The following is a 115343-nucleotide window of genomic DNA, read 5'->3' as shown; positions in this document are numbered from 1 at the left end:
GGGTGCATTTTTTGTTTTGTTGGTGCTGACTCGATTGAAAGTAATTTGATAATAGATTATATAAACTGACTATGCGAAAGACTATTATTGTATCGAACAGGTTGCCAGTAAAAATCTCTGAATCGAATGGTGAATACAATTTACAGCCAAGTGAAGGCGGCTTAGCCACCGGATTAGGCTCTATTTACCGCGAAGGAAACAACATCTGGGTGGGATGGCCCGGCCAGGAAATTTCCGATCCGAAAGAGCAGGAGACTGTTACGAAGCAACTGAGGAAAATGAACCTGTTGCCTGTTTTCTTATCTCAGGATGAAATAAATAACTATTATGAAGGGTTTTCCAATGAAACACTGTGGCCGGTTTTCCACTATATGGGCGTTTATGCCCGCTACGACCAGGGCTATTGGGATGCCTATTACCAGGTGAATAAAAAATTCAGGGATATTATTTTGAAGATAGCCGACCCGGGAGACATCATCTGGATACACGACTACCAGCTGCTCCTGTTGCCGGGAATGCTGCGTGCCGAACTTCCCGAGATCTCCATTGGTTTCTTCCAGCATATACCTTTCCCTTCGTTCGAATTATTCAGGTTAATCCCCTGGCGGGCCGAAATCCTGGAAGGGATGTTAGGCGCCGACCTGATGGGCTTCCATACATTTGACGATACCCGTCATTTCCTGAACGCAGTGAGCAGGATCCTGCCAGCCCAGACTTCAGCCAACGTTGTTTCCTATAACGACAGGGCCATTGTAGTGGAAACATTTCCTATGGGTATTGATTTCGAAAAGTATTCGAAACTGGGAAGCGATCCGGAAGTACAGAAGCAGATGGAGAGACTCAAAGAAAACTTCCAGCAGGAAAAACTGGTGCTCTCGATCGACCGGCTCGACTACAGCAAGGGGATACTCCAGCGTTTACAGGCCTTTGAGCTGTTGCTTCAATTACACCCGGAATATATCGGTAAAGTTGTACTGTATATGATCGTCGTACCGTCAAGAGATACAGTACCGCAGTACAAAGACCTGCGGGACGAGATAGATAAACTGGTAGGCAATATCAATGCCCGTTTCAGAACACTTGCCTGGCATCCTATACAATATTTTTACAGGTCGTTCCCTATAGAAACCTTATCTGCGCTTTACAACTTCGCTGATATCTGCCTGGTGACGCCGATGCGCGATGGAATGAACCTCGTTAGCAAGGAGTATGTGGCCAGCCGCAATAACAACGATGGTGTACTGATCCTCAGTGAAATGGCTGGGGCATCTAAAGAATTAATTGATGCGCTCATCGTTAACCCGAATAATATTGGCGCTATTACCCGCTCCATTGTGGAGGCGATCAATATGCCGAAAGCAGAGCAGGAGAGAAGGATGAAGGCCATGCGTACAGTAGTGGCCAAGTTTAATGTCAACCACTGGGTGAAGCTGTTCATGACCCGTTTAAGGGAAGTGAATGAAATGCAGCAGAATATGCTGGCCCGCAGGGTAAGCCAGGAAACGGCTACACTGATCAGGCACCAATACCAGGTTGCCAAACGACGGATCATTTTCCTGGATTACGATGGTACCCTGGTAGGGTTCCAGTCGAATATCGACCAGGCCTCGCCAGACCAGGACCTGTACCAGCTCCTGAGAGAGTTATCTTCTGTTCCCGGAAATGATGTGGTGATCATCAGTGGCCGGAATCATGTAACTCTTGGAGAATGGTTCGGGCATCTGAAACTGGATCTTATTGCCGAACACGGCGCCTGGCAGAAGACAAAGGAAGGAGAGTGGTACCAGCTCCCCGGCTTAAGCGATACCTGGAAAAAAGAGATCCTGCCAATCATGGAACTGGCTACAGACCGTACCCCTGGCGCTTTTATAGAAGAGAAAAGCTTTTCGCTGGTTTGGCATTACCGGAAGGTGGAATCCGGATTGGGAGAACTGAGAGCGAATGAATTAATGAACACCCTTCGCTATTTTACTGTAGAAAAAGGCCTGCAGGTGCTGCCTGGCGATAAAGTGATAGAAGTAAAGAATATAGAGATCAATAAAGGAAAAGCTGCATTGAGCTGGTTGAATCATCAGCCCTATGATTTCATAATGGCTATGGGAGATGATGTGACAGATGAAGATATCTTTAAAGCGCTTCCCTTAGAAGCCACTACCATCAAAGTAGGAAGCCAGGTATCTGCTGCACAGTACTACCTGCGTAGCTACCACGAAGTAAGGCATTTCCTGCGCACGCTGCCTAAATCCTAAATAATTGCTCGCAAAAAATAAGGAGCGGAGACCTGTACATCTGGATCTCCGCTCCTTATTTTTTAAGTTATATGTTTTACAGGAATATAGGCATATCCATTTTCATGGCTATGCGATATGCTGCGTTCATTAACCCTACATGGCTATATGCCTGAGGGAAGTTACCCCATTGACTGCCGTTGGCAGATTCTACGTCTTCACTGAATAAAAGCAGGTGATTGGAATATTGCAGCAGTTGTGCAAATTCTCTTTGAGCATCTTCCAGTCTGCCTACACAGGCTAATGCCTCTACATACCAGAATGCACACACGAGGAAAGTGGTATGAGGTTTTCCGAAATCATCGGCATGCCGGTACCTGTAGAAAAGTCCTTCCGGTGTTTTCAGTTCTTTTTCAAGTGCAGCCAGGTGATCCCGGGCTCTTTGAGAAGAAGGGTCCAGGTAATTCATCATAATGAGTTGCAGGGTGCTGGCATCCAGGTCTTTACCGCCAGCGGCATTGGTATAGACCTTTCTTTCAGGATCATAACAACTTTCTATATGGGCGGCGGCTTTAGCTTTCAGGGCAGAAGCGCGTTTCAGCAGGTTCTCGTTACCGATGGTCTTAGCCATTTTTTCTGCGGCGCTGCAGCCTGCCCACTGGAACAGGTTCGTATAGCAATGGATGTTAGCCATATTCCTGAACTCCCAGATCCCCGCGTCTTTTTCATCGATGGTCCTTTCTATTTTATTCAGAAGTAATTCTATCCACCTGGCAGAATCTTTTCTTTCCGAGAAGATGAAACGGTGATCAGTATATAGGGGGAGCATTGAGATCAGGACCTGGCCGTAGATATCGTTCTGTATATGCTCATATGCCTGGTTTCCAATTCGTACAGGCTTGTTACCTAAATAACCATCCAGTTCAGGAAGTATATTTTCAGTCAGCGTTTTTTGTCCGGTAATCCCATACAGCGGTTGGTAGCGCATTTCGCCGGAAAAGGAGATATCCGTTATATACCCGAAATATCTTTCCATTTCCTCGAAATGCCCAATGTGATTCAACGCGGTGATCACGTAATAAGTGTCACGCATCCAGCAATAACGGTAGTCCCAGTTTCGGCCACTGTTTGGAAATTCGGGCAAACTGGTGGTGCTGGCGGCTATAATAGCGCCTGTATCTTCGTATTGGTGTATTTTCAGGGTGAGGGCCGAGCGGATCACGTAAGGCTGGAAATAATTGGCGATGGAAGATTGCTTGATCCAGGAGCGCCAGTAAATAATGGTTTCCCTTAAGAAATGTTCTGCGGTACTTACCAGGGCGGCTTCCAGCGGGCGTCCGTAAGTCAGCACCAGGTAACGGGTATCGTTCAGTACAAAATACTCTTGATCGAACAGGTAACTGACAGGGATATTCGTAGTTAACCGGATATTTTCATCACATCCTGCAAATTCGATATGGCTGCTGCCTCGCATGGCTTTTAGCTGGAAAGCGCCATAATCGCAAACGGGGCGACATTTAACCCTGATCCTCGGCGAGCCTTCCAGGGGCTCAACTTTGCGGATCATCATCAACGGTTTAAAGAAACGTTCGTACTGGTAGAACCGGGGCGCGTAGTCGGTGATCCTGTAGCTTCCCTCAGAGGTGGTAATTTCCGTACACAACACGTTGGTGTTTTCCATATAGTACTGGTAGGAAGTATAACCGCCTTCAGGAAGAATGGAAAATTCACCGCCTTTTTCTTTATCCAGCAGTCCGCCGAATATAAAAGTACTGTCCATTCGGGGCCAGCAGAGCCAATCCAGGTTGGTATTTTTGTTGATATGTGCAATAAACGCACAGTTGCCAATAATGCCAGTCTGATAGGTATGTCTTTCCATATCGAATATGTTTAAATTACAGGCTTTCTTGAGGCAAAAGCTGTTCCAGTATTGGTGACCTTTGATATCGCTAATCTGCCGCAAAGAAATTTCGGATTGGGAAGCGAATGGTTTTATGTCAAGCTTTATTGTGGCATCAGTTCTGCCGACCTGATTCTGAGTGAAGTAATTCATCCAATGGTGAACAGGATCATGCAGGGGGGACTTGCTTCCAAATGGTTCTTTGTTAAATACCAGGACCCGGACTATCATATCAGGCTCCGTTTCCTGCTTACAACCCCCGATAAAGTAAGCGAGTTATCAAACCTTCTGAATTCTGCCATTTCCGAATCAGAATACGGTAACCTGATATGGAAAATACAGCCAGATACTTACTCGAGAGAAATTGAACGGTATGGATCGACATCTATGGAAATATGTGAATCCATATTTTTTATTGATAGTTTATTTGCCTTGCCGATTATTGGCTATGTACAGCGCAGAAGCAATCCTAATCTCACGTTTTTGATCGGATTGCGCCTGACAGATGACCTGCTTTCTGACCTGGGGTTAACGCTGCAGGAAAAAATCAACTTTGCAGACGCAGTGCGGAAAGAATACCAGAAGGAGTTTGATCCCTTTATGAAAAAGGTTAACGAGAAATATGCGCTGCATAGAAAAGACATTGCAGAGTTATTGAACAGGAAAAATGATCAGACAGGCAGGTTCAGGGAGATCATGCCGTTGCTGAATCAGCGTAAAGCGGCGTTGAATGAGCAATTGAAAGCTATTTCAGCGCTTAAAGAAGAGCAAAGGTTAACAATTGACCCATTCAGTCTCATGTCGAGCCTGGTTCACATGATGTTAAACAGGTTAATTACACATAAAGAACGACTGCATGAACTCTTGGTCTATGAATTTTTGTATATGTATTATAATGCTGCCCGACACACCTTAAATGCATCAGATATTGCGGTCGACGCCCGTAAGCAACAAGAAATTAATTCATAAGATATATGACGGGAACATTAGTAATAAATGGAGATCGTGTGTTTTTTGAGGAACCATATGGGGTTCTTTACAAACACTCTTCAGGCGATATTGTGAGAATATCCGACTATCATTGGCTAAACTCATTGATTCTTTTCTTTATTCATTCTAATAGAAATCATAATACGACCATCGATGATTTAGTGGACTTTTTTGATAAATCCCGGATCTTTTACCTGCAGAAGAATCCAGTGCCTAAAAGATCTGACGTAGAACACATTGTACGGGAACTATTGGACGGATTAGCGAGAAATGGGTGTATTGTAATGGAAGACGATCGGTGAGGTTGGCTTGTTTACACGATGCAGTATCACCCGGCAAGCTGGGAGCGCCGGAAAAGCTTCATACTTCCGGGCGGATTACTAATTTGCGAGAGGTATCAAACTAATACCTTATTTTAGTAAAAAGACCGATACAATGCAGATTTCAGAGATGCAACAGTATTTACCTCATTTTATTACACCGGAAGCGAAGAATGAAAAGATCTACCTGGTAGCGGGAGACCTGGGCGGCACCAAAACAAACCTTGCGATATGCAGCGTGGTAAACGGAGAGTTAGACATGATCCGCGATGAGAAATTTGCCTCCAAAGACCATGAAAACTTCGCAGAATTGATCAGGGAATTTATCGCGGAAAGCCCCGAAACTCCGCCCCAGCGTATATGCATTGGCGTTGCCGGGCCCGTGGTTGACGGAGAAGTGGATTTAACCAATCTCTCCAGGTCATTGAGCGAGGCGGATATCAGGAAGGCGACCGGTGTGCAGTCTGTGGCGCTGATCAACGACCTGGAAGCAACTGCATACGGGTTGGCCACGTTATCCGCCAGTCACCTGACCACTATACATACCGGTGAAAAGAATGCAGCCGGGAACATGGCGATCATAGCACCCGGAACCGGTTTGGGAATGGCAGGAATATACTGGGATGGTAAATTGCATCATCCGTTTCCTACGGAGGGCGGGCACACAGATTTCGCACCACGAACAGACCTGGATATCCTGCTCATGAGATACCTGCAGGACAAATATGAGATCGTGAGCGCCGAACGGGTGATCAGTGGACCCGGATTAAAAGATATTTTTGAATTCCTGAGAGATGTCAAAGGTCTTGAAGAACCTTACGCTTTAAGAACTGCCATTGCCAATGGCGATGCAGCTGCCGAGATCAGCAAGGGCGCTATCGAAGCAGATATCCCGATCTGTAATAAAACCATGGAATTGTTCGTGCGTTACCTGGCCCGCGAATCCAGTAACCTGGTGTTGAAACTGAAAGCAACCGGCGGACTATTCCTCGGCGGCGGCATACCTCCAAGGATTTCCCAGTTGCTGCAAACAGGAGAATTCTATCATCATTATATGCAAAGCGACCGAATGGCGGAGTTATTGAGCAGTGTGCCGATACATATCGTGGCAAACGATAAAGCTGCTTTATGGGGCGCTGCGTATTATGCCACGCTGATGAAATAATCGTGTATTTTAATGATTTGTTGACCGCAAAGTAATTTGGCAAGGGGAGAGTCAAGCCCACTTAATTTCATGTTAAAATATTCCCCAAAAGCTGCTTTCTTCCAAGGCGCTGAGAATTGAATTATCTGTACATCAGGTAAGGCGCGTTTCAGATATTCAATTCTCAGCGCTTTCATTTTCAATTAATTACACACAAAAAAGGTTTGCAAAAATTGGCCGGCCCGATTTTAAAACTTAAAGAAGTTGGCTATCGGCAGATTCGCTTTTTGTAAGGTTTCGTGTTGATCGATATTTCCTATAATTTATATTATGTTAAATAGAATATCAGGTATATAGACACTACCTACATTTTCTTCTTCTAGGGCACAGCCCATTTAAAACCACTTTTAGGCGTTTTAGGAAGCCCGTTTTCTTCTTCAGACGCTCCTCTAACCCCTTACAAGCTTTTAAATTTCACACTGATTAAAGCGGGAATTTGAATTGGCATCAGTAGCCGGCCAACTTCCTGGCAAAACTTTCTTCAATAACCTCTCTTCTATCTATCTCCCCTTCTAAAAATTTTAAACCGTAGCCGCCGCAGGTTGGTTCGATCTTACATTAATGATCGTACGATTGATATACGGCGTCATAATAACCAGCAACATCAACACGAGGATCAATATTGCGATCAACTCATAATAATCCATCGCATATTTCATGAAAACCTGCTTCTGAACTGCCTTGTCTAACAATGCCGGCGCCACCTTCGCCGCCTGGTCGCTCATTAAACCGCGGCCTTGCAAAGCTCCCTGGTAAGCGTGCAGCCGTTGGGCTGCCTGCACGTTTAAAATTGAAGTATTCTCGCTCAGGCTGTTGGTATGAGTTCGGGAAAAGAATAAAGAGAAATAATTAATGGAGGCTGTACTTAAAGCAAACGACGTATATCTTACGAATACCCCCGCCGTTGAAGCTGAAGCGCTGATCTTTTCTGGTACGGACGAAATAATAAACAAGACGATCGGCGTCAGTAACATGGCGGCTCCCAGACCTTGTATCACCAGCGGCGCAATGAATGTAGACTGGTCCGCCTCCGCCGCAAACAGGAAGTACATAGAACCATGGAACACCAGCAACAGGAAAAAGCCTACCAGCCATATAAACTGAAGCGGGCGGCGCTGGATCACCAGGTTAGCCGCGGTAACTGCACCGATGATGATCCCGATAATATTGTAGATCAGCAACTCGTAGGTATGCAACGGATCCATCCCAAGCACCACGCTGAAGTATGCGGTTGTTACATTAAAAGCCCCGCGAATCACATATAAGCCAGCCAAAAGCACTATCCCGAATACAAAACCCCTCGACCTGAATACTGCCATATTAATAAAAGGACGTTTCAGGTGCAGCTGCCGAACAACAAACACCACTCCCAGGAATATAACGCCCGCCAAACACCACCTGATGGTTGGGTCCTGCAACCAGTAGTACTGCTGCCCGTATATGAGGATGTACCCGATCATAATCAACATAGGCGCATATATGAAAAAGCTGGTCCAGTCGAGCTGGTATAATGGCATTTTGCGGGTTAGATGCACTTTGTTCATGATCAGCAGCAGCAATACCGCCCCGGGAACAAACGCATAGATCATCATTTTATACAGCACATTGTACTCATAATCATCTACCAGCTGCGCCGTCACCAAAGACGTTAAGGAGCTGGCGCAAAGGATCATCCCATAAAAAATCGCATACCCTGTTTCTCTTGCATGCTCAGAACGTAAACGGCTGAACAGCAAAGTGAGGCAAATACTTGTCACGCCGCAGTTCACAATCCCCTGCAGGAACCGGCATACAAACAACCCATACAAATCACGTGACTGGTAAGCCCAGAATGTGATCATTACCTGCAACGCCAGGCAGATAACGAAATATTCTTTCGTAGCAATGCGACTGAAAAAACGCTTCTCCAGCGGCGTAAACGCCACCAGCGCCGCATAGTAGATCAACATGGAAAATTGTATATCATGCGGCTCTACTCCATAAAACCCTGTTGCCGCGTTAACATTCGCGGTCGACAATGCGAACAGCATAACGGTAGGAAACATCACTAAAAAGATGTTTAACCGTATCAGCCATTCAGGGACCCACGAACGAAAAACTTGCTTCTTACCCATCGATCCGTTGATTATTCTTTAGACACTGATACATTGGCATTCATTCCTGCCGCCAACGCTTTTAACTCTTCAGGTTTTCCGTTTAGCCGTATACGTACCGGGATGCGTTGTGCTATCTTTACGAAATTACCGGTTGCATTATCAGGCGGTAACAGCGAAAACCGGCTTCCGGTAGCCCCGGCCAGCGATTCGATCTTCCCGGTGAACGTTTGTCCGGGGAAGGCATCTATGGTAATATGCGCCGTTTCACCGATGGCCATATGACGGATCTGTGTTTCTTTAAAATTGGCAACAACCCACTTACCTGATTCCCAATCAACGATATACGCGATCACTTGCCCTGCCTGGATCAGCTGCCCCCGCTGTACGGTACGCCTTCCCATTTTTCCGTTATAGGGCGCCGTGATGATCGTATACGAAACATTGAGATTGTTTTTGGTTACCACTGCTTCTCTTCTTTTTATCTCCGCTTCCAGCGCTTCCTGCTGCACTCTCGTATCATTGATCCTGGCTACAGAAGCCTGGTAAGCATCCAACGCCGTCTGGTAATCAGACCTGGCTACAGCCAGCGCGGCTTCCACTCTTTCCAACTGCTGTTTGGTAGCCGATTCAACATCATATAGTTTTTTATACCTGTCGTATTCCTGTTCCTGGTGCACCAGCTTTGCCTTGGCAGCTGCAATCTGCGACTGGTTCACTTTAGAAGCCTGCGATGCAGTAGTGACATTGGTCCTGAGAATATCTACCTGCGCCTTGGCATTGAGCAGCGAGGCTTCTGCCTCCTGTTGCTGGGCGGCATATTCACTGTTATCAATGATCACCAGCGTATCGCCTTTCTTCACTTCCTGGTTCTCTTCGTACCTGATCTCCTGTATGTAACCAGTAACCTTTGCCACAACAGGATTGATATATTCATCTACCTGTGCGTCATTTGTTTCTTCGTAATTAAAGTGATGGAACAGGGTCTTAATTCCCCAGATTAATAGTAAGATGACCACGATGATGGCGATAATCGTGGTGATCCTGGATATCAGCCTGTCGGTTTTATTGGTATTGGTATTGATATTCGTCGTGTTCATATGCTAAAGGTTGCCTGTTGCTTTCAATAATTGATAATACTGGAGCTGTGCTGTAACAGCCGCGGTGGTGAGGTCGAAACGTGCCTGCAGAAGCTGCGTTTCAGCATCCAGCAGATCTGTAAGCAGCGATAATTGATTGAAATAGGTATTGTTGACAATCCTGAAATTTTCTTTAGCCTGGGTAATATTATCATTGGCTACCTGTATGCGCGTTAACGCTTCAGTATATCTCAGGTACGCAGTTCTTACCGCTTCTCTGACCTGGTCCTGGATATCGGCATGTTCTATCTCCTGCCGTTCAAGGTTGATCTTCGCTTCAGCTTTTTTATGTTTGTTCTGGTAAAGAGCCGAAAGCGGCATACTTGCCTTCACTCCTGCCTGTCCGAGTCCGTATAATGAAATGGCATAGGGATAAAATTGGATCTGCGGATAAGTGTAGCCATACTCCGCATAGAGTCCCACCTTTGGCAGGATGTTGCTTTTTACGTCCTTTAGCCTTAATTCACTGAGCTGTGTTTCTTTTTCTGATATCTTGAATTCGAAGGAATTATGGTAAGCGTCGGCTACAAAATCTTCGTAGCTACGGTCGGCATGCGCATCTACGACCAGGGTATCCATAGCCAGTTGATTATCTACGCTGTCTGGCTGCCCTATCATGATGTTCAGCCGCTGATTGGCGATCTTTATGCCGTTCCTGATCTCCAGCAACGACATCCGTTGTTTGGAGAGGTTCAGTTCCGCTCTCAGTACATCGCTTTTCAATACTACTCCGTTCTTAAAAAGCTGCCTGATCTCTTCCAGTTCTTTTTCACGGTCACGGATATACTGGTTGAGCACCTTTTCGTACATCCTTCCCCGGTACACATCAAGATATAAAGCCGCTGCTTTATAGCGGATCTCGGAGGCCGTCAGCTTTTGCTGTTCCTTGGCTAATTCCGCCTCCGTTTGCCTGGCTTTTATTTCACGGGATGTTTTGCCGCCGTTATAAAGATTCAGGTAAGCATCTCCCCCTACCGAATAGTACTCATGCACTACCGGAAACTGCGTGGGCGCCTTGAAAAGGCCGTCTTCGTATATGGCCAGGTTAGATACTCTCGCATACAAACCATTTGCCTTTACTTCCGGTAAACGTTCGTCTTTTGCTGCTTTGGTCCGTTCTTCCAGGCTTTCGACACGGAGATATTGCATTTGCAACTGCTTGTTATAAACCTCCGCCTGTTTCCATACATCCGTTAACGTTAGTGATCTTCTTTCAGGGTCCTGGCTCCTGGCCTGGTGAGTGATACAAATCATAGTGATCACCACCACGACCAACCAGTTATTAACTTTTATAAACATATTTAAGGTGATGAAGATGCAAAGTTCCGATTGATGCCATTAATTTATTTTCTATAAATTGCCATAAAATTGCTAGAACCGGCCAAAATGGAAAATCCAATTACCGAACAAATATTTGCTGAGGTTGATGCAATACCTGAATCTACCTACGTATGGCATTGGAAAACAGAACATCACTTCTCTTTCCATAAGCATAACAAAGGACAGCTGACCTATGTTGAAGGCGGCGTTGCTTTTTTATACACCAGGGATAAAACCTATTTCCTGCCTGCCAGGCATTACATGTGGGTGCCAGCGGGCGTTGAGCACTACTTCGTTCACCGCTACCCTGCTAATTATGTCAGGAACATTTACTTCTATGCAGAGCCAGGGGACAATGACGATCCGTTCTACAGTAAAACGGGCAGTTACCCGGTTAACAACCTTCTGTTGGAAATGATCCTTTACACAGGCCAATGGGATGGCCATATCACGCCGGGGGATAAACGGTTCACATTCCTGAAAGCCATGAAGGAAATGCTTCCTGAGATCAGTAAAACGCCTCTGCCTATTAATCTTCCCACTACCGACCATCCGCGCCTGCAACCGGTTTTGCGGTACATACACGAAAACCTGGCTGAAAACCTCACTCTCGATGTCATAGGTCATGAATTCAGCCTCAGTGAAAGAACCCTTACCCGGCTGTTCAGGAATACAATGGATATTTCCTTCTTCCAATACTTAAAACTGGCCCGGATGATTAGAGCCCTGGGATACCTGCTGGAAACCAGGAAAACGGTTAACGAAATTGCCTGGGATACCGGCTATAACAGTGTTTCAGCATTCAGCAATACTTTTTATAAACTCATAGGGAAACGGCCCAGTGAGTTCCAGCATAAAGATCAACGGGAACCGGAAGAACCGGACATAACATTATGATAGAATTTATGAGAAAGATTTTGCAAATTAGTCCCTACAGCAAAAATCTAAATCAGCACAATGAAGACTTATGCGACACTATCCTGCATCATTGCAGCTTTCAGCCTGTTTTCCGCCCAGGCGCAGAACAAAAGGCCCGCTACAGCTAATAACCCATCAGATCTACCTCCCGCCAGGTCTGTTACTTTGAATCCTGATACCACTGTTATTACCTCTCATGATGTAACGATCAATGGTCAAAAAGTCCCCTACCGGGCCATTACCGGTACTCAGCCCGTTTGGGATGCAGACGGGAAAGTAATGGCAGGTCTTTTTTATACTTATTATGAAAGGACCGATGTTAAAGACCGTAGTACCAGGCCTTTGGTGATCTCCTTTAACGGCGGTCCAGGCACTCCCTCCGTCTGGATGCAGATTGCCTACACCGGTCCCCGTTTGCTTAACATAGACGACGAAGGCTACCCGGTACAACCTTACGGTATACACGAAAATCCGCACTCCATCCTCGACATAGCCGATATATTGTATGTAGACCCGGCTAATACGGGTTTCTCAAGGGTGTTAGCCAAAGACGCCGCCAGGGAAAATTTCTTCGGTGTGAACGCTGATATCAAGTACCTGGCCGAATGGATCAATACCTTTGTATCCCGGCATAACCGCTGGGCTTCTCCCAAATACCTGATAGGCGAAAGCTATGGAACAACCCGCGTTTCAGGACTGGCGCTGGAATTGCAGAACGCTCAATGGATGTACCTGAACGGGGTGATCCTCGTTTCGCCAACAGAGCTGGGCATCTCCAGGAACGGACCTGTTGACGCCGCGTTGATGTTACCCTACTATTCCGCTACTGCATGGTACCATCATGCCTTGGCGCAGGACCTGCAATCGAAAGACCTGACAGACTTCCTTCCGGAAGTGGAACAATTCACCATCAATGAACTGATACCAGCTATCAGCCAGGGCGGCTTCCTCGACGATCAGAAACGGAAAGCCATGGCAGCCCGGATGTCGCGCTATTCTGGGCTTTCAGAGAAAGTGATCCTGCAACATAACCTGAAAGTACCACCGCAATTCTACTGGAAAGAGTTATTGAGAGATAAAGGATATACCGTAGGCCGCCTCGACTCCCGGTACAAAGGAATAGACCGGGAAGACGCCGGCGACAGCCCCGATTACAACGCCGAACTCACCAGCTGGCTTCATGCCTTTACTCCCGCCATTAATATCTACCTGCGGGAAGAACTGAAATTTGATACCGACCTTAAATATATGATGTTCGGCCCTGTGCATCCGTGGGACAGGAATAACGATAATACAGGAGAAAACCTGCGCCAGGCAATGGCAGCCAACCCCTGGTTGCATGTCATGATCCAATCTGGCTATTATGACGGCGCCTGCGACTATTTCAACGCCAAATACAGCATGTGGCAGCTGGATCCCGGTGGCAGGTTAAAAGACCGTCTTTCCTGGAAAGGTTACCGCAGCGGCCATATGATGTACCTCCGCAAAGATGACCTGAGCAAAGGCAACGAAGATATCCGCGAATTTATCCGTAAATCCATTCCGAAGCCGGGGCAGCCCGCCAAGTATTGATTTCACGCAAAAGTGTTTCACGCAAAGGGGCAAAGTTGGCAAAGAGACATAAGATTTTTTATAAGGGACATAAGTTTTTTAAGAATATTAAGAGGGCAAAGAGCGAAGATTGTGTAATACCTATTACATAATCTCCGCTCTTTATTTTTCTTTCTTCTACTTAAAAAACTTATGCCTTTTCTTAAAAAAAACTTATGTCCCTTATAAAAAATCTTATGTCTCTTTGCCAACTTTGCCCCTTTGCGTGAAATACGCTATCATTGTGGAGCTATGGATAAACAAAGGATAAAAAGGGTGCTGATCTATGCAGCCAAATGTGTTACCGGCGTACTGGCCGTACTGGGCCTTTCATTTCTATTCAATTATGATAACGTTGTCTGGGTTTTGATATCTGTTATGCTGGTATTATCGCCGGATGGTTCGGATGCGGTAACGTTGGCGGTTACACGTATTAAGGCTAATATCATTGGCGCCATTTCGGGTTTCCTGTTGATCCTTATTCACCCGAATATGATAGTAATGATGTCTATAGCTGTGATGATCACTGTGCTCCTTTGTAATTTGCTCCGGCTGGAACCGGCTACCCGCACCGCGCTGGCGGCAACAATTATTGTGATGACCCATGAAGCGGGCTCTCATCTTTGGGATACGGCGGTGGAAAGGGTGTTATCTGTACTGGTGGGATGTTTATTAGGACTACTTATTACATTTATTTTTCATAATAAGTACGCCAGCCAGGCGGCGGAGATTATTTTACCCCGTCCCATGGATAAAGGCGGCGAATAATGGCAACTCCAGAATTTCTTCAGAATTTTTATTTTATATTTGAAAACTGAAGGAGTTGATGCATGAAGAAAATGATATATGTCGCGGGATTGGCCTACAGCTTTGTTTCCTGCTCTTTTTCAACCGTACTTGCCCAGGCAGCTGATTCTATAAAGCCTGCAAAGGATTCAAGTTACCAGATCAATAAAGAACAATTTAAGCAGCTGACCAGGACAGAAAGCCTGGAATGTACGCTTACAGGCGTATTGGTACCTGCCGCCATGGTGGGTTATGGCTTCTATGCACTCAACAATCCTACCCTCCGGGATGTAAACCATCATACCAAAGGTTGGTTCAAAGAGATCCCTAACAACACAGATTTTCGTCCCCGCACCAAGATCGACAACTACCTGCAGGTGGCCCCGGTAGCGGCAGTATATATCCTGAATATGGCTGGCGTAAAGGGAAAACATAACCTCAGGGACAGGTCTATCCTCCTGGGCATGTCGGCCTTGTTGACATCAGGAGCCGTGGTAGGCATCAAAAACTGGACAAACGAGCAACGCCCTAACCAACAGGACTGGCTGTCGTTCCCCTCAGGACATACGGCAACTGCGTTTGCAGCAGCTGAATTCATGTGGCAGGAATATAAAGACGTATCGCCTTGGATAGGTATGACCGGTTACATTGCGGCAGCAACAACCGGCGCACTGCGTATGTATAACAATAAACACTGGTTAAGCGATGTAGTGGCGGGAGCTGGTTTAGGTATCCTGAGCACTAAAGCTGCCTACTGGGCTTACCCATGGATACAGCGTAAACTTTTCAAGTCTGGCAACTCTTCCGGCGCCAGCAAAATAATCATGCCTTCCTATAATCCCCAGTTTAAAAGCGTAGGACTCACATTAACCCTGTTCCCGGGCAATTAAATCGCTTACCCGGCAACAGGACTTCCATGCATTTATAGTATAACAGTATGCAACAGGTCTGGCACCTGGCGCCATCCCTTTACCCCTACAAATTATCAACTTATTGCTTGATAACTTAACGTCAGAACATCCTATATACACCAGGTGTAAATAGCCATTCCACATTATAAAACAAGAAAAATTATCAATATTTAAGTATTTGGGGGTTAACCTCTAAAGCTGACTTTGGCTACAAACACCTTGCTCGATCGATGAAGCAAAGTTGCAGGATTCTGCTGGAAAAATTTGTGATCTATTTGTTAATGTGGGAAAAAATTATTGACTTTATCCCGTAAACGCATTTTAGGGGTTATTTTAACATCAGTCTATTTAACATGCGATTTACAATCCTCTGCCTGGAACACGTTAGATTAGTATTATCAAAATGACACTAAAGAAGTAATTAGCCCACTATAAAGATATCCTTCAAAACCGTAAGACTTCATGTTTCATTCCATCCCTCTCTTATAAAACCATTTGAAATGCTTGTACCGGTATTTATTCTTCATGCTGTGGTACCTATACTTCAGGACTATACGAAACCAGGGCTACCTGTTCAAAGAGAAAAAACACAGGCCTGTTCCCGGCGAAGACGCGATAAAAGCAGTCAGAATTGTAGGCGTATCAACAGCGCTTTCAGTGCAGCCAGATACCTGCGTAGCGTAAAGAACCTGTCTCCAAACCGGTTCGTAACAGTAGCTGTGAACCAGATCATCACTACCAACATGGGCACTACCCGCCAGGCCAGGTTGCTGGAAAACCTTGCCCCTGGCGAAGAAAGAAGATTAGGGCATTCCGATCATGTAAAAGATGGTAAATACCAGATCTACATCGGCTATGAAATACTGTGGGCAAGATATGTTCCGATACCCGACTGGTATGTAAAACCACAAAAAAATGAACAGGCTCCCCCACCCGGTTCACTCCTGCAACATCAGCACCAGTCGGCGCTGATCAAAGAAATGGAAGAGAAAAATGATCTGTTATCCTAGACGGGGCGTCTTTTTTTCTTCTCCGAAAAAACTCAGCCAAACCATGGTAAAGAAAACACCAACAACCGCTCCTGCTGATACATCTTCCAGGAAATGCTGGTTTAAATACATCCTGGAATAAGCCACCAGCAAAGCTAAAAACAGGTAAAGCAAAGCAAACTTCTTATTCCGGGCATAGTACGAAAGCACAGTTGCCGCTGTAAAAGCACAGATGCTATGCCCCGATGGGAAGCTCCTGAGGTTGTCCAATACTTCCACTCCCGGCACCAGGTACAGGTCGTGCAGCCGGTCAAAGAAATACCTGTAAGGACGCGGATAACCAACCAGGAATTTAAGTGTAAAGCTTATTACTGCTGTGAACATATAGGCCGTGGCCATCACAAACCCCATCTGTCGTCTTATCAATACCAGCAGCAAGGATATCAGCACGGCGGCGGAAACGCTTCCCAGGTGAGTTGCCAGCGGGAAAAACCTGTCGCCCCATGCTGTATGAAGCCTGTTGATCTGCAGGTAAACGGTAGGCCTGTCTACCATCAACCGCCAGTATAAAAGCGCCGCCAGTATGCCCAATAATGGCCATAACAAGACCTTCACTTCCTTGTATACACGCAGAAAACTGTTAACGAATTTCTTCATACCACGATCAGCCTAAAATACGACGGTGATAATTCACCTGCCCGAGGTGATAATTCAAATGGCTGATGAGGTAAATAAGCACCTCGCCGGTTGGCATCCTGGTGTTAAACATAACCAGCGGGAATTCCTTTTCCAGGTCCTCCTGTGTTAATGCCGCAATAGTAGTTAATACCACTCTCCTGGTATTGCCAATAAGCTGTAGCAGCTCCTCAACCGGTACATCCTTGTTGCTGAACTCAAGGTCGCGGTTCCTTACATAACCTGAATTCCCAAGTACCGCGCCGATAAAATGCTGCAGGTTACCGCAACAATGCAAAACGAGGTTGCCTGCGCTGTTATTGATCCCCGGCACTACTTTCCAGATATCTCCGGCATTTTCATACGCCGTAATTTCTTCCTCCAGCTTACTGAGATCCCGCTCATATAAACTGATAAATGTTCCTGTTAGCATAGGCTAAAGTTAATGAAAAAGCGGCTGTCAACGTTTGATATTATTGTAAACTGTTTCCAGGATTGATTGCGCCTGTTGCAGGTCAGCATGCCCAACTCCCTGTTCCGTCAGCTCTACCACCGATAACGCCAACGGGTAAACTTTTTCTTTCAGCTTGCGCCCTGTAGTTGTCAGCCATACCCTTTTGCTCCGTTTATCCCTTTCATCTGTTTTCCTGTTCACCAATCCTCTTTTCTCTAAGTTTTCAAGCAATTTTGTAAGGCTGGCTTTATCTTTACCCGTTTTATCGGCCAGGTTCTGCTGCCTGCTCCCGTTATCTTTTGCCCATAAATGCTTTAAAACAAAATACATGTCAGGAGTGATATCAATACCTGCCTGCATAAATACCTGTAATAACCTTAACCTGTAGGCTGTATGGATTCGTATAACCGTGCTGGCAATGTTAATTCTCAGTCGTTCGCTGATGTCGGAATTTTTCATAGATTGGTTAAAATATTATGCTAATTCAAAAGCGGCATTGATCTTTCAATCAACTTCCGGTAAACATAACTAATCCCAGGTTTGTTTTAAAAACATAACTTAACACAATGGCTACAACACAACCAATAGACTGTCTCCGGCCACCAACCCGGGACGCATATATTCAGTTTTTAGGGGTGGTTGGCCTGCTATGCATATTGTCTTTCATGTAGAGGCTATCCATGGCAATAGATATTTTTTGCTGATGATTAAGACTGATGCTTATCTTCAGGGGGCTTAAACTGATCGCATTGGGCATGATCCGGATGCCGAATACGGTAAACACTTGTGGCGCCAAACTATAAATTTTTTGTATGATCCTTACCAGTATCTTAGACAACGATTTTTACAAGTTCACCATGCAGCATGCTGTCATCAAGCTGTTTCCGAAGGCCCGTGCAAGGTATACCTTCATTAACCGCGGGAAGCATGCCTTCCCTCCCGGCTTTGCTGAAGCGCTGAAAGCAGCGGTGAACGATATGAGGCATTTACAATTGACAGCCGAAGAAAAAGAATACCTGGCCATCACCTGCCCTTACCTGGATCCTACTTACCTGGACTTTCTCCAGGGTTATAGGTACGACCCGTCTGAAGTATATATCTCGCAACATGGCAACGACGTGGAAGTACTGACCAGCGGCTACTGGTACAGGACCATCCTCTGGGAAGTTCCTTTAATGTCGCTGATCTGCGAATTGTACTACCGGCTAACAGGCGAACAGCGGGTGGGCGATGAAGAGGTTATCCGGATCACCCGCGAGAAAATAGAAAAGTATAAAGAGCTGGGAGTTACTGTAGCCGAATTCGGAACAAGACGGCGTTACTCATTGGATGTTCATCGCCTGGTTGTTCAAACCCTCAAACAATATGGCACCGGTTCCTTTATCGGGAGCAGCAATATTTACCTGTCTATGCAGAACGGCGTTAAGCCTGTAGGTACTCATGCCCACGAGTGGTTCATGTTCCATGCCGCCAAATACGGTTTCAAAATGGCTAATATGCTGGGCCTTGAAAACTGGGTGCAGATCTACCGGGGCGACCTGGGTATTGCGTTATCCGACACCTACACCAGCACCGTATTTTTCGAACAATTCGATAAGAAGTTCGCCAAATTGTTTGACGGCGTACGGCACGACAGCGGCGATCCCATCATCTTTGCAGAAAAGACCATCACCCATTACAAGAAAATGGGAATCGATCCTCTGAGCAAAACCATCATCTTCTCTGATGGCCTGGACTACGAAAAAGTGGCGCATATAGCAGAGCATTGCAAAGGGAGGATAGGCATGTCGTTCGGCATCGGAACTGACTTCACGAACGACGTAGGGCAGCCCGCTATGAACATCGTTATTAAAATGTATGAAGCGCTCCCCGAAAATGCGCCCCGCTGGACGGAAGTCGTCAAACTCTCAGACACCAGCGGCAAATACACGGGCGACCCCAAAATGATCACCCTTGCCCGGGAGATGCTCGACATCGTTTAATTTTCACGCAGAGCTTTTCTCGCAAAGAGGCAAAAGGAGCAAAGAGCGCAAAGAAATTTTTTAAGGGAAAAGAAGAAGCAAAGGATCAAAGATTAGTTATAAAACACAATCTTTGATCCTTTGCTTCTCTAATATCCGCTACAATCAATATTTCTTTGCGCTCTTTGCTCCTTTTGCCTCTTTGCGAGAAAAGCTCTGCGTGACCCCCTACCACGTGCCGAGGCCGATACCCGTATCGCCCTGGGAGACGTCGCCGGTCTCGAAGCCTTTCTTGAACCATGACATGCGCTGGGCGGAAGTGCCATGCGTGAAGGCATCCGGCACAACCTGGCCTGTGCTGGCTTGTTGCAGCCTGTCGTCGCCGACGGCGCTGGCTGCATTTAAACCCGATTCTATATCTCCCGGTTCGAGTATGCGATTGGCCTTATTAGCCCATACTCCCGCCAGGAAATCGGCCTGCAATTCCAGCATTACCGACAGTTTATTATATTCTTTTTCACTTAACCTGCTTCGCATAGCCTGTACCTTGCGGCTGATGCCCAACAGGTTCTGTACATGATGCCCCACTTCGTGGGCGATCACATAGGCTTTCGCGAAATCTCCTTTTACCCCGAACTGTTGTTCCAGCTCCGTAAAGAAGGAAACATCCAGGTACACTTTCTGGTCGGCCGGGCAGTAAAATGGTCCCATAGCCGATTCAGCGAACCCGCATCCGGAAGTGGTTCCTTTTTCAAATAAAACCATTCCAGGTGCTTCATAGGTTTTGTTGTTTTCCTGGAAAGTGGCTGTCCATACCTTTTCAGTACTTCTTAATACTTTAGAAGACATTACCTCAAAGGGAGAAGCGTTTGCAGAAGTAAGTTTTTCTGAGGTCTCGCCGCCCGACTGAGGTCCCTGGGCCTGTTGTACGGCCTGCATTACCTGTTGCGGGTCTTGTTTGAAGAGCAACGCCAATACCAGGATAATAATACCTCCGATACCGCCGCCAATGCCAACGGTACGCATACCGCCGCCACTTCGCTTCTCGACGTTCTGACTCATTTCTTCATCATCCAGACGCATAAAATAAGTTGCTTTAATTTAAATAAAAGGGGTGAATTAATAACCCTAATGTACGTTGTTTCTCTCAAAGGCGCCAAGATTTTTAGAGGGAATCGCTCTTCTTTTATCCTCAATTATTTTAAATCAAATTCGATAACTTTAAACCAGGTTCGGACCCGGCAACCTTAAAATCACTTGACGCCCAGGCAAGAACATTATGCGGCCAGATTGCATTGTATAACTCAAGAGAAACGCCTGTAGGCCCGCGTGTTCAGCCGCATATGGTTCATTTGCACCAATTATGCGAAGGATTTCCCCGAAGCGATTGAACAACTGGCCGGCTGGGTGAAAGACGGGCAACTTAAATACACAGAAACGATTGAAGAAGGCTTTGATAAATTACCCGAAGCATTCCTGGGATTATTTTCAGGCAGGAACAGCGGTAAGATGATCGTGAAAGCATAACTTTACATATGACAAATGCGGTAGTATTCACCCACGTTAAGAAGGTTGATCAGACTGGCTTCCTCGAGGCAGATGATCAGCTGGCAGCCGAAGCCCCGCTTCAGATCAGGCTGGCGTACTACAGCAATAACGTCCGCCAGACCCAGGACATTGCTGTTACCATGCGCACACCCGGCAGAGATGCCGTATTAGCCAGCGGCTTCCTGTTCACAGAAGGCATTATTTCCTCTCCGGCCGAAATCCAGTCAGTAGATCTTGTCGAAACTCCTGAAGGCAGCGTCGCCACCGTTCAACTGCATCCCGGCATTCAGCCCCAGTTGAAGCGGATCGACAGGAGCTTTTCTTCAACCGCGGCCTGCGGTGTTTGCGGGAAAACATCCATGGGCGATATTCATACAGTTATCAATACGCCTCTCTCCTCTTCCTTTCAATTTCCTGCATCTGTTTTATTTCATCTTCCGGAAATACTGAACCGGGAACAAGACCTGTTTAAAACAACCGGCGGAATTCATGCGGCGGCATTGTTTAACGATCAGGGAGAATTGTTGATGATGGAAGAAGATATAGGCAGGCATAATGCAGTGGATAAGGTAATAGGAAGGGCATTGGAAGAAAACGCTGTTGCCCTTGGCAGCTCACTGCTGCTGTTAAGCGGACGCGCAGGTTTTGAACTGATCCAGAAAGCTGCAATGGCCGGCATCCCGGTTGTAGCAGCTATTGGCGCACCTTCCAGCCTGGCAGTGACCGTAGCGGAAAAATGGCATATTACGCTGGTAGGGTTTTTAAAATCCCAGCGTTTTAATATATATAGCGCGCCGGAAAGGATCCGCGTGTAACTCAAATCGTGCAATCATGGATGCAGCAGAAAATCCTGTGAAATTCACCGGCATAAAAATATCAAGGCCTAAAACCAGGGCGGCAGGTATGCCTGCCGTCGTGTCGAGCATGCAGCATATCCTGGAAGAAATGAATGTTTTCAGGGGAATGAAAGCATTGCTTAAACTCAACCAGAAATCGGGATTCGACTGCCCCGGCTGTGCGTGGCCCGACCCGGACGATGAGCGGTCGCCCATCGCTGAATACTGCGAGAACGGCGCTAAAGCGATAGCTGAAGAAGCCACCACAAAAAGGTTGACAGGCGATTTCTTTGCACAGAACAGCGTAAAAGACCTCGGTGAACTTACAGATTATGAAATAGGTAAAAAAGGGAGAATAGCAGAACCTGTGTACCTCGCACCGGGTGCAACTCATTATACGCCCATCAGCTGGGAAGAAGCATACCGGCTTATTGCCAGCCAGCTGAAAGGACTGCGATCGCCCGACGAAGCAATATTCTATACATCCGGCAGAACAAGCAATGAAGCTGCCTTTCTGTACCAACTGATGGTCAGGGAGTTCGGAACCAATAACCTTCCCGACTGCTCCAATATGTGCCATGAGTCTAGCGGAGTTGCACTTTCGGCCGCTGTAGGAATAGGCAAAGGTTCCGTTACACTGGAAGATGTTCATGAAGCAGAGGTGATTATGATCATGGGGCAAAACCCCGGCACCAATCACCCCCGTATGCTTACCGCGCTTCAAAAAGCAAAAAACAACGGCGCCTTTATCATCTCCGTCAACCCTCTACCAGAAACAGGACTGATCAGCTTTCTGAATCCACAAACCGTAAAAGGTTTATTGAACATTCCTACTCCCCTTACAGACCTCTTCTTACAGGTAAGGATCAATGGAGATCTGGCTTTGCTGAAAGCGCTGGCCATCCTGTTACTGGAAGAGGAAACAAAGAAACCGGGAACGGTGTTCGACCATGATTTTATCAGCAACAACACCAAAGGATATGTAGAATATATTGAGCACTTAAGATCATTAAACCCGGATGAACTGGTAAAGATCTGCGGAGTACCTCTTCACCAGCTTAAAGAAGCAGCCAGGACGCTCGCGGGTAAAAAGAAAATAATTACCTGCTGGGCCATGGGTCTAACCCAACATAAGAACGCAGTAGATACCATTCGCGAAGTGGTCAATATCCTATTGCTTAAAGGCAGCATCGGCATTAAAGGGGCCGGCGTTTGCCCCGTCAGAGGGCATAGCAATGTGCAGGGCGACCGGACCATGGGAATCTACGAGAAGCCCAGCGCCGTGTTCCTGGATAAACTGGATACTGTTTTTAAGATCAGGTCGCCCCGCCGCCATGGCTATGATACCGTAGAGGCTATTCGTGCCATGCATGAAGGTAAAGCAAAAGTATTTATGGCGATGGGAGGCAATTTCCTGTCGGCCACCCCTGATACCAACTACACCGCCCAGGCATTACGGAATTGCGATCTTACTGTTCATGTTTCAACTAAACTGAACAGGAGTCATCTTGTTCATGGCCGCAGCGCTTTGATCCTGCCTTGCCTTGGGCGCAGCGACAGGGATATAGTGAATGGAGAAGAACAATTCGTGAGTTGCGAAAACTCGATGGGCGTTGTACAATCCTCCAAAGGCAATTTGCATCCTATTTCTTCCCATCTGAAAAGCGAACCTGTTATCATCTGTGAGCTGGCCATGACACTGTTCGGCAACAATTCGCCAATTCCATGGAACAGTTACCGTCAGCATTATGATTATATAAGAGAAGCCATTGCCCAGGTCATCCCGGGGTTCGAAGATTACAATAAAAAAGTAAGGCGGCCCGGAGGTTTTTATTTGCCTAACGGCGCCCGGGAAGGCAGGTTCAACACCTACAGCGGCAAATCGAATTTCAACATAGCAGGCGTCAGCTATTCTGCGATCGGCGAAAATGAATACCTCATGATGACCATCCGTAGCCACGACCAGTTCAATACAACCATCTATGGGCTTAATGATCGCTACCGGGGCGTGTACAATGAACGCCGGGTAATTTTCATGAATAAGGAAGATGTTAAAGCGAATGGTTTTAAAGGAGGCGAAATCGTGGATCTTTTCAACTTCCAGGATGGCGTAACCAGGGTTGCAGAAGGCTTTATCGTTATCCCTTATGATATCCCGGTTGGTTGCACCGCTACCTACTTTCCCGAAACCAATGTACTTGTTCCGGTAAACAGCGTAGCCGATCAAAGCAACACACCTGTATCCAAATCCGTTATTATCCAGATCAGGCGATCTGCAGTTAAACAACAATAATTCTATGAATCCGGTAATCTGGCAAGCCCTTGAATGGCCTGCAATTGAGTATTTCCGCCTGTACAACAGCGGCCAGGGCATGGCGGCAGTTGGTTGCATCAATGGCGTAAAAGAGAAACAGCCTTTCTGCATCAGGTATAAAGTTGACCTGACTTCAGACTGGAGAACTTCAGCGTTTCACATAAGAGAAGAAAGCGTACAGGCTAAGGAGCTGCATTTATCATCAGACCTGGAAGGGCATTGGTTCGATAAGGACAACAATCACATTGCGCTCTTTGATAACTGCATGGATATAGATATTTCTTTAACCCCCTTCACCAACACGCTGCCGGTGAGGCGATTGCAATTCAACGCTCATGAAAGCAAAGTGCTCGATATGCTGTACATCAAGCTCCCTGAATTCGAATTGCAACGGGTGCAGCAACGGTACACCAGGCTTGCCCAGCATGAATATTTATATGAAAATGTAGATAACGATTTCAGCGCCCGGCTACCGTACGATGAATTTTATATTGTAAAAGACTACCCGGGGTTATTTGAAAGGATTAATTATTAGTGGTTCGGCGACTCGGTATCTCTTACCAGTTCAGCAAAAATGTCGGCAGTGCTCCAGGCCCTGGCTTTGCCGGCCGACTGACCTGCCCACATCACTGCAAAGTCGGTATTGTCCAGTTCCCTGGCCAGTTTCCTGATCGGCTGTGTCAATTCATTCTGGTATGGATAACCGCTGATCTGCAGACCGGAAGCCTCTATTTCCTGCAGCAATTTGTTTTTTATTCCCCTGGCCCATCTTCCTGTAAATCCGCGGGTTAATACAGTATCCGTGTCCGTTAGGCGGCCAATAGCGGCTTTATGACCCGGGGTAGCCAGGCTTTCATGCGCCCTTAAGAACAGGCTTCCCGGCTGTATGCCCATTGCGCCCAGGTTAAACGCCGCCCTCACTCCTCTTCCGTCCATAATACCACCCGCTGCTATAACAGGAACGCGTAAACGATCCACAACCTGCGGGATAAGCGACATGGTGCCTACCTGTGGAAGGCTATCGCCCAGGAAAGAACCCCTGTGTCCTCCTGCTTCGATTCCCTGTGCTACAATAATATCCGTGCCGGCTTCCTTTAGTACTACCGCCTCATTCACGCTGGTAGCTGTTCCGATCAGTGTAACGCCGTGCTCTTTCAACAGCTTGTAACCGGCTTCGTCAGGCATGCCAAAAGTAAAGCTCACCAGTTTAACCCCTGCGGCGAAGATCGCCGGTAGCTGGTCTCTCCAGGAATAAAACGGCACTTCATCAAAATTCACCCTGGGAACGGCAAGCCTGTTGGCTCCATACAAAAATTGCAGGAAATCCTGCATTTCTTCAAACGCTTTTCGGTCATAGGATGGCGCAGGTTCATATACAAAAAGGTTCACTGCAAATGGCGCTGCCGTCAGCGATTTAACTTCCCTGATCAAAGCAGCCACACGTTCAGGCGGTAAGCCGCCTACAGGCAAAGATCCTAATCCCCCGCTTTCACTTACAGCGGCAACCATGGCAGGAGTTGTTATTCCTAACATTGGCGCCTGTACGATCGGATAAGTGATGCCCAGCAACTGGGTTAATTCGTTCTTCCATTCCATGACCAATAGTTTGTTATAAAATTACAAAGAATATCTTTATCAACGGAAGAGGATAACAGAAGGCGCCTTCAATGCAGATACATCAAAACGGAAGTCAACAATGGTAGTGATCTCCAACCTGAAACCTTTCACCGGCGTTGGAGGATTCGGGAAATAGTAGCCTGAAACGCTGATGGTATTGAGCGAGAGGTTTTCGTTCTTCACCCTGAAACCGCCTCCTATTCCCAGGTGTACCGGGTTCCTCAACAGGTCGTCGTGTTTATGATTGAGGATGGAGGCCTGCAGGTCTGCAAAGAAGTTGAATTTGAAACCCAGTATTTTCAACGGGCTGTAATAAACGGTTTGTGATTCCATGTTTAATCGCTGGTACCCGTTTAACTTGGTATCGCGGTATCCCCATATCCCGTATTCCATATTTATGTTCAACGGTTTATTGAAATAAGGATTAGGACTGTTCAGGTAATCAGCGTTAAAGAATTGCCTGAACCTGGAAGTACCGACATAGACCAGCCGGCTGTAATATTCCAGCCGTGCGTGAAAAACAGCGTCCTCTATTTTATGGTTCAGCCAATAGTTGCCCAATTCCAGGGTTGTATTGAACAATCCCTGCCAGTGCGTTATCCAGTACTTCTGGGCGGTGATGCCTGTGTAAAGCCGGCGGCGGTCCCTCCAGGTCTCCCATCCGCTTGTTGCGCTGATGTTGTAACCCAACGGGATATCCTCCGTTCTTCCAAAACCAAAAAAGTAATGCGCTTTGAAATAGTCGATCCGGTAGGCCTGTAATTCCAACAGGTATAAACGATGGTTATTGTACACCGGGTCGTCTTTATACCGTTCCTGCGAAGGCGTTCGCTGGAATGCCAGGTTATAGTGCCGGGCCAGTATAGCCAGGTTCGGTTTACTTCCTATTGTGCCATCGTGCCTGTAATTATTGATAAGATTGTAGCCTACCCACCCGTCGATTATCCGGTACCGGTAGTCCCGGAAGATGCTGTCGCCCGATTCAGGCAATATTCCTTTAATGTTGATGGACCAGTTCTGGGCCAGGGTTAAACCACCTACCCATTTGGCGGCATTCCTGAATAAGGGCCGGGTTAATTCTATATACACAGAGCCTTCATAGGCGTTGGTATCCAGTTGTGCGAAGTTATTCAATGTCGTGTAGCCGACTGCCATATCAACAAAAGACCCCATCATATTATACTTGGTATACCTGATCTCCGAATTCCAGATGGGGTTATAATCCTTCCGCCACCGGGCGCCCACCCTGACGCCCTGTCCTGCTCCGAAAAGGTTATTATTGGAAATACTTGCCCTGATATCGGTAGGACTGAACTGTGAAAGATCCGCACCATATTCAAACAGGTCTTTTGTTACCACTTCTATATCCAGCGAATCCCCTTCTACATTCTTTACATATAACCTGGCATCCTGGATAAATGGGCGGTTACGCAGGTAACGTTCATTATCCGCCATTTCAAAAGGGTCGAGCCGTTGATCTTCCCGGAAGAAGAGCGATTGCCTGATCACCCATTGCCTTGAATCATAGTGTAACCGGTTGGCCAGCTTTATCAGTTTCATGCTCGTGGTAAAGGAGGTATCGTTGATGTTCCTTGGACCAAAAACCTTCACTTTTCTATAGTGGATATTACGGATCACTTTACCTGCAAAAGGGGTAAAATATTTCTCACTTTTGATGATAGAGCTATCGATATCATTTGAAGGAACGGGTTCGTCCTGTTTCGTGATCCGTTTAATGAACGATTGCCGGTATTCTTTGTTTTTTAGGGAATCCCTGTACTCGCCCAGCTTCTTAAAAAGCCCGTTTTTGTGGTTGCCGGTATCGGTCTGAGGCTGCTTAAAAAGAGGGCTATTCCTGTGCGGAAAGGTGTCAGGAATCAGTGGGCTCCTGTATTTCAGCGCTTTAGGGAATATGATCGTGTCTTTCGTCACAGGGGTATAGATCTGGGCATAGCCTGCGACGATACCACACTGGCAGATGAGCCAGCAAATGACAGTTAGTGTAGGCAATATTTTAGATAAACACCTCAAGCTTTTCAATCGGAACAATTATATCGAAAAAAAATGGATTTACCACTTACGCAAATATTGTACTACCGGAATGATAATTGTTTCCAGGTTAACGGAAATCCTTAATGGAAATATTATTCACCATCAAAACTATTTTGTTATGTTACGTTGGGCATTAATTTTCTTTATCGTGGCTGTTATAGCCGCCATTTTCGGGTTTGGTGGGATAGCCGCTGGCGCAGCATCTATTGCGAAAATACTATTCTTTATTTTCCTTGTGCTGTTCTTGGTTTCTATTATTGCAGGTGCTGTAAGAAGATAGTGGAAGGAGATAAAATATATGGTTGTTGACAAGGCAATGCCCGGTCAACAACTCTATATTATTTCATGATGCTTGTTTCCCATCCATCGTACATGCCATTCACCTGCTGTGCTAATTCCCACAGCCCCATTACCACATTGTTAATGGACGCTTCACTGGTTTTATCTTTACGGGAGATGCAAAGTTTAAAAGGGAATTCCGGATTTTCGGTAGTATCTTCTTTCATCAGTGAAAACCCGTTTTCCTTTATATGTTCCCAGTATAACGACCTGTCTTCTTCTGTTTTAAAGTGGATCCAGTGATCGATGGGGCGTTCTTTTTCGGAAACATCGCCGTGCTGTTGCAACATCCGCAATACTTTCCTGTTCTGGATACGTTGAAATTCGTAGACATCAGGAAACAGGTAATCGAAATAGAGTTCCCAGTTATTGTCTTCCTTCACCCCGTAGTCATACCGGTAATCAGGGAAGGTTATCATGACATCGGAAATATACTTGTCGTGCAAGGTTACATCCCCGGTATAGAAATAAAAGTCGCGTACGCCGTTACTGTAGGTACGACCTACAAACTGAGCATCCAATTTGGATTGCAGCGCTTCCACCAGTTTATCTTCGATCTCACCCATGATGGCAAATTCAGCATCCCGAGGGAATCCGTCTTCACGTGGATTATTCAAATATACAGTGATATATATGGCATTAGGCTTATCCTTCAAGGGCGCGAATCGTCTTAAATCAAGGTCGAGGCCTATTACTGCTGGACTTTCTTCAATATGGCACGTATAAATATCCCAGTCCGGGCGGTAATCCTTATGCATATAAAAAAATTAAAATAACGCAAACACCAGGCTGTAAAGATACGTAGCTCAACGTTATAACGGAACAGATAAAACATTATAACTCTTTTTTTTATCCACAATAGCCGGCTCGCCGCCAATCCGTCAACATACCTGCTTAACATTAATTAACAGTTGTGGCAGAAATGCAGCACCTGGCCGTAAACTGCCAGCAGAAAGGATTTTACAAGATATTATGGTTGAAACAGGCAGCTATAGCGAGTTCCGTCCTACCTTTCATCCCAAAATCGAGGCATTCTTCCTGCATATGGTCTAATTTTACCCCCGCTATTAAATCAGTTGGAAGCTATTATTATGAGAAAAATTGTATTGCTAATTACAGGCTGGCTATTATTGCTTACAGGAACCATTTCTGCACAACAGCACCAGGGCGCCGGGAAACCCGGAAATGCAGGTGCCGGATCTATCTATGGTAAATTGATCGACGCACAAACCAATAAACCAGTTGAATATGCCTCTGTAGCTTTGTTGCGCGCAGACTCAAGTGTTCAGACAGGCATGCTCTCAAAACCGAACGGAGACTTCATTTTTGAAAATATTAATTTTGGTCACTATATTATTAAAGTAAATTTCATCGGCTATCAGCCTTTCTTCAAACCTGTTCAGCTTTCCGGCAAATCCAGCAATGTGGATGTGGGCAATATCAAACTGGCCCCTAACGTAAAATCCCTCGCCGCCGTAAACGTAGTAGGAGAAAAACCTGCTTTCAGCATGGCGATAGACAAGAAGGTATTTAATGTAGAAAAGAACCTGGCAAGTATCGGCGGTACCGCAACAGACGTACTGAAACAGGTGCCTTCCGTGAACGTGGATATAGACGGTAACGTTACTGTCCGCAACGGCGCTCCTACCATCTTCATCGATGGCCGCCCCTCTACCCTTACGCTGGACCAGATCCCCGCAGATGCGATCCAGAACATCGAAGTTGTTACCAATCCCTCAGCCAAATATGATGCAGAAGGGATGAGCGGAATATTGAACATTGTTCTCAAAAAGAACAGGAAAGCAGGTATAAACGGCACTGCAAACGCCGGCATAACTTCTCTCGGAAGCACCAACGCCGGCATAGACCTGAATATCCGCCAGGAAAAATTCAACTTCTTTATCAACTATAATATCAGGAACAGGAAATCGCCTACCAATGGCCGCTTGTTCAGGAAGAACCTGGGCAGCGACACCACCAATTATACAGAGCAACTGGAAAACGGCGACTTTTACCGCAGGTTCCAGACTGGCCGCATCGGGTTCGACTGGTTCATAGATAACCGGAACACCCTTACCATTTCAGAAAATATTACAGCAGGTAACTTCAACCGCTATAATAACCAGGTCATTAACGAATCAGATATTCACCAGCAACTGGTACGCTACGGCAACGGTGTAAACAACACCCTCAACGGTTTCCGCAACTATACCACCCAGCTGGGATACAAACATACATTCGCAAAAGAAGGAGAAGAATTAACCGCTGATTTCACTTACAACTATGCGACCAGCGATAACAGCTCCACTTATTCCCTCCAGTATTTCGATCCGAACAACAATGCGATTTACGATCCTAAAGCGCCCGAATACCGTTTAGGCGGCGGAGATGGTAAAACCATCTACCTGACCGGGCAGTTAGATTACGTAAAACCGCTGACGGAGAAATCGAAAATTGAAATGGGTTTACGCACCAACAACAGGACCTTTGATAACTTTACCAATACCTATGGTAAACAGTACCCCTCTGGCGAGATGCTGCTCGACACGGCACTCTCCAATAACTATCATTACCGCGAACAGATCAACGCCGCGTATGTAAGCTACACCGGCGCGTTAAAAGATTTCGGGTACCAGGTAGGATTAAGGGCCGAACAGTCCAATTACGACGGTGAAACCCGTTTAGGCAACAAAGCTGCTTACAGTATTAAATACCCTATCAGCTTTTTCCCAAGTATTTTCCTCTCACAGAAACTGAAAGGAGATCACGAATTGCAACTGAACTACAGCCGTAGGATACGCCGCCCGTGGTTCCGCGACCTGCTGCCAACGATCGATTATAACGGTCAAAGCGCCAGCACCGGGAACCCTGACCTGAAACCGGAATTCACCAATTCATTCGAGTTGTCGTACCTGAAAGACTTCAACCAGAAATACAACCTGCTGGTTTCATTATACTACCGCAATACCAATAACGCGATCACTGATTTTTATGTAGACACTACGCTGAACCTAAATGGTCAGTCTCAGAAAGTATTGCTGAACTACCCGATCAATGCGAGTACCCGTAACTCGTACGGTGCGGAGTTCACCTTCAGAAGCCAGATCACAAAAAGCTGGGATGTTACAGCCAACGCCAATTTCGCGCAAACAAAGATCAACGCCTCCAACAACGGCGATAACCTCTCCAACCAGGGTTTCATCTGGTTCGGAAAAGTGAACAGTAACACCAAACTGCCATGGAACCTTACCTTACAGGTGAGCGGGCAATACGAGTCAAAACAGATCCTGCCACAGGGAGAAAGAAAGCCTAACTGGGCTGTTGATGCAGCAATTAAAAAAGACCTGCTGAAAAACAAAGCCCTCTCTATTTCCCTTGGCCTGAACGATATCTTTAATACAGACCGCAGCCTTTCGTATACTACCACCAGTTTCTCAGAGCAGGAATATTACCGTAAAAGAGCGACCCGCGAGTTACGCCTGAACGTAAATTACCGGTTTGGAAAAATGGATACCAACCTGTTCAAACGTAAGAACAATAAATCAAGAGACAACAACGGCGGAGATATGGGAGGCGGAGATAATTTCTAAACCAGGAGATCAGAACAGTACATAGATCAAGGCGCAGCATTTAATGTTGCGCCTTTATTTTTATTTGTATTTTGGCAGCCGTAAACCAAGAATATGGATTCTATATATCACACGATCACCCTGCGTTTCCTGGCCGAACCTTCCGACGTTAATTTCGGAGGTAAAGTACATGGAGGGTCTGTAATGAAATGGATAGACCAGGCAGGCTATACCTGCGCCGCCAACTGGAGCGGGCAATATGCGGTCACTGTTTACGTAGGCGGCATCAGGTTCTTTAAGCCAATTTCCATCGGCGACCTGGTAGAGATCAACGCCAAGATCATTTATACCGGTAAAACAAGCATGCATATTTCTATAGATGTATTTGCGGGAAACCCGAGGCAGCAACAGAAATCGAAAACCACTCACTGCGTGATGGTATTCGCGGCAGTAGATGATACCGGGAAACCCATCCCTGTACCTAAGTGGCAACCACAAACCGCCAATGAGATCAACCTGGAACAATACGCTAAAAAACTGATGGACCTCCGTAAAGACATCGACGAAGAGATGAAACCATACCTCTAGCGGTTTCACGCAGAGGTTTCACGCAAAGGGGCATAAGGAGCAAAGCGCGCAAAGATTTTTGGATCGAAGCGGATTTTAAGAGGCAAAGGCGATATTTGGACCGAAGCGGAAAATAAGAAAGCAAAGGCAGTGATGATGGTGTTACATAACTCAATCTCCACTCCCTTTGCTTTCTTATTTCCCTTAATAAAAATCCTTTGCGCGCTTTGCTCCTTATGCCCCTTTGCGTGAAACCTCTACGTGAAATTAACTCGTTTGGAATTGCATGTCGCTCAGCATGCGGTACATGCCTTCCAGTTCGACCAGTTCTCCGTGGGTGCCTTCTTCTATGATATGGCCTTTATCGAGGACGATGATCTTATCGGCTTCGCGGATGGTGGAAAGGCGGTGCGCGATCACGATGGATGTTCTGCCTTCCATGAGTTTGTCCAGCGCTTCCTGCACGAGGCGTTCTGATTCGGCGTCGAGGGCTGATGTGGCTTCGTCGAGGATGAGGATGCGCGGATTCTTAAGTACCGCCCGTGCAATAGCGATACGTTGGCGTTGCCCTCCTGATAGCTGGACGCCACGCTCGCCCACGATCGTATTCATACCATCGGGGAAACGTTGAATGAATTCCCATGCGTTGGCCTGCCGGGCAGCCGCTTCCAGCTCTTCCGGCGTGGCGCCGGGTTTTCCGTAGGCAATATTTTCGGCGATGGTACCGCCAAAGAGAAATACGTCCTGTGGTACGATGGCCAGTTGTGAACGAAGTTGGGAAAGTGGAATGGCATTGCCGGGTTTTCCATCGAAGTAAATGCCGCCGCTAACGGGATCATATATACGAAGCAGCAGGGAAACGATCGTACTTTTACCGCCGCCGCTGGGGCCAACCAGGGCCACTTTCTGATCAGGGTAAATATCGAATGAGATCTTGTCGAGGATGGTAAGATCAGGACGGGTTGGATAGAAGAACGTAACCTCTTTGAAACTTACCTGCCCTTCTACCCTGTTTTCAGGCGCAATATCCTCAAATGGTGCGATGTCTTCTGCCGGTTCGTCCAGGATCTCCAACAGGTGTTCAGTGGCGCCAATGCTTTTCTGCAAATTGGTATATACCTCTGCCAGCCCGGCTATAGACCCGCCGATAAAAACGGAATACAGTACGAAGGAAAGCAAATGACTGGTAGGCATCCCGATGGCCACCCCACGCCAAATGACAGAGACAAGGGCGCCAAAAATACCAAGAATTATAAAGGAAGAAAAAGCACCTCTGAAACGGCCTCCTTTCATGCCTATACGGGCCGCCTCGTTGGTTCGTTGCTGGTACCTGTTTATTTCATAATATTCATTGGCAAAAGCCTTCACATTGAATATGCCTTGCAGGGTCTCTTCTACCACGGTATTGGCTTTGGCCACCTGTTCCTGCACTTCTTTGGAGAACCGGCGGATAAACTTGCCAAATATCACCGCCGCTATCATCATTACCGGCAGTATGGCCAGCATAAAAACGGTCAGTTGCCAGGAGGTGTAAAGCAGGATGGTGATACCTCCGATAATAATGATCATCTGGCGTATAAACTCAGCCAGCGTGGTCGTAAAAGTTTCCTGCAACAGGGAGATATCGGCGGAAATCCGGCTGCTCAGCTCTCCTACCCGCTTCTCCAGGAAAAAACGCATAGGCAGCTTGATCAGGTGACTGTATATGGTTTGTTTAAGGGTAGCCAGTGTTTTTTCGGTAACGTTAACGAATAATACGATCCGGAAAAATGAAAAAACGGCTTGAGCTACCAGTACTAGTACCAGGGCTAAACCAGCCTCATTGGCGTGTTTAAAGAGCGGCTGATCGCTTTGCCCGCCTACCAGCTCGCCCAGCAACCGCGGAAAGGCCAGGCCTGCCAGGCTGGAAACGAACAGGAACATTAGGCCTACAAGGAATTGAGGCCAGTAGGGCTTCACATAGTGGAATAGTCGAAAGGTTTTTTTGAGAGACGACAGCTTGATCGGATGTGCCGCAGGGTTATTATCTTCTTTTCTTTGCATCAGGATATAGTCTTTAATACTAGGGAGACGAACTATATCCAAATATATTTTAAAAAAGGATACCGCCACAGATATAGTAATTTTTACTGATATCAGGGGCGGTATCTTACTTCCAATTAAGGACGTTGTGTTTTGGAGCTATCTCCAGCTCCTGTACCAAACCTGGATGAATCTTCGCCCGGGTTGATTGCACCGGGAGGCATTTGTGCGCCGGGAACTGTATCCTGCTGATCTGTTCCTAGGGTATTATCGGCTGGCACTGAGTCCGTCTGCGGAGTATGGTTTCCATTGCCGCAAGCGGCAAATACCGAGACTACAGACACTGTTAACATTAGAGCGATCAAACGTTTCATGATTTTACAGTTTAAGGGTGAAAAATCTAAAGGTGATAGGTCTTATCCCTCTAAACTGCGGGCTCGCTTAACGTATAGTATCTGGTTTTGTCTTGGTTGTATCAACCGGGATAACACTGGTGCTATCTACTTTGGGCATGCTAACTGCAGCCGAATCCGCTTCCTGGCTGGCTTGCTTGGAACCGCTGCAGGAGAAGAGGAAGAGGCTCAGAATTCCTGCTAAGCAAATTACGATGCAGGACTTGTAGAAAAAGGGTTTCATCAATTAACTATATTTAAGGTCAGACATATTCAATTAACTTCATCTATCCCATCGCTCATTCTCTCTCACACTTTTTTTGTGAAGGAAAGAATTGTGCCAACACGTACATTTGTATAGAAATTATTTTGCGCTCATGAAGGAAGCTTTGCAGATAATAGAAGATGACCAGTTGCTGAAAGTGTTGATAGCTTTGGTAATGGGAGCATTACTGGGAATCGAACGTGAGTATAAACGCAAAGCGGCGGGAATGCGGACCATGACCCTCATTTGTATGAGCAGCGCGGTTTTTACCATTCTCAGCGCCAAGCTGGGCTTCCCCGGGTCGCCTGATCGCGTGGCCTCCAACATTCTCACAGGTGTGGGATTTATCGGGGCCGGCGTGATTTTCAAGAACGACTATACGATAGACGGGATCACTACCGCCGCCTCTATCTGGATTGCGGCAGCCATTGGGATGGCAATAGGTATGAGCAATTACTTCCTGGCGGCAACCGCCCTGGCTGGCTCGCTGATCGTACTGGTCATTCTTGAATACGTGGAGAAGCAGATTTCGCAGGTCAATGATAAACGCCTCTACACCGTTTTCTTTTATGAAGAAAAAGCTCCACATCTTGATGTCGAAAAGCTACTACAACAATTCCAGCTTAAGTACAGGAGAATTCTCATGGTACGCAAGGAAAAGATGATAGAAGTGAATTATGAAGTCCGGGGACCGAAGGCGAAAATGGAACAGCTGGATGAATTTCTTCTGAACAACAATAATGTATTCCAATACCAGGTGCACGCTAACCCATTGTAATCAGTCACCTTTTTAACCAGGAAAAATGCCATCATACGCAGATCTGCCTCTGCACTATGGCCAGGTACCTGCCTGGCTTTACAAGCGAATGAGTCTTTTGGGCGGCGCAATCGTAGAGGCCATTGTAACCGATTACGGGAAGAACGAAGTGATAAAGCGGTTGAGTGACCCTTGTTGGTTCCAGGCGCTTGGCTGTGTACTGGGAATGGACTGGCACTCGTCAGGCATCACCACCAGCGTTATGGGCGCGCTGAAAAAGGCCATCAACCCTCATTCCAGGGAACTGGGGATTTATATTTGCGGAGGAAAGGGCAAGTATAGCAAACAAACCCCGGCCGAACTGCGCGCCATTGCCGATAAAACAGGCCTGCCCGGCGAACAGTTGGTCTATAGCAGCAAAGTGACCGCTAAAGTCGATAACACGGCTATACAAGACGGTTTCCAGCTATATCTCCACTCTTTCATCTTGTCGGATGACGGAGAATGGGCCGTTGTGCAACAGGGAATGAACGATGCCAATGGCCTGGCCCGCCGCTACCACTGGCATTCAAAATCTTTCGAATCATATACCCAATCCCCCCATACTTTTATCTACGGTAAAAACCAGGGATTGATACTCAACCTGACAGATAAGGCGGCCGACCCGACCCAGCACGGGATACTGAACCTGACGGGCGAAAAACCGGCGCATCTCCTCCAGGAGATCAAACTGATCATGCCCTCCCACCATGATGTGCGGGCGGAAGATGTGAACCTGAAACGCCTGGGCAGCGTGCTGGCGCTGGCGTACGACACCAAACCGGCCGACTTCGAAGCCCTGCTGATGCTGGAAGGCGTAGGCCCGAGAACATTACAATCGCTAACCCTGGTGAGCGAAGTGATACATGGTACGCCTTCCCGCTTCGAAGACCCGGCCAGGTATTCGTTTGCCCATGGAGGTAAGGACGGTCACCCCTTCCCCGTGCCGCTGAAGATCTACGACAATACCATTCAAACCCTGAAAGAAGCGCTGGATAAAGCAAAAGTCGGCGCCTCAGAAAAGAAGGATGCGATCAGGAAACTTTCACAGCTCTCACAGCAGATCGAAAAAGACTTTGAACCCAATACAAATTTCGACAAAGTAATAGAACGGGAACGACAGGATTCCTGGAAATATGGCGGGCGCACGGTTTTTGGTAAGGCTACTAAACCGGCAGATCCGAAGTCCGGAGAACAGCTAAAATTATTCTGAAATGACTGATTATAATACACTGACAGTTCCCGAAGCAACAGCAATACAAAAAACGCTAAAAGACCAGGTGATTGTTACCCCTTTTACCGGGGACATAAAATTGATCGGCGGCGCCGATATTTCCTTTAATAAGTTCAGTACAACCGTTTACGCCGGGATCGTGCTGCTTACTTTTCCTGACCTGAAACCCGTTGGTTATTCGCTGGTCCGGAAAGAAGTATTGTTCCCTTACGTGCCGGGTTTCCTGGCATTCAGGGAGGTGCCGGCCCTGCTGGAAGCCTGGGAACAGTTACCCGTTAAACCTGATGTATTGGTTGTAGATGGCCATGGCATCGCGCATCCCCGGAAAATGGGTATCGCCAGCCATTTTGGAGTACTGGCCCAACATCCTACCATCGGCAGCGCTAAGAAGAAATTATACGGCAAATATGAAGAACCTGGCCTGCAGCAAAATGAACACACCCTGCTTACCGATAAATTTGATCAGCCCATCGGTACCGTGCTTAGAAGCAAGAAAAATGTAAAGCCCATATTTGTTTCTCCCGGTCACCTGACCGACATCCCAACCAGCCTGCGGATCCTGCAACAGAGTATCAGGAACTACCGCCTGCCGGAACCAACACGGTTGGCGCACAACGCTGTAAACAGCTTCAGGAAAGGGCTGATAAACGAAGGCTATACGAAAGCTGACTAGAATTGTATCCAGGCGATGTTGGCCTTTCTTTCCAGGCCTTTGCGGCTGATAAGAATGGTTGCATACACCTTCGATGAGGCGTCGTAATCGGCTGCTCCCATAAGGCACGCGTACCCTTTCGTGGTTTCAGGCGTTCCGAAAAGGAACAACCTGTCCATTTTACCATTATAGAAACGGTAGCATACAAAATTGGCATCCACCGGGTATTTCAGCGGCTTCCTGGTCCTTTCCGCCCCTCCCGTTTCCAGGTATTGCAGGTAATCGTTGAACAGAACAAACGAAGCGTTGGGGATCTGCACAAAATCGTACGACATATAGGTATTCGTATTCAGGGCGGCTATCTTGTTCCTGAACACCCATTCGCTTTTTACCCTGCGCTGCAACTGGAAAGGTTCGCAAATACCGGTAACTACCTGGTACTTGGAAATGGCCACTGTATTATTTTCCCTGCCACTGCTATCCAGCATGGCAATACCCAGGTCGCCGAAATTTGTGTGGAACTTATTGACCTGGGAGTTTCCCTGCTTAAAGAACGATAGGTTTTCCAGCAGTAACACACTGCTGCCGTCTTCGTTCGTCCGCCAGCGTTGAGGAGTACCTTTAAAAGGCTGCTGGTAGCCCAGGTTGGTTTGGGCGTTCCTGTCCAGTTCCGGGAATACCAGGTTGGCATGTTTGCGAAGCTTGCCTGTGGAAGCGGAGAACTGGAAGATCTCAGAACCGGAATTCCCGTCGGTTTGCTGACCGGGTATATGCAACAACAGCCTAACCTGGTCAAGCGCCGGCAGGTATTGAACGGCGCCGCTTACATTGCCAGGCTCCCTACCGGTATTCAACAGCTGGTGCGAGAAGGTTGCAGAATCCGGCGATAAGACAGAAAAGAGCACCCTGGATACATTGTTGCCTGTTTCTTTCTTTGTATTGAACCCAACAGTAGAAAGGTAGATCCTATCCCCGCTTACTGCCATATTGATATAACTGAAATAGTTATAAGCCGTGTCGGCTAAATAGAACAGTCCTTTATTCAGCACTGCATGTTGCGGACCATAATGGGTAACGGTGATCCGCGTACGAAGACTATCATTTTTTTGTATAGGCGTACCCGTGAATGCAGCAATGGCATAGTGATCACTGCGCGGATCTTTTTCTACAAAGAAATCATGGGAGGCAAGATTGTCATCCACCAGCACACTGCGGTGCTGTACCGACGGCAGTTCGCCCAGCTTATCTTCCTGCTGCAATTTGCCTGAAACAGGGTCCAGTACCAGGCGGTATAACACAGGGAGGTTCTTCACCAGTTGTTGTATAAATATGACCGGCTGTCCGTTGATCTCGAAGATCCCGTCCAGCTCTGAAGATTCCAGGTCATCAGCTTTCCACAACCGGGCTGCAGTCGTATCAACCGCCGTCAGTTCATGCTTCGAATTATACATGGTAACAATTAGTCCGCTCTTCCGGCTGAAATTCAGGTAGCAGGTGTTCCCATTCCTCAGTTGCAGCAGTTTGTCCCATCCATCGTCCGGCACGTTAAAATCAGCGCTTAGTGATACAACAGGTACCTGGCCGGTTGCCGCCGAAAAAACGGCAGATAAAATTGCCAGGAGAAACAAGCATTTTAGATATTTCATCCTATAACTAATTATTAATTTCAAATATATAAAAATATTTTATTATTAATAATAAGAGAATGAGGAGATGATGGCAGGAAGAGATGGAAAATAAAAATGGCCACGTAAGAAATTTATTTATTTTAGCCGCATGAATTGCCTCATCGTAGATGATAATAAACTTGCCCGTACGGCTATGCGACAATTGGCCAGCCATGTATCCTTGCTCCAGGTGGTGGGGGAATGCGGCAGCGCCATGGAAGCCTATAATCTCCTTCAGCAGGAAAAAGTGGACCTCCTGTTACTGGATATAGAGATGCCTGGCATGAGCGGCCTGGAGCTGACCCGTAACCTGGGCAAGAGCAAACCTTTGATCATTTTCACTACGGTAAAAAAGGATTACGCAGTAGAGGCATTTGAACTGAATGTAGTAGATTATCTTATCAAACCAGTTCAGCCGGCCAGGTTCATACAAGCCATAGAAAAGGCAAAGGAGCTTTGCGAGAGCAGCCAGGGCACCGTGCAGATATCAGATGCAGAATTTATTTTCATCCGGGATAACGGCGTGTTAAAACGTATCAGAACGGAAGATATCCTTTACCTGGAAGCCATGGGCGATTATGTGAAACTCCACACCCCTGCCAGGTTCCATGCCATTCACTCCACCCTGAAATCGCTGGAAGAAAAACTACCTTCCTCTAAATTCATGCGGGTACACCGGTCTTATATTGTATCGCTCGACAAAATAGAATCCATAGAAGACGGCACCATCATTATTCAGAAGCATGCCATACCAGTTGCCGACGCCTATCGCAACAGTCTAAACAGCAAACTTAACTTACTATAGTTCGCCGACACTTATTCCCTGTTAACCGACAGCTCTTGCCTGTTGATCCAATTGTCTGCCTACCCGGCTATGCGCTGGCGTACCTTTATATCGTCAAACAATTGATCACTTTTAAAGCAAGAAAATATGAAAAAGTTAAGTTTAGTCCTCGCTGCAGCAATGCTGGTTATGAGTGCATCATCTTTTGCACAAACCACTACTCCTAAAAAAGAAGTAAAAAAAGAAGCAGCGCCTGCGAAGAAAGAAACCGCAGCTAACCAGGAAAAAGCTCCTGCAGCTAAAGCACATGCAAAACATCATCATCACCATGCTGCCAAACCTGCTCCTGCCGCTGCACCTAAAGCAAAATAAATTCTACCACAGGGGTTTTCTGTATTTAGTTTCGATGGGGTTTCTCGTTGAAACTATTTACATTTCCGGTAGTTATTGTAATTTTTCGGCCAATAGCTAATGAATTTATTATAACAGCTGTTGGCCGAAAAATTTAAATCAGGTATCTTAATACTGGCTTTCCTATATCCACGCATCTTACGTATTAAACTGTCATGCAGCCTAAACGAATCAAATATTACCTACTCGGACTGTTCATCTTCGGAATGATTTTATTTATTGTATTGCAGTTTAATTCTTCCAACAACATCCGTAAACTGATCCGGGGTAACGAACAACTGCTGCAGGAGCTGAATGTGAAGAACGAGTTGCAGAAGCTGCAAACGAATATGGCAAAAACCGACAGTAAGGTCAGAGGAGCTGTTATCTCGCAGGACACTGTTCACATAATAGGAATTGAAGCGGAAGTAGCGATCATTAAAGCCGACCTGAAAGAGATCAACAGGATACTAAGGAACGACAGTACCGAACGCCTGTTAACCCAACTGAACTACCTCGTCGAAGAAAAAAATTCTTTCAACCTCATGGTATTGGACACTTTCTACAGCGATGGCAAAAGCGCTGCAGAAAAAATGATCAATAACCAGAAAGGAAAACGCTTAGGCGAAGCCATCACCAATATACTGCACCAACTCGACTCTACCAGGCAGTCGGAGGTCAACAGGGCCACCAACCTGATAGACAGCAGCGGGCACCGGGCGCTCAGGTGGGGCACTACCCTGGTGTTCTTTGCCTGTCTTACCAGCATCCTGGCCTTCCTTTATATAATCAGCCGCATTCATAAACAGGAACAACTAATTGAAGCGTTGGACGAATCGCAGCGCAAGGAGAAAAAACTGGGAGCCGTTAAAGAACAATTCCTGGCTAATATGAGCCATGAGATCCGCACCCCCATGAACGCCGTGCTGGGCTTTACTCACCTGTTAAAGACCCAACCGCTGAACGAACAATCCAAGGAATACGTAAGCGCAATAGAAACCGCCGGCAACAACCTGCTGGATATCATTAACGACATCCTCGACCTGTCGAAGATCGAATCGGGTATGATGCGTATAGAGCCGGTATCCTTCAGCCTGCGGAGCGTGCTCCATAGCGTTAATACTTTGTTCAGGCCCAAGGCGATGGAAAAAGACCTGCAACTGAGTGTAACAGTTGACGAGAGCATTCCGGATATCCTCTACGGCGATCCTGTACGCCTCACCCAGGTGTTGGTGAACCTGACCAGCAACGCCATCAAGTTCACTGATAAAGGCAGCGTTACCATCCATGTGGAAAAAGTATGGGAACAGGACCAGGCATTACGTTTACTCTTTACCGTTATAGATACGGGTATTGGTATTGACCCGGCTAAGCAACAAAGCATCTTCGACCGGTTCAACCAGCTGGAAAGCGCCGCCACCCGTAAGTTTGGCGGTACAGGCCTGGGCCTTACCATCGTGAAGCAACTGATTGAATTGCAGAACGGCTTCATTTCCGTGGAAAGTGCGCCCGGAGAAGGCGCTACATTTAAGGTAGAACTCCCATACACCCTGGGAGATTCCATCTCCGAAGATCAGCAAAACTACCTGGCGGAGGGAGAAATACTGCCTGCCCATCCCGATGTCAGGATATTGGTTGCTGAAGATAACAAGATGAACCAGAACCTGCTGAAACACCTGTTGCATAACTGGCAACTGCAGTACAAGATCGTTAACAACGGCCACGAGGTATTGCAGTCGCTGGATAAACAGCATTTCGACCTGGTGCTGCTCGACATACAAATGCCGGAAATGGATGGCTATTCTACCATACAGCGCATCCGCAATGACCTTAAGTCAACCATTCCTGTTATCGCTATGACTGCCCACGCCATGACAGGTGAAAGGGAAAAGTGTTTGCAAATGGGAATGAGCGAGTATATTGCCAAGCCTATCAATGAAACGGAACTTTTCAGGCTGATACAATTGTATACCGGCAAGTTGCCGGCCAGGGACCATGTCAACGGTTCGCATTTACCCGCTGAAGCGGCGCCTTTGCAGGTCATCAATATGCAGTATTTGCAGCAGTTATCTAACGGTAATGAAACCTTTGTCAGGACGATGCTTGAACAGTTTGTAACCCAGCTGCCAGAAGAGCTGTCGGCCTTAAAGAATGCGATTGCTTCAGAAAATATCAGCGGCATCAGGGCTGCGGCGCATACCCTAAAAACCACCGTCGCATTTATTGGATTGGAAGAGCATTTATACCCCTTGTTAGATCTGTTGGAAAGCCTGCAGGAAAATAGTTATCATCCACAAATTGTTGCCGCACAGTTCAATACACTAAAGCAGCTGAGCATACAGGCTGTTCAGGAAGCTATTCATTTACTGCTTTAACGTACTTGCATTACCGTGCATTTTACCATATTCAACGACAGTATTGCCGGATTCACCGAAACATCTCTCCTATCCCTCCTCTCCTGCCTTAATTTTACTTCAACAACAAAAACAATATTCTTTAATAATCATTTAAAAAGACAATCATCATGAAAAAAAGCCTGATCGCCGCTGTAGTATTAATGAGCATTTCTGCTGCTTCTTTCGCTCAAGCTCCAGCTGAAAAACCAGCTAAGAAAGAAAAAGCAAAAACTGAAGCTAAAGCTCCTGCTAAACATGCTTCCGACACTGCTAAGAAAGCTGAAAAACCAGCTCCTAAGAAGAAAGCGGCTTAATACAAAACACTATAACGTTTTGAGTTTATTGGATCCCGACATAACCTGCCGGGATCTTTTCATTTAGCATCCACTTCAATAATCAATAAAGGGTTGAACTGTTTAAAGGTTCGGCCCTTTTTTGTTGATTAAGACTTATAAAATATTGATTTTACGATAGGGAGATAGCAACGTTTTAACGCAGCAATTAAGTTAATAAGAAACATAGCAAACCTGTTGAAGAATTGGGTAGCCGTATCAACCTTTGCCAATATGCACATCAAAGAAAAAGGGCTAAACAAGCAATTGTTTAGCCCTTTGAAATTATATTGTAAACCGGTGATTACTTCTGTAATGCGTCCAGTTTCTTTTTCATTTCTTCTACTTTAGCATTGTTATTTTTGATCGCATAGATCTTTTGCAATGCGTAAAGGCAGCTTTCGTAAGTCTGTTTGTCGCTCGCTTCCAGGTTACCTTTGGAAGAGAAGCCGGCATCAGCTTTTTCGAAGTAAGGCAATGCCTGGTTCATCAGACCTTCTACTTTGGTTTGCAGTTCTTTTGCTTTAGGAGAAGTTTGTTGTTTGCTGTCCAGTGCATTCAGTTCTTTGTTGAAGACAACAGCTCTGTTGAAGTACAAAGCGCCTAACTGGAAGTTAGCAGTAGCGTCGTTTGGATTTAATTCCAATGCTTTTTTGTAAGCTGCTTCTGCTTTACCCATCAGCTCTTCGTAGTTAGCCGGTTTAGGTGCGTCGTTGCCTTTTTCGTCGCGTGGGTTAGCGATGTTATCAACACGGATGGCGTAATCCAACACCATTGCTTCATCGTTAGGGTTTTCTGCCATTTTCTTTTCCAGCATAGACAGTAATTCGTTGGTTTTACCGGTTTTGCTGTAGTAAGCCAGTTCCATGTCGTTGAAGCGTTTATCTTTAGGGAAGATGGTTTTAGCTTCTTCAATAGTTTTCAGCCAGTTAGCCTGATCACCTTTTTCTTCGTACAGTTGGCCTAACAGTACATATAATGCAGGTTCACCTTTGAATTGCAGATCAGCTGCTTTTTTCAGGTAAGTGAATGCATCATCTTTTTTACCAGCCTGGCTGGCAGCATAACCAACATAGAAGGTCAATGCAGTATCGGTAGGAATAGTACCGCCCAGGTTCTTGCTGTTGTAGAAGTCGGCTACTTCAAAAGCGTCTTTGAAGTTGATGAGAGAAGAATCCCATTTCTGTTCGTTCAGGTTAGCGTAACCAACGTTAGCAATCGTAGCGTAAACATTGAACAAAGGCCGGTTCATTTCCAGCACGGCTTCCTTCATTTTCGGATCCAGCTCCAAAGCTTTTTTAAATGATGCAAAAGCTTCTCTTGCGAGTGCACCACTTTTTTGTTTAGTGCCCATTGCTTCAAGGATCTTACCATTTACCAACCAGGTTTTCGCGTCGTTCTTGGTTTTATCGTTCTGCAATGCGGCATCAATGTCTGCTTTTGCTTTTTCCAGGTCTTCCTTCTTCAGGTTCTCATCAGCACTAGCAACTTTTGCGCGTTGTGCCATTGCTGTTGTTGCGGCCGTGCAAAAGAGAAGAGATACCAATAAATGTTTCATGCTTTTGATTTTTTTGCTAATTACAATTGAAGTAACGTCTCCGCTACTTTAGTTCGATTTGATGCTCTGATAATGGATATACAATCAGGATTTATGTTACCACTAAAGCCGACTGTACTTTTTTTATCAAGGATCCGGGAGCTATGCCTTGGAAACAACTGCTCCCGGAAAAATTGCTGATTATTCTGCTGGAGTTTCTTCACCGTCGGAAGATTCAGTGCCCGGTGTTTCTGGCGTTTCCGGAGAATCTGAGGAGGCAGATTGATCTGCTTCTACTCCTTCAACTTCCTGGTTTTCATCTTCTTCCTGTTCATCAAGACGTGCTACAGCTGCTATTTCATCATTACCATCGAGACGGATCAACCTTACTCCCTGGGTTGCGCGGCCAGCTTCCCTGATATCTGCTACCGCCATCCGGATAGTGATACCGGATTTACAAGTGATCATCAGGTCCTGGCTTTCGGTTACATCCAGTATGCCTATCAAGTTACCGGTTTTTTCCGTAATATTTATAGTTTTTACACCTTTACCGCCACGGTTAGTGATACGGTACTCTTCGATGTTGGTACGTTTACCGTATCCTTTCTCAGAAACTACCAGGATTGTTTTCTGGTTGTCCTCTTTCTCAACACAAACCATACCAACTACCTCATCGTTCTCGCTATCCACTTCGATACCGCGTACGCCGATGGCGCCACGACCGGTATCACGAACGGTAGATTCAGGGAACCTGATAGCGCGTCCGCTCTGGATAGCCATCATGATCTCGCTGTCGCCTGTTGTCAGCCGGGCTTCCAGCAGCTGATCCCCTTCGTTGACAGTAATAGCGTTCACCCCGTTCTGGCGAGGGCGGGAGAATTCTTCCAGCAATGTTTTCTTGATAATACCTTTCTTGGTACACAGCACAATATAATGGCTGTTGATAAAGTCTTTATCCTGGAGGTCTTTAATATCGATGATCGCACGGATCTTATCATCGGTCGGCAACTGGATCATGTTCTGGATGGCACGTCCTTTACCGCCTTTTTCTCCATCCGGGATTTCGTATACTTTCAGCCAGTAACAGCGTCCTTTCTCTGTGAAGAACAGCATGGTATGGTGAGTAGAGGCGACAAAGAGATGTTCGATATAATCTTCATCCCTCGTTCTACCGCCGATAGCACCGCGGCCGCCGCGTTTCTGCTGGCGGTAATCGTAAGCCGAGGTACGTTTGATATATCCCAGGTGAGAAATGGTGATCACCACGTCTTCTTCTGCGATAATATCTTCAATCCTCATTTCGCTGGCCAGGTACTGGATCTCTGTTTTACGCTCGTCTCCGAATTTCTTCTTCACTTCTTCCAGCTCTTCACGTATGATCTTCATACGCAGGCCTTCATCGCTTAATACATCTTTCAGGTAAGCGATGAGCTTCATGATATCGTCATACTCTGCACGGATCTTATCGCGCTCCATGCCTGTTAAACGTTGTAAACGAAGTTCGAGGATGGCTTTGGCCTGGATCTCGGAGAGCCCAAATTCAGTCATGAGGCCATCTTTCGCTATTTCAGGAGTAGCAGCCGCGCGGATCAGGGCAATTACCTGGTCCAGGTGATCCAGTGCGATCAGGTAACCGGCAAGGATATGCGCTTTTTCTTCTGCTTTGCGTAATTCGTAGGTTGTTCTTCTCACTACCACCTCGTGGCGGAAGTCGATGAACTCTGCGATCATCTCTTTCAGGTTCAGGATACGCGGACGGCCTTTAACCAGGGCCACGTTGTTGATACCGTAAGAGGTCTGCAGTTCTGAATATTTAAATAACTGGTTGATGATCACGTTGGAGATCGCCTCTTTTTTGAGGTCGATCACCAGGCGCATACCTTCCCTGTCGCTTTCGTCGCGTACATCGGAGATGCCTTCAATGATCTTATCGCTTACCAGTTGTGCGATTTTCTGGTGTAAGACTGCTTTATTGATCTGGTAAGGCAGTTCGTAGATGATCAGTTTTTCTCTGCCGTTTTTGGCGGTTTCGGAGGTTACTTTACCTCTTACCACTACCCTTCCTCTACCGGTTTCGAAACCTTGTTTCACTCCTTCAAAACCGTAGATCACGCCACCTGTAGGGAAATCCGGCGCTTTTACGTGTTTGATGAGTTCTTCAACGGTAATGTCCCTGTTTTCGATATAGGCAATTGCTCCATCCACTACTTCGCCGAGGTTGTGCGGCATAATGTTGGTGGCCATCCCTACTGCGATACCAGACGCACCGTTAACCAGGAGGTTAGGAATACGTGTTGGCAGTACTGTTGGTTCTTCCAGGGTATCGTCGAAGTTGTTGGTGAAATCAACCGTTTCTTTGTCGATATCTTCCAGCATCGCTTCAGCGATCTTCTGTAAACGGATCTCGGTGTAACGCATAGCCGCCGGCATGTCTCCATCCACCGAACCGAAGTTACCCTGACCGTCTACCATCGGATAACGCATGCTCCAGGGCTGCGCTAAACGTACAATGGTGTCATAAATAGAAGCATCACCATGCGGGTGATATTTACCCATTACCTCACCAACCACACGCGCAGATTTTTTGTAAGGCTTGTTGCTGTGGTTGCCCAGTTCATTCATTCCGAATAAAACCCGGCGATGCACAGGTTTCAAACCATCCCTAACATCGGGTAATGCACGACCGACAATTACCGACATGGAATAGTCGATATAGGCGGTTTTCATTTGCTCCTCAATGTTGATCTGGACAATTCTCCCTTCCTGATGATTTTCCGTATGCTCTGTCATTTTGTGTATTGATTTACAATTTTTTCTGTTGAAAACAGATAAAGGCAAATATAGCCATTTCAGCCCTTATTTTGAGCTAAAAAACGTTAAATGTGAATAAAAAACGCCATAGGGATAATGCTTTATATAGCAAGATGGATATATGATTCTTTTCCCCTATGGAAGACAACTATTTACAATCTCCCTTGTTATCTTCAAAGGCGATCCTATTTCGGTTAAAAGTCTATATATTAACGACAGTTAATATATTTCTTAAATCGATATTGGCAAAGTATTTGTACTTAACCCACTGAAAATCAACACTTCGAATCAACGGAAAACATATATATAATATCTTAAAATCCGAATTCATACGTAATTCGAACATTAATATCAAAAGAGCTGTTATTCCCCTGATTCTTAATCACTTTTCTAAACAGACTATGAAGAACATACTGTTGTTTGGCGCCGGCAAATCGGCCACCAGTCTTATCGATTATCTGCTAACCAATGCCCCCAGGCAAAAGTGGCATCTGACCGTGGCAGATCATGATCTGGCGCTGATAAAATCTAAAATTGGAAAATCTTATTACGCCACCGCCTCAGACCTAGATATTAAAGATCAGGACGCAAGACAACAACTCATCCGGGATACAGACCTGGTTATTTCATTATTACCTCCACCTCTTCATATTTTCGTTGCCAAAGACTGCATTCAGTATAAAAAGAATTTACTCACTGCTTCCTATATCGACCCGGAAGTAAAGAAACTGGAGAAAGAGATCAACGACGCCGGCATACTGTTCCTGTACGAAATGGGCCTCGACCCCGGGATCGATCATATGTCGGCCATGAAGCTGATACATTCAATCGAGAAGAAAGGAGGACAGATATTTTCTTTCAAGTCCTACTGCGGCGGCCTGATCTCGCCCGACCATGCCGATAACCCGTGGCAGTACAAAGTTTCCTGGAACGCCCGTAATATAGTGCTGGCCGGCAGCTCAGGAGCGGTTTACAAAGAGAAAGGAAAAGTAAAGGAAGTAGCTTATGATCAACTGTTTGATCACAGCAAAACCATCCTCATACCTGGAATAGGCAAACTGGCTTACTATCCGAACCGCGATTCCCTCACCTATATGGAGGCCTACGAGCTGCAGGACCTGGCAACGTTTATGCGCGCAACCCTCAGGTTCCCGGATTTTTGCGAAGGTTGGAATGCGCTGGTGAAACTGGGACTCACAGACGATGTCAAACAATTCGAAACAAATGAGCTGACCTACAACAATTGGGCTAGCCAGCATGTTGATGTAAAAGATAACGCAACGGAAGAGAATATAGCGCAGTTCCTGGGTGTCAGCAGTAAATCAAAAGTGATAAGGCAACTAAAATTTCTTGGCCTTTTCAATACAGAAATCATAAATTTAGGTAGGCAAACCAATGCAGGGATCCTGCAATACCTGGTCGAGAATAAACTGAAGATGGAGCCGGCAGACAAAGACATGGTAGTGATGGTGCATGAGCTGGAGTTTGAGCGGCGGAATATGGCTACCAGGATGCATAGTTATATGATCGTACAGGGAGAAGATAACGTTCACACAGCGATGGCTAAAACAGTTGGATTACCCCTAGGCATAATGGCCAAATTATTACTCCAGGAAAAAATTTCATTAACAGGACTACATATACCCATTCTTCCAGAGATCTATAACCCGGTACTGAAAGAATTAGAGGAATTTGATATCAGCTTTGAAGAAAGCTTTGAATAAAGATATTTTTTCCTATGGTGGACTCTATGGTAGAAGGATTTGTGCAACCTCCCCGGCCCCGGGGAGGTTTTTTGTTAAAGCAAGATACTCAGCAGTTCTTCCACGCCTGCGGTGGCAGGCTTTTCTATCCGGTGAACATTCTGCCTGCCGATCAGCGGGATCTTCCTGTCGATCACATATACAGGAACTGTTTCAGATACATATTCCAGCAGGCTGGCCGCAGGATAAACCTGCAGAGAGGTTCCCACTACTACGAACACATCGGCCTGCAACACTTCTTTCAATGCCGGTTCTATCATCGGCACGGCTTCGCCAAACCATACAATATGCGGTCTTAGCTGCCCGCCGTCTGCCGCCAGGTCGCCCATCCTGATGTCATCGTAAACATCATAGATCAGCGACTCATTTGTACAGCTTCTCATTTTGAAGATCTGCCCGTGCAGGTGCATTACAGATGTAGAACCTCCGCGTTCATGCAGGTCGTCGATGTTCTGCGTAATGATCTGCACATCGTATTTCTCTTCCAGCTTTGCCAGGCCAATATGCGCAGCATTAGGCACAGCAGCCTTTACATCACGGCGTCGTGAATTATAGAAATCCTGTACCAGCGCCGGGTTCTTCTGCCAGCCCTGGGGACTGGCCACTTCATACACGTCGTACCCTTCCCAGAGGCCATCGGTATCCCTGAACGTCCGGAGCCCGCTTTCTGCACTGATGCCGGCCCCGGTCAGCACCACCAATTTTGGTTTCATGAAAATTCGTTTATAGGTTAACGTTACTGATGGCTGGCAACCTGTTTTCTCAGGCGCCTGTTCTTCCTCCATCTTCTTACAAAAATAAAAATAATTACGGCAACAATAATAAAAGGCCAGGCAGCAATAAGTCCTAATACTGTTGCCACTATCGCATCCCATCCGTCTTTCACGGAATCCCAGGCTTGTGAAGCAAAACCAGGCCGTCTCAATGATGAGTTCTTCATCACCTGCCAGTAGTTGATGGTCAGCGTACTGTAAGCCACCTGGTCATCGATCTGTTTCATATTGGTTTTGGCTGCTTCTATCACGGCTCTAACCTGGCTCAGTTTCTCTTCTATTTCAAGCATATCGCCTACTGTACCCGCTTTTTGCAATAGCTGCAGGTAGCGCTGCTCCAGCGCCTGCTGGGTACGCATCCTGGCGTCCATGTCTATGTATTGCTTTGTAACATCTTCTGTGTTCACTGTTTTTTCGTTGAACACACCGGCTATCCCTTCCAGGGCGTTGAGAGCGGAATCCAGTTTATTGGCCGGCACTTTGGCGGTTGTTTCACTCCGCCAGGAGTATTCTCCCTTATCCTGTTTTTCATTCGTGACCTGGCCTCCATATTTCTTTATAACATCGTTTACGGCTACACGACATTTATTGAAAGCATCCGTTTCGAACGATACATTCGCGGTTTGTATTACCTTGGAGGCAATAGCCGGGGCAATATCGTCGCTTTGGGCAGCTACTCTTTCTTCTTCCCTCGGGGCAGGCATGGCTATTTCTTTCGCTGTCATTTCCGGTTTGGGCGTACTCTTCATACAGGCGGGAAAAAGGAAGAGCATACAGATAAGATAGGTCCTGGTATTCATGGTTTAACTTTTCTTCAGGATGAATAAAACAATAAAATTCCACAAAAAAGGCATTCCTTTTTCAAGAAATGCCTTTTAATATAATAATGATCTGGCTATTTCATGCCTCCCATTTCCATTATTACCTCGAATTCTTCCGGGGTAACGGAGCAAACAGAGAGCCTGCCCTGGCGGATAAGAGATAAGTTAGCCAGTTTTTTTTCTGCTTTCATCTGGGCAAGCGTCACAGGCTTTTTAAATGCTTTGAGCGGCTTCAGGTCTACCACCACCCAGTTTGGGTCGGGTGTGGTGGGGTCCTGGTAGCTTTCCTTGGCAACAGTTGCCAGGCCTACGATTTCAAGACCTTCATTGCTGTGATAAAAAAATACCTGGTCGCCTTTTTTCATCGCTTTCAGGTTGTTCCGTGCCTGGTAATTTCGTACGCCATCCCAGAATGTTTTCTTGTCTTTCACAAACTGTTCCCAGGAGTATTTGAAGGGCTCTGACTTCACCAACCAGTAGTTCATAATTTTATGAGATTAGGTAGATAGAATAAAGGATTACCAACCGCTTGCCAGTACATCTGCAATGTGCATCACCTTTACATTGCTGTTATGTTTACGGATATAGCCATCCAGGTGCATCAGGCAGGAAAGGTCGGTAGAAATGAGGTATTCGGCGCCGCTATTGGCAGCGTTATGCACCTTCTGTTCGCCCATGTTCACCGAGATCGGCTCAAATTTTACGGCAAAGGTACCGCCAAACCCGCAGCATACTTCGCTGTCGTTCATCTCCCTGAGCTCCAGTCCTTTTACTTTTTCCAGCAATTTACGAGGACCTGTTTTAATACCACATTCTCTCAATGCGCCGCAGGCGTCGTGATAGGTACCAATTCCATTGAGCGTGGCTCCTACGTCTGTTACATGCAGGACATCGGTAAGGAATTCTGTGAATTCAAACAGGTTTTTCCTTAACAGTTTCACTTCGTTGTGTACAGCGGAATTATCGAACAATTTGCCATAGTAGTTCCTTACAAATCCTGTACAAGAGCCGCTTGGAGCAACGATATAATCATATGTTTTAAAGTCCTTGATAAACTTGGTGGCAACAGTTCTGCATTCGTCCTGGTAGCCTGCGTTGTAGGCGGGTTGTCCGCAGCAGGTCTGTTCCGCGTTATACATCACGTTGCATCCCAGTTTTTCCAGGACCTTTACCATATTAAAGGCGGTTTCCGGGAAGAACTGATCTACGAAACACGGTATAAATAACTGTACATTCATCTTGCTTCCTTTTTATAGCTGCATTATTTTCCGGCCAGCTGACGTTGCAGTGCAATCATCTTCAGTGCGGTGATAGCGGCTTCCTCGCCTTTATGACCATGTGCGCCGCCTAACCTGTCCAGCGCCTGTTTTTCGTTGTCTACTGTCAGAATTCCAAATATAACAGGAACGGGTAATTGAAGGTTCAATTGAAGGATGCCTTCTGTTACGGCTTTACATACATAGTCGAAATGCGGCGTTTCGCCACGGATCACGCAACCGAAAGCAATAATAGCGCCAGGTTGCTTTCCGGTACCTGCTGTTGCTTCCCAATACTGTTTGCAGGCATAGGGCAATTCGAAGGCGCCGGGAACCACGATCTTTTCTGATCTTGAAACTTTGTACTGGGTGAGCGCTCTTTCGCAGCCGGCTACCAGTTCATTTACGATGGTATCGTTCCATTCGGTATACACCATAACAACACTGGCATCCTCTAAATTGAGAATGCCAGCGTCGTTAAGTAAGCTTTTATTATAATCGGACATAAAAACCAATTTAGTAAACGTAACGTTGAGTGTTACATCTATTAATTTCTTACTTCTTAATTTGTTACTTCACCCAGTCTTGCCAGGTATTTATCCATTTCCAGACCTTCTTTGGATTTAGGAAATTTCTCTTTGATCTCTTTATAGATAGCGATAGCTTCCTGGCCTTTACCTGCTTTTTCCAGTGCCAAACCGGCGCGGAATAAGTAGATAGGTGCAGTCAGTTCATTATCGTTATAGTGACCTGCTTTTTTATAAGCTTCGATACCATCAGCGGTTTTGTTCAATTCCATGTATGCATCTCCCATCAGGCCATAGGCGGTAGGCTGGAGGATGAGGTCATTGGAACTGAAAGATTTCAGCATATCGATCCCTTTCTGGTATTCGCCCAGGTGAATGTAGCATACGCCTGCGCTGTATTTAGCGAGGTTACCGGCTTTGGTATTACCATACTTATTAATAACCTGCAGGAAGCCATAATTATTACCGTCACCGTTCAGCGCCAGTTTAAATGAATCTACTGCAAAGTAGTTCTGAGCATGGAAGATCATTTCCTGTGCTTTGGTTTCATTAGGCTGTTTTACGAAACGGTTATAGCCGAAGTAACCACCCACTACTACTACTGCAGCCACTACGCCGATGGTGATTTTCTTCTTGTACCTGTCAAAGAAGTCTTCAACCCGGTGCATGGACGTCTCTAAATCAAAATCAGTTTTTGCAGGTTGAGGTGTTGTGGCTTTATCTTTTGTTGCTGCCATTTTTAAGGTGTAATTATGATTTGCTTGGTTATTTAATAGGTATTTATCGCCTCACATTCCTGTTAACACTTAGCCTTTAATAAAGGCAATGGTTAGATTGTCTTTATTAAAGGCTAAAAATTAACGGTTAAATACGTTTAGTCAACGATGAAAGGATAATCTGCCTGTGTATAAACATCTTTCAGCAGTTCGCTGTCATCTGGCCAAGGAGATTCTTCTGCAAAGGTCACGCAGTCTTCTACTTCTTTCTTAACGCGTTCGTTGATTGCTTCGATCTCAGCTTCAGTAGCCCATTTGTTTTTCTGGATCACTTTCAGCACCTGGTTGATCGGGTCTTTCTCCTTGTATTCTTCTAATTCTTCTTTAGTACGGTATTTAGCCGGATCACTCATGGAGTGGCCGCGGTAACGGTAAGTTTTGATCTCCAAAAGGGTTGGACCACCTTTTTCACGGGCACGGGTCACTGCTCTTCCCACTCCTTCTGCAACAGCTTCGCAACTCATACCGTCGACAGTGTCGGCAGGCATTTCATATGCGTCTGCAAGTTTGTAGATATCCAATACGTTGGAAGTACGTTCTACTGAAGTACCCATCGCATACATATTGTTTTCGCAAATGAAGATAACAGGAAGCTTCCAGGTCATTGCCATGTTGAAGGTTTCGTGGAGGATACCCTGGCGCGCAGCTCCATCACCGAAGAAACAAAGCACTACGTTGTCTGTTCCCAGGTATTGTTCTGCAAATGCCAGTCCGGCGCCGGTACCAATCTGCGCTCCCACGATGCCATGACCACCGAAAAATCCGTGTTCCTTAGAGAAAAAGTGCATACTGCCTCCCTTTCCTTTCGAACAACCAGTTGCCTTTCCATAGAGTTCTGCCATACATTCTTTAGCGGAAAGCCCTTTTGCGATTGCCAAACCGTGATCACGGTATGCAGTGATGAATTTGTCCGCCGGTTTCGTAGCCGTCATGCAACCTGCAGCAATTGCTTCCTGCCCGATATACAAGTGGCAAAAACCACGGATTTTTTGCATCCCATACAATTGGCCTGTCTTTTCTTCAAAGCGGCGCAGCAAAAGCATCAATTCATACCAGTACAGATATGTCTCTTTGGTGAATTTCGTCTTCACGTCTGTTTTAGTTTGCACTCTTTTCTAAATTTGTTCGCAAATATAACAGGAAAATCGTAAAATGTAAATATCAATTCTAATTAGCATTAAATTATACAAATTCATCAATTTCAGGGAGTTTTGCATTTAATTGCATAAAAATCCCGGAGAGTGTCGGAGTGGCGCGGATCTTTGCAACTTATAAAGTGCAATATTTTCGCATATTTTTTATTACGCATAATTTTTTTCTTTGCTTTATATTAATAATATATCACTGGTCCAGTTCAAAAATTACCAGCAATCGACCTTCGAATTCAACAACCGCATAGTTGGCATCACCGGCCCCAATGGCGTCGGAAAAACCAACCTGCTGGACGCGATATACTATCTCTGCTTCACCAAAAGCTATTTTACCAGCAACGAAACCCAGAACACCCAATATAACACCAACGGGTTCAGACTCACCGGCGACTTCCTCAAAAACGGCCATACCGATAAAGTGATCGTTATGGTCAAAGACGGGAAAAAGGAGATCAGCCTGAACGACGAGAAATACGACAGGTTTTCACGCCACCTGGGCCAGTTCCCAGCCGTGATGATCGCCCCCGACGACGCTGAAATCATCCTCGGAGGCAGCGAAGACCGCCGCAAATGGCTGGACAGCCTCCTGTCCCAGATCTATCCCGAATACCTCGATCACCTGATCATTTATCAGAAGATCTTATTACAAAGGAATACACTCCTGAAAAATATGGCCGACAGCCCGAACGCCGACCAGCTGCTCGATATTTTCGACCTGCAACTGGTCATGCACGGACAACCGGTTCACGACCTCCGGAAGTCGTTCCTCGCCTCCTTCGTTCCGAAGGTTCAGCAACTATACGACTACATCGCCGGCACACACGAAACTGTCAATATCCAGTACGTCAGCACTTTAACAGAAGCCTCGTTCTCCGACCAGCTAAACTCCGCCCGGTTCAAAGACATGCAGGTACAACGCACCACCACCGGTATTCATCGCGACGACCTGCTTTTCCTGCTGAACGAGCACCCAATGAAGGCCAGCGCCTCCCAGGGACAACGGAAAAGCTTCCTCTTCGCTTTGAAACTCGCACAATTCGAGGTCCTGAAAGTCCTCAAACACCTGCCTCCCCTCCTCCTGCTCGACGACGTATTCGAAAAGCTCGACCAGGAAAGGATCTCCCGGCTTATCAAATTAGTGGCCGCCGACAGCTACGGCCAGGTCTTCATTACAGACACCCACGCAGAGCGCCTGCAGCAAGCCTTTCAAAATATTTCTTCCAGTATCCAGCTACTTGCTATCTGATGGTTTCACGCAAAGGAGCGGAGATTATGTTATAGTTTCCCGCAAAGCTGCAAAGAAGCAAAGCAGCAAAGGAGTTTTGGATCGGAGCGAAGATTTTGGCACGCGGAGACGCAAAGGAATTTTTAGATCGAAGCGAATTTTAAGACCGCAAAGGAGCGGAGATTATGTTATTGCTTTGCTTTTCTTATTTTCCTTAAAAAAACTTTGCTGCTTTGCTTCTTTGCAGCTTTGCAGGAAACTATAACACAATCTCCGCTCCTTTGCGGTCTTAAAATTCGCTTCGATCTAAAAATTCCTTTGCGTCTCCGCGTGCCACCGTCCCTTGCCGCTTTGCGGGAAAAACTCTAATTTCGCAGTAAATTCAACTCATGCGCCACGGAACCACAAGTATTGGAGATGCACTTCGGGAATTTATGGATAAAAGCCGGATGAAACCCCGTCTTACCGAAGTACGCATCCAGGAAAACTGGGAGCAGCTCATGGGCAAAACAATAGCCCGCTATACACAAAGTGTACAACTGATAGATGGCAAATTGATCGTAACTACAACCGTTGCCCCCTTAAAACAGGAATTGAATTATTCGAAAGAGAAGATCATCAAACTGGTGAACGAAATGCTCGGAGAAACAGCAGTAAGGGAAGTGATGATCAAGTAACAACTTATTTATTGTATGCAAACTGGTTGATCAGTTTGTTCACGTCGGAGATCTTTAACGTAGTTTCTACATTGACAATAACAAAATCCTGGCTATCCCGGATCAGCATTACTACGTTGCCTAATTCATCTTCATTTTCGCTTTTATTCAGCACTTCAATAACACTTTCCTTGTCTCTAACCTCCATGAGCATATCAAAATGATCGTTCCTGGTTAAAGTGTTCTTCAGGTCGGCGATATCCATTGGATCTATGACAGCGCCGTTCTTGTTGGATATGGTATAGATCTTTGCCCTGTGCACCCGGTTCAGGGTATGCTTCAATGCTGCCGCGTCTTTATCATCTCCTTCGATATTGATACAGAAACCAGCCAGTTTCATAGTAAATCCGCTCAGGTTGATGGAATGTACCTCGGCGCTGCCCTGGTATTTGTTTTTAAATGCCCTGATAGACCTGGTTTGCGCCTGTGCGGTTGCGAGGGCCAGCAAACAGCCTGCTGTCAATAATAATTTTTTCATAAGGTTATTTTTTCTTGACATTTTTCAGTTTATCCATTCCCTGGATGTTGACCGCCCCGGCGATCTGCGAAACTTCGTTCAGGTCGATCTCCCCTACCAGGCTCATTACCATGAATTCGTTCGAGCCGTTTACCAGCATGATCAGTTCTGTGATGTTGCCTTTGCCGTTTTCACGTACCATGAATTTCATGTCGCTGTCCTTATCCCGGAGGGTCATCAACTCTTCGTAATCGTTATTCAGGAAAGCCGCTGCTTCCTTGAATAACCGGCCGCCGTCCCTGGTATTTTCCCGGGCCAGGATCCGGAGCCCTTTCAGCTTTTTGATCACAGCCATCAGGTTTTTGGAGTCGGGATCGTTGGCGTCGAGTTTGGCAAACATCCCGAACATTTTCGGGGTGATGGTCACCACGGTGAAGTTGCGGTCATTCTCGTACTTCTGGAAGAAGCGTTCCGCTACGCTTGCCTGCTGTTGGGCCTGCAAGTGGAAGCTGGATATGACCGCGATTAATAAAAAAAGGAATCGTTTCATTTTGACTTTACTATTTATCAGGTTTTAGAATGACCAGTATTTTATTTTCCTTCGATCACCTCAGTTGCATCATTGAAATAAGATAACTTCTGCATCTGGGTAGTTCCTTTGTTCAGGTTCTTTGCCAGTAACCTGAGCGCTTTTTTCGTTTCTTCAAGAGCATAACGCGGATCGTCTTCCATATGCTGCGCTGTGATCCTTGTTTCCGTTATCTCTGCTCTTTCTCCCCTGTGCTGAAGCCCGTAACCCAGTCCCAGGGCCATTAACAGCATAGCTGCATATTTCATCCAGTGCTGAACCGGCGATAGTTTTACCACTTTTGTTTCTTCTCCCGGCCAAACCACTTCCCTTACCGCCTCTGTATGCAGGTAGCTGAACAAGGGGGCAGCTTCCTCCAGATCGGGGGGCAACGCCGTGTGCGGAGTACTGAAAAATTCGCGCAGTATCGCTTCTTCCTCCAGGGAGGTTTCACCTTCCCAGTATTTTTCCACTAACCCGCTGATCAATTTATAATCCATATACCTGAAGATTTTGAAGTTTCTCCCGGACTGCTTTCCGGGCACGATGCAAATTCACTTTCACTTCATTCATATCCAGGTCCAGTATTTCTGCTATCTCCTGGTATGAATGCCCGTCTATATCCCTTAACTGTAAGATCGTCCTGTACTTTTCCGGCAACGCATGAATGGTGGCGTGTACTTTCTTCATTACGTCATTCTGCTCGCTCATCGCATGCGGGTTTTGCTGGTGCTGGGCCGGCAGCTCCCCCGCGTGATCCAGGTCGTCGTGCCTGCGGTATTTCCTCGACTTCAGCTTATCCAGGGCCAGGTTCCGTGTAATTCTCATACACCAGGCCTCTGCATTCTGCAGATCCGCCATTTTTTCCTGCTGGTCCCATACTTTCATCAGCGCGTCCTGGGTAATGTCCTGGGCGTCTTCCTCGTTACCTAGCAGGCGGTAAGCAAAGCGGTAAAGCTTTTGCCTGACAGGTACAACTTGTGATAGGAATCGTTCTAATGACATTTCAGAATAGCGCGTTTGGTAAGAAGACGACTGTAAAAAGAAGATGTTACAAAAAATCTGATATTTTTTTTCAGCAGGTAAAATTACCCGGCCAGGCTATTGTTCCAGTTTGATGCGCGGGTCTATCCAGGAATATAACAGATCCGCCAGCAGGTTGACGATCACGAAGATGCCGGCCGTAAAAAGGATGGCTCCCATTACTACCGGGAAATCAAATTTATCCAAAGCATCTACGGTTATTTTCCCTATGCCTTTCCATCCAAAAATATATTCTACGAAAAAAGCGCCTGCCAGCAATTCGGCAAACCAGCCGGTAATAGCGGTAATAACCGGGTTGAGGGCATTGGGAAGGGCATGACGCCAGATCACCCGGGAACGGGTAAGCCCTTTTGCATATGCGGTACGGATAAAATCCTGGTGCAATACATCCAGCATGGCGCTCCTGGTAAGTTGAACGATAATGGCCAATGGGCGGATGCCAAGCGTAAGAGCGGGTAAGATAAGATTGCCCAGGTTAAGTATCCTTCCCCTGAAAGGATCGATGTCGAATAAACTGCCTGTCATATGCAAACCTGTGTACTCGCTGAGCACAAAGCCAAACAGGTATGCCAGCACTATGCCGGCAAAGAAAGAGGGAGCGGAAATGCCGGCCACACTGGCCAGAATGGCGCCTGTGTCCATCCAGGTATGTTGTTTAACGGCCGATAACACGCCCAATGCAATCCCGATAAGAGTTGCCAGCAGCATAGCCGCAGTAGCAAGTATCAGCGTACCGGGCAAGGCTTCCAGCAACATATCCCATACAGGTTTCTTGCTTTGATAAGAACGGCGGAGATAAGGCGTTTTGAGCATCAGTTCCTTGTCGCCCCCTACTTTAAACAGCCCTATAAAACTGAAGTTCCCTTTCGCGGCTGCAGGTTCGTATATCCCGATGGGCGACAGGTCATTTATATAATATAAAAACTGCACCCCGGCCGGTTGGTCGAGATGCAGTTCTTTACGTACATTTTCCAGTGAGGTAACATCTGCCCGCTGCCCGAGCGTAAGCCTGGCGGGATCGCCCGGCAGAACGTTGAACAGGAGAAATACCAGTACCACTACTCCAAAAAGTACCAGTAGCCCGTATCCTGTTTTTTTGAGCAGCAGCCGGATCATGACCTACGGAATATCGTTATAAGACCATTTTCCTTTGATCACACCGCGATCCAGCAGCATTAATGTCGGGTTGCTTCTTCCCGCGGTTTTAATAGCTACGCCATCCATCTGTACGAATGGGAATTCCAGGCCATGTTCTTTCTGGAACGCAATGATCTCTTCCTTGGTAGAAGCGCTTACGCCGTAGATCAGTATTTTCTGATCTTTCCATTGCTGTTGCAGCGCTTTGATCTTTTCGTCCCAACCTTTACCGGCTTTAGCTACATTCTGAACGAGGAAGAGGTATGTTGGTACTTCAGCCGTGAGAATGGCCTCTGTTTGATTAGCGCCGTCAAAGTCTGTAAGAATGAAATCCTTGATCGCCGGTTCTGCGTTCCCTTTCTGGATCAGTTTATCCTTACGTTCAACGAACTTCCAGGTACTGTCTTCCCACGGATAATTCTTTTCGGTGAATTCTTTCTTCTGACCATCTTTCTCGTATACAAATATCATTTCATATACATCAGGTTTAGCGCCCGGAGGAAGTTTCATTTTTTCAGGGATGCTGTTTCCTACCTTGTAAGGCAGACAGTCGATGAATGGCAGATGACGGAACACATACCATTGAATGGCAAAGGAGAAAACTGTTGCTGCCAGCATAACGATGCCTGCGCCTTTAAAGAGCGGCGGTATCTGTTTTCGGTAAAAGAAGATCACCAGTATCAGTACCAACAGGGCCACATCTTTCCAGAAGGTTTCTACCGGTGTGAGTTTAATACAATCGCCGAAGCAACCGCATTCGCGGATGGTACCGCTGAACAGGGCGAAAGCCGTAAGGAAAGTAAAGAATATAATGAGCAGTAATAGGAGAAAAGAGAAGATACGCATCCGGTAGCCGATCAGCACCGCTACGCCTGCAATGATCTCGAAGGCGTTCATGCAAATAGAGAAAGCCAGGGAATAAGGGGAAAGAAAAGTGAGATGCAGTACCTCGAAAAATTCTTCCATCTTATAACTGAGTCCGAGCGGGTCGTTTGCTTTTATCAGGCCCGAGAAAATAAATAAGACTCCAACGATTATACGAAGCAGGCTAAGGATAATTCTCATAAAATAGTTTAATGGTTAAGTGATCAGTGAAGATAACTATAATCACGCGTTACTGTTCGCTGATTTTGATGAGCGCAAACAATGCGTAGTTGATAATATCTACATAATTGGCATCTATCCCTTCAGATATCAGCGTTTTACCGTCGTTACGCAATATCTGTTTTATCCTCAGCAATTTGGTAAGAATGAGATCAACGAATGATTGCTGGCTCATATCTCTCCAGGCTTCCCCGTAATCATGGTTCTTGGCTTCCATTACGGATTGCACAAACGCCATTTTCTCGTTGTACAGCTTTTCGACGGTATCTACCGGCAGGTCTTCATACGGGTTGCCTGTCTGTTCGAGCTGGATAAGCCCGATGATGCCATAGTTGACAATTCCCTTGAATTCCCCTTCAATATCATCCGCTATTTTCTGAGTGCCGATCTCCTGGATATTCCTGATCCGCTGTGCCTTGATAAAGATCTGATCTACCACTGAAATGGGACGTAATACGCGCCATGAGGTGCCGTAATCCCTTGTTTTCTTGATAAAAATATCTTTACATCCGGTGACAGCTTCCTGGTATTGTTCTAATGTGTTCATAGCTTTTTTTGGGGAATGAGGGCTTATAATTCAATCATTCCTAATTCTTTATTCTTAGATTTGCTGGCAAAATAAAGAATTTCGGTGAAACCATATCATATCCATCCTTCACCATTGGCGATCAATTGCAAAGGCCGATTGTTATCATTGAGTCAACCTGTGGTGATGGGTATCATTAACCTGACAGAAGACTCGTTCTATGAAAGCTCGGGTACGCATGAATTGCACCGGGTAGTGGAAAAAGCGGGGCAACACCTGGCAGAGGGAGCGGCGATACTGGACCTGGGCGCACAGAGTTCGCGTCCCGGCGCTACGATGATAGGCCCCGAAGAAGAGATCCGCCGCCTGATGCCGGCTATCCACGCTATTCTGAATCACTACCCTGAAGCGATCATTTCAGTGGATACCTGGTATGCGCAGGTTGCGGAGCGGGCTATACTTGCGGGGGCTGCAATAATCAATGATATCAGTGCGGGGGACCTGGACCCCGGTATGATCCCCATTGCCGGAAAGCTGCAGGTTCCTTATATTGCTATGCATATGCAGGGCAAACCTGCTACCATGCAGGAAAAGCCGCAGTATACCGATGTCGTGGCAGAAGTACTTGATTACCTGAAGCAAAAGCTGGCAGTTTGCAGGGCTGCAGGGATTAAGGATTTTGTGGCAGATCCGGGATTTGGTTTTGGTAAAACCCTGGCACACAACTATGCCCTGATGAATCATCTCCAACTCTTTGGAGAAGTGCTTGGCGTACCTGTGTTGACAGGGATTTCAAGAAAGTCGATGATTTACAAGTTATTAGGGAATGGACCAGCAGACTCACTGAATGGCACTACCGTCTTAAACACAATTGCTTTACAGAAAGGCTCAAAAATATTGCGGGTACACGATGTAAAAGCCGCTGTGGAAGCGGTAAAGATCACGGAGATGATGCGCGGTAATTAAATCAGCATTTAAACAAAAGTATGAAGGAAGTCATTAATTTTTATGGAGTGGAATACCGCTGGCTGGATGTACTTGATCTGTGTATCGTGATCTTCCTGATCATCCAGCTTTACAGGTTATTAAAAGGTAGTTTAGCCTTCAATATTTTCGTAGGTCTTTTAATGGTATATGCAGCTTACTTCCTGGTAAGATACCTGCAAATGCCTATTCTTACCAATATCTTACAGAACTTTATCAATGTTGGTATCATTGCCATCATTATAATTTTCCAGCCGGAGATCCGGAAGTTCCTGTTGGTATTAGGAAAGAAAACGCCCCTGAGCAAGGACAGTTTTTTTACCAAACTGTTCCTTCCTGATAAGTTTAAGAGTTATAAGGAAGAAGAAAATATTATTAACGAGATTATTGTGGCTGTCAGCCGTATGCAAAGTACCTACACCGGGGCGTTGATCGTATTGGCAACCACTTACCGGGTGAAGTTCGATTCGGCTTCCAGTATTTCTATTGATGGTAACGTCAGCGCCAAGTTGCTGGAAAGTATTTTTGAGAAGCAAAGCCCGTTGCATGACGGGGCGGTGATCATTGTAGGCAACAAGATCCTTGCTGCAAAGGTGATCCTGCCTGTGTCGGAAAACCCTAACCTGCCTACCAGGATCGGGTTACGCCATCGTTCGGCCGTTGGCATCACCGAGCATAGCGACAACCTGGCTATCATCGTTTCAGAAGAACGAGGCACTGTCTCCTACGCCATGGATGGAGTCCTGACCCAGGACGTTTCCCTGGAAGACCTGAAAGTAAAATTATACGAAGTGTTGATAGACGGCTACTCTTGAGAAGTTTCACGCAAAGTGGCTAAGGAAGCCAAGAGCGCAAAGATTATATTAAGAAAGCAAAGAGAGCAAAGAATATGTTATACAACACAATCTTTGCTCTCTTTGCTTTCTTATTTTACTTACTAAAATTCTTTGCGCTCTTGGCTTCCTTAGCCACTTTGCGTGAATACTTTGCGTGAAACTATTTAGTTGGAGCCGGCGCTGGTGCTGGTTTGCCAGGTACGATGTCTAATAATTGGACGTCGAATACCAGGGTGGAGTTAGCCGGGATCACTGGGGGACTACCCTGGAAGCCGTAAGCTAACGGGGAAGGGATCACCAGAACAGCTTTGGAACCTTTTTTCAGGCTGCTGAATCCAACGTCCCAACCTTTGATCACCATACCTTGTCCGATAGGGAAACGGAGCGGGGTCAGCGGACCCGGACGCATAGTAGAATCGGTGCTGGAATCGAATACTTTACCATTCAGGAGTTTACCTGTATAGTGAACAACTACGGTATCGCCGGTATTAGGAGTAGCGCCGGTACCTTCTTCGGTAACTGCTACATAAACACCTTCAGCGTTTTTAGTTGCTTTCAGTTTGTTTTTGTCGAGATATGCCTGGATATCTTTATCTTCTTTCGCTTTTTGAGCGGCAGCAGAGTACTTATTTTCTACTACGAAAGTGATTTTCAGTTTGTCGCCTTTTTTACCAAAAGGAGGACGTTGTTGAGCTGGGATAGAGTCCCAAGGCACGATAAAGGTAGCGCTGTCACCTTCGTGAAGTTGAGCGATGCCTTCCATCAGATCGTATCTGCCCTGAGGTTTGCTAACGACGATAGGGAATGCTGCACCCAAAACCTTGCGGGATTCACCGATGAGGGAATCATTCAGGCGTTGATACACATCCACAAAGGCGGTATCACCTTCCTTCAGTTGAGGACCGCTTCCGGTTTTGTGAACGGTATACTCAATACCGCCCGGTGTTTTTTTAACACCTGTACCGCAGCTGGCCATGAACATGCCTAAAGCAGCAGTAGCAACTAAAAACTGATTGTGTTTTTTCATTTGATTGTATTAGTAGATTGAAATACTGTGGTTATTTATTGTAACAGCGCTTCGTTTTCTTCAATGGCTTTGATGAAACGTTCGGCTGTTTTTTCAAGGGAGTCGGTGCTCCGGCCTCCTGATGCGTTAAAGTGTCCGCCTCCATCGAAGTACTTGCGGGCAAAAGCATTCACATCAAAATTGCCTTTCGAACGGAACGACAGTTTTACTTCTGAATTACGGTCAATGATCAAGGCTGCCAATTTAATACCTTGGATCGACAGTAAAAAGTTTACCAGTCCTTCGGTATCACCTGTCTGCAGGTCGAACCTTTTCAGATCAGTATATGGTATAGCCAGCATTGCGGTGTTGTATTCATAGAATACTTCCATCCTGTTAAGCAGGCTATGTCCCAGGAACCGGAGGCGGTTTTCCAGGAAGTTGTCATAGATCGCCTGGTGGATCACTTCGTGTTTCAGTCCCCTGTCCATCAGGTCGGCTACCATCCTGTGAACGGCGGCGGTTGTGGAAGCGAACCTGAAAGAACCTGTGTCGGTAACCGTGCCGGCATAGATGCACTGGGCAATCTCCATATTAATATAGTGCTCGTCTCCTAATTTGTAGATGGTTTCATATACTAACTGGGCTGTAGAGCTGGCAGATGTATCGCTTATCCCATATTCGAAATCAGGCTGCGGTTCCAGGTGATGGTCGATCAAGATACGGATACAATTCAGTTTTTCAAGATGCGGAGCCAGATTTTTTGTTCTGTAGAAGGCGTTAAAGTCCAGGCAAAAGAGCAGATCAATGCCTTCTAATGCCTGTAAAGCCCGATCAGTAGACGATTCGTAATCGATAACCTGGTCGGCCGCCGGCATCCATTTCAAAAAATCCGGGAAGTTGGTAGGTGAAATTACAGTTACCTGGTGACCTTTTTGAATCAGATAATGATACATTGCTAAAGAAGATCCCATAGCATCTGCATCTGGTTTCTGATGCATTGTAATAACCACTTTCTTAGGGGTCTCCAGTAAAGGCTTAATTTCCTCGATCGGCTTCATTAAAAAACTGTAATGTTAAGAGTTGATTTCCAATCACAACAAGTGGTTGAAACAGAAAACGAAGTGCGAAGTTCTTTATTTGGGGCAGAATTTCAAAATTTTTTACCGCTAAAGAAAATGTAATTACTTTTGCGGCCTAATCTGTAATTCGGAATAAAACATATATGAGCAACAGAACATTTACTATGATCAAGCCTGATGCAGTAGCAAACGGGCATATTGGCGGCATTTTAAACATGATCAACGCGGCTGGTTTCCGTATTGTTTCCATGAAAATGACGCAGTTATCTACTGCTAAAGCAGGTGAATTTTATGCAGTACACAAAGAAAGACCTTTCTACGGTGAACTGGTAGAATTCATGAGCAGTGGTCCAATCGTGGCAGCTATCCTGGAAAAAGAAAACGCAGTAGAAGACTTCCGTAAACTTATTGGCGCTACTAACCCTGCTAACGCAGAAGAAGGTACTATCCGTAAAAAATATGCTGAGTCTATCGGCCGTAACGCTGTTCACGGTTCTGACTCCAACGAAAACGCAGCTATCGAAGGCGATTTCTTCTTCAGCGGCCTGGAAAAATTTTAATTTCCAACTGTTTTCTAAAATCTCTTAGCCGGTTATTTTTTAACCGGCTTTTTTATTTGATAATCAATTTATTAAGAATGTTAATTAAAGTAAAATAGCAAATAAGAAGTCTTTTCTGCCAAATTGTCTCACACACTTTAAATTATTTCAAATATCTTCTCGAAAAAACGTCGGTTTTCCCCTTAATTTACCCTTTAAAACGAAAATTTATTGATCCTAATAAACAATTGATATTCAAACTATAACAATATTATAATTAAAGTAAGTTAGCAAACAGCATTATCAAATATAAATATTTTTAATACTTCTCCCCTATTTTCATCATTTTCCTAAAAAACCTATCTTGCCATTCATGTGGGAATCATTCAGAACACTATTCAAAAATTACCTCCGGCTGGAGAAATCACTATCCGATCACTCCATCCAGGCCTATGTCAGAGACGTCGAAAAACTTGAACAATACCTGCAAGCCAACGGGAAAGAAAAATACAGACCACAGGATGTTACCCTGGAAGACCTTCAACAATGCATCAAATGGATCTTCGACCTGGGCATGTCAGCCACTTCACAAGCCAGGATCATTTCAGGGCTCAAAGCATTTTACAAATTCCTGCTGCTGGAAGACATGACAAAGGAAGATCCCTCACAACTGCTGGAAGCCCCTAAAACTTCACGTAAGCTACCGGATGTACTTACCTTCGAAGAAATAGAACAGATGATAGCCGCCATAGACCTGGTAGACCCCCGGAAAAAAGAAGATGAAGGGATCATCTATGAAGGATACAGGAATAAGGCTATCCTGGAAACCATGTATAGCTGCGGGCTCCGGGTCAGCGAAGTTACCAGCCTGCAGATCAGCCAGGTATACCTGGATATAGGTTTTGTAAAAGTGATAGGAAAGGGAAACAAAGAACGGATCGTACCAATGGGTACTGCCGCCCGCAACGAGATCAGCTTCTACCTGAAACGGATACGCCCGAACTTCCCTGTAAAATACGGCGACGAAGATACCCTCTTCCTTAACCGCCGGGGCAGAGCCCTTAGCCGGGTAATGATCTTCCTTATTATTAAAGAACTGGCTGAAAAGGCCGGTATCAAAAAAGTGGTTTCTCCCCACACCTTCCGGCATTCCTTCGCCACACACCTGGTAGAAGGCGGCGCCGACCTCCGGGTAGTACAGGAAATGCTGGGCCATGAAAGTATTACCACAACGGAAATTTATACGCATATCGACAGGGAATTCCTCAGGGACACCCTGCGGCAGTTCCATCCCCGCTTTTAAAAACGGAAACAGCTACCGGGGGAACGGTAGCTGTCCTTTTTGCTATAATGGGCACAAACACCTGGCGTATTCGCCTCCCTTTCCGGAGGTAGGCTTTTCGAACAAAATATGACCGTCTTTTACAACAGACTGGAATAGGTTAACAAACGATATGCGTCACTCTTCTTTTTTCGTGTACCCTTTAACGTCATAAGTTCAGACAACCAGTCGGAAGCTTTTTTAACTCTCGAAGGTTTAAATACGATATCTACCTGGCTGCAATGGCTTAGTTCTTTTCTTTCTGGGTGCTCGGCAGCTTTTTTATTTTCTTCCCAAACCAACTGTCCATCCCTGTATATCTTAAAATACAACTGCGGACCTGTACCTACCTGTCCGTTCCTTACGGTTATCATCCTTCCCTTCCCGATCTCCTTCCTGGAAAAATACAGGTAATAACGCCCTGTCTCATTCGTATAGGCTTTACCGATAACTTCATCGTTGAGGGCGTTATAGGCTTCAACCATCAGGCCTGGCTGCCCAACCCTTCCGGGCGCTTCTTTTACAAGGCCTGTTACAACCCAGGCCCCGGCATTGGCATAGATCTGCTGCCAGATATCGGCGGGAATCACATAGGCATAGGCGCCTACATAACCGGCGTTATTCCTTTTCCAATGCAGCACCAACCTGCTCAGGTGAAAATTCCGGGGCCGGGTGCTTCCATTCTTTCCCGGTAACTGGTCCAGGCACAGATCCAGTTCCAGTTCCTCTGTGAACAGGTGCACCTCGTTCCACGACAAGCTGAAATTACCCTTGCTGTCTAACACTGCCTCAGCGATCAACCTGTCGGCTTTCAATAATACTTCCTTTGCAGAAAGCGGCTGCATGTCGCTGAACATATCTTTAGCCGTCTGCTTGTTCCCCCGGGCTTGCAGGGCTGGCAGGTAAACCCTGATCCGGGCATTGACCAATGGTTCCACGCAGTCGTGGCCAATCAGTGCTGAAATGTTTCCGATTAATAAGTAGCTCATATCAATGTTTTTTACTTTAGAAAAATGGGCTAACGCATGAAAGGAAGTAAACTACTATTACCAACTCCCACAGGGAGCAAAGCGTGACAAAAAGTTTGGCAACTCTACCTACCGCTTGGTTGAGTTGCAAAGGTTGGTAAGATTTAAAATGGAATCAAGCGTTTAAAAACTGAAAAATTACATTCCGTATTTATACGTAATGCGACGGCGATTGTCGGCCGTCCCGGTTAATCACCAACTTATCATGCGTATAAATACGCAATCCATACAGGAGAAACACTGAATCTTTACTGCAGTCAGGCTGTGAAAAAATAGCGGAAATCCAAAAGGGTCCTGGGTATAAGTATTTCTCCCATTCTCCTTCCTTTACAGGAATATAAATAGCAGAAATATTGCAGGTGAACAATTTTGTAATAATTTTATTGCCATAATTTTAAAAACTACCTCTATGAGCGATTCTTCAAAAAGACCTATCCCTTCCGATGCGGGTGCATTTATTACCCTGGAAGAGATGAATGAGTTAACAAGTAATCATGATGCCGAGTTTGCTGCACAAAAATCTTTAGGGCAACATGTTAAAGCCATGTGTTTTGGTAGAGACAAAGTTATTGAGCTTTTGGATCAACCCGGCGCTGTGGCATTAAGAATCTATTATGGTATTAAGATCGATACAGATGGCGATGGTATCAAGGAGAAAAAGATGGTATTAGTTGCTGTGGATGAGGAAGGCAACGATATTCTCCCTCCATCCCAGGAAGAAGCCAAAGCTGCTGCGGCCCAGGGCATACAATCGAAAGAATTGTCTGCCAAGATCCTGGACGCTGGTATCCCTTGCCCTACCTACTGTACAGGCGGCAAAGGAGGAAAAAGCTAGGCCGCGATCACTCAGTAACTAAAACCAGTTAAGTGGAACTTTTCAGAATATTATTCTTTGTAATGTTAGGGATCGAAATTTTACTTTTGATCCCTTTTACATGGAAATACAAAACACTCGACAAGACCAGCAAGACTATTTATTATTATCTGATCAGTAGTATTGTTTTTGCCATAGGCAGCACGGTTATTGCCAAGCTATCCAAGGATAGTAATAACATGTGGTTCTTTGCGATCATGTATTTCATCCAATTTTTAATCCTATCCTTATTTTATAGTGCTGTAATCAAAAATGTTAAGATTCGAAAGGCGATAAATATCTTGCCCATACCGGTGTTAATTGTTTTTATTCTGGACTTGCTTAAACTGGAAGGGATCCAAAACTATAACTCTCTTTTTACAACCCTCAGATCCTTTATTCTGCTGGTATATGCGATCATTTTCTTCCTGCAGTTATTAAATGATAGTGAACTGATTGAGAACGCTATATTTATTAACTCGCTGGCTGATTTCTGGTATAACTCCGGCTTATTTCTCTACCTTTGCAGCTCATTTCTTTTTTCTCTCACTTATAACTACCTTGCTTCAAGGGGACCGTTACCTGAAGCTACGCTAAGTATCAGTTTCATAGGAGGCATCCTGCAACTGATTCTGTTTTATATAGGATTCTTGAAATTAGTTAAAAGGAGATAATGAGTTTTGTAGAAATAGTAATTATTGGGGCAATTGCCATGGTACTGCTTGGCGCCATGGTAGTGGGACTGGTTATATGGCAACAGAAATTAGTAATTCAGCATAAACTTACCATCCAGAATAAAGACCTGCAACTGCAACGCGAAAGACTGATAGCCGTGTTGCAGGGACAGGAACAGGAACGCAAACGCATTGCAGAAGACCTGCACGATGAAGTAGGTGCGCAACTTTCTGTGCTTAAGTTAAACTTAGGCGGATTACAACCCCTCTTAAAAACCGGCAATGGTGAAGCAGAAAGATTAAAAGAAACCAAAGACTTTACAGATACCATTATTCAGCAGTTACGATTCATTTCCCAGAGCCTCCACCCCCAGGCCCTGGAAAACCTGGGCCTCTCACATGCCCTTGACTCTTTTTGTAACCTGATGAATAAGAACAAACAGGTGCAGATCACCTTTAAGACAAATGATAACGGACAGGCGCAAGCCATCGATAAAGACAAAGCCCTGAATATTTACCGCGTGGTGCAGGAACTGATCAATAACATATTAAAACACGCGCAAGCCACTACCGTAACGATCACCTATCAGCATACCCCAAATCAACTGATCCTTACTGTAGCCGATGATGGTAATGGCGCATTGGTTAATTCTTTACAGCAATCACGTAAGAAAACCGGTAGCCTGGGCCTCAAAAATATCGAAAGCCGCCTGAATATTATCAACGGAAATATTAACTTCACCCCAGGAACACCAAAAGGTACTTTAGCTACAATTACAGTAGATATATAGTTATCAATACAGAATAGTTGATACTTATGTTGTTTTATTACTAAATTGCCGTCCGGTTATGTTGATCCGTCGTAACGACATGACTTATAGTAATTTATTAAACAAAATAATGGCAAATCTGCTATAAACTGTCCACCTATGGCACACATAAAAGTGGCTATTGCGGATGATCATAAAATCTTCCGCAGTGGGGTAATCAACACACTTACCCCATACGATAACATCCAGTTCATTTATGAAGCTGACGATGGCTTACACCTTTTGCAACTTATGGAAAAAGAGTTGCCCGACGTAATTTTGATGGATCTGAAAATGCCGAATCTCGACGGCATCGAGGCAACAGTAAAAGTCAGGGAAAAATACCCGCAGGTTAAAGTGATCATCCTGACGATGTATGAAGACGACAACTTTATTGTACATCTTATTGAAAACGGCGCCAACGCTTATTTATTGAAAAACGCAGATCCGGAAGAAATCTATGAAGCTATTTGTATCAGCCACGAAAAAGGATTCTATTTCAACGAAAATGTAAACCTGGCCTTACTTAAAAAAGTACTGCATAAGAACAAACAGCAGTTTAAACCTACGCTCAAGAACGAGATCCAGTTGAACGACCGGGAACGGGAAGTATTAAAGCTCATCTGCAATGAACTGACCACGCAGGAAATTTCAGAACAGGTATTCCTCAGTCCCCGTACCGTTGAAGGTATACGCCAGAAGCTGCTGGAAAAGATAAACGTAAAAAATAGTGTCGGACTGGTGCTCTACGCATTCCGCAACGGCATTATCGAATAACTGTTACTGTAGTATAAAACCATAAAAAACACCCACCAACATCATGAGAACATTTAAAACTTTCGCAGCTGTGGCTGGCGCAATGTTATTGCTCCATGCCGGCAGCGCACTGGCACAGGGAATCAAAATGCCTGCTCCAAGCCCTAAACAAACCGTAAAACAGGACTTCGCCCTCTCGTCTATAGAGTTGAACTACTCCCGTCCGCAGAAGAACGGACGCGTGATCATGGGCGACCTTGTACCTTATGACAAAGTTTGGAGAACAGGCGCAAACGGCGCTACCACAATCACTTTCGGCGAAGACATCAGCTTCGGTGGCACACCGGTAAAAGCAGGTACATATGGCTTGCTGACCATCCCCGGCGCCAAACAATGGACAGTCATACTTACCAAAAGCCTGGACGTAACCAGTCCTGCCGCCTATAAACCCGAAAACGACGTTGCCAGGGTACAGGTTAAACCAGTGGCGTTGCCGTTCAGCCAGGAAAGTTTCTTCATTGGCTTCGATAACGTGAAATCCAACTCCGTTGAACTGGATATTATCTGGGATAAAACAAAAGTTCCTGTGAAGATCACTGCCGATATCGACGCTACTATCACTTCACAGATCGAATCAGCTATGCAGTCGGATAAGAAGCCTTACTTCCAGGCTGCCGTTTATTATTTCGAAAATAATAAAGACCTGAACAAAGCTGTTGAATGGATCAACGAAGCCGCCAATCAAACTCCGGACGCTTTCTGGGTTTGGTACCAGAAAGCGCGTATCAATGCGAAGGCCAAGAATACCAGCGTAGCGAAGGAAGCAGCTCAGAAATCAATTGAACTGGCTACCGCAGCGAAAAACGACGACTATGTAACTTTAAACAAAAAGCTCCTGGCTACTTTGAAATAAGTTGCCTGATAAAAAAAGCGTCTCTACCGGGATGTAGAGACGCTTTTTTATTATAAGCTGTTATTATCAGGAATTTGCAACACGGGGCTTCTCCAAAAACAACTGGAACAGGTAAGCCAGCAAAATAACCAGCAAACACCCGATCGCGTTCAGCCAGAGAAAAGACACTGTGCCCGTCCAGTAAATGACCAGCACAACAATCTCCGAAACCACCGCCGACCAGAATGTGGCTGTCCCTCCCACTTTCTTCATGTAAAATGCTACCATGAAAATTCCCAATATCACCCCATAGAACCAGGAGCCCAGTACATTCACCACTTCTATCAAACTGCCAAGACTACCCGCAAACTGCGCCACTGCTATGCAGAACACGCCCCATACCAGGGTCCAGAGTTTGGATACTTTCAGGTAATGTTCAGGGCTGGCCTCTTTATTATAGATACGTTGATAAATGTCTATTACCGTCGTGGAAGCCAGGGAGTTCAATGCCGCTGCAATACTTCCCCAGGCGGCCAGGAATATTATGGCTATTAAAAGTCCTACCAGGCCTTTAGGCAAACTGTTTACCACAAAATGCAGGAAAATGTAGTTCGTATCGTTGGGGTCCGCCGTTGGATCCGCTTTTTTGATCAGGGAAATAGCAGAATTCCTCACTTCCTGTGAGCGTGTATCCGTTGCCTTTAGTTCGGATTTGGCGCTGGCAATACGTTCATGACTTCCGCCTTCAATAGCAGCCGCCAGGTTCTTTACCTGCGCCTGCTTTATCTTCCCCAAATCGTCATATTCTTTCTCCAATGCCATTAAAGCCGCCCCCTGCTCTGTTCTGTGCACTTTCGCCAGTTGCGCCTCGTTAAAGAAAATAGGCGCCCGGAAGTAGAGGTAAAACACAAACACCAACGCTCCTATCAACAAGATCACGAACTGCATGGGCACTTTTACCAAACCGTTCATCAGCAAACCCAAACGGCTTTCTTTAACTGATTTGGCAGTGATATAGCGCCCCACCTGCGATTGGTCTGTTCCGAAGTAAGACAAGGCGAGAAAGAATCCCCCGATGATCCCGCTCCAGATGTTGTATTTATCCTGCCAGTCGAACTTTGTTACAATCACGTTCAGCTTATCCATTTTACCGGAAACCTGCAGGGCCTCTTTAAAACCTATATCAGCCGGCAACAGGTGAACCACCATCCAGCCCGCCAGGAACATTCCCCCGAAGATGATCACCAACTGGAAGGTCTGGGTATAGGCCACCGCCCGGGTACCACCGGCCACTGTGTAGATGATCAGCAGACCGCCCATGATCATATTTGTCCAGTAAAGGTTCCAGCCTAATAATGAAGACAGGATAATAGAAGGCGCACAGATGCTGATCCCTGTCGATAACCCGCGCTGGATAAGGAAAAGACTGGATGCCAGCGTCCGTGTTTTCAGGTCGAACCGCCTTTCCAGGAATTCATATGCCGTATAAACTTTTAACTTATGAAAGATAGGAACGAAAGTGATGCACAGTACTACCATGGCAATAGGCAAACCAAAATAGTATTGAACAAAACGCATCCCGTCTGTATACGCCTGGCCGGGCGCCGAAATAAATGTAACCGCGCTGGCCTGGGTGCCGATGATAGATAATAATACGATATACCAGGGCATAGACTGGTTGTCCAGGAAATAGCTTTCCATATTCCGCTGGCCCCGGCTTTTCCATACGCCGTAGAGAATGATCATGGTGAGGGTACCAACAAGTACCACCCAATCTAAAATACTCATGAAAATGTTTTGGTGAAGCAATAAAAAAGCACGATCAGTAATACCAGCCAGGCAATCACTAATACATACCAGTAATTCCAGCTGGGAAATAATGGCGGCTTTTCATCTGCCGGGTGTTGATTTTCCATAACTTAATCCCTCGAATTACTTTTAGTCCACATACCTGAAGTAAGCAGTCCCAATGCTATTCCGATCACTAATCCAACCTGTACGCGTTTAATGGTGATACCCAGCAACAGGCCTATGACAATGCACAGACCTGCTGCTATTTTTAAACGCGGACGATTTTGTTGATGCCTCTTACTCATCTTGTCTGATTATCGCTTTTTAATGGAGAGCAGGTTTACGAAGATCCTGTATGCTCCTGGTACTCCTGCCGGCAATTGCCTGAAGAATGATAAGCCTGTGTACACGTAATTACCCTTTCCGTAGGGCGCTATTAAGGTAGATCCATCCAATGCCGGCTCGTTCTTATCATTCATTGTAAATATCTTTTGATAGGCTGAGTTTACGTTTGTCGTAAAATACAATCCCCTCTCCTGTACCCATCCGTCAAAGTCTGCGTCTGTAATTTCATTAGGATAATGAAACACTTCATTCTTTGGCTGGGTAAAGGTCACTTTCGCTTTTTCGTCCGTTACCCGGTCTCTGGACAGGGAGAAAGGATAAGGCCCCAGGTCGTTAATCACCAGCGGACCGTTCACGTTATACTGTACCAGCAGGTTCCCGCCGTTTTTCACATAATCCATCAACTTAGGCTGCCAGTATTTCATACGTCCGTTTACGTTATAGAGCCTTACGCCGGTAATGATCGCATCATACTGGCTAAGGTCGCCGTTCATTATTTCTTTCTCACCCAGCTCTGTTACTTCATAGCCAACCTGGCGTAATGAAGCGGCTACCATATCGCCGGCGCCGGGAATATACCCGATCTTATTGCCGTTATGTTTCAGGTTTACTGTTACAAGCCGCGCTGCTGCCGTAGGGAACAGCGTGATCAGGGGAATATGATCGTACCGGATCTGTTGCATGTCCTGGTTATAATTCTTGCCCTGGGTATGCATCACTACGGTGAAAGTATCTGCTTTATTGGTTGTTACCGTCTTAACCGGGTGCAGGTTAAAAGACAGGGTCATTTCATCTCCCTTCTGTGCCAGTTCAAATGGCTGGTTGTTATTGGAAGAAGTAAAGGAAGATGGCAATTTAAGTTCTACCGTGCCCTGTACGTTATCCGCCATAGCCCGCAGCTTCACAGCCACTGTTTGGGCTTTGGTATCTGTAAAGATATATACCTGGTTAGCGATATCCGCCACTACCGGCGGAGCGATGATCAATGGCTGATAGATCTCTCCTTTTACCGGGTCGGTATACTTGTATTGCAACGGACGGTAAATAGTAAAATCCTGTCCGCCGATCGACAGGTCGATGCGGGCCTGCAATGCCGGAATGTTTTCGGGATAGCCGATCCATGCCGGGTCAGGCGTGTTATACATGCCATACGGATGATCGGTAGCCAGCCAGTAAGGTTGGGAGAACGGCGTACCTGCCGGAACCTGCAGGTTTCGGCTCAGGGTTACCAGTTTATTATCCTGTAATGGTTGCTGGGCGCCCAGGGAAGTATTGCCCGGCAATACTACATCCTTTATCGAGGCTTTCACATTTCCCCTGTTGATCAGTTGTACGCTGGCATCCATATTTGTTCCCGGTACCACAACAGGCGCATTGCTGTAGGCTTCGGCCCATATGCCTGCGCAGGCGAAGATCAGTTGTTCGGTTTCTTTCAGTTTCTGGTTTTTCCAATATCCTTCCGGCAAAGCCTGGATCGCTTTGCGGATATCCAGTAAAGCAGGTACAGAGGCGGCAGGATTGTCTACCTGGAAAGCTGACAACGCCTGGTCTACCATTTTCCCAATGGCCTCACCGCCTTCCAGCCTTGTCCAGGTGGTATTAATGCCATCCATCAGGCTTTTCTTCGGCGTATCGCCCTTGATGGTCAGGAAGTATTCCTGTGAAGCGCCCCTGGAAGCGGCCACGCCAAATCCCTGGCTCTTGTGTTGGGAACGGCTTTCAGCGGCAATTTCCCCGAACCCTTTTCCAAGAAGCGGGTTGAAAGTGCCCACGTCGATCTTGAACTGGTCGTCGGAGGTGGTATTGGTAGATCCGAAATTAAAGGTATTCCAGAGCAACCTTTTAGCTTGCCATGGTTTCAGTGTTTTAAGTTGTTCGGGGAAGCGTTTAGGATCTGCCGCTGCGGCATAGGCTTCTTCAGCCAGCATAGCGGAAGCGGTGTGATGGCCATGACCAGCCCGGCTGTCGGCCGGGAAACGGCAGATGATCACATCCGGCTGGAATTTCCGGATCATGTATACCACATCTCCCAGGATCTTCTCCCGGTTCCAGATAGTGAAAGTTTCCGCCGGGTTCTTGGAAAAACCGAAATCCTGTGCCCGGGTAAAGAATTGTTCTGCTCCGTCTATTCTCCTGGCTGCCAGCAATTCCTGGGTCCTGATAAGGCCGAGCAATTCCGATTGTTCGTTCCCTATCAGGTTCTGGCCTCCATCTCCGCGGGTCAGCGAAAGATAGCCGGTCCTGTAACACTTCTCTTTAGCGAGGTAGCCCAGCAAACGGGTGTTTTCATCATCTGGATGGGCGGCGATATACAATACGCTTCCAAAGGTATCCAGTTTTTTCATTTGCAGCCGGATATCCGCGGCATTTAAAGCTGGCGACGGTTGCGCCCAGGCGCTGTTGCCTATCAGAAAAATAAACAGCAGTGTGGTATAGTATCTCAAATACATTAAACTAACGCGATTTACAGATTTTCAAAAGTAATAATTAATTGGAGGGGGAAAAAGGAAATATGATGAGTGTACAAAAAATTAAAGGTTCCGGTATGATACCGGAACCTTCCTCTTTTTTCATAAGCAAAAACCAACCAGCAATTATGCAAAAACCAATGTTAACAAAGGCGGTTTAGATCCTAATTATAACCCTCGTTCTGCTGGTTGCGAATATTGGGGTTAGCATCCAGTTCTCTTTGCGGTATTGGCTGTATCACTTTCAGACTGGGCCAAACCACTGATATCGTTTTGTTACTCGCCAGATATTTGGTGAATGAACGTTTATTTCTTACCAGATCAAATAACCTATGGCCTTCGAATGCCAGTTCTTTTCTTCTTTCCAACAGGATCCTGTCCAGTAGCCTACTGCCGGTAGCAGTTTCAGGTAAGGCGCTTTTATCCGCCCGCTTCATCACGATATTCAAGTCCTCCCTTGCCATATCCTCCAATCCCAAATGGTACGCTGCTTCCGCATGAATAAGGTAGACCTCCGACAACCTTATCACTTTGATACAATCCGTAAACGTTGTTACATTGCTGTATTTAGTGATAATATTCGCAGGGTCTTCGCCTCCATTTCCTGCTCTTTTACCTTTTCTCAGGAACCCGATCCTTACATCGCTGCCGGCATAAATATTATACACATCGTTGGTTGCCAGCACATCTCCGTATCCTTCCTGGCTGAACATATAGCTTAAGCCATCCGTGTTCCTGTTATCTACACCTGTATTGATCACTTCAAAGACTGTTTCGCCATTTCCTGTCTGTTTAAAATCGCTCAACAGTTTTTCGTTGGTCAACAGGCTGTATTTATTGCTGCTGATAACCTGTTCTGCAAGCGCCCTGGCGCCCTGCCAGTCTTCTTTATACAATAAAACCCTCGCCAATAGCGCCTTTGCGCTGTAAATATTAAACCTGCCGGAAGTAAATGCCTGGCTTCCGCTGGTCTCGAACAACCTGATCGCCGAGTTAAGATCTTTGATCACCTGGTCGTAACTCTCTTTCACGCTGCTCCTGGATGGCGCCTGTACGGAATCTACATTCGTTACGGTAACTATCGGGATACCCATATGATGTGCATCCGCCGTGTAGTTGTAAGGCTGGGCGAACATCCGGCACAGGTCAAAAAAGACCAGCGCTCTCAGGGCATGCGCCTCGGCAACGATCTTCGTAGCTTCAATGCTGTCTTCCTTTGCAGGCAGGATGGCAATACTTCCTCCCTTCCGGATGATCATATTTGCATTTGCCACCACGCTGTACATCAGGTTCCAGCTGTCGGTGGTATAGGCATCGTTGGCCGTCACAATATACTGGTCATGATTCCTGTACCTGTTGCTGTTTATCACGCTGATAAACTCGTTATCTGCCCTCAGGTCTGGCAACAGGGGCATGGTACGCCCGTAATAGTTTTCGTTCTGCAGCAGTGAGTAAACGCCATTGATAGCGGAACGAAGTCCGGGAAGATCTTTAATGGCATCTTCTGTGGGCGTTGACTGCGGCGGTTTCAATTCAAGGAAATCTTTACCGCAACCTGCAAACAGACCGGCTAAGAACAGTGTAACAGCATATTTGACTATAGTATGCATGAAATGTTTTAAAAGTTTACGTCCATCCCAATTAAGAATGTTCTGAATACTGGCGGTCGTTGATCATAATCTCCTGTCACCGGCACTTCCGGGTCCATGATGAGGTACTTGTCCTTTATGAAAGTCCATAGATTATTTCCCCGCAGGTAGATTTTCACGTCGTCGATCTTCACGCTCTTCAGCCATTGTGGCGGTAAATTGTAAGCGATCAGCAAATCTCTCAGCCTGATGAAACTTCCGTCATACAGGAACCGGGAGGAAGCCTGATTGCTCAGCCCCGATTGGGTACCTCCAAAAACGACCTTCGGTACATTCGTGATATCTCCGGGCTTGCGCCACCTGTTTTCGTAAGTGATCCTCGACATCTTTGAACTGCCTCCGAATCCTCCGCTGCCGTCAGATTCTGTGAAAGGCCCCCAGTTGTCGTAAACTTTGCTGCCCCAGTTATAATAGAACTGGAAACTGAGCTCAAAACCTTTGTAGCTAAGCACATTGGTAATGCCGCCAAAGAATTTCGGCAATGCACTTCCCTGGTTGAATCGCTGCGCTTCACCGTATACTTTGGTGGTTTTCGTTTTGGTATTGTCTGTATACCAAAGCGCTTCACCGGTATTGGGATCGGCGCCTGCAAAACCAGCCAGGTAGAACTGATAGAAATCGCTTCCTACTTCCCTCCTGTAAATAGCGCTGGTGATCGGGTTATCCAGGCGGGTGATCACGTTCTTCAGGGTAGAGAAGTTAGCGTCCGTTCTCCAGTTAAAGGCTCCCGGGCGTTTAGCAACAATATTGCGGGAAGAGAGCGCGATCTCTATACCGCTGTTCTTCATCTCTCCATTGTTCCTGAAAACCGTGGTGACGCCGTTGGAGGAGGATACCGGTACATTCAACAGCAAACGGGAAGTGATGCGGCTGTAATATTCAACGGAGCCCGAAAGCCTGTTGTTCAGCACCGTAACATCAATGCCTACGTTAAATGGCTTGTTCTGTTCCCAGGTGAGATAGGGATTGGGGTATTGTGTAAGCACATACCCCGGTTTCCCATCATAATCATTTCCCGGGCTGTACAGCGACAAGGAAGCATAATTATCTATAGCCTGGTTTCCATTGCTGCCGTAGCTAGCTCTTATCTTCAGTTCGTTGATAAAGTCGACCTGTTGTAAAAACGGCTCCTGGTAAATATTCCATGCTGCGCCAACAGACCAGAAGGTAGCGCTTCTCCGCTGGTTACCGAACCTGGAGGAAGCATCCCTCCTGATGGAGGTGGTGAGATAGTATTTACGGCGGTAGTCGTAGCTGTTATTCAGAAATAATCCTGTCAGTGAGTTGGCTGCAGAAAGGGAAGAAACACTTTCCGGCTTTGAAGCATCGGCCAGTTGTTTTAGTCCCGGCAACAGGTTCGACGCGGCGGCCGAGTTTCCTGAAGCGCTGGTTTTCTGAGCTTCATATCCAACAAAGGTATTGATCTCATGATCTCCCCAATGCCTGTTAAATCTGAGGATGTTGGTTACCACCCAGTTTGTCCAGAGGTTATTGGCTGCTGATACCCAACCGTTGGTATTCCTGCCATCTCCGAATCCCGGTGCAAAAAAAGAATTGCTGCGGGCATAGTTCAGATCCAGGCTCACTTTGGATTCAAGTGATAGAAAATCGGTGATCTGGTATTTGGCGCCGGCTCCGCCCAGGAGTCCATATATGGTTCCTGTACGGGAAACATCGTTCAGAACGGCAACCGGGTTAAAGGTATTGTTGTAGCTGAAGTCGTAGCTTCCATCCGGGTTATAGATCTTCAACCATGGCTGCAGGCGGGCCAGCGATCTTACCGGGTTGGCCATCAGGCCAACATCGCCTACTGCGTTTGCACGCTGGTAGTTCAATGAAAGGTTAACGTTGAACGATAACTTTTCAGTGGCTTTATTGGTAAGATTTAGCCTTGCTGTCATCCTGCGGTAGTCCACGCCTTTTAAGGCAGACTGTGAATCGTAGAATCCGCCGGAAACGTAGAATTTTGTTTTCTCGCTTCCCCCGGCGGCCGACAGGTTGGCCTGGGAATAGGCGCCATGCCTGGTTAAAACATCTATCCAGTTGGTATTTACTGTTGTATCCACCCCTCTTGCTTTCAACTCCTGCTGGAAACCGGCTTCGGTGCTGCCGTCGCCTTTGTTGAACCAGCCTTCCCTTAACAATTCTATCATTTCCTTTGTGTTCAGGGGATAGTTGGCTTTAGGGATGGTCAGCTCGTTGATTCCGCGTTGAACGGAGGCGGCGATCCGGGTTTTACCGGCAATACCAGACTTGGTTGTAATGAGCACTACGCCGTTTGCGGCGCGGCTGCCATAGATCGAGGCTGCGGCTGCATCTTTCAATACCGTGATGGTGGCAATATCGGAGCTGTTGATGCCTGCCAGTGTGTTTACATTGTAATCGGTCAGGCTCTCCGTTACTACCGGCACTCCATCTATTACGTAGAGTGGAGCGCTGCCGGCGGTTATGGAGCCAATGCCGCGGATGTAAACGCTTGGAATGGAGCCGGGTTGACCTGAACCATTGGTAGATTGCAATCCTGGTACGTTACCTTGTAAGCTTTCCTGGAAGCTGCTACGGGGCGCTTTATCAAATAAAGCGGTATTGACCGTAGAAGCTGATCCTGTCAAAGAACTTTTTGGCTGCACACTGTACGCCACTACCACTACTTCGTTCAGACCGTGTGCATCATCCTTTAATGTAATACTGATCTGTGTTCTGTTATTTACCGGTACGCTTTGTTCTTCATACCCGATGAAGGAGCAAATGAGTACCGCATTGTTCATTGTTTCTAACTGGAAAGTTCCGTTAGGGTCTGTGAAAGTTCCTTTGTTCTGCCCGGCTATCCGGATGCTGACACCTGGCAAGGGTTGCCCGGTGTAGTCTTTCACTTCACCTTTTACAATGATGTTGTTGTTGCTTTTTGTGTCCGGACCAATAGCAATCAGGTTGGCAGAAATTTCTTTGAAAGTAAGCCCGGTATTTTTCAGTACTACTTTCAACGCCTCTTCGATTGGCAGATTGATCAGGTTAACAGCGACCTTGTTTGCAGGCAGTTGATCGTTCCGAAACACGAAACGGCATCCGCTTTTCTCCTCCACCAGCTTCAAGAGCTTTCCCAGCGGCAAGGCATCTGTTTTAAGGGAAATGCGATGGGTTGTCTGACCAAACGCTTCCCCGGTTATTTGCAAACAGGTAATAAGAATAATTAAGGACACCAGTTTCATTATCGATACAACTTTTCCCATTGTTTTTAAAAGCAAAAGGATTACTTAATGTATGAATTTTTTCCATACATTTAGGTTGTAAAAGGTCATAAAACTACGACAGACTTAACATTGCCACGTAAAGCTACTGCCGTATGATCTCAATCAGGAGGGGTAAATGTTCCAAGCATTTGCCCTCTCTTTTTGATACTACCTGGTATCTTTTTTATACTTATCGCTGTTATTGTGTTATAAACACGTCGTTCCCCTCAGTTCTCCAATGTAATGTTGTTGTAACCTTCAGTGCTTCCAGGACTTCCCGGAATGATTCGTTTTTAAACGTACCTGTATAATGATATTGTAAAAGCTTCGGGTCTGTGATATGGATCTTGATGCCATACCATCTTTCCATTTTGCGGGCGATCTCTGTCAGGGTTTCATTGTCGAACACCAGGTAGTTATCGCACCATGCCGTTTCATATACCAGGTTGTCCTGCGTATTCCGGAGGTTTTCGACCCTGTAGCTGTTCACCAGCCTGGATGAGGAAAGCGGGTCAATGGCTGCTCCGTGTTCGAGGATGATCTTTTGATTCGGCAGCAACTTAATATTATGCTCTTTGCCGTCGTTTACTGTCACTTCCACTGCCCCGGTAATGAGGGTAGCTTCGGTGGTTGGGTCCTGCGTATAGGCTTTTATATTGAAAGAAGTGCCTAATACTTTCAGATCCAGCTTGGCTGTATGTATATAAAAAGGTTTATCGGCATTCTTCGCGACGTCGAAAAACGCCTCTCCTTCCAGTGTTACCTCGCGGGTATCTGTATTGAATTTATTCTGATCGTACGTTAACCGGCTGCCTCCATTCAGCAGTACCTGGGTGCCATCAGGCAACTGGGCCCTGCTCCTGGAACCGTCGCGCGTCTGTATGGCTGCGATGGCAGGTTTCTCTGTACGGACGCCGGATCTGTTCAACAGCAAAAATGTGCAGTAGCCTCCTAACAACAGCACCAGTACAGACAGTATGGCTACCAGTTTCAGTGATTTCCTGCCTGCTTTCTTCACCGGCAGGTTCTCGGCGGCCGTTATTTCGGACATTCTATTCATATGTCTTTCCAGCGCGTCTTCCGTTTTGCTTTTCCACTCCTCGCTTTGCTGAACAGACGGCCAGTTACTGAGAACAGAAACCTTATACCTGAGGGTAGCATCTTGTTGAAGCAGCTCCTCCAGCTCACGCAACTCTCCCATCGTGGCTTCGCCCGATACCTTTCTTCCCAACAAAAGCCATATTCTTTCCTGTTCCATGTTAATACTTCAAAAGCATGATTAAATAAAAGGACAAGCGATTTTTAAAAATCTACTACTCCTTCTGAAAAAATTTTAAAAAAAGTTTTTACCTGGTAAATGTGAAGTTGAGCGCTTCGCTGATCTTTTTCAGCGCATGGGCCATATGAACATCTATGGTGTTCACTGAAATATCGAGGATCTGGGCTACCTCTTTATATTTCAGGCCGTCTTCCCTGATCAGTTTGAAGATCATTTTTCTTTTTGGGGGCAATTCGTTGATAGCCGCCTCAATGCGTCTCACCATTTCGCCGGAAATATAAATCTGTTCGGGAGTTGCGTGATTAATGCTGATATCCACGGCCAGTTCGTCGAGGCTGAAATGTTGGGTGCGGGCAGCTTTGTTGAGATAGTTTAATGCAATATTTTTAGTGGAAACGTAGAGATATACTTTGAGGTTCTCTACCTGCAGGAGGCGCTCCCTGTTCTTCCAGACGTTCACAAAAACGTCTGACGCTATTTCTTCGGCTGACTCCCAGGATTTTACGATTGAATAGGCAAATTGGCTTAACGGTTTATAAAATATCCGAAATAAAGCCCTGTAAGCCTGTTCATCCCCTAAAGACCCTATCCGCTCAGCCAAGAGCTGAATATTAGCTTCCTCCTTCAAGTGATTTACATTTGGTTGAATGCCTAAAGATAGTGGATTTCACGCAAAGGGGCAAAGGACTGGCAAGAGCGCAAAGGATTTTAATTAAGGTATAATAAAATACATTATCTATTATATAATATATAAATCTTTTATCTATAAAGGATATCATCAACCGATAACAAAAATATCCCTTGGTTCTTAAAATCCTCCTCCTTCAAAATTTTCTTTGCCTCTTTTACAACACTGCGTGCAAGTATATCTCCCTCCTACATCAAAATCCACTGCTTCTTTGCTCCCTCCGCCTCTCCTCTGCGTGCAACTACACTCAATATCATCAAAATCCTTTGCCTCTTTGCTTCTTTTGCAGCTCTGCGTGCTACTATATCTCCCTCCTCCATCAAAAATCCCTCTGCTTCTTTGTCCCCTCCGCCTCTCTGCGTGCAACTACACTCAATATCATCAAAATCCTTTGCCTCTTTGCTTCTTCTGCGGCTCTGCGTGCAACTATATCTCCCTCCTCCATCAAAAATCCCTCTGCTTCTTTGCCCCCTCCGCCTCTCTGCGTGCAACTACACTCAATATCATCAAAATCCTTTGCCTCTTTGCTTCTTCTGCGGCTCTGCGTGCAACTATATCTCCCTCCTCCATCAAAAATCCCTCTGCTTCTTTGCCCCCCTCCGCCTCTCTGCGTGAAACAGCTATTTTTTGAACATGAAATACACCGCACCAATAAGGAAAAGAAAAGAGACGAGATAATTCCATCGCAACGGCTCTTTGAGAAAGGTAACAGCGAAGATACTGAACACGGTGAGTGTGATCACTTCCTGGATGGTTTTTAACTGGAAGCCCGAAAATCCTTCCTGTGCGCCGAACCGGTTAGCGGGTACCATAAAACAATATTCAAAAAAAGCGATACCCCAGCTGATGAGGATCACTTTCCAAAGGGCGGTATCCTGGTGTTTCAGATGTCCATACCAGGCGAAGGTCATAAAGGTGTTCGAAATAAACAGTAAAATAATGGTACGCATTCAAATTGGCTCTTTAGGCGATAAAGATAGGGGAAGATGGTGGAAGAAAAAGAAATGGCAACAAAAAAGGGAAGCCGTGCTTGGCCTCCCTGCATCAAACCAAATGGGGTTCCATGTGGATGATTTTGTGTTGTTGGTTGCTATTACGTTTTTTATTGCTATTGCTTATGGCAAGTGCAACAATACTATTGCTCCAGTTTAATTTCGCCCAGATCAGTAGCTTTTCCTTCTTCTACTTTAACATCTTTGATCACAGCGTTTTTGTATGGGCTTTTACCTAATATGGTAACAGTATAATTGCCTGATTTAGCGGCTGGGATGGTGAACGCACCATTAGATACCGCACCTTTCAGTTTTTCATCGCCGTTGACAGCTTCTACTTCTGATGCGCCATCGGCAGGTACGATTTTACCGGTGATAGTTCCGGCTTCTGCAACTGCAGCGGCAGTGTCATTTTTCAATGAATCCTGCGCCAGGGTGAGGTTAACGGCGGCGGTGTCTGCGCCTTTAATTGCTGCAGTGTCAATAATTGCGGCGGTATCTACCATGGCGGCGGTATCTGCTACCATTGCCGCAGTATCTGCAACGTAAGCTGCTGCTGAATCTGCAGCTACTGTTGAAACTTTGGCATCTGCGCTCTTAAATGCGGAAAATCCAATTACCATCGCTGCTAAAGCAAGTGTTCCTACAATTGATTTTTTCATGGCTTTCAATTTTGTATGGTTAAGAAAAATTTAATGGTTCCCGTCGCCGACCCTCTTACGAATCAGCATGGTTTTTGTTAAAATGCCTTTTCGTTGGTGGCTTATACTTAGAATACATCCGATAATTGGTTTACCATTAGTCAAAGAAATGTTAAAGTGAAAAAAATCAGGAATACCAATTCGTATTTTAAAAATTATCTTCGCACCACGGAACAAATACAAACGAATAAGCAATGTTGCAATTGAGTAATGATGAAATTGTAAAAGGCATCAGGAGTAGAAACAAAGATGTATTTGAGGCTGTTTTTAAACAGTATGCTCCCTCTATGTATAATATAGCGGTGAAGTATGTACAGGATACGGACGAAGCGAATGATATGGTGCAAGATGTTTTCCTCAACTTGTGGAAAGGTGCGGAAAACCTGGACGATAGAGCTCCTATTAATCACTATCTCGCCAGGGCTACTGTAAATACCTGTTTGAACAGGATAAAAAAAGAACAACGCAAAGAAACCTATACGAAAGAACAAATGCACCTGGCTACACCGGTGAGCGACAGTACAGCCCTTCTTGAACGGAAAGAACTGGAAGCCCAGTATCACCTGGCCCTGGAAAAACTCCCGGAACAATGTCGCCGCGTTTTTGAAATGAGCCGGGGTAATGGACTCACTCCTACAGAAATCGCTACCCAACTCAATATATCCATTAATACCGTTTACGCACATCTGACAACCGCCCTGAAACGATTACGCATTGATCTGATCAATAAATCCTGACCCAGGAAATTTTTTTTTAAAACAGACTAATGGTATCCCTTTCTCCGGTTGTATTACTAATAAGACGCCATGAATAAATCAACAGACATAGACATTGTAGTTCGGTACCTGGAAGATCCGGAAAATGAGCAGCTCAAAGCTGAACTCAATGACTGGATTGAACAGGATAACGCCAACCTGGATATTTTCCTGGATATGAAGGCGATGTGGCAAGGTGATCCCCTGCCCGCCGCGTCTTCTACCTATGATGTACATGGCCAGTGGGAACAGCTCGATCAGCAACTGGTTGCCCCAGCTGCCAAACCCACCCCGGTTGTTCAAATGAAACGCCGCTACTGGTGGGCCGCAGCTGCCGTATTACTGCTCGCTGCCGGCACCTGGACATTCTTCGGACCAGGCGGCTACCAAACATTCGCTACCAATCAACAACGGGACAGCATCCGCCTCTCCGATGGCTCCATGCTGTACCTGAATTCAAATACCCGTGTACGTTACGCCCGCGAATTCGGCAAGAATAGCCGGACTATCAAGATCGATAAGGGAGAAGCCTTCTTCGACGTTACCAAACAGGATAATGTTCCTTTCATCGTCAACACACCGGAAGTAGCCATCCAGGTACTGGGTACGTCTTTCAACGTGAAATCATCCAATCACGACGTTAAAGTATTCGTGGAATCCGGTAAAGTAAGCGCTACCTATAAAGCTACAGGCAAAAAAGTGATCCTTACCCCAGGTATGGAAGCTTCCCTGAACAGCCAGCAACACGATATTGACACTAAAACATACAGCAAACGCAATAATATCCTGGCCTGGAAAACCAGGACGCTCATCTTCGATGAAACTCCTTTATCAGAAGTAGCCGCTTCCCTGGCCGATTTCTATCATGTGCAGGTGAAAATCAGCAACCCACAGCTTGCTGATAAAAAACTATTGGCTACCTTCCCTGATCTTTCATTGGATGAAGTACTGGATATTATGCGCAAAACATTACGAATTAACATCACTAAAACCAATGACCTGGTAGAAATCTATTAATACGCGCCAGTCTGAATATGCAGCATTTTATGCTACAGGCGCGTTTTTCCAATGCCAGGTCTGGTTACGTGTTCCTTCTCCTTTTAGTTATTATCCTGGTATTTGCCGCTAACCCATTAGCGGCACAGAATCCTGCTGCCAATACCCGCCACATTACCCTCCACGTCAATAACGCCAGCATCAAAAACGTTATCAGGGAAATAGAACGGCAAACACATTATACCTTCGCCATCTCGTCTGATGAACTGGAAAACCGCCGTGGCATTACCTTACACGTCAAAAATGCTACCCTACAGGAAGTATTGCCCAGAATATTTCCGGACAATAAATACCGGGTCGAAATAAAAGATGGCCAGATCATCGTGATCCCCCTCAACGCCATAGCAACTGCGCCCACTCCCACCACATCAATGGATGCCGATAATAAGAAATGGACCGTTACCGGTACGATCACCGACGGAAACGAGCCATTGAACGGCGTTTCCATCAGGGAGAAAGGTACTTCCAACGGCACCGCCTCCGGCGAACGGGGAACATTCAAACTCTCTGTGGCCAGCGGACAGGCAGTTCTGCAGATCTCCCTCATCGGGTTTGAAACAAGGGAAATCCCTGTTAACGAGCGCCGGAACATCCAGGTGCAACTGCAACCCGACCTGCTTCGCCTGAACGAGTTGGTGGTACTGGGTTATGGCCTCCAGAAAAAAGCAAATATCACCGGCTCCATTTCCCAGGTAGATGGGGTCAGGTTGCGCAGCCGCCCGGTTTCCAATGTCATGGCTGCATTACAGGGTACGGCTACAGGGCTGATCGTTACCCGCAGCAACGGGCAGCCAGGCAGGGAAGGCTTTAATGTACAGGTACGCGGAGTAAGCGCCGGCAGCAGCACCCCGGTAATAGTCGATGGCGTTCCCGGCTCCCTGGCCGTACTGAATCCCGACGATATTGAATCAGTTTCCATCTTAAAAGACGCTTCTGCCGCATCGATCTACGGCGCCCGCGGAGCCGGCGGCGTAGTGCTGGTAACCACCCGGACAGGGACACCAGGCAAACTCAGGGTCGATTTCAATATGTTGGGCGGGTTTGAAACGCCTATACGTATTCCTAACCGCGTTCCTTCATATACTGCCGCTGCCATGGAGAACCTGGCCGCCGAAAATGCCGGACTGCAAGCGGTTTGGCAGGATGCCGAGATCGAGCTGATGAAAAAGGGAAATCATTACGCCATAGATTACGACCACCCGGATTATTATAAATACTATTATAATTTCGACCAGTTAAACACTATTACCAAGAGCAAAACAGGTATCAACAACTATAACATTTCTCTTAAAGGCGGCGATACCAGTCACCAGTTCTCCGCTTCCCTGGGTTATTTCGGACGGGAAGGATTACTGGCTATCGGCCCCGACAGGACTCACCGGATCAACGCCCGCATTAACCTGAACAACCGGTTCAATAAACATTTCAGCCTCGAATCCAGGCTTTCGTACGCCAATACCCAGACCTTCTCTCCCTCCCAAACCGTGGAAGGACCCAATGGCTTGCTGGCAGGACTTTACCGGGGCCCCGGCAATGTACCGGTATATGTACCCGGCACTGATCATTATGCCGCCGGAAGCGCTCCCGTTTATGCAGTGTTGAAAGATGGAGGTAAAAGAGATGAGAAGAATAATTATGTGGATGCTGTTTTCACCCTGAAGGCCGACAGCCTGCTGAAAGGCCTGACCTTAAGGGCGATTTACAGCCCGCAAAATCACACGCTTACCGATAACCTCGGCAGGAATACCATTCCATTATGGAACCGCGTCGGGCCGGTCGATTATGTGCAGGGGGCCAACATGCTGCAGAAAAGCAAGCTGGTTTCAAAAGGCGGTAATCTCCAGCTGCTGGCGGATTACGATATGAAATCCGGTTTGCATAACCTGCATCTTCTGGGTGGTTATACGCAGGAAACCTTTAACACCACTCAATATACCGATGCGTCGTACGATGTTACCCAGGCAGAGATAGACGGCAGTTACTTCTATAACGTGCCGGCCTATACGCAGATGCTTGGTACCAGCGGCACACTTGCTTCCGTTTTTGGCAAGATCAATTACAACTACGATAACAGGTACCTGGTTGAAGCAAACCTGATCGGCGCCCATCTTTCCCAATACAGCACCTCATTCAAAGGCGGAACGGAATGGCAGGTCTTCCCTACCTTCTCCGCCGGCTGGCGGCTGAACAACGAAACCTGGTTCAACAGGGCGCTGCCTGTCTTTAACGATTTCAAGCTGCGCTGGTCCTGGGGCCGGCTGGGAAATGTCAATAGCTGGAACAGCATCCCGAATGACGAGCGTTACCAGGTATTCAGTTTCCATAATTATTTAAGGTTGCAGCCTTTTATTTACAAGAATCCTGTTCCGCAACCGCAGGGATGGGAAGATATCACTACCAGCAACTGGGGATGGGATGCTTCTTTGATCCGCGGGCAGCTAAGCATTTCTGTAGATTATTTTACCAGGAAAAATACCAACATGCAGATCCCCCAACTGACTGCATCTACCGAGGGCGCCATGCCCATTGCTTTTCACCAGGGCGAAATGAAAGCATGGGGTTGGGAGTTCAATGTTGGCTGGCGTCATGATAAAGGAACGTTTAACTGGTATGTTAACGCCAATCTCTTCAACAGCCAGAACAAGGTATTGAAAAACGATGGCGTGAAAGCCCAGGCCGGCTGGAACCAGGGCATCGCCGGCTATCCTTACTCCTCGTTGTTCGGTTACCGCACGGATGGCTACTTCCAATCGGCGCAGGAAGTGCAGCAGCATGCTTTCCAAAGCAGCAAAACAGGGGTTGGCGATCTGAAATACGTAGACATCAACGGCGATCACCAGATCAACGATGCCGACCTTGTATACCTGGGTACTACCGATCCGAAGATCGCATACGGGCTGGAGGCGGGATTTTCCTGGAAAGGGTTTGATTTCAGCGTATTTTTCCAGGGAGTGGCGCAGCGGAATGTAATGCCTGATCCAAGATATGCAGTACCATTCACCGGTACCTGGCAGCAACCCTGGGATATTAACCAGGACTACTGGACTGCCCAGAACCCTGACGCCCTCTTTCCAAGGCTTTACATGAACGATACCCATAACACCCTGCCATCTGACCACTGGACCATGAACGGGGCCTATATCAGGCTGAAAAACCTGCAATTGGGCTATACTTTGCCGGCAGCATTGCTGAAGAAGATATTTATACAGCACCTGAGGATCTATTTCTCAGGACAGGATCTGTGGGAAACAACTAAAATGAAGATCAAATATTTCGACCCGGAGCAGGCCGGCGGGTATAACGGGAACCTCTACCCGTTCTTCAGATCCTATACATTGGGGTTGGGTGTTAGTTTCTAAAATAAAAAAGGATCATTCACCTTGGTAAATAATCCTGTTCGCGTATTCGCCTGTGACAACCTTGCCATAGATTGTTCTTGTCCATCCATTTTCGAAACCATGATTATTAGCGATCAGGTAGCCTTTTGCAACATCCCGCTTTACAATTTTATGGGCGTCAATGTAGTGACCCCCAAAAATCGCTACCCTGGAATTCCGACATCGGACATTTCCGGGTAGCGATTTGAATATCAAATAATTACATTCTTCTTTTTAAAAAAAATGACAACAAAATATAATTATCTAGTTCTCTGTTTCCAACATTTTCTTTCTTTCACCAGCCAGGAGGTAAAGTGCTGCCATACGAATAGCTACCCCGTTTTCTACCTGGTTAAGAATGATGGATTGTTTGGAATCTGCGGCGTCTGAATTCAGTTCCACTCCCCTGTTGATGGGTCCCGGGTGCATGATCACGATCTCTTTGTTCAGGCTATCCAGCAGTTCCCTGTTGATGCCGTAGGCAAGCGAATATTCCCTTAATGATGAGAACAGCGGGGTGTTCTGGCGTTCCAGCTGGATACGGAGTACATTGGCTACATCACACCATTCCAGGGCTTCCCGGAGGTTGTAGGTAACGTTTACGCCCAGCGCTTCCGCCATGTATTTTGGTATCAGGGTAGGCGGACCTACCACGGTTACTTCTGCTCCCAGTTTTTTCAGGCAGTAAATGTTGGAAAGCGCTACCCTGGAGTGCATGACATCGCCGCAGATAGCTATTTTCTTTCCTTCTACCCCACCCAGCTTTTCCCTGATGGAAAATGAGTCGAGCAAGGCCTGGGTAGGATGCTCGTTAATACCGTCGCCGGCATTAAGGATCGGTACATTGATATGCCTGGCGAGGAAGTGAGGCGCCCCGGTAGCGGAATGCCGCATTACAACCATATCCACTTTCATGGACAGGATGTTGTTAACGGTATCTATCAGTGTTTCACCCTTGGATACTGATGAGCCGGAGGCTGAAAAGTTAATGGTATCTGCGCCCAACCTCTTTTCTGCTAATTCGAAAGAGATGCGGGTACGGGTAGAATTTTCAAAAAATAAATTAACGATGGTGGTATCTCTGAGCGTAGGAACCTTTTTAATAGGTCGTTGTAACACCTCCTTAAACTGGTCGGCTGTTTTAAAAATAAGCTCGATGTCCTGACGCTGCAGATCGCGAATTCCGAGTAAGTGTTTTACAGAAAGTGACATTAATGTGCAAATATAAAGGATGAAACCTGAATTCTGAAATTCTGATTCTTTTAATCAATCAATACTACTTCGTCTTTACCATCCCGTTCTTGCCATAACACTCTTACTTTTTGAGAGATAAGGGCATCGATAGTACGACCTGTATAATCAGGCTGGATAGGCAGCTGACGGCTAAACCGGCGGTCGATCAGCGTAAGCAGTTCCACTGACGACGGGCGCCCGAAATCCAGCATTGCATCCAGGGCCGAACGGATGGTACGTCCTGTATACAACACGTCATCTATCAGCACTACCTTCTTATTCTCAATAGAAAAATCGATACTTGTTTCGCTGGGCACATGCAATGTCTTGCTTTGATTGAAGTCGTCCCGGTAAAAGGTGATATCCAGTTTACCGTAATCAATGTGCGTATTGGGTAAAAGTTTCATAAGGGTCTGGTGCATCCTGCCGGATAAATAGATCCCCCTTGGCTGCAATCCTATCAGCACCGTATTTTCAAACTGTAAATGGTTTTCTATCAACTGATGACAAAGCCTGTCGATCGTAATAGCCATTTGCTTGCCGTTAAGTATAGTTTTCAAAACACAATGTTTTAGAAGCCAAAAATAATGATTCTCTTCGTACTTTAGTGTTGACAATCATTTCATATGAAAATATTCAAGCTAATCATAACAATTATGGCTTTCTTACAATTCTGGAGCCCCGATGCTGATGCGCAGATCAAGGTGGGTGATAAAGTACCTGAATTCCAGTTACCGGACCAGGACGGCAAAATGTTCGACCTGAAAAGCGTAGTAGGCAAACAGCCTTTGGTGATCTACTTCTATCCAAAAGATGAAACCAGCGTTTGCACCAAAGAAGCCTGCTCCTTCAGGGATAACTACCAGGACTTCCAGAAATACGGCGCGAAAGTGATAGGCATCAGCGGCGATGATGTAGCTTCTCATCGCAAATTTGCCGATCATCACCAGCTGCCTTTTACCTTGTTAAGCGATACAAAAAATGATGTAAGAAAGTTATTCGGGGTTCCTAAAACGTTTGTGATCCCCGGGCGGGTAACTTATATAGTGGATAAGAACGGGGTGGTGGTACATACTTTCAATTCTATGAAAGACGGGCCTAAACATGTGACAGAAGCGTTGGATGCCTTGAAAAAGATGCAACAGTAACGGGATCTTTACATCACCCATTATGGGTTTATAATGGGTGATGCCTATATAACAGTAAAGCTTATACGAAATTTATACCTTCCTCAGATCCCTGAATGAAGAGATCTCTTCTTTTAATGCAAACAACTGCATACCCCAGATCAGTCCTTCTACCAGTGCAAATGCTACCAGGGCCAATGATCCTGATACCTGCATGAAGCTGCTGCCCTGCTCCTGGTTGGTAATAGTGATTACTCTCACCAGGAAGAACAAGCCTATGGCCAGGAAGATACCTGCTTTCAGTCCTTTGGTCCGCATTTCCTTCTTAAAATATGCCTGGAAAGCTTTAACAGCAAGGATAGTAGCTTCAGGCCTCGCCACGCCGCCTTTTTCCAGCCGTTGTTCCAGGTCGGCTACCCGCCGCTGCTTATGCCTTTCCTGGAAATAGGTCTTTATGATTTCTTCCTCCATATCGCTTGTAAAATGAACTGCAAGTTACAAAAAAAGGCGATGGAATCTGCTTCCACCGCCTTCGTATAAATCATGAACATTTACTAAGCCTCGTTCAGGAACGGATACCGGTAATCGGTAGCCGGTACAAAGGTTTCTTTGATGCTTCTTGCACTCAGCCAGCGGTACAGGTTCAGCATAGAACCGGCCTTATCGTTGGTTCCGGAAGCGCGGGCGCCGCCGAAAGGTTGCTGACCAACAACTGCGCCTGTTGGCTTGTCGTTGATATAGAAGTTACCTGCGCTGTTCACCAGTTTTTGTGTAGCGAGTTCAATTGCATAACGGTCTTGTGCAATGATGGAACCGGTTAACGCATACGCTGATGTACTGTCGACCAGCTGGATGGTTTCTTCAAATTTCTCCGCATCATACACATGGATGGTCAACACGGGCCCGAAGATCTCCTCACACATGGTCACATACTTCGGATCGGTAGTTTCGATCACCGTAGGTTCAATGAAATAACCTTTTGATTTGTCGTAGTTCCCGCCGGCAAGGATCTTTACAGCAGGATCTTTCTTAGCATTATCGATGTACCTGGCGATCTTATCGAAAGACCGTTCGTCGATCACGGCGTTGATGAAGTTGCTGAAATCCTCTGTTGTTCCCATTTTCATGGTTTTCAACTCGGTCAGCAGTTTTGATTTTATCTGGTCTGCAAGATTGCTTGGTAAATAAGCGCGGGAAGCGGCAGAACATTTTTGTCCCTGGTATTCGAACGCTCCGCGGGCCAGCGCAATGGCGGCAATGTCAACATCTGCGGATTTGTGTACCAGTACGAAATCCTTTCCGCCTGTTTCGCCAACTATGCGTGGGTAAGTTTTGTATTTATGTATGTTTTCACCGATGGTCTTCCACATGGTTTGGAATACGCCGGTAGAACCGGTGAAGTGAATGCCGGCGAAGTGAGGGTCTGCAAAGCAAACATCTCCTACTACCGGACCTTCTGCGTATACCAGGTTAATAACCCCGGCAGGCAGACCGGCTTCTATCATCACTTTCATGAAGATCTGGGCGGCAAAAACCTGTGTATTGGCGGGTTTCCATACCACAACGTTTCCGCACATGGCGGCTGAAGCAGGCAGGTTGCCGGCAATAGCTGTAAAGTTGAAAGGAGTAACTGCCAGTACGAAACCTTCCAGCGGGCGGTATTCTACGCGGTTGTGGACACCGGGAGAAGAGATTGGCTGCTGGCGGTAGATCTGGCTAAGGTAATGTACGTTAAAACGGAGGAAGTCTATCAGTTCGCAGGCACTGTCAATTTCCGCCTGGTAAGGGTTTTTGCTTTGCCCTAACATGGTGGCGGCATTGATATGATAGCGGTACTTGGATGCCAGTAATTCGGCGGCACGCAGGAAGATGCCGGCACGTTGTTCCCAGTCCATTGCCGCCCATTTTTCGCGGGCCTGCAATGCTGCAGCGATGGCTTCTTTTACATGAGAAGCGTCGCCCATATGGAAATGACCTAACTTGTGGCTGATCTCATGGGGCGGGCGCAGATCCACGGTTTTGCCGGTACGCACTTCTTTTCCGCCAATGTACATGGGGATATCTGCAACTTCGGCTTTAAAAGCGGCTAATTGTTTCTTTAATGCTGCTCGTTCCGGGGAACCCGGGGCGTAAGATAACACAGGCTCATTAGCAGGCGCTGCGTATTCGAAATATCCTGTATTCATTGTAACCTTAATTTATATTTACCAGCCTGGCTGCCTGTGCAGCAACCAGGCTGATAACGACCACATAATTTGTTTCCGCTTGCAAAATTAAGGTTTACCGCTTCTACAGGCTTATTAATTATTAATCGATACTTATTAATTATTGTCCTCTTCCTTCTGCATCATCAGGTAGGCTTTGATAAACCCGTTCAGCTCTCCATCCATTACCGGACCTACGTTACCGACCTCGTAATCGGTACGGTGGTCTTTGATCATCTTGTACGGATGGAAAACATAGGACCTGATCTGGGAACCCCATTCGATCTTACGTTTGCTGGCGTTGGCTGCATTCTTCAGCTCTTCGCGTTTTCTCAGCTCTTCTTCGTAGAGTTGGGATTTCAGCATGGTCAATGCTTTCTCACGGTTCTCGCCCTGCGTCCTGGCCTGCTGGCATTCCACGATGATACCGGAAGGAATGTGCTTCAACCTTACCGCTGTTTCCACTTTGTTTACGTTCTGTCCGCCCTTTCCGCCGGAACGGTAGAATTCCCATTCCAGGTCGGCCGGGTTTACAGCGATCTCGATAGTATTGTCTACTAACGGGTACACATATACGGATGCGAACGAAGTGTGGCGACGGGCGTTGGAATCGAATGGCGAGATGCGCACCAGGCGATGCACCCCGCTTTCGGCCTTCAGGTGGCCGTAGGCAAAGTCGCCGTCAAATTCCAGGGTCGCTGATTTGATGCCAGCGCCATCCCCGTATTGCGTATCGATCTCGGAAACTTTCCAGCCCTGTTTTTCGCCATACATACGGTACATGCGCAACAGCATTTCTGCCCAATCCTGGCTTTCTGTACCTCCGGCGCCGGAGTTAATAGTAAGCACTGCTGGCATTTCGTCTTCAGGCTGATTCAGCGTGGATTTGAATTCCAGGTCGTCTAACGCGGCCAATGCAGCATTGTAGGCTTGTTCTACTTCTTCTTCAGAGGCTTCGCCTTCTTTAAAAAAGTCGTTCAATACGGCACAATCGTCTATCGCGGCATTTACCTGGTTGTAGAGATCAACCCAGTATTTGTTTACTTTGATCTCTTTCAGAATGGCGGTAGCCCTGCTATTATCATCCCAGAAACCGGGAGACAGGCTTAATTGTTTGTCGTTTTCTATTTTGGATAACCGGTCAGGGACGTTAAAGAAAACCTCCCAGGACAAAAAGACGGTCCCTCATAGCTTTTAATTGCTCAGATGTCATAGCCGGCAAAAGTATGCAAAAATGTAGATATCTGGTAATATATATATACTTGTTTTAATAACCCTTCTAGCACAATTTTTGTGTTGTGACATTAAGTAACCATGTCGCAAACCGCATAAAAGCAAATGTATCTCCGCTATGGCGAACCATGAAACCCTCCAGCTGAAAAACAAATCTATTTTCAATGCTATAGGTTATGTAATAATGATAGGCGTCAATGCCCTGGCGGTTTTCCTGCCCATCAACGGCAAAACTACATCGGAAGTTTCAGACTCATACCCCTCGTTATTCACTCCTGCGGGCATCACTTTTTCCATTTGGGGGATCATTTACCTGGCATTGCTGGGGTTTGTTATTTACCAGTTGTGGCTGGCGTTTTCGAACAAGGAGAAAGAAAAGCTGCAGAAAGTAATGACGGGTATAAAGGACTGGTTCCTTGTTTCCTGTGTTGCAAACGCCTGCTGGTTGTTTACCTGGCATTACGAACTGGTTCCCGTCAGTGTTGCTTTAATGTTAATTCTTGCCACCTCGCTGGTGATCATTCACCTCAACTATAAGATCAACATAGTCCCTGCTTCCCTGCAGGAAAAGCTCTTTATATATCTCCCCTTTGGCCTTTACCTCGGCTGGATCGCTATTGCCACTCTGGCCAATATTTCTGCCCTGCTGGTATTTGCCGGCTGGGAAGGCAATCATCAGACCCAAGTCGCCACCACTGTGGCGTTCATCGGCATTGGCACCCTCCTGAGCATGCTGATGATCCTCCTGCGCAACAATATCGTTTATGCGCTTGTTAGCGTCTGGGCTTTTTATGGCATTATACTGAAAAGGAAGGTTGCTGATGTGATGGAAGAAAATGCCATCATCCATGCCTGCATTATCGCCATTGGGCTGATTGCCATAACAATTTCCTGGCAATTTTACAGGAAGCAGAAATCATAAATCTAAAAGATTATTTTTGAGGCGCATTTTAATATTAACAGACTACTTATGTTTCCTTCAATCAATCCGACAACTACCAAATCCTGGGCATCATTGAAGCAACATGCTGAAGAAATGAAAAAACAGCATATGCGTGCCTTGTTCATGGAAAACAGAGAGCGCTTCAGCCAATTTTCCCTGCAATTTCAAGATATTTTATTTGACTACTCCAAGAATATAGTCACAGAAGATACGATGAAACTCCTGCTGCAACTGGCAGAAGAGTGCAACGTACCTGCTGCGGCGAAAGCGATGTTCAATGCAGAGAAGATCAATGCTACAGAGAACAGGGCTGTTCTGCACGTAGCGCTGCGTAATACTTCCGACAAACCAGTAATGCTGGACGGCAGGGATGTGATGCCTGATGTAAGAGCAGTACTGAACAAGATGGATCATATCTGCAGGCAGGTACACAGCGGCGAATGGAAAGGATATACCGGCAAACGCATTCGTTATATCGTGAATATCGGTATCGGCGGTTCGGACCTGGGACCGGTGATGGTAACAGAGGCACTGAAACCATATTGGGTAGAAGGCATTCAGCCATATTTCGTATCGAACGTGGATGGTACCCATATTGCTGAAACCCTGAAAAAAATTACGCCGGATGAAACATTGTTCCTGATAGCATCCAAAACCTTTACTACACAGGAAACAATGACCAACGCCCTTACTGCGCGCGAGTGGTTCCTTTCTCATGCCAAAGATGACCAGTTCGTTGCCAAACATTTCGTGGCATTATCTACCAACGAAAAAGCGGTAAAAGCGTTCGGAATTGATCCTAACAACATGTTCGAATTCTGGGACTGGGTTGGAGGCCGTTATTCCCTTTGGTCTGCCATCGGTTTATCGATTGCGCTGACTATCGGCTATAACAATTTTGTACAATTGCTGGAAGGCGCGCATGCCGTAGACAATCATTTTACTTCAACACCGCTCGAACAGAACATCCCGGTTATCATGGCCCTCATAGGCCTGTGGTACGGCAACTTCTTCGACACTGCTACCGAGGCTATCCTGCCATATGACCAATACATGCACCGTTTTGCTGCATATTTCCAGCAGGGAAATATGGAAAGCAACGGCAAATCTGCAGACCGTACAGGCAAGCCCGTTACCTACGAAACCGGCCCTATTGTATGGGGCGAACCTGGTACTAATGGCCAGCATGCCTTCTACCAACTGATCCACCAGGGCACAAAGCTGATCCCCTGCGATTTTATTGCACCGGCAATCAGCCATAACCCGATCGGCGATCATCACGTGAAACTGCTCTCCAACTTCTTTGCACAAACGGAAGCGTTAATGAATGGTAAAACTGCTGATGAAGTAAGGGAAGAATTAAAGAAAGCCAATACACCGGAAGGGGAAATTGAAAAACTGGTGCCTTTCAAAGTATTTACCGGCAACAGGCCAACAAATTCTTTCCTGGTTAAAAAGATCACTCCATATACCCTCGGTTCACTGATTGCTTTGTATGAGCACAAGATCTTTGTTCAGGGCGTTATCTGGAATATCTATAGCTTCGACCAGTGGGGCGTTGAACTAGGCAAACAATTAGCCAGCAAAATTCTCCCTGAACTGGAAAATGAAGCTGAAGTACTGAACCACGACGCCAGCACCAATGGCCTTATCAATGCGTGGAAGAAGATGAAAAAGGAATAGTTGTCCTTGTTAAAATAAAGCACGAAAGGATTGTAAATATATTTTTACAATCCTTTCGCGTTTTTAAATACTGTCTATTTTGTTTTCTATCACATTGCCGGTTTGAAATACAGCTTCAGGGAGATCTCTACATCCGGAAGGATATACAAGTCCGCTTCAGGGTCATTGAAACTGTTCATTCCCCATGTCAGGCGGTTCAGATTAAAACTACCTTCTGCAGCAATTTTGTCGTTCTCCGACTTTACAAGGGCCGGGATACTGATGCTATGCGTTTGCCCTATCATGGTGAAATCGCCGGTGATCAACGTATTAGCAGAAGAAGCTGCATCACTGTAATCTTCTACCTTCTTAATTACAAACTTCGCTTCAGGATGTACTGTTACATTAAAGAAGTCGTCGCTTTTCAGGTGTGTCAGCAATTGCTGCCGCTCCGCTTCGTTGGTAAGATCAAAATTGGTAATACTTGCAATCGGGATAACAAAGCTCCCTCCTGTTATTTTATTTTGCTTGTCAGTTTGCAGGTTGCCTGAAACCTTAAAAGCGCCTCTATGGAAATGAGTGGGCGCGCTGCCTTTCCATTCAACAGATGAAAGGCCTTCGTCTACGGTTGAGTTGATAGTTAACTCAGGGTCTTTGCGGGAACAGGCGCCAAGTACAACTGCTGCCAGCAGCAGGGAATAGATTTTACGGATCATGTTTAATTTATTCTGGGATTATCAAAATTTACTTTATATACATCAAGCATCGTCTGCTGCATCGCCTTCAATACTTCAACTGGCGGGGCCGGCGGGGCAGACAGTATTTCAGGAGGCTCCGCTCCTTTGGGCAATGTAAGTTCAAGCAAAGCTATCGTGTTGGCGGTTTGTTCCGGCGCGATCAGCGTCCTGAAATATCCGCCCTTGTAGCTCCTGAACTGAGCTGTTCGTGATTGTTCCATTTGTGATTTTTCGTTTTTGGTTTAACACTTTCAGGGTTAAGAAAGCGTAAAGGTGAAACGAATTTGTATCCATCACAAACAGTAGCGATATACAGCAGCTTTTATCGCTAAAAGACAGGTTTAGCCAGCCGAACGGCTTTTTCACGCAGAGGGGCTAAGGAAGTAAAGAGCGCAAAGATTATATTAAGAAAGCAAAGGGGATATAAGAAAAAGGAAAGAGAGCAAATTGTTGTATAACAGATTCTTTGCTTTTTTTCCTTTTTCTTATATCCCCTTTGCTTTCTTATTTTACTTACTAAAAATCCTTTGCGCTCTTTACTTCCTTAGCCCCTTTGCGTGAAAAAAAAACCCCTGGAAAAATCCAGGGGTTGACCAATTATTTTAAGTAAAATTTTACCATTTGTCTACTTCGTCTGAGCTATGTGAACTTGCAGAAGCAGCGATAGATGCTTCTACTGGTACGGCAACTTCAGAACGGCTTTCAGATACATCTGCATCCGCTTCGTCCTGGTCTTCCTGCACATAGTCATGGTTGTAGGCATCAAAATCGAAATCGGGCATCAACTCAGTCTTCACATAGTTGATGGTTTCTGTCAATGCGTTCAGGAACTTGTTAAAGTCTTCCTTGTACAGGAATACTTTATGCCTGTCATAGCCATTGTCATTAAAACGTTTTTTACTTTCTGTGATAGTAAGAAAGTAGTCGTTTCCCCGAGTGGTCTTTACATCAAAGAAGTATGTTCTTCTTTTACCCGCTTTCAATCGTTTAGAAAAGATGCTATCATTGTTTCTTTCCTGTTGATTGTTGTTTTCGTACGCCACAGTTGATAGATTTAAGTGTTAACGAATCAAATCCTGTTACAATAAGAGACAAATATACTATTGTTTTACAAATATCAAAATATTTTTAAATGATTTTGAAAAATCATAAAAACACTTGCATAATAAGGTAAAACAGCTCCTGTTAACCGTCTGATTTTTATGAATTTACACCTTCTTCTTCGTTTCTTTGCTGGCGTGCGTATAACTCAGAATAGTATCCATTCAATGATAATAATTCTTCATGTGTTCCTTCTTCCACTATCTTTCCTTCATCCAAAACAATGATCTTATCGAACTCGAATAAGGCGAAAATACGGTGAGTGATAATGATAGCAGTTTTACTTTGCAGATAGGCGTAAAGGTTACCAATGATCTCCTTTTCTGTTCGTGCATCAACAGCCGACAGACAGTCGTCGAATATCAGGATATTCGGGTTCTTTATCAATCCCCGCGCAATGGAAATACGCTGTTTCTGGCCGCCGCTCAATGTCACTCCTCTCTCTCCTATCTCTGTTTCAAATCCCTCATTGAACGAGAGGATATCTTTCTCCACATACGCCTGCCTAGCCGCTTGTTGCACCTTTTCTATGTCAGCGGTCGGATCGCCGAAGCGGATATTGTTGGCGATCGTATCAGAGAACAGGAACACATCCTGCGGTACGTAGCTTATCTGGTCCCTCAACCCGGTTAATGTAAGGGAACGGATGTTGTTATCATTCATCAGGATCCTGCCTTCCTGCGGATCGTACATCCTTATCAGGAGCTGGGCCAGGGTACTTTTACCTGATCCGGTTTTCCCGATCACGGCTACTTTTTGTCCCGGTTTAATATGGAGGTTGAAGTTGCTGATCGCTTTGATACCGGTATGAGGATAGGTGAAGCTGACATTTTCCAGTTTGATATCGCCAGTCAGCGGTACTGTTTCGGCGCCGGGATTATCTGTGATCTCCGGACGTATCTGTAAGAATTCGTTTATACGTTGCTGTGATGCCGCCGCACGCTGGATCATGGAAGCAACCATGCCGATGGAAAAGAAAGGGAACATAAGCATGTTCACATAGATCACGAACTCGGCGAGGTTGCCCACCGTGATATTTCCATGGATCACCTGTATGCCTCCGATAAAAATAGTCAGGATAACGCTCAATCCTATCATCAGCGCCATTATAGGCTGAAAGAGTGCGTCTGTTTTCGCCAGGCTGATGGAGCTGTCCTTATACGATTCGCTGGCATCCTCAAAATGCCTGGCGCTGGCGTCTTCCTGGATATAGGATTTAATTACCCTGATACCCGAGTAGGATTCCTGTGCAATAGAGGTGATGTTGGAAAGCTGGGCCTGGATCTTCTCACTTTTACGATGGATGATCCTGTTCACGTAGTAAATGGTTAATGCCAGGAAAGGCAATGGCGATAGCGTATACAGCGTCAGCAAAGGGTTTACCTGCAACATCAGGTATACAATGATCACGATCAAAAAAACTGTACGGCTGGCATACATAATAGCTGGCCCTACGTACATCCTTACACGGGATACATCTTCTGTGATCCTGCTCATCAGGTCGCCTGTCCGGTGCATCTTAAAGAAGTTCAGGTCCAGTTGCTGGTAATGCTGGTATATTTCATTCTTCAGATCGTACTCGATATGCCGGCTCATTACAATGAGCGTTTGCCGTTGCAGGAAAAGGAAAAAACCACTGAGCAGGGCAAATATCAGGATTGAAATGCCATAGAACGCCAGCACGCCTGTAAAATCGGATCTGAAGATCTTGTTTAAGCTGGTATGGGAAAGTATCCTGTATTCGTCGATATTATGAGAAAGAAGATCGAAGATCTGCCTCACCATGATCGGCTGAAACACACTGAAGACAATGGAGATGGCAGTAAACAGCAAACCCAGTATTAATCGCCATTTATAAGAAATGAAGTATTTATTAAGCGCGGCCAGATGTTTCACAAACGTATTCGATTTGTGGCAAAGATACGCTTTTGCAACTTCAGTTAGTTAGCAACGAACGAATCCAGTATCGTGTCCAGGACCGGGGAATATTTTTCCAGTTCGTCTGCCGGCGTCGTTAAAGTAACCACGTAGGTGATGTTATTCTTTACCAATACGCTGATCTGCCCACTCAGCCAAAGGCTTGCATCATTGTTACTGAACCGGTATTTCAGCCATTTGGCAGTAACGCCGGTAACAGGGCGTTCGCCGGTATCCAGCTTTTTGTAGTTATCAAAAATGCTTTCCATCTGCGACTCTGTGCCTTCCATATAATCATCTACCGTTACCCCTTCTTTCACTTGCTGGGAAACGATATTTACGTTGACCTGGAACAGGCTGTCGGCGCTCATGGGACCTTTCAAAAAGGTATAGTGGACGTGGCTTACAACCGTATCTGTTTTTGTCCATCCTGCCGGTGTAGCAACCGTAAAACGTCCGCTGCCCGCGTTCATGCCGGGAGCTTTGCCGGCTCTTTCAAGTACTTCTGTATTGCTTATTGCCTTGGGGGATCTGTTTGCGTTATTGCAGGCAGTGAAGCTTAACAAACAACTAATAGCTAAAACTAATTGAACTTTCATCGCACACACAAAGGGATAAATCTGTCTCTACTGAGTAGAGACAGACCTGGTATTATAATCTTTTCAATTCAGCAATGATCTTTGCTTCTGCCTCTTCTGCAGGTACGTCTTCTTTTTTGAACTTCTGGCCCGTAATCTTTTCGAACAATTCGATATAGCGTTCTGTTACGCTGTTCACGAATTCGTCGGTCATTTCCGGAACCTGCTGTCCTTCTTTACCCTGGAAGCCATTTGCCATCAGCCATTCTCTTACAAACTCCTTGCTTAACTGGCGTTGTTGTTTACCTGCTTTCTGGTTTTCTTCATAGCCATCGGCATAGAAGTAACGGGAAGAATCGGGTGTATGGATCTCGTCGATCACATAGATGGTATCGCCATTTTTACCAAACTCGTATTTTGTATCAACTAAGATCAGGCCACGTTGCGCAGCAATCTCCCTGCCTTTCTCAAACAGCGCCAGCGTGTACTTTTCCAGCTGTTCATAATCTTCTTTGCTGACAAGGCCCCGGGCAATGATCTCTTCACGGGAAATGTCTTCATCATGGCCTTCATGCGCCTTGGTAGTTGGGGTGATGATCGGCGTAGGGAAGAAATCGTTTTCTTTCAGTCCTTCCGGCATGGTTACGCCGCAAAGGGTGCGTTGGCCCGACTTGTAAGTTCTCCAGGCATGGCCTGTGAGGTTGCCACGAACAACCATTTCTACCGGGAATGTTTCGCATTTCAAACCGATAGTAACGTTTGGAAGTGGAGTAGATTTTACCCAGTTAGGAACGATATCTTTGGTTGCTTCCAGCATAATGGCCGCTACCTGGTTCAACACCTGACCTTTGTAAGGGATCGGACGCGGCAACACCACATCAAAAGCGGAGATACGGTCACTTGCTACCATCACCATCAGCCTGTCTTCAATTGTGTAAACATCTCTTACTTTTCCTTTGTAAAAGGCAGTCTGACCTGGTAATTGGAATTTTGACTCTAACATGAATAAAAAATTATTAATAATTAAAGATGAATCGCTCATTTTGAGGATGCAAAAGTAATCACGAATCAAATCATTTGTGTAAATGGGCAAATGATTTTTTTTCTTTTCAGGAGAAAGGGGCTTCAGACATCTTCCGGCTGTTATTGGCATAGGGGCGCAACAGGCTAACGATGGTCTCGTTCTCTGCATACATCGTCAGATGGGCTTTCAGGGCTTCCTCATCGCTGGTATCCACTGCCAGCGGCACATAGCCCATACCGTAGAACTTTCCTTTTTCCATCAGGATGCAGCTTCGCTCAAAGCTGTTCCTTCCTTTGTCCAGTATGGTCACCGAAGGCTGCTGTTCCTGCAGGAAGGCTATAGCCGCCCTGACCCGGCTGTTATACTCTTCCGCCAGTTCTTTATGCTCGCAGGCTCCCTTGCAGATCTCCGCTGTGATCCCCGAACAGGTTCCCTCCCCTTTTTGAAGGAAACACAGTTTAGGGCATAGCCCGAACTGCCGGATCAGGGAACGCAGCAACTGCTGCCCCTGGGCCAGCAACTGGAAACTATGAACAGGACTGGAGTACTTCCTCTTTCTCTCTATCGCCAGGCGCAAATAACCCGACTGATCTTCGAACAGGTAATACCCGTACCGGTACTCTATCCGTTTCTGGGCATAGTTAAAAGCCGGCCATAAGCGTTTGATCTCGACAGATTCCAGTATGGCCGCCATCAGCTCTGTAGCAGTTTCCTGGTACGAGATCCGGTAAATATTGCGCAGGAAGTTCTGACGCTGGCGACTGGTGCTGTGTCCTGTAAAATGGCTGTTCACTCTTTTATAGAGGTTCTTGGCCTTTCCAACGTATACTACTTTATCTTTCTGATCATGAAAATAATAGACTCCCGGCCCGGAAGGCAACAACTTCACCTGTTCCGGCGGCAGGTTGGCAGGCAGGAACTGCTCTTTAGATCCTACCTTCAGCGCCGAAGCGATAACTTTCTCTGCATCGTTGGCCAACAGGAGCCCGAAAAGCCTGGCTGTGGCCTCGGCGTCTCCTCCTGCCCGGTGCCGGTCTTTCAGCGGTACCCCCAGGTGCCGGCAAAGATTGCCCAGGCTGTAGGAAGGCAAGCCGGGAAATATCTTTCTTCCCAGCCTGACAGTACAAAGCTTCCTGGTTTGCAGATCGAAACCTGATTGGGCCAGTTGATGCTTTACAAAGGAATAGTCGAAATTCACATTATGGGCAACGAAGATCCGGTCTTTCAACAGGTCGTGGACCAGGGGGGCCACTGCCTCAAACGGGGGCGCTTCCGCCACCATTTCATTGGTGATGCCAGTTAAGGTAGTAATGTAGTATGGTATGGGTATTCCCGGGTTTACCAGGGTTTGATAATGCTGGGTTATCTCCTTTCCATCAAACAAATAAATGGCAATTTCAGTAATGCCATTCGCGCTAGCGTGACCGCCCGTGGTTTCAATATCTACAACTGCATACATGCATTACAAAGATAGGGATTGTTGTCGCTTCTCCAAACGCCTGATACCCCAGAGCGCCAGCAGCGCATACAACATGCAGAGCAGCAGCAGGTGGATAACGGACATGCTGTTATCGGCCAGGGTTCCGCCGGTTTGAACAATGGAAATGTAAACCTTCAGGAACGGCGTTGTGGGAATAAGGGAGGATAACCATTGCATATAAACCGGCAACGCCTCAAACGGCCATGCATACCCCGCGATGAGGAAAACAGGGTACGTGGAAAATACCATTAGCTGGGCGGCCATCAACTGGTTGGGAATAATAGTCCCTAACCAGACGCCCAATGGGATAAGGGTTAAAAAGAACAGGAAAAATATGAACGAAACATCGGGCACCCGCCCGCGGAACGGGATTTCCAGGATAGAATAGTTCACATTCATGAAGAACAGTGTATAGCACCCGTAAAGAAGCAGGTAAAACAACCCCTTTCCCCATAAAGTAGCGGAATAACTGCCTCCCGCCAGGGCTACCAGTCCGGGTACCTGCCTCCTCTCCTTGTCCAGCGCCACGCTTTCGGCCAATCCTATCAGGAGGGTCTGTTGCAGTATTAGCGCCAGCAGGCCCGGCAACAGGAAGGCCCCGTAGCTGGACCTTGAATTGAACACAGGCCTGTAATCTACGTTTACAGGCTGGGTTTCCTGCATAGCCATTTTCGTGTTCAACCCCTGCATCTGGTTGTATTTCAGGCGCACCCCTCCTCCCACCGTTAACGCCAGGGTAGTTAAAGCTCCCGCCAGTTCGCTGGAAGGCAGGAACCTGGCGGCGTTCACGGCTAATACAATATCTCCCTGCTGCAGCGACAGTACTTTCTGTTGTAACCCGTAAGGAATATACAGGTAGCCCTGGCAGTCGCCGTAATACATCAGTTCCTGGGCCTCCTGTAAAGAACCGGCTTTTACCACGGACGCTATCTGCATTTTATTCAGTTCCTGAACAAAAGTGCGCGACAATTCGCTCTTGTCATCATCCGCTACCGCCAGCAACACTTTCTCTTCTACCTTAAACTTATAAATACTTCCATAGAAGAAAGCATACAGCACCGGGGCTATCAGCAGGGTTAACAACAGGCTGTGGTCTTTGGTGACCAGCCTTATTTCCCTGAGGAACACCCGGATAATATTTCTGAAAGTACTAAGCATGCTTTAACATCAGTTTATTGACCTTTCGCTGCAACACAAACAAGCCTATTGGAAATGTAAGAACGGTGTAAACCAGCAGTATAGCCATTTCCTTATGTGCATACCGTAAGGGAAGCTCCATAAAGAATACCTTGAAAAAACCATCCACAAAGGGAGCAAAAGGCATGATCCAGGCGTAGAACTGGTCGTACCAGGGCATTCCCCAACGTGGAAAGGTAAACCCGCTGAAAACAAAGGCCGGCGATGTATAGAACACCCCTATATCGCAGGCTACCATCACGTCGTTTACGATAATGGAAATGGTCATACCAATGCTGATACAGGCGATAATGAGCAGGTTAAACAGGATAAACAGGGAAAACGAGCCTCCTATCTGCCCGCCTGCGAAGAATGGGTATACGATGCAAGTGGCCAGGATATAATGCAGCCAGCTTGCACCAAGGTAGGCCAGGCCCTTGCCTACCATAATATTGGAGGCGGCGCCGTTGGCCATCCGGATCAGTTCTGGCATGGTACCATCTCTCAGCTCTTCGTTGATCACGATCACAGTGGCCATAAGAATGATCATCTGCAATCCTACCGCTATCAATCCCGGCACCAGGTACTTCATATAATTATACTGGGCATTGTAAAGGAAATACGACGTAAGCCTTACCGGCTGTACCAGCGCCATGGCTTTGCCTTCGGGCATCCCGGTTTTCACCAGCTTCTGGAGGATCACTCCTGAACCGGCGGTGATCAAAACCCTGGCGGCGTCTTTATAGATCAGCTTACCGGTTACCACGCTGGCCGAGTTGGTATACAGGGTAATGCTAACGGGTGTACGGCTTTTAATGTGCTCGTCCATCCGCCGGGGGAAGTGAACCCCCGCCTGGATCTCTCCTTTCTCCATGAGGCTTCTTATTTCCTCGGCGCTGTGCACCTGCCGGGTGATATGGATGCTTTCTGTTTGCTCCAGCATAAAAGTGAATTGCCTTGATAAGGGCGACCGGGCTTCGTCCCAGACCGCCACGGGCAGGTCCCTGGCAAATTCCTTCTCATAAATAAACCCATACAGGAAGCAGATCACAGGCGGCACTATCAGCAGCACCACATAAAGCTGGGGAAGCGTAAGGATACGTTTCCACTCCCGTATCATTATATTGTATACAGACCTGATCATGGTAAAGTCATAGCAGCTGTCATCCCAGGACGCAGGCCATTAATGGAAGCCTGGTTAACAGGACGGAGTTCAACTGTAAATGTTCTCAATTCAAATTTTCCCTGGTCTTTTACCGGTACCCAGTTAGCAAAGGTCAGGGAAGGCGAAACTTTATGCACGGTTGCATCGAAACGTTCCGGATCACAACCGGGAACATCTACTTTCACCTGTTTACCCAATGGAAAGTTCTTCATATCATCCTGCCGGATGTTATAAGTGATGTGATAGGTAGCCGGTTTCTGGATAGTCATTAAGGGGTAACCTATTGCCACAATTTCTCCCTGTTCTATAACCATAGAAGAAATAATACCGTCATCCGGGGCATGGATATACGTATTGTCTGATAATGCTTTGGTGAGTTCATACGCGTGTTCGGCCTGGCGTACAATGGCAGATGCAGTAGTGATAAGTTCGGGGCGGGAACCTTGCTGCAGCATATCCATATTCAGTTTGGCGGTTTCCATTTCTTTTTTTGCCGCCTGCAGTTTGAAATATACCAGGTCTTTTTCCTGGCCGGAGATCACTTCGTCATTGAAGAGGTTCTGCATACGTTGATAGGTTTTCTGCATGAGGGCATACTGCTGTTGAGTGATGTTATAGAGATTATCAGCTGCCTTTATAGCTTCGGGTCTGGCGCCTTTTTCAAGCAACGACAGCTGCCCTTTTGCGGCATCAATGGCCGCCAAGGCCTGGTTGCGGATCGCATTGATCTCGGTCGACCGCAGTACGCCCAGCAACTGTCCTTTTTTCACTGTATCGCCCTGTTTTACCAGCAGGCTATCCAGCCGGCCGGGAAATTCTGCGGCTACATCAACATAATCAGCATCTACCATCCCGATAAGCGTGTTATCGGCCCTGGCAGGCTTCTTCACAAAAAAGAACAGCGCTATCACAAGAATGACGGCAGGAATAAGTAAAGCCCAATAATTTTTAAATACATCTTTCATGAAAAAAGCTGTTTATCTGTCAATGTATGTAGCAAATTGTTCCGGTGTCCCGATTACATTGTAGTAGTCGGCCATGGCGAGATAATAGCCCATTACCGCTGTATAGTAGATCTTTTCCATTTCCTCTTCCTGCAGAAGGGCATCATTCACATCCTTCACTGAGGAAAGCTGGTTCTGCATGCGGTCTGTTACCAGTATGGTTGTAGTGCGGGCCTGTTGACGGGCGCTGTCTAACGACGCCACATCATTTTGCAGGGCCTTCATTTTATTCTGCGATACTTTCAGCCGTAACTCCAATGTTGTTTTGGTGTTTTCCGCAGCCATCCTCGCTTCTTCTACCAGCAACCGGGTAGCTTTGGTCCGTTTGTATTTCTGGAAGCCGTCGAAAATATTCCATTGCATCTCTACTCCTATCAACCAGGGTGGGATGGTTACCGGCAGGTCTTTCTGGTAAAGGTTCAAGCTACCGATAGCAAAGATGTTGGGCAGGGACAGGGAACGGGAGGCTTTTACAGCAACATTGGCCAGGTCGGTTTTATTGCTCACAAGCCTGTAGGTCGGGTTATGTTCCAGCAGTTGTACATTGCTGCCGTTTTCTACCGGGTGCGGTTCATAGGTGAGGGTATCGGTAATAACGAGCGGCGTTTCGATAGGCTGCCCCAGTAACTGGTTCAGTTCAAGAATGGCGTTCTGTTTTTCCAGTTCCAGGTTATTATATCGGTTCGTGGCCTGCACGTAAGCAACCCTCGCCCAGTTTAAGAGGTATGGAGGAAGAATCTGGTTATCTTTTAACGATGTAGCATAATCGCGGTTTTTCCTGAACGCCTCTACGATCACAGCTTCATGCGACAGGATGGTGTTCAGGTACATGATGCGCAGGTACTGTGCGCTGATGGCGAAATACAATCCCTTCTCCACTACTTCCTGGTTGATCTGCCCTGCCGCTACCTGTGTTTTAGCCAGTTGCTGGGCGGTATTGATCTTGCCTCCAAGATAGATGGGCTGCCTTAACGCCAGTGCTGCGGTAAAATAAGATTGCTTAGCCAGTTCGGGGTTGTAATCAGGGTAGAAAGTATTGATGATCCCTTTGGTGCCATTGTAGATCGCATCCTGCACATTTTGTGGCAATGGTTGCCCGGTGATCTGCTGGAATACAGCATTGGCGGTGTTCACGCTCTGGGATGCAGATCCGTTCAATACCCCGTCTTTCACCTGTTGCAGGTTTATTTTAAGCGGTTTGCCCAGGTAGTTATAACCTGCCAGCAGATCCAGGTTGGGATAGTAAGCCCGGTTTTCGGCCTGTAACGAATATTCTCTTGCCTGCAATGATTTCTGGGCCTGTTGAACTAAGGTATTGTTTTGTTTTGCAAGTTGATAGCAATCTTTTAGAGTCAGCTTTTTACCATTGTCCTGCCCCCGGGCTGGTATGGCCAGGTGTAAGGATATAATAAATAACAAATATCTCATACGTATTCATTTCGTCAGAAGGTGCTAAAGGCATTAACACACCCAAACAATCTTTCATGAATAATGTTTGAAGTATTTGAAAAAATTTGCACACAATATAATAATAAATCCCTTATCCTGAAATTCCTTATATTTATTTCTGTCTGTAAATAGTACACCATTAACTGTAAATCATCCATTTTGGCGTAGGGCAGGAAGCATGATATTTGTGATGTATCCGTAAATGAACAAACACTAGCAAATCTTGTTAAAATATAGTCCTGAAGCGGATTTCAAGGAATTTAACGCTATTGATCACTTTTAAAACAACTACTATTATGGCGAAGCAACAATGGGTATTAGACCCTAGTCACAGTGAACTTGGATTCAAGATCCGTCACCTGATGATCACGAATGTAAGTGGTAAGTTCAATGACTTTACTGTTGATGCGGAAACGGAAGGAGAAGATTTTATGACTGCAAAAGTGAAGGTAGCGATCGACGTTGATTCGATCAATACGGGCAGCGCCGACAGGGATAAACACCTGCGATCACCTGAGTTCTTTGATGTGAATGCTTACCGCAACATCACTTTTGTTGCAACCAGGTACGAAAGCGTGGATGGCGATGGCTCCTATGAACTGTACGGCGATCTGACCATCCGGGATGTTACGAAAAACATCAAGCTGGATATAGAATTCGGCGGCGTGGTAAAAGATCCCTGGGGCAATACCAAAGCAGGATTCACCATTAACGGGAAGATCAACAGAAAAGATTTTGGTCTTACATGGAATGCGGCAACAGAAACCGGCGGCGTAATGGTTGGCGACGAAGTGAAGATCAACGGTGAAGTGCAACTGATTAAGAAATAAGAAATGCACGAATGGCGGGCATTTCTGTCATTCGTGCCTGTTAAAAGGATTGATATGGATAAGATAACAGGGCTGCATCATATAACAGCAATATCTGGAAATGCGAAAAAGAACTTTGATTTTTATACCCGTGTACTAGGTTTAAGATTTGTAAAGAAAACGGTCAACTTTGATGATCCTCTTACCTATCACTTTTATTACGGCGATGAGCAAGGCACTCCGGGCACCATTCTTACATTTTTTCCATGGGAAGATATAATGGCCGGAAGACGAGGCACACACATGGTTACAGAGATAGGCTATGCCATACCTGAAGGCAGCATTGATTTCTGGATCAAAAGATTTGAAAAGGAAAATATTTTATACAACAAGCCGGCATCCAAATTCGGGGAAGTGTACCTTACCTTCCTGGATCCCGATGGTTTAAAAGTAGAGCTGACTGTTCCTGAATACCCGGATTCAAGGGATCCGTGGGTGACTGAGGAAGTGGGAGAAGAAAATGCAACAAGAGGTTTCCATCATGCTACGTTAACGCTGGAGGATATTCAGGCAACGGCAGATATCCTTGTTTCAGTTTTCGATTACAAACTGGTAAAGAACCATGTGAACCGGTACCGGTTTGCCAGTCCGGCCGGCGATACAGCCAACTTCATTGACCTTGTTGAAGCAAAAGGCGAAGCAAGAGGGCATGTGGCCGGGGGCAGCGTGCATCATATTGCATTCCGCATGAAAGATGACGCCATGCAACAACACTACCGGCAGCTGCTGGAAGACCGGGGATTGCATCCTACACCGCAACTGGACCGTAAATACTTCCGCTCTGTATATTTCAGGGAACCGGGAGGCGTATTGTTCGAACTGGCTACGGACGAACCTGGGTTCACAGTGGATGAACCGCTGGATCAGTTAGGCAAGCATCTGATGCTGCCGCCACAGTATGAACCAAGACGCAGCGAGATTGAGCAGAAATTGATAAAACTGGATTGAAATGGATTTTAAACCGATGAAATATATTTACCAGGCTAATGGTAACGATGCCGGGTACACGCTGCTGCTTTTACATGGTACAGGCGGCGACGAACAGGATATGTTACCGTTGGCCGGTGAACTGGGAACGAAGTACAATATACTGAGCTTAAGAGGAAACGTAAGCGAACATGGCATGCCGAGGTTTTTCCGTCGTTTAGCCATGGGCGTGTTCGATGAAGAAGATGTACATTTCAGGACACATGAAATGGTGCATTTCCTGAAACAACTGGCGGAAAAAGAAGGATTCGATATCAATAAACTGATCGCCGTCGGTTACTCGAATGGCGCCAACATTGCCGGGGCGGTACTGATATTGTACCCCGAGCTGCTGGCAGGCGCTATCCTGTTCAGGCCTATGCAACCGCTGAGCGGGTTGGAAGACAGTTTCGAAACTACCCGTCAGCAACCTGTTTTTATGAGTTCAGGAACGCATGACGGAACAGTGAATCCCGCCGCCACAACAGCGTATGTTGCGCTGTTAAGTGCAAACGGTTTTAAGGTAAGCAATTTTGATATCCCTACAGGCCACAACCTCGTACAACAGGATATTACTTTGGCAGCACAATGGCTGAAGGATAATTTTTAGCAAAATATACATGGACCAGGAAATAAAAGTAACGCTCGGCGGGCTACCGTACCAGGCCACTATTGATACACGAGGACACAGATGGCTGGCCGATGAACCAGAAGAAGTGGGAGGCGGAGATACAGGACCGGCGCCGGGCGAATTGCTCCTCAGCGGTTTGGGCGCCTGTACCGCGATCACGGTTAAGATGTACGCCGACCGGAAGAAGTGGCCGTTGGAAAGCATTGAAATCGACCTGCGCTATAACAGCGCCGCCAAACCAGACCCGCTGACTACCGTTATTGATCTTGAAATTCATTTCAACGGGAACCTGGATGAGGAACAGAAAGAACGGCTGATGCAGATTGCCAAAGCCTGTCCCGTTCATAAAGTATTGAGTAATCCCATTATCATGAATTCTAAATCGGTTTAAGATGAAAGATATTACTAAACATTATACAAACGGGGAAGTGACCATCGTGTGGAAGCCTAATGTATGCGTACATTCGGAAGTTTGCTTCCATGGCCTTCCCGAGGTGTTCAATCCGCATGTCAAGCCCTGGATCAATGCATCCGGCGCTGATACCCAACGGATAGTGGACCAGGTTAAAAGATGCCCTTCCGGGGCGCTGACCTACTTTATGAACAAGGATGTAGCAGCCGCCCAGGGCGTGGAACCGGAAATAGCGGCAGAAAGCATCGTAGAGCCGCTGCCTAATGGCCCGCTGCTGGTCTATGGCAACATCGTAGTGCGGGATGCCAATGGGAATGAAGTACACAAAAACAAGGTAACCGCTTTTTGCCGTTGCGGCGGTTCATCCAACAAACCATATTGCGACGGCACGCATACAAAGATCAATTTCACAGACAAATCCTGACGAGATATATGGAAGCACTTACAATACACAACAACGTTGACCAGCACCGGTTCGAGACCGAAGTGGAAGGACAGAAAGCATTTATTGTTTACTCCCTTTTCCAGGGCGGTATCGCCTATATTCATACAGAGGTTCCGCCGGCCCTGGAAGGCCGGGGAATTGCAAGCCAGCTGGCAAAATATGTACTGGACTATGCCAGGGAAAACCACCTCCGGGTGAAACCGCTCTGCCCTTACGTTCACGCATATATGAAACGGCATCCGGAATATAACGATCTGCTTTAACATACCAGGATCTATATCCAAAGTAATGTTCACCTGGATATTAACCGGTGAACATTACTTTTTGGATATAAATCTTTTTACAAACAACTATTATGGAAGTACTTAAATTCCTTCAACAACCCTGGCACTGGTCTGTATCCGGTTTGCTGATAGGGTTAACCGTCCCTCTCCTGCTCCTCCTTGGCAACAAGGCATTTGGCATCTCTTCTTCTCTCCGCCACATCTGTGCGGCCTGTATCCCTGCCAATATACCTTTCTTTAAATACGACTGGAAAAAGCAGGCCTGGAATCTCTTTTTTGTAGCCGGGATTTCCATCGGCGGATTTATTGCTGCGCAGTTCCTGCAGGAGGGCAATGACATCGTTGTTGCAACGGCCACGAAGGAAAGACTGGCCGGTTATGGCATATCGGACTACCAGCACCTGTTGCCGCCTGAAATATTCAGCTGGTCAGAGCTGCTTACCTGGAAAGGCTTGTTCTTCTTTATCATCGGCGGGTTTATGGTAGGCTTTGGAACCAGGTATGCGGGAGGCTGCACTTCGGGGCATTCCATCATGGGGCTGTCTAACCTGCAATGGCCATCGCTGATCGCTACCTGCTGCTTTATGATAGGCGGTTTCTTTTCTGCCAATATCATTATCCCTTTACTGTTTAAAATATTTCAATCATGAAGAACATAAAATTCCTTGTGGCGGGTGTTTTCTTTGGCATTGTGCTGGTGAAAGCCCAGGTAATAAGCTGGTTCAGGATACAGGAAATGTTCCAGCTCACTTCCTTTCATATGTATGGCGTAATTGGTACTGCGGTAGTCACCGGTATCATTTCCATCCAACTGATCAAAAAATTCAAAATAAAGACCTTTAGCGGTGATCCCATCTTTGTTGAACCTAAAAAATTTGACAAGGGACAGATCATCGGGGGATTGATATTCGGCCTTGGATGGGCTATCACAGGCGCCTGCCCTGGTCCCCTGTTTGCACAGATAGGAAGCGGCTTTACAGTGGTTGCCATCACGTTGCTCAGTGCCATTGCCGGTACCTGGGTTTATGGTTTATTATCTTCCCGCCTGCCTCATTAAAATCGAGTAGGAAGTGAGGGATTATTTCCCTCACTGTCCTCTCACACCACCGTACGTACCGGTCTGGTATACGGCGGTTTGTTAGAATAATTT

At 46.3% G+C, this 115343-nt stretch carries 111 protein-coding genes; 49 read left to right on the top strand and 62 right to left on the bottom strand.

Annotated elements, in window-relative coordinates; all coding sequences use genetic code 11:
- Window positions 1–71 precede the first annotated feature (71 nt).
- Window positions 72–2249, top strand: a complete 2178-nt coding sequence (locus tag BLV62_RS09600; protein WP_089761075.1) for a bifunctional alpha,alpha-trehalose-phosphate synthase (UDP-forming)/trehalose-phosphatase — start codon at window positions 72–74, stop codon at window positions 2247–2249.
- 76 nt (window positions 2250–2325) lie between these two features.
- Here BLV62_RS09600 and BLV62_RS09595 read toward each other — a convergent pair whose 3' ends face one another.
- Window positions 2326–4107, bottom strand: a complete 1782-nt coding sequence (locus tag BLV62_RS09595) for a glycoside hydrolase family 15 protein (protein WP_089761073.1) — start codon at window positions 4105–4107, stop codon at window positions 2326–2328.
- Between the two features lie 54 nt (window positions 4108–4161).
- Here BLV62_RS09595 and BLV62_RS09590 point away from each other — a divergent pair, with 54 nt between their 5' ends.
- Together BLV62_RS09590 and glk are read left to right on the top strand one after the other, a co-directional pair.
- Window positions 4162–5097, top strand: coding sequence for a thiopeptide-type bacteriocin biosynthesis protein (locus tag BLV62_RS09590; RefSeq protein ID WP_168927881.1), 936 nt, complete (start codon window positions 4162–4164; stop codon window positions 5095–5097).
- A 456-nt stretch (window positions 5098–5553) separates the two neighbouring features.
- Complete coding sequence (glk, locus tag BLV62_RS09580; RefSeq protein WP_225889616.1) at window positions 5554–6603, top strand: glucokinase; 1050 nt, start codon at window positions 5554–5556, stop codon at window positions 6601–6603.
- On the opposite strand, the gene BLV62_RS09575 is transcribed toward glk, so the two are convergent.
- From BLV62_RS09575 to BLV62_RS09560, 4 genes are all read right to left on the bottom strand, one after another.
- Entirely contained in the window at window positions 6582–6779 is a 198-nt protein-coding gene (locus tag BLV62_RS09575; protein ID WP_089761066.1) for a hypothetical protein, read from the bottom strand. The genes glk and BLV62_RS09575 overlap by 22 nt on opposite strands.
- Before the next feature lie 384 nt (window positions 6780–7163).
- The gene (locus tag BLV62_RS09570) at window positions 7164–8756 is read right to left on the bottom strand and encodes an MFS transporter (RefSeq protein WP_089761064.1); all 1593 of its coding nucleotides are present in this window, start codon (window positions 8754–8756) and stop codon (window positions 7164–7166) included.
- Between the two features lie 11 nt (window positions 8757–8767).
- On the bottom strand, window positions 8768–9835 hold the full coding sequence (locus BLV62_RS09565; RefSeq protein ID WP_089761062.1) for an HlyD family secretion protein: 1068 nt from the start codon (window positions 9833–9835) through the stop codon (window positions 8768–8770).
- Between the two features lie 3 nt (window positions 9836–9838).
- Window positions 9839–11173: a TolC family protein gene (locus BLV62_RS09560; RefSeq protein WP_089761060.1), complete on the bottom strand. Its 1335-nt coding sequence runs from the start codon at window positions 11171–11173 to the stop codon at window positions 9839–9841.
- A gap of 87 nt (window positions 11174–11260) precedes the next feature.
- Here BLV62_RS09560 and BLV62_RS09555 point away from each other — a divergent pair, with 87 nt between their 5' ends.
- The 5 genes from BLV62_RS09555 (at window position 11261) to BLV62_RS09535 (ending at window position 16409) form a co-directional block, all read left to right on the top strand.
- Complete coding sequence (locus BLV62_RS09555) at window positions 11261–12091, top strand: AraC family transcriptional regulator (protein ID WP_089761058.1); 831 nt, start codon at window positions 11261–11263, stop codon at window positions 12089–12091.
- A gap of 60 nt (window positions 12092–12151) precedes the next feature.
- Window positions 12152–13684 carry a S10 family peptidase gene (locus BLV62_RS09550; RefSeq protein WP_089761057.1) on the top strand — a complete coding sequence of 511 codons (1533 nt, stop codon included), beginning with the start codon at window positions 12152–12154 and terminating at the stop codon, window positions 13682–13684.
- Window positions 13685–13954: 270 nt separating this feature from the next.
- Window positions 13955–14470: an FUSC family protein gene (locus tag BLV62_RS09545; protein ID WP_089761055.1), complete on the top strand. Its 516-nt coding sequence runs from the start codon at window positions 13955–13957 to the stop codon at window positions 14468–14470.
- Window positions 14471–14532: 62 nt separating this feature from the next.
- Window positions 14533–15378, top strand: a complete 846-nt coding sequence (locus BLV62_RS09540; protein WP_089761053.1) for a phosphatase PAP2 family protein — start codon at window positions 14533–14535, stop codon at window positions 15376–15378.
- A gap of 521 nt (window positions 15379–15899) precedes the next feature.
- Complete coding sequence (locus tag BLV62_RS09535; RefSeq protein WP_089761051.1) at window positions 15900–16409, top strand: hypothetical protein; 510 nt, start codon at window positions 15900–15902, stop codon at window positions 16407–16409.
- Here the strand turns inward: BLV62_RS09535 and BLV62_RS09530 are convergent.
- From BLV62_RS09530 to BLV62_RS28290, 4 genes are all read right to left on the bottom strand, one after another.
- Window positions 16401–17045, bottom strand: coding sequence for a phosphatase PAP2 family protein (locus BLV62_RS09530; RefSeq protein WP_089761048.1), 645 nt, complete (start codon window positions 17043–17045; stop codon window positions 16401–16403). The two genes, BLV62_RS09535 and BLV62_RS09530, sit on opposite strands and share 9 nt — an antisense overlap.
- Before the next feature lie 7 nt (window positions 17046–17052).
- Window positions 17053–17496 carry a DinB family protein gene (locus BLV62_RS09525; protein ID WP_089761047.1) on the bottom strand — a complete coding sequence of 148 codons (444 nt, stop codon included), beginning with the start codon at window positions 17494–17496 and terminating at the stop codon, window positions 17053–17055.
- 27 nt (window positions 17497–17523) lie between these two features.
- Complete coding sequence (locus BLV62_RS09520) at window positions 17524–17976, bottom strand: MarR family winged helix-turn-helix transcriptional regulator (RefSeq protein WP_089761045.1); 453 nt, start codon at window positions 17974–17976, stop codon at window positions 17524–17526.
- A gap of 163 nt (window positions 17977–18139) precedes the next feature.
- Window positions 18140–18313 carry a hypothetical protein gene (locus BLV62_RS28290; RefSeq protein WP_168927880.1) on the bottom strand — a complete coding sequence of 58 codons (174 nt, stop codon included), beginning with the start codon at window positions 18311–18313 and terminating at the stop codon, window positions 18140–18142.
- Between the two features lie 16 nt (window positions 18314–18329).
- Between BLV62_RS28290 and pncB the strand changes: the two genes are divergently transcribed.
- Window positions 18330–19499 carry a nicotinate phosphoribosyltransferase gene (pncB, locus tag BLV62_RS09515; RefSeq protein WP_089761043.1) on the top strand — a complete coding sequence of 390 codons (1170 nt, stop codon included), beginning with the start codon at window positions 18330–18332 and terminating at the stop codon, window positions 19497–19499.
- 207 nt (window positions 19500–19706) lie between these two features.
- Here pncB and ypfJ read toward each other — a convergent pair whose 3' ends face one another.
- Window positions 19707–20561: a KPN_02809 family neutral zinc metallopeptidase gene (gene ypfJ, locus BLV62_RS09510; RefSeq protein ID WP_089761040.1), complete on the bottom strand. Its 855-nt coding sequence runs from the start codon at window positions 20559–20561 to the stop codon at window positions 19707–19709.
- Between the two features lie 246 nt (window positions 20562–20807).
- Between ypfJ and BLV62_RS09505 the strand changes: the two genes are divergently transcribed.
- The 4 genes from BLV62_RS09505 to BLV62_RS09490 are packed head-to-tail and all read left to right on the top strand — an operon-like array spanning window position 20808 to window position 24711.
- On the top strand, window positions 20808–21005 hold the full coding sequence (locus BLV62_RS09505) for a hypothetical protein (RefSeq protein WP_089761038.1): 198 nt from the start codon (window positions 20808–20810) through the stop codon (window positions 21003–21005).
- An 8-nt stretch (window positions 21006–21013) separates the two neighbouring features.
- Window positions 21014–21841: a formate dehydrogenase accessory sulfurtransferase FdhD gene (gene fdhD, locus BLV62_RS09500; RefSeq protein WP_089761036.1), complete on the top strand. Its 828-nt coding sequence runs from the start codon at window positions 21014–21016 to the stop codon at window positions 21839–21841.
- A 16-nt stretch (window positions 21842–21857) separates the two neighbouring features.
- On the top strand, window positions 21858–24155 hold the full coding sequence (locus BLV62_RS09495; protein ID WP_089761034.1) for an FdhF/YdeP family oxidoreductase: 2298 nt from the start codon (window positions 21858–21860) through the stop codon (window positions 24153–24155).
- 4 nt (window positions 24156–24159) lie between these two features.
- Window positions 24160–24711 carry a putative glycolipid-binding domain-containing protein gene (locus tag BLV62_RS09490; protein ID WP_089761032.1) on the top strand — a complete coding sequence of 184 codons (552 nt, stop codon included), beginning with the start codon at window positions 24160–24162 and terminating at the stop codon, window positions 24709–24711.
- Here BLV62_RS09490 and BLV62_RS09485 read toward each other — a convergent pair.
- Window positions 24708–25772, bottom strand: coding sequence for an NAD(P)H-dependent flavin oxidoreductase (locus BLV62_RS09485; protein WP_089761030.1), 1065 nt, complete (start codon window positions 25770–25772; stop codon window positions 24708–24710). The genes BLV62_RS09490 and BLV62_RS09485 overlap by 4 nt on opposite strands.
- A gap of 39 nt (window positions 25773–25811) precedes the next feature.
- Window positions 25812–27803, bottom strand: coding sequence for a BamA/TamA family outer membrane protein (locus BLV62_RS09480; protein ID WP_139170050.1), 1992 nt, complete (start codon window positions 27801–27803; stop codon window positions 25812–25814).
- Here BLV62_RS09480 and BLV62_RS29100 point away from each other — a divergent pair.
- Window positions 27772–28125: a DUF1328 family protein gene (locus BLV62_RS29100; protein ID WP_442319945.1), complete on the top strand. Its 354-nt coding sequence runs from the start codon at window positions 27772–27774 to the stop codon at window positions 28123–28125. The genes BLV62_RS09480 and BLV62_RS29100 overlap by 32 nt on opposite strands.
- 58 nt (window positions 28126–28183) lie before the next feature.
- Here BLV62_RS29100 and BLV62_RS09470 read toward each other — a convergent pair whose 3' ends face one another.
- Complete coding sequence (locus BLV62_RS09470) at window positions 28184–28942, bottom strand: DUF695 domain-containing protein (protein WP_089761027.1); 759 nt, start codon at window positions 28940–28942, stop codon at window positions 28184–28186.
- 333 nt (window positions 28943–29275) lie between these two features.
- Between BLV62_RS09470 and BLV62_RS09465 the strand changes: the two genes are divergently transcribed.
- Window positions 29276–31774, top strand: a complete 2499-nt coding sequence (locus tag BLV62_RS09465; RefSeq protein WP_089761025.1) for a TonB-dependent receptor — start codon at window positions 29276–29278, stop codon at window positions 31772–31774.
- A gap of 93 nt (window positions 31775–31867) precedes the next feature.
- The gene (locus BLV62_RS09460) at window positions 31868–32341 is read left to right on the top strand and encodes an acyl-CoA thioesterase (RefSeq protein WP_089761023.1); all 474 of its coding nucleotides are present in this window, start codon (window positions 31868–31870) and stop codon (window positions 32339–32341) included.
- Window positions 32342–32587: 246 nt separating this feature from the next.
- Here BLV62_RS09460 and BLV62_RS09455 read toward each other — a convergent pair whose 3' ends face one another.
- The 3 genes from BLV62_RS09455 to BLV62_RS28535 form a co-directional block, all read right to left on the bottom strand.
- Window positions 32588–34363: an ABC transporter ATP-binding protein gene (locus BLV62_RS09455; protein ID WP_211117820.1), complete on the bottom strand. Its 1776-nt coding sequence runs from the start codon at window positions 34361–34363 to the stop codon at window positions 32588–32590.
- Window positions 34364–34479: 116 nt separating this feature from the next.
- On the bottom strand, window positions 34480–34716 hold the full coding sequence (locus BLV62_RS09450; RefSeq protein ID WP_089761021.1) for a hypothetical protein: 237 nt from the start codon (window positions 34714–34716) through the stop codon (window positions 34480–34482).
- Between the two features lie 67 nt (window positions 34717–34783).
- The gene (locus tag BLV62_RS28535) at window positions 34784–34978 is read right to left on the bottom strand and encodes a hypothetical protein (RefSeq protein WP_089761019.1); all 195 of its coding nucleotides are present in this window, start codon (window positions 34976–34978) and stop codon (window positions 34784–34786) included.
- 133 nt (window positions 34979–35111) lie between these two features.
- Here BLV62_RS28535 and BLV62_RS09440 point away from each other — a divergent pair, with 133 nt between their 5' ends.
- The 3 genes from BLV62_RS09440 to nfi are packed head-to-tail and all read left to right on the top strand — an operon-like array spanning window position 35112 to window position 37702.
- On the top strand, window positions 35112–35777 hold the full coding sequence (locus BLV62_RS09440; RefSeq protein ID WP_089761017.1) for an MgtC/SapB family protein: 666 nt from the start codon (window positions 35112–35114) through the stop codon (window positions 35775–35777).
- 25 nt (window positions 35778–35802) lie between these two features.
- Window positions 35803–37008, top strand: coding sequence for a DUF763 domain-containing protein (locus tag BLV62_RS09435; RefSeq protein ID WP_089761016.1), 1206 nt, complete (start codon window positions 35803–35805; stop codon window positions 37006–37008).
- A 1-nt stretch (window position 37009) separates the two neighbouring features.
- Window positions 37010–37702 (top strand): deoxyribonuclease V, encoded by a 693-nt coding sequence (nfi, locus tag BLV62_RS09430; RefSeq protein WP_089761014.1) that lies wholly within the window; start codon window positions 37010–37012, stop codon window positions 37700–37702.
- Here the strand turns inward: nfi and BLV62_RS09425 are convergent.
- The gene (locus tag BLV62_RS09425) at window positions 37699–39327 is read right to left on the bottom strand and encodes a hypothetical protein (RefSeq protein ID WP_089761012.1); all 1629 of its coding nucleotides are present in this window, start codon (window positions 39325–39327) and stop codon (window positions 37699–37701) included. The genes nfi and BLV62_RS09425 overlap by 4 nt on opposite strands.
- Window positions 39328–39457: 130 nt before the next feature.
- Between BLV62_RS09425 and BLV62_RS09420 the strand changes: the two genes are divergently transcribed.
- The 4 genes from BLV62_RS09420 to BLV62_RS09405 all read left to right on the top strand — a co-directional run bounded on the left by BLV62_RS09420 (window position 39458) and on the right by BLV62_RS09405 (window position 43232).
- Window positions 39458–40153 carry a LytR/AlgR family response regulator transcription factor gene (locus BLV62_RS09420; RefSeq protein ID WP_089761010.1) on the top strand — a complete coding sequence of 232 codons (696 nt, stop codon included), beginning with the start codon at window positions 39458–39460 and terminating at the stop codon, window positions 40151–40153.
- 126 nt (window positions 40154–40279) lie between these two features.
- On the top strand, window positions 40280–40504 hold the full coding sequence (locus tag BLV62_RS09415; protein WP_089761009.1) for a hypothetical protein: 225 nt from the start codon (window positions 40280–40282) through the stop codon (window positions 40502–40504).
- Between the two features lie 194 nt (window positions 40505–40698).
- Window positions 40699–42897, top strand: coding sequence for a hybrid sensor histidine kinase/response regulator (locus BLV62_RS09410; protein WP_089761007.1), 2199 nt, complete (start codon window positions 40699–40701; stop codon window positions 42895–42897).
- Between the two features lie 149 nt (window positions 42898–43046).
- Window positions 43047–43232, top strand: a complete 186-nt coding sequence (locus BLV62_RS09405; RefSeq protein WP_089761006.1) for a hypothetical protein — start codon at window positions 43047–43049, stop codon at window positions 43230–43232.
- A gap of 322 nt (window positions 43233–43554) precedes the next feature.
- Here BLV62_RS09405 and BLV62_RS09400 read toward each other — a convergent pair whose 3' ends face one another.
- Window positions 43555–44808 carry a tetratricopeptide repeat protein gene (locus BLV62_RS09400; RefSeq protein WP_139170047.1) on the bottom strand — a complete coding sequence of 418 codons (1254 nt, stop codon included), beginning with the start codon at window positions 44806–44808 and terminating at the stop codon, window positions 43555–43557.
- Between the two features lie 180 nt (window positions 44809–44988).
- Complete coding sequence (gene gyrA / locus BLV62_RS09395) at window positions 44989–47577, bottom strand: DNA gyrase subunit A (protein WP_089761001.1); 2589 nt, start codon at window positions 47575–47577, stop codon at window positions 44989–44991.
- Between the two features lie 422 nt (window positions 47578–47999).
- On the opposite strand from gyrA, the gene BLV62_RS09390 reads away from it, so the two are divergent.
- Window positions 48000–49322 carry a saccharopine dehydrogenase C-terminal domain-containing protein gene (locus BLV62_RS09390; RefSeq protein ID WP_089761000.1) on the top strand — a complete coding sequence of 441 codons (1323 nt, stop codon included), beginning with the start codon at window positions 48000–48002 and terminating at the stop codon, window positions 49320–49322.
- 74 nt (window positions 49323–49396) lie between these two features.
- On the opposite strand, the gene BLV62_RS09385 is transcribed toward BLV62_RS09390, so the two are convergent.
- The 7 genes from BLV62_RS09385 to pdhA form a co-directional block, all read right to left on the bottom strand.
- Window positions 49397–50074 carry an SIR2 family NAD-dependent protein deacylase gene (locus BLV62_RS09385; RefSeq protein WP_089760998.1) on the bottom strand — a complete coding sequence of 226 codons (678 nt, stop codon included), beginning with the start codon at window positions 50072–50074 and terminating at the stop codon, window positions 49397–49399.
- Window positions 50075–50097: 23 nt separating this feature from the next.
- On the bottom strand, window positions 50098–50934 hold the full coding sequence (locus BLV62_RS09380) for a DUF4349 domain-containing protein (RefSeq protein ID WP_089760997.1): 837 nt from the start codon (window positions 50932–50934) through the stop codon (window positions 50098–50100).
- Between the two features lie 95 nt (window positions 50935–51029).
- A complete protein-coding gene (locus BLV62_RS09375) occupies window positions 51030–51440 on the bottom strand; it encodes an EVE domain-containing protein (RefSeq protein WP_089760995.1) in 411 nt (136 codons plus the stop codon).
- A 33-nt stretch (window positions 51441–51473) separates the two neighbouring features.
- Entirely contained in the window at window positions 51474–52193 is a 720-nt protein-coding gene (locus BLV62_RS09370; protein WP_089760994.1) for a (Fe-S)-binding protein, read from the bottom strand.
- 23 nt (window positions 52194–52216) lie between these two features.
- Window positions 52217–52717 carry a 6,7-dimethyl-8-ribityllumazine synthase gene (ribH, locus tag BLV62_RS09365; protein WP_089760992.1) on the bottom strand — a complete coding sequence of 167 codons (501 nt, stop codon included), beginning with the start codon at window positions 52715–52717 and terminating at the stop codon, window positions 52217–52219.
- Between the two features lie 56 nt (window positions 52718–52773).
- Window positions 52774–53475 (bottom strand): tetratricopeptide repeat protein, encoded by a 702-nt coding sequence (locus tag BLV62_RS09360; protein ID WP_089760990.1) that lies wholly within the window; start codon window positions 53473–53475, stop codon window positions 52774–52776.
- Between the two features lie 137 nt (window positions 53476–53612).
- A complete protein-coding gene (gene pdhA / locus BLV62_RS09355) occupies window positions 53613–54605 on the bottom strand; it encodes a pyruvate dehydrogenase (acetyl-transferring) E1 component subunit alpha (protein ID WP_089761270.1) in 993 nt (330 codons plus the stop codon).
- Between the two features lie 229 nt (window positions 54606–54834).
- Between pdhA and recF the strand changes: the two genes are divergently transcribed.
- Window positions 54835–55911 (top strand): DNA replication/repair protein RecF, encoded by a 1077-nt coding sequence (gene recF, locus BLV62_RS09350; protein ID WP_089760988.1) that lies wholly within the window; start codon window positions 54835–54837, stop codon window positions 55909–55911.
- Between the two features lie 368 nt (window positions 55912–56279).
- Window positions 56280–56567 (top strand): DciA family protein, encoded by a 288-nt coding sequence (locus tag BLV62_RS09345; protein ID WP_089760985.1) that lies wholly within the window; start codon window positions 56280–56282, stop codon window positions 56565–56567.
- A gap of 4 nt (window positions 56568–56571) precedes the next feature.
- On the opposite strand, the gene BLV62_RS09340 is transcribed toward BLV62_RS09345, so the two are convergent.
- From BLV62_RS09340 to BLV62_RS09310, 7 genes are all read right to left on the bottom strand, one after another.
- Window positions 56572–57084 (bottom strand): DUF4252 domain-containing protein, encoded by a 513-nt coding sequence (locus BLV62_RS09340; protein ID WP_168927879.1) that lies wholly within the window; start codon window positions 57082–57084, stop codon window positions 56572–56574.
- Window positions 57085–57088: 4 nt separating this feature from the next.
- On the bottom strand, window positions 57089–57613 hold the full coding sequence (locus tag BLV62_RS09335; protein WP_089760981.1) for a DUF4252 domain-containing protein: 525 nt from the start codon (window positions 57611–57613) through the stop codon (window positions 57089–57091).
- 41 nt (window positions 57614–57654) lie between these two features.
- On the bottom strand, window positions 57655–58131 hold the full coding sequence (locus tag BLV62_RS09330; RefSeq protein ID WP_089760979.1) for a hypothetical protein: 477 nt from the start codon (window positions 58129–58131) through the stop codon (window positions 57655–57657).
- The gene (locus tag BLV62_RS09325) at window positions 58121–58636 is read right to left on the bottom strand and encodes an RNA polymerase sigma factor (RefSeq protein ID WP_089760977.1); all 516 of its coding nucleotides are present in this window, start codon (window positions 58634–58636) and stop codon (window positions 58121–58123) included. The genes BLV62_RS09330 and BLV62_RS09325 overlap by 11 nt, the downstream gene beginning before the upstream one ends.
- A 96-nt stretch (window positions 58637–58732) precedes the next feature.
- Window positions 58733–59791 (bottom strand): ABC transporter permease, encoded by a 1059-nt coding sequence (locus BLV62_RS09320; protein WP_089760975.1) that lies wholly within the window; start codon window positions 59789–59791, stop codon window positions 58733–58735.
- 3 nt (window positions 59792–59794) lie between these two features.
- A complete protein-coding gene (locus tag BLV62_RS09315; RefSeq protein WP_089760973.1) occupies window positions 59795–60877 on the bottom strand; it encodes a BT_3928 family protein in 1083 nt (360 codons plus the stop codon).
- Between the two features lie 49 nt (window positions 60878–60926).
- A complete protein-coding gene (locus tag BLV62_RS09310; RefSeq protein ID WP_089760971.1) occupies window positions 60927–61463 on the bottom strand; it encodes a DUF1599 domain-containing protein in 537 nt (178 codons plus the stop codon).
- Between the two features lie 84 nt (window positions 61464–61547).
- Here BLV62_RS09310 and folP point away from each other — a divergent pair, with 84 nt between their 5' ends.
- Both folP and BLV62_RS09300 read left to right on the top strand, forming a co-directional pair.
- Window positions 61548–62408, top strand: a complete 861-nt coding sequence (gene folP / locus BLV62_RS09305) for a dihydropteroate synthase (protein WP_225889614.1) — start codon at window positions 61548–61550, stop codon at window positions 62406–62408.
- 20 nt (window positions 62409–62428) lie between these two features.
- Window positions 62429–63241 carry a diadenylate cyclase gene (locus BLV62_RS09300; RefSeq protein ID WP_089760967.1) on the top strand — a complete coding sequence of 271 codons (813 nt, stop codon included), beginning with the start codon at window positions 62429–62431 and terminating at the stop codon, window positions 63239–63241.
- A gap of 181 nt (window positions 63242–63422) precedes the next feature.
- On the opposite strand, the gene BLV62_RS09295 is transcribed toward BLV62_RS09300, so the two are convergent.
- Both BLV62_RS09295 and BLV62_RS09290 read right to left on the bottom strand, forming a co-directional pair.
- Window positions 63423–64289 carry an FKBP-type peptidyl-prolyl cis-trans isomerase gene (locus BLV62_RS09295; protein ID WP_089760965.1) on the bottom strand — a complete coding sequence of 289 codons (867 nt, stop codon included), beginning with the start codon at window positions 64287–64289 and terminating at the stop codon, window positions 63423–63425.
- A gap of 35 nt (window positions 64290–64324) precedes the next feature.
- On the bottom strand, window positions 64325–65329 hold the full coding sequence (locus BLV62_RS09290; protein ID WP_089760963.1) for a DHH family phosphoesterase: 1005 nt from the start codon (window positions 65327–65329) through the stop codon (window positions 64325–64327).
- 164 nt (window positions 65330–65493) lie between these two features.
- On the opposite strand from BLV62_RS09290, the gene BLV62_RS09285 reads away from it, so the two are divergent.
- Both BLV62_RS09285 and xerD read left to right on the top strand, forming a co-directional pair.
- A complete protein-coding gene (locus tag BLV62_RS09285; protein WP_089760961.1) occupies window positions 65494–65910 on the top strand; it encodes a nucleoside-diphosphate kinase in 417 nt (138 codons plus the stop codon).
- Between the two features lie 352 nt (window positions 65911–66262).
- Window positions 66263–67192 (top strand): site-specific tyrosine recombinase XerD, encoded by a 930-nt coding sequence (xerD, locus tag BLV62_RS09280; protein ID WP_089760959.1) that lies wholly within the window; start codon window positions 66263–66265, stop codon window positions 67190–67192.
- Window positions 67193–67311: 119 nt separating this feature from the next.
- On the opposite strand, the gene BLV62_RS09275 is transcribed toward xerD, so the two are convergent.
- Entirely contained in the window at window positions 67312–68199 is an 888-nt protein-coding gene (locus tag BLV62_RS09275) for a hypothetical protein (RefSeq protein ID WP_089760957.1), read from the bottom strand.
- 448 nt (window positions 68200–68647) lie between these two features.
- Between BLV62_RS09275 and BLV62_RS09270 the strand changes: the two genes are divergently transcribed.
- The 4 genes from BLV62_RS09270 (at window position 68648) to BLV62_RS09250 (ending at window position 72243) form a co-directional block, all read left to right on the top strand.
- Window positions 68648–69073: a hypothetical protein gene (locus BLV62_RS09270; protein ID WP_089760955.1), complete on the top strand. Its 426-nt coding sequence runs from the start codon at window positions 68648–68650 to the stop codon at window positions 69071–69073.
- Between the two features lie 691 nt (window positions 69074–69764).
- Window positions 69765–70556, top strand: a complete 792-nt coding sequence (locus tag BLV62_RS09260; protein ID WP_089760951.1) for a sensor histidine kinase — start codon at window positions 69765–69767, stop codon at window positions 70554–70556.
- Between the two features lie 138 nt (window positions 70557–70694).
- A complete protein-coding gene (locus tag BLV62_RS09255; protein ID WP_089760949.1) occupies window positions 70695–71351 on the top strand; it encodes a response regulator transcription factor in 657 nt (218 codons plus the stop codon).
- A 43-nt stretch (window positions 71352–71394) separates the two neighbouring features.
- Window positions 71395–72243 carry a DUF2911 domain-containing protein gene (locus BLV62_RS09250; RefSeq protein WP_089760947.1) on the top strand — a complete coding sequence of 283 codons (849 nt, stop codon included), beginning with the start codon at window positions 71395–71397 and terminating at the stop codon, window positions 72241–72243.
- A gap of 66 nt (window positions 72244–72309) precedes the next feature.
- Here BLV62_RS09250 and BLV62_RS09245 read toward each other — a convergent pair whose 3' ends face one another.
- The 9 genes from BLV62_RS09245 to BLV62_RS09215 form a co-directional block, all read right to left on the bottom strand.
- Window positions 72310–74010: a sodium:solute symporter family protein gene (locus tag BLV62_RS09245; protein ID WP_089760945.1), complete on the bottom strand. Its 1701-nt coding sequence runs from the start codon at window positions 74008–74010 to the stop codon at window positions 72310–72312.
- A complete protein-coding gene (locus tag BLV62_RS28785; RefSeq protein ID WP_258522418.1) occupies window positions 74007–74138 on the bottom strand; it encodes a hypothetical protein in 132 nt (43 codons plus the stop codon). The genes BLV62_RS09245 and BLV62_RS28785 overlap by 4 nt, the downstream gene beginning before the upstream one ends.
- 3 nt (window positions 74139–74141) lie before the next feature.
- The gene (locus BLV62_RS28285; protein ID WP_168927878.1) at window positions 74142–74318 is read right to left on the bottom strand and encodes a hypothetical protein; all 177 of its coding nucleotides are present in this window, start codon (window positions 74316–74318) and stop codon (window positions 74142–74144) included.
- Window positions 74319–74327: 9 nt separating this feature from the next.
- Window positions 74328–76808 carry a PIG-L family deacetylase gene (locus BLV62_RS09240; protein ID WP_089760943.1) on the bottom strand — a complete coding sequence of 827 codons (2481 nt, stop codon included), beginning with the start codon at window positions 76806–76808 and terminating at the stop codon, window positions 74328–74330.
- 182 nt (window positions 76809–76990) lie between these two features.
- Window positions 76991–78436, bottom strand: a complete 1446-nt coding sequence (locus tag BLV62_RS09235; protein ID WP_089760941.1) for a RagB/SusD family nutrient uptake outer membrane protein — start codon at window positions 78434–78436, stop codon at window positions 76991–76993.
- Window positions 78437–78444: 8 nt separating this feature from the next.
- The gene (locus tag BLV62_RS09230; protein WP_168927877.1) at window positions 78445–81684 is read right to left on the bottom strand and encodes a SusC/RagA family TonB-linked outer membrane protein; all 3240 of its coding nucleotides are present in this window, start codon (window positions 81682–81684) and stop codon (window positions 78445–78447) included.
- 220 nt (window positions 81685–81904) lie between these two features.
- Window positions 81905–82963 (bottom strand): FecR family protein, encoded by a 1059-nt coding sequence (locus BLV62_RS09225; RefSeq protein WP_089760937.1) that lies wholly within the window; start codon window positions 82961–82963, stop codon window positions 81905–81907.
- 88 nt (window positions 82964–83051) lie between these two features.
- Window positions 83052–83585, bottom strand: a complete 534-nt coding sequence (locus tag BLV62_RS09220) for an RNA polymerase sigma-70 factor (protein ID WP_225889612.1) — start codon at window positions 83583–83585, stop codon at window positions 83052–83054.
- A 707-nt stretch (window positions 83586–84292) separates the two neighbouring features.
- On the bottom strand, window positions 84293–84622 hold the full coding sequence (locus tag BLV62_RS09215) for a DMT family protein (RefSeq protein ID WP_089760933.1): 330 nt from the start codon (window positions 84620–84622) through the stop codon (window positions 84293–84295).
- On the opposite strand from BLV62_RS09215, the gene BLV62_RS28080 reads away from it, so the two are divergent.
- A complete protein-coding gene (locus BLV62_RS28080; RefSeq protein ID WP_139170043.1) occupies window positions 84612–84824 on the top strand; it encodes a hypothetical protein in 213 nt (70 codons plus the stop codon). The two genes, BLV62_RS09215 and BLV62_RS28080, sit on opposite strands and share 11 nt — an antisense overlap.
- Here BLV62_RS28080 and BLV62_RS09210 read toward each other — a convergent pair.
- Entirely contained in the window at window positions 84808–85326 is a 519-nt protein-coding gene (locus BLV62_RS09210) for a carboxypeptidase-like regulatory domain-containing protein (RefSeq protein ID WP_089760931.1), read from the bottom strand. The genes BLV62_RS28080 and BLV62_RS09210 overlap by 17 nt on opposite strands.
- A gap of 233 nt (window positions 85327–85559) precedes the next feature.
- On the opposite strand from BLV62_RS09210, the gene BLV62_RS09205 reads away from it, so the two are divergent.
- The 3 genes from BLV62_RS09205 (at window position 85560) to BLV62_RS09195 (ending at window position 90535) form a co-directional block, all read left to right on the top strand.
- Window positions 85560–86102, top strand: coding sequence for an RNA polymerase sigma-70 factor (locus BLV62_RS09205; protein ID WP_089760929.1), 543 nt, complete (start codon window positions 85560–85562; stop codon window positions 86100–86102).
- 69 nt (window positions 86103–86171) lie between these two features.
- Window positions 86172–87137, top strand: coding sequence for a FecR family protein (locus tag BLV62_RS09200; RefSeq protein ID WP_089760927.1), 966 nt, complete (start codon window positions 86172–86174; stop codon window positions 87135–87137).
- A gap of 17 nt (window positions 87138–87154) precedes the next feature.
- Window positions 87155–90535 (top strand): SusC/RagA family TonB-linked outer membrane protein, encoded by a 3381-nt coding sequence (locus BLV62_RS09195; protein WP_089760925.1) that lies wholly within the window; start codon window positions 87155–87157, stop codon window positions 90533–90535.
- 282 nt (window positions 90536–90817) lie between these two features.
- Here BLV62_RS09195 and BLV62_RS09185 read toward each other — a convergent pair whose 3' ends face one another.
- Window positions 90818–91765 (bottom strand): aspartate carbamoyltransferase catalytic subunit, encoded by a 948-nt coding sequence (locus BLV62_RS09185; RefSeq protein ID WP_089760921.1) that lies wholly within the window; start codon window positions 91763–91765, stop codon window positions 90818–90820.
- A gap of 50 nt (window positions 91766–91815) precedes the next feature.
- Window positions 91816–92346 carry a bifunctional pyr operon transcriptional regulator/uracil phosphoribosyltransferase PyrR gene (gene pyrR / locus BLV62_RS09180; protein WP_089760920.1) on the bottom strand — a complete coding sequence of 177 codons (531 nt, stop codon included), beginning with the start codon at window positions 92344–92346 and terminating at the stop codon, window positions 91816–91818.
- Between the two features lie 96 nt (window positions 92347–92442).
- On the opposite strand from pyrR, the gene BLV62_RS09175 reads away from it, so the two are divergent.
- Complete coding sequence (locus tag BLV62_RS09175; protein ID WP_089760918.1) at window positions 92443–92934, top strand: peroxiredoxin; 492 nt, start codon at window positions 92443–92445, stop codon at window positions 92932–92934.
- A gap of 72 nt (window positions 92935–93006) precedes the next feature.
- Here BLV62_RS09175 and BLV62_RS09170 read toward each other — a convergent pair whose 3' ends face one another.
- From BLV62_RS09170 to prfB, 3 genes are all read right to left on the bottom strand, one after another.
- On the bottom strand, window positions 93007–93384 hold the full coding sequence (locus BLV62_RS09170) for a hypothetical protein (protein WP_089760916.1): 378 nt from the start codon (window positions 93382–93384) through the stop codon (window positions 93007–93009).
- Window positions 93385–93467: 83 nt separating this feature from the next.
- A complete protein-coding gene (gene pruA / locus BLV62_RS09165; protein ID WP_089760914.1) occupies window positions 93468–95099 on the bottom strand; it encodes an L-glutamate gamma-semialdehyde dehydrogenase in 1632 nt (543 codons plus the stop codon).
- 135 nt (window positions 95100–95234) lie between these two features.
- A protein-coding gene (gene prfB / locus BLV62_RS09160) for a peptide chain release factor 2 (RefSeq protein ID WP_139170040.1) occupies window positions 95235–96330 on the bottom strand; the annotation gives its coding sequence in 2 pieces (ribosomal slippage) (window positions 95235–96269 and window positions 96271–96330; 1095 coding nt in all).
- A 138-nt stretch (window positions 96331–96468) separates the two neighbouring features.
- Between prfB and BLV62_RS09155 the strand changes: the two genes are divergently transcribed.
- Together BLV62_RS09155 and pgi are read left to right on the top strand one after the other, a co-directional pair.
- Complete coding sequence (locus BLV62_RS09155) at window positions 96469–97272, top strand: tryptophan-rich sensory protein (protein ID WP_089760912.1); 804 nt, start codon at window positions 96469–96471, stop codon at window positions 97270–97272.
- A gap of 48 nt (window positions 97273–97320) precedes the next feature.
- Entirely contained in the window at window positions 97321–98976 is a 1656-nt protein-coding gene (pgi, locus tag BLV62_RS09150) for a glucose-6-phosphate isomerase (RefSeq protein WP_089760911.1), read from the top strand.
- 89 nt (window positions 98977–99065) lie between these two features.
- Here the strand turns inward: pgi and BLV62_RS09145 are convergent, their stop codons facing one another.
- From BLV62_RS09145 to BLV62_RS09095, 11 genes are all read right to left on the bottom strand, one after another.
- Complete coding sequence (locus tag BLV62_RS09145) at window positions 99066–99671, bottom strand: YceI family protein (RefSeq protein ID WP_089760909.1); 606 nt, start codon at window positions 99669–99671, stop codon at window positions 99066–99068.
- A gap of 2 nt (window positions 99672–99673) precedes the next feature.
- Window positions 99674–99913 carry a hypothetical protein gene (locus BLV62_RS09140; RefSeq protein WP_089760906.1) on the bottom strand — a complete coding sequence of 80 codons (240 nt, stop codon included), beginning with the start codon at window positions 99911–99913 and terminating at the stop codon, window positions 99674–99676.
- Between the two features lie 393 nt (window positions 99914–100306).
- Complete coding sequence (locus BLV62_RS09135) at window positions 100307–100735, bottom strand: DUF3276 family protein (protein WP_089760904.1); 429 nt, start codon at window positions 100733–100735, stop codon at window positions 100307–100309.
- 157 nt (window positions 100736–100892) lie between these two features.
- Window positions 100893–102689, bottom strand: coding sequence for an ABC transporter ATP-binding protein (locus tag BLV62_RS09130; RefSeq protein ID WP_089760903.1), 1797 nt, complete (start codon window positions 102687–102689; stop codon window positions 100893–100895).
- A 44-nt stretch (window positions 102690–102733) separates the two neighbouring features.
- On the bottom strand, window positions 102734–103309 hold the full coding sequence (locus tag BLV62_RS09125) for a DcrB-related protein (protein WP_089760901.1): 576 nt from the start codon (window positions 103307–103309) through the stop codon (window positions 102734–102736).
- 52 nt (window positions 103310–103361) lie between these two features.
- Window positions 103362–104291 (bottom strand): phosphoribosylaminoimidazolesuccinocarboxamide synthase, encoded by a 930-nt coding sequence (locus BLV62_RS09120; RefSeq protein ID WP_089761269.1) that lies wholly within the window; start codon window positions 104289–104291, stop codon window positions 103362–103364.
- A 106-nt stretch (window positions 104292–104397) separates the two neighbouring features.
- The gene (locus tag BLV62_RS09115; protein ID WP_089760899.1) at window positions 104398–105771 is read right to left on the bottom strand and encodes an exonuclease domain-containing protein; all 1374 of its coding nucleotides are present in this window, start codon (window positions 105769–105771) and stop codon (window positions 104398–104400) included.
- A 3-nt stretch (window positions 105772–105774) separates the two neighbouring features.
- A complete protein-coding gene (locus BLV62_RS09110) occupies window positions 105775–106950 on the bottom strand; it encodes an ABC transporter permease (protein WP_089760897.1) in 1176 nt (391 codons plus the stop codon).
- Complete coding sequence (locus BLV62_RS09105) at window positions 106943–108112, bottom strand: ABC transporter permease (RefSeq protein ID WP_089760895.1); 1170 nt, start codon at window positions 108110–108112, stop codon at window positions 106943–106945. Before BLV62_RS09105 ends, BLV62_RS09110 begins: the two co-directional genes overlap by 8 nt.
- On the bottom strand, window positions 108109–109098 hold the full coding sequence (locus BLV62_RS09100) for an HlyD family secretion protein (protein ID WP_089760893.1): 990 nt from the start codon (window positions 109096–109098) through the stop codon (window positions 108109–108111). The genes BLV62_RS09105 and BLV62_RS09100 overlap by 4 nt, the downstream gene beginning before the upstream one ends.
- A gap of 12 nt (window positions 109099–109110) precedes the next feature.
- Complete coding sequence (locus tag BLV62_RS09095; protein WP_089760892.1) at window positions 109111–110565, bottom strand: TolC family protein; 1455 nt, start codon at window positions 110563–110565, stop codon at window positions 109111–109113.
- A gap of 317 nt (window positions 110566–110882) precedes the next feature.
- On the opposite strand from BLV62_RS09095, the gene BLV62_RS09090 reads away from it, so the two are divergent.
- From BLV62_RS09090 to BLV62_RS09055, 8 genes are all read left to right on the top strand, one after another.
- Window positions 110883–111416 (top strand): YceI family protein, encoded by a 534-nt coding sequence (locus BLV62_RS09090; protein WP_089760890.1) that lies wholly within the window; start codon window positions 110883–110885, stop codon window positions 111414–111416.
- Between the two features lie 54 nt (window positions 111417–111470).
- A complete protein-coding gene (locus tag BLV62_RS09085; RefSeq protein ID WP_089760888.1) occupies window positions 111471–112403 on the top strand; it encodes a ring-cleaving dioxygenase in 933 nt (310 codons plus the stop codon).
- A gap of 1 nt (window position 112404) precedes the next feature.
- Entirely contained in the window at window positions 112405–113031 is a 627-nt protein-coding gene (locus tag BLV62_RS09080) for an alpha/beta hydrolase (protein ID WP_089760886.1), read from the top strand.
- A gap of 10 nt (window positions 113032–113041) precedes the next feature.
- Window positions 113042–113443 (top strand): OsmC family protein, encoded by a 402-nt coding sequence (locus BLV62_RS09075; protein ID WP_089760883.1) that lies wholly within the window; start codon window positions 113042–113044, stop codon window positions 113441–113443.
- A gap of 1 nt (window position 113444) precedes the next feature.
- Window positions 113445–113888, top strand: coding sequence for a (4Fe-4S)-binding protein (locus BLV62_RS09070; RefSeq protein ID WP_089760881.1), 444 nt, complete (start codon window positions 113445–113447; stop codon window positions 113886–113888).
- Between the two features lie 8 nt (window positions 113889–113896).
- Complete coding sequence (locus tag BLV62_RS09065; RefSeq protein WP_089760878.1) at window positions 113897–114172, top strand: GNAT family N-acetyltransferase; 276 nt, start codon at window positions 113897–113899, stop codon at window positions 114170–114172.
- 92 nt (window positions 114173–114264) lie between these two features.
- A complete protein-coding gene (locus BLV62_RS09060; RefSeq protein ID WP_089760876.1) occupies window positions 114265–114843 on the top strand; it encodes a YeeE/YedE family protein in 579 nt (192 codons plus the stop codon).
- Complete coding sequence (locus BLV62_RS09055) at window positions 114840–115250, top strand: DUF6691 family protein (RefSeq protein ID WP_089760874.1); 411 nt, start codon at window positions 114840–114842, stop codon at window positions 115248–115250. The genes BLV62_RS09060 and BLV62_RS09055 overlap by 4 nt, the downstream gene beginning before the upstream one ends.
- Window positions 115251–115343 lie beyond the last annotated feature (93 nt).

The sequence above is a fragment of the Chitinophaga terrae (ex Kim and Jung 2007) genome, from assembly GCF_900107795.1.
GTDB lineage: Bacteria > Bacteroidota > Bacteroidia > Chitinophagales > Chitinophagaceae > Chitinophaga > Chitinophaga terrae.
This window is presented reverse-complemented; position numbering and strand designations above follow the sequence as displayed.

What these genes read in the sequence shown, in the direction of transcription:
- BLV62_RS28080 (WP_139170043.1), top strand. Translation starts at nt 84,612, where the DNA reads ATGGTACGCATTCAAATTGGCTCTTTAGGCGATAAAGATAGGGGAAGA.
- BLV62_RS09525 (WP_089761047.1), bottom strand. Translation starts at nt 17,496, where the DNA reads ATGCTAACAGGAACATTTATCAGTTTATATGAGCGGGATCTCAGTAAG.
- pruA (WP_089760914.1), bottom strand. Translation starts at nt 95,099, where the DNA reads ATGAATACAGGATATTTCGAATACGCAGCGCCTGCTAATGAGCCTGTG.
- BLV62_RS09155 (WP_089760912.1), top strand. Translation starts at nt 96,469, where the DNA reads ATGGCGAACCATGAAACCCTCCAGCTGAAAAACAAATCTATTTTCAAT.
- BLV62_RS09435 (WP_089761016.1), top strand. Translation starts at nt 35,803, where the DNA reads ATGCCATCATACGCAGATCTGCCTCTGCACTATGGCCAGGTACCTGCC.
- pgi (WP_089760911.1), top strand. Translation starts at nt 97,321, where the DNA reads ATGTTTCCTTCAATCAATCCGACAACTACCAAATCCTGGGCATCATTG.
- BLV62_RS09410 (WP_089761007.1), top strand. Translation starts at nt 40,699, where the DNA reads ATGCAGCCTAAACGAATCAAATATTACCTACTCGGACTGTTCATCTTC.
- BLV62_RS09425 (WP_089761012.1), bottom strand. Translation starts at nt 39,327, where the DNA reads ATGAAATATCTAAAATGCTTGTTTCTCCTGGCAATTTTATCTGCCGTT.
- BLV62_RS09535 (WP_089761051.1), top strand. Translation starts at nt 15,900, where the DNA reads ATGCTTGTACCGGTATTTATTCTTCATGCTGTGGTACCTATACTTCAG.
- BLV62_RS09565 (WP_089761062.1), bottom strand. Translation starts at nt 9,835, where the DNA reads ATGAACACGACGAATATCAATACCAATACCAATAAAACCGACAGGCTG.
- gyrA (WP_089761001.1), bottom strand. Translation starts at nt 47,577, where the DNA reads ATGACAGAGCATACGGAAAATCATCAGGAAGGGAGAATTGTCCAGATC.
- BLV62_RS09070 (WP_089760881.1), top strand. Translation starts at nt 113,445, where the DNA reads ATGAAAGATATTACTAAACATTATACAAACGGGGAAGTGACCATCGTG.
- BLV62_RS09310 (WP_089760971.1), bottom strand. Translation starts at nt 61,463, where the DNA reads ATGAACACATTAGAACAATACCAGGAAGCTGTCACCGGATGTAAAGAT.
- BLV62_RS09145 (WP_089760909.1), bottom strand. Translation starts at nt 99,671, where the DNA reads ATGATCCGTAAAATCTATTCCCTGCTGCTGGCAGCAGTTGTACTTGGC.
- BLV62_RS09090 (WP_089760890.1), top strand. Translation starts at nt 110,883, where the DNA reads ATGGCGAAGCAACAATGGGTATTAGACCCTAGTCACAGTGAACTTGGA.
- BLV62_RS09240 (WP_089760943.1), bottom strand. Translation starts at nt 76,808, where the DNA reads ATGTATTTGAGATACTATACCACACTGCTGTTTATTTTTCTGATAGGC.
- BLV62_RS09330 (WP_089760979.1), bottom strand. Translation starts at nt 58,131, where the DNA reads ATGGATTATAAATTGATCAGCGGGTTAGTGGAAAAATACTGGGAAGGT.
- BLV62_RS09110 (WP_089760897.1), bottom strand. Translation starts at nt 106,950, where the DNA reads ATGCTTAGTACTTTCAGAAATATTATCCGGGTGTTCCTCAGGGAAATA.
- BLV62_RS09285 (WP_089760961.1), top strand. Translation starts at nt 65,494, where the DNA reads ATGAGCAACAGAACATTTACTATGATCAAGCCTGATGCAGTAGCAAAC.
- BLV62_RS09235 (WP_089760941.1), bottom strand. Translation starts at nt 78,436, where the DNA reads ATGCATACTATAGTCAAATATGCTGTTACACTGTTCTTAGCCGGTCTG.
- BLV62_RS09260 (WP_089760951.1), top strand. Translation starts at nt 69,765, where the DNA reads ATGAGTTTTGTAGAAATAGTAATTATTGGGGCAATTGCCATGGTACTG.
- BLV62_RS09470 (WP_089761027.1), bottom strand. Translation starts at nt 28,942, where the DNA reads ATGCATAAGGATTACCGCCCGGACTGGGATATTTATACGTGCCATATT.
- BLV62_RS09375 (WP_089760995.1), bottom strand. Translation starts at nt 51,440, where the DNA reads ATGAACTACTGGTTGGTGAAGTCAGAGCCCTTCAAATACTCCTGGGAA.
- BLV62_RS09380 (WP_089760997.1), bottom strand. Translation starts at nt 50,934, where the DNA reads ATGAATACCAGGACCTATCTTATCTGTATGCTCTTCCTTTTTCCCGCC.
- BLV62_RS09570 (WP_089761064.1), bottom strand. Translation starts at nt 8,756, where the DNA reads ATGGGTAAGAAGCAAGTTTTTCGTTCGTGGGTCCCTGAATGGCTGATA.
- BLV62_RS09175 (WP_089760918.1), top strand. Translation starts at nt 92,443, where the DNA reads ATGGCTTTCTTACAATTCTGGAGCCCCGATGCTGATGCGCAGATCAAG.
- BLV62_RS09540 (WP_089761053.1), top strand. Translation starts at nt 14,533, where the DNA reads ATGAAGAAAATGATATATGTCGCGGGATTGGCCTACAGCTTTGTTTCC.
- nfi (WP_089761014.1), top strand. Translation starts at nt 37,010, where the DNA reads ATGACTGATTATAATACACTGACAGTTCCCGAAGCAACAGCAATACAA.
- BLV62_RS09595 (WP_089761073.1), bottom strand. Translation starts at nt 4,107, where the DNA reads ATGGAAAGACATACCTATCAGACTGGCATTATTGGCAACTGTGCGTTT.
- BLV62_RS09105 (WP_089760895.1), bottom strand. Translation starts at nt 108,112, where the DNA reads ATGATCAGGTCTGTATACAATATAATGATACGGGAGTGGAAACGTATC.
- BLV62_RS09170 (WP_089760916.1), bottom strand. Translation starts at nt 93,384, where the DNA reads ATGGAGGAAGAAATCATAAAGACCTATTTCCAGGAAAGGCATAAGCAG.
- BLV62_RS09575 (WP_089761066.1), bottom strand. Translation starts at nt 6,779, where the DNA reads ATGAAAGCGCTGAGAATTGAATATCTGAAACGCGCCTTACCTGATGTA.
- BLV62_RS09465 (WP_089761025.1), top strand. Translation starts at nt 29,276, where the DNA reads ATGAGAAAAATTGTATTGCTAATTACAGGCTGGCTATTATTGCTTACA.
- glk (WP_225889616.1), top strand. Translation starts at nt 5,554, where the DNA reads ATGCAGATTTCAGAGATGCAACAGTATTTACCTCATTTTATTACACCG.
- BLV62_RS09485 (WP_089761030.1), bottom strand. Translation starts at nt 25,772, where the DNA reads ATGGAATGGAAGAACGAATTAACCCAGTTGCTGGGCATCACTTATCCG.
- BLV62_RS09255 (WP_089760949.1), top strand. Translation starts at nt 70,695, where the DNA reads ATGGCACACATAAAAGTGGCTATTGCGGATGATCATAAAATCTTCCGC.
- BLV62_RS09370 (WP_089760994.1), bottom strand. Translation starts at nt 52,193, where the DNA reads ATGAATGTACAGTTATTTATACCGTGTTTCGTAGATCAGTTCTTCCCG.
- BLV62_RS09275 (WP_089760957.1), bottom strand. Translation starts at nt 68,199, where the DNA reads ATGAGCTACTTATTAATCGGAAACATTTCAGCACTGATTGGCCACGAC.
- BLV62_RS09065 (WP_089760878.1), top strand. Translation starts at nt 113,897, where the DNA reads ATGGAAGCACTTACAATACACAACAACGTTGACCAGCACCGGTTCGAG.
- BLV62_RS09555 (WP_089761058.1), top strand. Translation starts at nt 11,261, where the DNA reads ATGGAAAATCCAATTACCGAACAAATATTTGCTGAGGTTGATGCAATA.
- BLV62_RS09335 (WP_089760981.1), bottom strand. Translation starts at nt 57,613, where the DNA reads ATGAAACGATTCCTTTTTTTATTAATCGCGGTCATATCCAGCTTCCAC.
- BLV62_RS09320 (WP_089760975.1), bottom strand. Translation starts at nt 59,791, where the DNA reads ATGATCCGGCTGCTGCTCAAAAAAACAGGATACGGGCTACTGGTACTT.
- BLV62_RS09390 (WP_089761000.1), top strand. Translation starts at nt 48,000, where the DNA reads ATGAAGAACATACTGTTGTTTGGCGCCGGCAAATCGGCCACCAGTCTT.
- BLV62_RS09115 (WP_089760899.1), bottom strand. Translation starts at nt 105,771, where the DNA reads ATGTATGCAGTTGTAGATATTGAAACCACGGGCGGTCACGCTAGCGCG.
- BLV62_RS09195 (WP_089760925.1), top strand. Translation starts at nt 87,155, where the DNA reads ATGCAGCATTTTATGCTACAGGCGCGTTTTTCCAATGCCAGGTCTGGT.
- BLV62_RS28285 (WP_168927878.1), bottom strand. Translation starts at nt 74,318, where the DNA reads ATGAGTAAGAGGCATCAACAAAATCGTCCGCGTTTAAAAATAGCAGCA.
- BLV62_RS09495 (WP_089761034.1), top strand. Translation starts at nt 21,858, where the DNA reads ATGGATGCAGCAGAAAATCCTGTGAAATTCACCGGCATAAAAATATCA.
- BLV62_RS09460 (WP_089761023.1), top strand. Translation starts at nt 31,868, where the DNA reads ATGGATTCTATATATCACACGATCACCCTGCGTTTCCTGGCCGAACCT.
- BLV62_RS09550 (WP_089761057.1), top strand. Translation starts at nt 12,152, where the DNA reads ATGAAGACTTATGCGACACTATCCTGCATCATTGCAGCTTTCAGCCTG.
- BLV62_RS09095 (WP_089760892.1), bottom strand. Translation starts at nt 110,565, where the DNA reads ATGAGATATTTGTTATTTATTATATCCTTACACCTGGCCATACCAGCC.
- BLV62_RS09600 (WP_089761075.1), top strand. Translation starts at nt 72, where the DNA reads ATGCGAAAGACTATTATTGTATCGAACAGGTTGCCAGTAAAAATCTCT.
- BLV62_RS09125 (WP_089760901.1), bottom strand. Translation starts at nt 103,309, where the DNA reads ATGAAAGTTCAATTAGTTTTAGCTATTAGTTGTTTGTTAAGCTTCACT.
- BLV62_RS09225 (WP_089760937.1), bottom strand. Translation starts at nt 82,963, where the DNA reads ATGGAACAGGAAAGAATATGGCTTTTGTTGGGAAGAAAGGTATCGGGC.
- BLV62_RS09140 (WP_089760906.1), bottom strand. Translation starts at nt 99,913, where the DNA reads ATGGAACAATCACGAACAGCTCAGTTCAGGAGCTACAAGGGCGGATAT.
- ribH (WP_089760992.1), bottom strand. Translation starts at nt 52,717, where the DNA reads ATGTCCGATTATAATAAAAGCTTACTTAACGACGCTGGCATTCTCAAT.
- BLV62_RS09340 (WP_168927879.1), bottom strand. Translation starts at nt 57,084, where the DNA reads ATGAAAAAATTATTATTGACAGCAGGCTGTTTGCTGGCCCTCGCAACC.
- BLV62_RS28535 (WP_089761019.1), bottom strand. Translation starts at nt 34,978, where the DNA reads ATGAAACCCTTTTTCTACAAGTCCTGCATCGTAATTTGCTTAGCAGGA.
- BLV62_RS28785 (WP_258522418.1), bottom strand. Translation starts at nt 74,138, where the DNA reads ATGGAAAATCAACACCCGGCAGATGAAAAGCCGCCATTATTTCCCAGC.
- BLV62_RS09455 (WP_211117820.1), bottom strand. Translation starts at nt 34,363, where the DNA reads ATGCAAAGAAAAGAAGATAATAACCCTGCGGCACATCCGATCAAGCTG.
- ypfJ (WP_089761040.1), bottom strand. Translation starts at nt 20,561, where the DNA reads ATGCGTCTGGATGATGAAGAAATGAGTCAGAACGTCGAGAAGCGAAGT.
- BLV62_RS09450 (WP_089761021.1), bottom strand. Translation starts at nt 34,716, where the DNA reads ATGAAACGTTTGATCGCTCTAATGTTAACAGTGTCTGTAGTCTCGGTA.
- BLV62_RS09385 (WP_089760998.1), bottom strand. Translation starts at nt 50,074, where the DNA reads ATGAAACCAAAATTGGTGGTGCTGACCGGGGCCGGCATCAGTGCAGAA.
- BLV62_RS09360 (WP_089760990.1), bottom strand. Translation starts at nt 53,475, where the DNA reads ATGGCAGCAACAAAAGATAAAGCCACAACACCTCAACCTGCAAAAACT.
- BLV62_RS09415 (WP_089761009.1), top strand. Translation starts at nt 40,280, where the DNA reads ATGAAAAAGTTAAGTTTAGTCCTCGCTGCAGCAATGCTGGTTATGAGT.
- BLV62_RS09215 (WP_089760933.1), bottom strand. Translation starts at nt 84,622, where the DNA reads ATGCGTACCATTATTTTACTGTTTATTTCGAACACCTTTATGACCTTC.
- BLV62_RS09290 (WP_089760963.1), bottom strand. Translation starts at nt 65,329, where the DNA reads ATGAAGCCGATCGAGGAAATTAAGCCTTTACTGGAGACCCCTAAGAAA.
- BLV62_RS09300 (WP_089760967.1), top strand. Translation starts at nt 62,429, where the DNA reads ATGAAGGAAGTCATTAATTTTTATGGAGTGGAATACCGCTGGCTGGAT.
- BLV62_RS09530 (WP_089761048.1), bottom strand. Translation starts at nt 17,045, where the DNA reads ATGAAGAAATTCGTTAACAGTTTTCTGCGTGTATACAAGGAAGTGAAG.
- BLV62_RS09055 (WP_089760874.1), top strand. Translation starts at nt 114,840, where the DNA reads ATGAAGAACATAAAATTCCTTGTGGCGGGTGTTTTCTTTGGCATTGTG.
- BLV62_RS09100 (WP_089760893.1), bottom strand. Translation starts at nt 109,098, where the DNA reads ATGAAAGATGTATTTAAAAATTATTGGGCTTTACTTATTCCTGCCGTC.
- fdhD (WP_089761036.1), top strand. Translation starts at nt 21,014, where the DNA reads ATGACAAATGCGGTAGTATTCACCCACGTTAAGAAGGTTGATCAGACT.
- BLV62_RS09245 (WP_089760945.1), bottom strand. Translation starts at nt 74,010, where the DNA reads ATGAGTATTTTAGATTGGGTGGTACTTGTTGGTACCCTCACCATGATC.
- BLV62_RS09060 (WP_089760876.1), top strand. Translation starts at nt 114,265, where the DNA reads ATGGAAGTACTTAAATTCCTTCAACAACCCTGGCACTGGTCTGTATCC.
- BLV62_RS09200 (WP_089760927.1), top strand. Translation starts at nt 86,172, where the DNA reads ATGAATAAATCAACAGACATAGACATTGTAGTTCGGTACCTGGAAGAT.
- BLV62_RS09295 (WP_089760965.1), bottom strand. Translation starts at nt 64,289, where the DNA reads ATGAAAAAACACAATCAGTTTTTAGTTGCTACTGCTGCTTTAGGCATG.
- BLV62_RS09325 (WP_089760977.1), bottom strand. Translation starts at nt 58,636, where the DNA reads ATGTCATTAGAACGATTCCTATCACAAGTTGTACCTGTCAGGCAAAAG.
- BLV62_RS09440 (WP_089761017.1), top strand. Translation starts at nt 35,112, where the DNA reads ATGAAGGAAGCTTTGCAGATAATAGAAGATGACCAGTTGCTGAAAGTG.
- BLV62_RS09210 (WP_089760931.1), bottom strand. Translation starts at nt 85,326, where the DNA reads ATGAAAAAATCAATTGTAGGAACACTTGCTTTAGCAGCGATGGTAATT.
- BLV62_RS09270 (WP_089760955.1), top strand. Translation starts at nt 68,648, where the DNA reads ATGAGCGATTCTTCAAAAAGACCTATCCCTTCCGATGCGGGTGCATTT.
- BLV62_RS09545 (WP_089761055.1), top strand. Translation starts at nt 13,955, where the DNA reads ATGGATAAACAAAGGATAAAAAGGGTGCTGATCTATGCAGCCAAATGT.
- BLV62_RS09230 (WP_168927877.1), bottom strand. Translation starts at nt 81,684, where the DNA reads ATGAAACTGGTGTCCTTAATTATTCTTATTACCTGTTTGCAAATAACC.
- BLV62_RS09420 (WP_089761010.1), top strand. Translation starts at nt 39,458, where the DNA reads ATGAATTGCCTCATCGTAGATGATAATAAACTTGCCCGTACGGCTATG.
- xerD (WP_089760959.1), top strand. Translation starts at nt 66,263, where the DNA reads ATGTGGGAATCATTCAGAACACTATTCAAAAATTACCTCCGGCTGGAG.
- BLV62_RS09400 (WP_139170047.1), bottom strand. Translation starts at nt 44,808, where the DNA reads ATGAAACATTTATTGGTATCTCTTCTCTTTTGCACGGCCGCAACAACA.
- BLV62_RS29100 (WP_442319945.1), top strand. Translation starts at nt 27,772, where the DNA reads ATGAGCCAGCAAATGACAGTTAGTGTAGGCAATATTTTAGATAAACAC.
- BLV62_RS09405 (WP_089761006.1), top strand. Translation starts at nt 43,047, where the DNA reads ATGAAAAAAAGCCTGATCGCCGCTGTAGTATTAATGAGCATTTCTGCT.
- BLV62_RS09490 (WP_089761032.1), top strand. Translation starts at nt 24,160, where the DNA reads ATGAATCCGGTAATCTGGCAAGCCCTTGAATGGCCTGCAATTGAGTAT.
- BLV62_RS09520 (WP_089761045.1), bottom strand. Translation starts at nt 17,976, where the DNA reads ATGAAAAATTCCGACATCAGCGAACGACTGAGAATTAACATTGCCAGC.
- pncB (WP_089761043.1), top strand. Translation starts at nt 18,330, where the DNA reads ATGATCCTTACCAGTATCTTAGACAACGATTTTTACAAGTTCACCATG.
- BLV62_RS09185 (WP_089760921.1), bottom strand. Translation starts at nt 91,765, where the DNA reads ATGTCACTTTCTGTAAAACACTTACTCGGAATTCGCGATCTGCAGCGT.
- BLV62_RS09120 (WP_089761269.1), bottom strand. Translation starts at nt 104,291, where the DNA reads ATGTTAGAGTCAAAATTCCAATTACCAGGTCAGACTGCCTTTTACAAA.
- BLV62_RS09315 (WP_089760973.1), bottom strand. Translation starts at nt 60,877, where the DNA reads ATGAGAATTATCCTTAGCCTGCTTCGTATAATCGTTGGAGTCTTATTT.
- BLV62_RS09345 (WP_089760985.1), top strand. Translation starts at nt 56,280, where the DNA reads ATGCGCCACGGAACCACAAGTATTGGAGATGCACTTCGGGAATTTATG.
- BLV62_RS09560 (WP_089761060.1), bottom strand. Translation starts at nt 11,173, where the DNA reads ATGTTTATAAAAGTTAATAACTGGTTGGTCGTGGTGGTGATCACTATG.
- BLV62_RS09250 (WP_089760947.1), top strand. Translation starts at nt 71,395, where the DNA reads ATGAGAACATTTAAAACTTTCGCAGCTGTGGCTGGCGCAATGTTATTG.
- BLV62_RS09080 (WP_089760886.1), top strand. Translation starts at nt 112,405, where the DNA reads ATGGATTTTAAACCGATGAAATATATTTACCAGGCTAATGGTAACGAT.
- BLV62_RS09205 (WP_089760929.1), top strand. Translation starts at nt 85,560, where the DNA reads ATGTTGCAATTGAGTAATGATGAAATTGTAAAAGGCATCAGGAGTAGA.
- BLV62_RS09075 (WP_089760883.1), top strand. Translation starts at nt 113,042, where the DNA reads ATGGACCAGGAAATAAAAGTAACGCTCGGCGGGCTACCGTACCAGGCC.
- BLV62_RS09085 (WP_089760888.1), top strand. Translation starts at nt 111,471, where the DNA reads ATGGATAAGATAACAGGGCTGCATCATATAACAGCAATATCTGGAAAT.